Genomic DNA, 110,816 nt, shown 5'->3' with positions numbered 1-110,816 from the left:
GGCTTAGAAGCAGCCATCATTTAAAGAGTGCGTAATAGCTCACTGGTCGAGTGACACTGCGCCGAAAATGTATCGGGGCTAAACGATTCACCGAAGCTGTGGATTGACATCTACGATGTCAGTGGTAGGAGAGCGTTCTAAGTGCGTTGAAGTCAGACCGGAAGGACTGGTGGAGCGCTTAGAAGTGAGAATGCCGGTATGAGTAGCGAAAGACAGGTGAGAATCCTGTCCACCGTATGACTAAGGTTTCCTGAGGAAGGCTCGTCCGCTCAGGGTTAGTCGGGACCTAAGCCGAGGCCGATAGGCGTAGGCGATGGATAACAGGTTGATATTCCTGTACTACCTCCCCACCGTTTGAGCAATGGGGGGACGCAGGAGGGTAGGGTAAGCAGAGCGTTGGTTGTCTCTGTTCAAGCAGTAAGGCGTGTGTGTAGGCAAATCCGCACACTCTAACGCCAAGCTGTGATGACGAGTCCGTATGGACGAAGTTCCTGATCTCACACTGCCAAGAAAAGCCTCTAGCGAGGTGGGAGGTACCCGTACCGCAAACCGACACAGGTAGTCGAGGAGAGAATCCTAAGGTGTGCGAGAGAACTCTCGTTAAGGAACTCGGCAAAATGACCCCGTAACTTCGGGAGAAGGGGTGCTCTTGAGCGTGCAAGCGCATGAGAGCCGCAGTGAATAGGCCCAGGCGACTGTTTAGCAAAAACACAGGTCTCTGCAAAACCGTAAGGTGACGTATAGGGGCTGACGCCTGCCCGGTGCTGGAAGGTTAAGAGGAGTGGTTAGCGCAAGCGAAGCTATGAATTGAAGCCCCAGTAAACGGCGGCCGTAACTATAACGGTCCTAAGGTAGCGAAATTCCTTGTCGGGTAAGTTCCGACCCGCACGAAAGGCGTAACGATCTGGGCACTGTCTCAACGAGAGACTCGGTGAAATTATAGTACCTGTGAAGATGCAGGTTACCCGCGACAGGACGGAAAGACCCCGTGGAGCTTTACTGTAGCTTGATATTGAATTTTGGTACAACTTGTACAGGATAGGTAGGAGCCAGAGATCTCGGAGCGCCAGCTTCGAAGGAGGCGTCGGTGGGATACTACCCTGGTTGTATTGAAATTCTAACCCGTGCCCCTTAGCGGGGTAGGAGACAGTGTCAGGCGGACAGTTTGACTGGGGCGGTCGCCTCCTAAAAGGTAACGGAGGCGCCCAAAGGTTCCCTCAGAATGGTTGGAAATCATTCGTAGAGTGTAAAGGCACAAGGGAGCTTGACTGCGAGACCTACAAGTCGAGCAGGGTCGAAAGACGGGCTTAGTGATCCGGTGGTTCCGCATGGAAGGGCCATCGCTCAACGGATAAAAGCTACCCCGGGGATAACAGGCTTATCTCCCCCAAGAGTCCACATCGACGGGGAGGTTTGGCACCTCGATGTCGGCTCATCGCATCCTGGGGCTGTAGTCGGTCCCAAGGGTTGGGCTGTTCGCCCATTAAAGCGGTACGCGAGCTGGGTTCAGAACGTCGTGAGACAGTTCGGTCCCTATCCGTCGTGGGCGTAGGAAATTTGAGAGGAGCTGTCCTTAGTACGAGAGGACCGGGATGGACATACCGCTGGTGTACCAGTTGTCGTGCCAACGGCATCGCTGGGTAGCTATGTATGGACGGGATAAGTGCTGAAAGCATCTAAGCATGAAGCCCCCCTCAAGATGAGATTTCCCATTACGCAAGTAAGTAAGATCCCTCAAAGACGATGAGGTAGATAGGTTCGAGGTGGAAGTGTGGCGACACATGGAGCTGACGAATACTAATCGATCGAGGACTTAACCACAATTAAAACTTGTTTCAATGTTCGTTTATCCAGTTTTGAAAGAACAAACTCTTTCTAAAAATAAGGATTTCAAGATACAAGCTAATCGAGGAAACAAAGGAGCGATTGAAGGAGTGTACTAAAGTACATGACTGAATGAGCGAGTGCAGTTGACGAAGAGTAGCGCAGTAAATTGGCAGCCGAGTAAGGAACGTCTACTAAAAGCACCACATCCTGTGGTAACGTAGACGCCAGCACACCCATGTGCAAGTGAAGTAATGATGGCAAAGAGGTCACACCCGTTCCCATACCGAACACGGAAGTTAAGCTCTTTAGCGCCGATGGTAGTTGGGGGCTTCCCCCTGTGAGAGTAGGACATTGCTTCGCAATCAAAACCACTGAGGAATCAGTGGTTTTTTTGTATGGAAAAAGAGGCCGCCAACTACCAAAGACCGAAGGTCGGCTCGGCGCGTAATCGCAAGCAAACAATTGCAAACACTTTTAATCGAATACAAGCTGAAGCAGTGCAGAAGAGCAAGGAGTCCGAGGCGCCAAGGAGCGCGGGGCGGAATGTGCATGGCACATGAGCACCGCAAGCGACGCGGACAACGAAGGAATCGGCTAGCTCAGCTGTGTTGCGTTGAAGCGTCGACGGTAGTTGGGGGCGCCCCTGTGAGAGTAGGACATTGCTTCGCAACCAAAAACCACTGAAGAATATCAGTAGTCAAGTGCAGAAGTTACCAAGAAGAAAAAGAGCGAACATGGAATAAATCTCAGAAAACATGGAATAAAAGTTGAAAAACGTGGAATAAACTCATAAAAACATGGAATAAACTTCGAAAAGCATGGAATAACTAACTATCGGGGTTTATAAATAATCTTAAAAAGTCAAGTACAGAATCTTGTGTAAAATTCCCTGGGTACCTTTTGTATTTGTACTGTTTTTATATGTGTGGTGTATGGGAAAGGGCATGCCCTTTCCCATACACCACACATTTCGCGCGGGACCGTCCTCCTGTTATTCTTCCAAGTAAACATTTCTTACATTAAAGCAGCTTTTTTTCCCTCGAAGTCCATCTTCTATATCCATTAAAGTAGCACCAATCAAACGGAAAGCCGAATCATGATTTGGAAAAATGCGTATCACTTTTTCACGTCGGCGAATTTGAAGGTTCGTATTTTCTACACGGTTTGTCGTTCGAATGTGCTGATGCAATACGACTTTAAATTGATAAAACTGTGTTACCTCTTGAAAGCCTTCTTCCAAAGTAAGCATGGCCTTTTCATATTTTTCTACATCTTCATACTCATCTTGAAGAGCTTCATATTTTGCCTTGGCATCTTTTAGCGTGAGCTCCTTAAAAATAGCTGATACTTTGCGGCGGAATGCTTCGGATCCCTTCTTTGGCACTTTGGAAAAAATATTTCGCATGAAATGGAATAAACAACGCTGCCATGCCGTTCCTAGAAAACATTCTGAAATTGCCTTTTTTAATCCTTCATGAGCATCTGATACGACCAATTCAGGCTTTGACAATCCTCGTGCCTTGAGCTCTTGAAAGAACGTTTTCCACGCAGTAGCAGATTCTGTTTCACTAATTTTAAATCCTAAAATTTCTGTTTTTCCATCATTCGTCAGCCCAATCGCAATATACACAGCTTTAGCTATCACTCTACGAGCTTCTCGTACCTTAATATACATCGCATCTACATATAAAATTGGATACGTCTGGTAGTGAATAGGACGGTTTGCCCAAGTCTTCACAATAGGGTCTAGCTTCTTTGTCAGGCTCGAAATGAAAGAGGGCGATACTGATTCCCCAATCAGCTCTTCTATCACCTTTGTCACCCTGCGTGTTGAAACACCCTGTACGACCATTTCAATCATTGATAAAATAAACGCTTTATCTGTTCGTTGGTAGCGTTCAAATAATGTCGTGGAAAACTTTCCGTCACGCGTACGAGGCACTTTCAACTGAATCTTGCCAATCGCCAATGTATAATCACGTTCGTAATAGCCATTGCGTTGCCCTGTTCGCGTTTCATTGCGCTCGTACGCATCAGCCTTTAGATACTCATCACGTTCTTTTTCCATATACTCATTCAACGTTAAAATCACAAGCGATTTAATCGTACTGCTCATATCTGAATCAAGTATCGCCGCTTCAATTTCCCCTAAGTCTAGTGTAAGATTAAGTTGAGTCATATTAATTCCTCCTAATGTTTTGGTTGCACAATACATTTACCCAGGAATTGATATGACTTTTCACTTTTACACAATTATATATACATATTCATCTTAAAATATCTGCCTTCATTTTCTATTAAAGAAATCACTTCTAAATTCGGTGTTTTTCTTATTTTGCGAGCAAACTCTATGAAAATGCGATACTGATTCCGTAGCTAATTATCAAACAATTGCTAAATAGTCGCCTGTTTTTTAATAATCTATTGATAGAACTGCCAAAGTAGCTGATAGAATTCAAAAACGTACTGATAGAATATAAAAGTACACCCATAGAAAAGCAAAATCTACTGATAGAACGTTAAAATATCAGTTGCGTTGATTATGTAAATATTGGATAATAATCGGCGTGTTTTATAGGAGTAAACATTTTTTAATAGATACACATTGGTTGGCTCTATTTTGCGGGGGTGAATGCTTCTCTTTTGGAAGCTTTTGGACAATGGTTGCAATTGAATAATTATTATGTTAAAATAATATGCGTTGTAAATTTAATAATGAACCTCAAAGTTGATTGAGGTAGAGGTCGCGATATTTAAGAGTACACTAATGGAAATGGCAAGCATTGATGAAGTTAGTGGAAAGGAAATATTGCCGAAGTTTGAAGGTACTTGTAACCTTCATGCTGGGGCTGCGTTCGAAAGGAGCAGAACTGTCACGTTTGTTTTAGATGACGTGTTGAGCTATCAAAGAAAAAACTAAGAACGAATATAGCCATCACAAAATCTTGTGATGGTATTTTTTTGTCTTAAAATTAGGAAGGAAGCTATAAAGTGAGTGATATTAAAATTAATCAGCTTGGTAATAAAGCGCCAAAGCTGCAAAAAGCACTAAAAAGTCGTCATATTACAATGATTTCTTTAGGAGGAACTATTGGCACAGGGCTGTTTTTAGCGAGTGGGGGTGCAATTGCGCAGGCGGGCCCTGGAGGTGCATTATTAGCCTATGCTTTGATTGGTGTGATGGTATTTTTTTTAATGACAAGTTTAGGAGAAATGGCTGCCTATATGCCGTCATCAGGGTCATTTAGTACATATGCTAGCAAATTTGTCGATCCAGCGTTGGGCTTTGCATTAGGGTGGAACTACTGGTATAACTGGGCGATTACGATTGCGGCAGAAATTGCAGCAGTATCTTTGATTATGAAGTATTGGTTTCCAAATAGTTCGTCAGGGCTTTGGACGGTGCTGTTTATTGTTATCGTACTAGCATTTAATCTTTTATCTGTGAAAAGCTATGGGGAAAGTGAATATTGGTTTGCGATGATTAAAGTAGCAACTGTAATTGTTTTTATTATTGTTAGCTTTTTAATGATTTTTGGTATTTTAGGTGGGGAGGCGCCAGTAGGCTTTACGAATTTCTTTATTAGTGATGGGCCATTCCATGGTGGGTTTTTAGCGATGTTTGGTATTTTCCTTGCGGCAGGATTCTCTTTTCAAGGAACAGAGCTATTAGGTGTTACAGCTGGTGAGACAGATAATCCTGGGAAAAATATTCCGAAGGCTGTAAAATCAGTGTTTTGGCGTATTTTATTGTTTTATATTTTAGCTATAGCAGCTATTGGGCTGCTCATCCCTTTTACAGATGAGCGCTTGTTATCTGAGGATATTGCGGTGTCGCCATTTACTTTAGTGTTTGACCGCTTAGGGATTGCTGTAGCAGCTTCTTTTATGAATGCCATCATCTTAACTGCGATGTTGTCAGCAGGAAATTCAGGGTTGTATGCAGCTTCTCGTATGCTTTGGCAGCTAGCGGTAGAAGGAAAGGCACCGAAATTTTTCACGAAATTAAGTCGTCGAGGTATTCCTGTGTATGCGTTAATGGCGACATTAGCAGTGGGAAGTTTAGCCTTTTTAGCATCTTTCTTTGGCGATGGGGTTGTATATATATGGTTACTGAATGCTTCAGGAATGTCGGGCTTTATCGCATGGCTTGGGATTGCTTATAGCCATTATCGATTCCGTCGTGCATTTGTTGTGCAGGGCAAGGATTTATCCTTATTGCCCTATAAAGCGAGATGGTATCCATTCGGTCCGCTATTTGCATTAACGATTTGTTTAATCGTTGTGCTTGGTCAAAATTATACAGCATTTACCGGTGGGGCAATTGATTGGTATGGGGTACTTGTTTCATATATAGGTATTCCGCTATTCTTACTGCTATGGATTGGTTATAAAATCAAATATAAAACGAGACTTCTTCCGTTAGAAGAATGTGATTTGAAAGTCGCGAAGTAAGTCAATATAATAAGGCTATCGGAAATTCTGTATTCCCGATAGCCTTATTGAAATAGTTATTGGATTGATTTTTTAAGCCAGTAGGTGGCTTCAGTATAATTCTGTGCGACGCCAAGTCCTTTTTTATAAAGCATGCCTAGTTGAAATTGTGCCTTTACATGCCCGTTAGTGGCAGCTCGTCTGTACCATTTCGCTGCCTCTGCATAATCATGTGATACTCCCTCGCCGTTTGCATACATTTGTGCAAGCTGAAATTGTGCTTTTGAATAACCTTTAGAAGCTGAAAGTAAAATCCATTTCGCAGCTTCAGTGTAATCGATGTCGACACCTAGCCCTTTATCGAAAATATTGCCAAGCTTATACTGTGCTAGCATATGCCCACGTTCAGCAGCGAGACGATAGCAGTGGCGGGCTTCATCATAATTTTTCTCGACACCAAGACCTTGCTCATACAGTAAGCCTAGCTCGTATTCAGCTTGTAGATGATGTTGTTCGGCAGCGGATTGAAGCCATTTAATAGCCTCCTGGTAATTTTGATTCTGCATATAGTAAATTGCTACTTCAAATTGGGCATCTGCATTGCCATGAACTGCTGCGCGCTTTAACCATTTCATAAAAAGCGGGTTGTCATTATCCATTTTTTTATAAAGCATTGCTAAATCATAGCAAGCGCTAATATGCTCATTCGCAGCAGCTTTCGAGAGCCAATCAATGGCTTTCTTTGTCGATGTCTTGGTGTTTTGGAGCTTATACATAAGACCGAGCGTGTATTGCGCATTTGTATGATTAGCGTTGGCAGCGAGTAAGAGCCATTTGAGAGCCTCATCAATATTTTTTTCGACTCCATCTCCTGCACGGTATAGCAATGCAAGTTGAAACTGTGCGTTCGTGTGGTTTTGCAGAGCAGCATTTAAAAACCATTTCGCAGCTTCTTTAAAGTTAGTAGCAATACCACGCCCTTTGCTGTACATATAGCCTAAATTGTATTGGGCACTAGCGTCACCTGCTTGAGCAGCTTTGGAAAAGAGCTTAATTGCTTGCTTAAAATTTTGCTCTACACCTGTTCCGTTGTGGTACAAGAAGCCCAAGTTATTGAGTGCACTCGTGTTGCCTTGATCTGCTGCAAGCTGATACCATTTGGCAGCCTCTGTGAAGTTTTGTGCCACGCCCTTTCCATGATTGTAAAGTGAGCCTAAATTGTATTGAGCGTCTGCATTGCCATCTTGAGCGGCAAGTTTGTAAAGCTCGGCAGCGCGTTGGTAGTTTTGTGGAGCACCAAGACCCAATTCATATAGTACGCCCAATGCGTATTGCGCATCCGTATTATTTTGCGTAGCAGCTAGGGAGTACCACTTTACAGCCTCCTCGTAATTTTGAGCTACGCCTTTTCCATGATTATAAAGAACGCCTAAATTATATTGAGCACTAGCATCTCCCGCAGTAGCCGCTACTAAAAACCATTGAGTCATTGCTTCAAAGCTTTCAGTATCTAGCTCATTAACTTGCTTAAGAATGAGAGCTGAAGAGGATAATTCCTCACCTTCCTGAAGTTCGCTTAAATACCATTCACATATATCCATTAGATAGTCGAGGACAATTTGTGCTGCTTTTGTATCGTTCTGCGAATTTATCTGTGTGGTCGTCATTTGCTGGACAAGATTCATTAATAAATAAATGCGACTTGGCTGAACTTTTGCTATGAATGTTTTATTTTTTAATAAAGTGCGTAGCGCAACATGTGCAACTGATTGCAGCATTTTTTTCTCATACATGTCTTTTATAATAATACCTAACGCTTCACGAGAATGCTGTAAAGAGCGTGCTGGATAATCATTAATGTGTGCGGCAGCTTGTTGCAATGCTAATATGAGAGGCTGATGAGTGCTTGGAATCGCACTAAAAATAGATGAAAGCTCTTCAAATTTGTACACGCTGATCACCCCTTCCTATATTTTTTATCGGGTGAAAAAGACAATAGTGTTGAAACTTTTTTTAAGAATATCCGTACATATAGGCAAGTACTACATTTGGGCTACAATCTTGCAGGGGCTTTGTAGTACTTTTCTTTATTATGTAAGGAGGAATGGATATGGAAAAAGTGGTTGCAAATAAGGACAAGCATTTCTCTAATGATAAGTTTTTAACGAAGGTAAAGGCATCAGGGTTAAAATTAGGAATGTCAACATTGCATGCAGCAAGTACATTGTTTTTTGCCGTTAAAAGCCCCGATATGTCAAAGGCTAATAAATTAATTATTTTAGGTGCATTGGGTTATTTTATTTTACCTTTTGATATCATTGCAGATATTTTGCCACTCGTAGGTTTAACGGATGATGTTTTAATAATTACGGCTGCGTTAGCGAAGGTTTATTCAGCAATTACAGTTGAGACGAAGTTGGAGGCACACCAGTTTTTGAAAAAGACATTTGGCGAACGCTATGATTATGAGTTACCAAGCGAAGAATAAAAAAAGCTGCTAGAAGGGTCAGTGTTTCATCCGACCCTCTCGGCAGCTTTTTTTTCATCTTTTTTCATCGATAAATATGAAGGTAAAATCATTCCGATTAACACGAGAGCGATGCCGACAAATTGGAGTATGGATAGTGCTTCTTTAAGCACAATCATAGATGCCAAAATGGCTACAGGTAGCTCCATCGCGCTTAAAATAGAGGCAAGGCTACCACCTACTTTTGGCACAGCAATGGAGAATAATAAAATTGGTAGGATGATGCCGAATAATCCAAGAGCCAAACCAAATTTCCAAAGACCTGCACCGAATAATTGACCATTCCATACAATTTCAGGTGTTAGTGCAACGCTAATAACAATTAGTGCTACGAGCGATACGAGGAAGGTACGAGAAATCATTGTAACACCTTCAACCTGTCTAGAGTTTACCTGAATAAATAAAGCGAAGCTTAATGCAGCTAATAAGCCTAGTGCCCATCCTTGCCAAGCGATAGCGGATAAGTCTACATCGACAATACCTGCCGCAAAAATGGTTCCACCGATTAGAAAAATAAGCGAAATTCCTTCTGCTCGGCTTGGGAAACGCTTATGCAAGGCGCAATCAATAAAGAGACCAATCCATGTAAATTGGAATAGCAGCACGACAGCTAGCGAAGCTGGTAAATAATTTAAGGAATGTCCATATACAATACCCGTAGTAGCTGTTAATGAGCCAGCAAGTAATAAAATCATTGCACCTGATTTATTAACTCTTGGCAAAGTGCGCTGGGTCACGACAAACAGTAGAAGGGCAAGGAAAAAACCAACGACATATTGGCTCGTGATAGCCTCCGCTGTTGTAAAGCCATACTGCATTGCAACCTTTACAATTGTCGATAAAATACCATAGCTACTTGATGCGATAACAACCAATAAAGGGAAAATGAGTTTTTTCATGATGAAAGTGATTTTACCATATGGTGAAATGGCTCATCGATAATTGTCCAGCGTTCTGTAATTACGAAGCCAAGTCGCTCATATAAAGCACGTGCTTGCTCTTTTTCTAGCTCTACATTTAAAGAAAGCTTTTTATAGCCTTTTTCGAGCGCCTGCTCTTCCGCGAAATGCAGGAGCTTTGTGCCAATTCCTAAGCCGCGTGAATTTGGTGTTACGCATACTGTATCAATATAGAACTCATCATCATGTGCTTCAGCATCAATGATTGCAGGGGCATTTTTCGTTTTCAGCCAGGCGGATAGGTTCGCATCAAGTGTTTGTGCAGTGAGACCATCATAGAGTACCGCAATGCCAAGAAGTGAGTCAGCTTGTTTGGCGATATATGTGTATAAATAGCTATGGCGATTGTCTGATCGTTTAATTAGTGCTGCTAATGCTGCTAATACAGCCTGCTCCTCTGCTTCTCCTGTTAAGCGATGTGCGATATCACCAATTGCATCGTAAATAAGTGGTGCGATTTGTTCCGCATCTGTAGGTTGCGCTTGTTGAATATAAATGTCCATTATCTATCGCTTCTTTCTTTGAAATGCGTCTGAAAATCGTAGGAGACACGATTTTTAGACGATTCAGTTGTGTTCTGTTAAAGTAATAACCTTTTATAAAAATTTCTTTGTTGTTAACGTACCCTAGCCTTTTGATAGCTCAAGTTGACAGGACGTCTTATAGTAGTATAGCAAAATTATTAAGGAAAGGCTGTAATTTCGATTGATTTCGTACTAACAGCCTGTCAAAGTCTCTGCGGAGATAAGTTTTACTTTATAAAAAAGATTTTCTCTGAACTCGAAAAAATCTGGATGCAATTACGCTGAGGTGTAATTGATTGAAGCCTTAATTTCGTGGTAATCTAAAGAAAGCATAATTTCGGAGGTTAGAAGGTCAAAATGAGCCAGTCAAATAAAGATGTTATTCTTATTTATGGAGATGCGTTTGTGGATTATATTGCAGACGATATAACAAATACAACATTTACAAAATATTTAGGTGGTGCAACGATTAATGTCGCAGCGGGTATAAGCCGTATTGGTGCACCATCAGCTTTAATTACGATTACAGGTGATGATGAAACATCTGTATTTGTTCGTAATGAAATTACCAATGAGGGGGTTAATCTTGATTACGCTGTTTATGCACCAGAGAAGCGTGTAAGTGGTGTCTATGTACATTTAACAGAGGGCGGCGAGCGAATTTTTAAAGAGTATATTGATGAGACGCCAGATTTACAGGTGATGGAGGAGCAGCTTCAGCTAGAGGCATTTAAGCGCGCATCGATTTTTAATGTATGCTCGGGTACGATGTTTCATCCAACAGCATTGGCAACGACGATAGCGGCGGTTGAGCTGGCGAAGGAGCACGGGGCAATTATTGCAATTGATGCTAATATTAGACCACTACGTTGGCAAAGCGAGGCGATTTGTCGCGAAACAGTTACCAATTTTTTTGAGGACGCAGATATTTTAAAGCTAACAGATGAGGAGCTATTTTTCTTAACGCAAACGGATACGATTGAGGAAGGAATTGCAGCACTTGATGCATTGCTTGTACCAATTATTTTGATTACCGTTGGAGCAGAAGGTTCTTATGCAATATTAAATGGCGAGACGATTCATGTGCCTGCTGAAAAAATTATAGCCGTTGACACAACAGGTGCTGGTGATGCGTTTATGGCAGGTGTATTGCGCTATGTGCATTATAATGGTTTACCTACAACAGTAGAGGAAATCACAGCATGTGTTGCTTTTGGCAATAAATTAGGTGCATTAGCGGCAACAAAGCCAGGTGCTTTAACAGCATTGCCACAATATGAGGAGATTAAAGATTTACTGTAACGTCTTTCAGTAATGTTTACTGCGACAAGTAACCGCAGAAGCAAATTATTTTGTACCGAAAGCAAGGCGACAGGCACACATAGCTTTTAGCGAATGTTTATACAGAAGCTAGAGCTGCTGAAAGAAATTAAAGCCTTCGGCGAATGTCACAGGTTTTGAAGAGATTCATTTGCTAGCTCGAAAAAATTTGGACTAGAGTTGGTGGGACGCAATTAATAGGAGGGGAAAAGATGGGCTACGATGAATTAGTAAAAGGAAGAATTTATTTAGGAGGCGCGGCGGATGCACAAGAGGTAGTTGACAATGAAAATATTGATATAGTCTATGATGTCCGTGTGAATTCGGTGCAAGATGCAGAAGTACCTGCATGCCCAATTGTCCATGCAGCAATAGTAGAGCGGCATTTAGCTGATAGTATTGAAGCTGGAGCAACAAGTATTAAGGAAGCGTATGAGTCAGGGAGAAACATTTTTATCCATTGTGGTAGCGGCAATGGCAGGGCGAGCGTGATGGCAACAGCAGTCCTGTTAGAGCTAGGACTAGCCAATGATTTGGAAAGTGCTGAGCAAATGGTAAAAGAAGTGCGGCAATCGGCGAATATTCGCCCAAATATGCATGAAGCATTGGAAAAACTGTATAAATGATAAAAAAGCTAGAGTGGGACTACCCAAAAAGCCTAATTCATCTTCGATAAAACAAAAATTTGGTTTTTACTTATTTTAGGGGGAATCGTTAGACTCACTGTTTACAACCGTTTAACTTTTTATACAAAACCGTAGTGACAGGTACAGAAGTTTCCCACTAGCGATAGTTGCACTGAAAGAAGTTAAATCTCCGGCGAATGTCACAGCTTTAGATAAACTTCCACCAAACAGCTTGAGAAATCTGAACGCAATTACGTCGAGGCGTAATTAATTAAAACTTCATTAAAACGTCCGAAAAGCAGTGCCCAAGCACACTTTTCGGACGTTTCTTTTCATCTTAGGCACAATATTTCAAAATCCGAAAATTAAGACTATAATATAACTTAATAGTGTCTAGGAAGGAGGGACTAAATGTCTACAAACTCTGATCGCTTTATAACAGCTTTTAATAGAATTGACCATACATTGCGTGAAATAGTGGATGTAAAAGAGTTTATGCCGTTTTATCGACTGCTTGACCGTGCGCGTAGGAAAAACCCGCTTGTGCAAAAATATGAGGATGATTTACGGGCCTATGCTGATTTACGTAATGCTATTGTGCATCATCGGACAGCGATTGAATTTATTATCGCAGAGCCGCACATCCAAATTGTTGAAGCTATTGAGGCAATTGATTCGGCACTAGCGAAGCCAAAGCTTGTTGGGCAGCTATTTCGAAAGCGCGTAACGGTATTTCAAACAACAGATTCACTTACATATATGTTAAAAATTATTCGCAAGCATAAATATACACAATTTCCCGTATATTCAGGGCAAAAGTTTCAAGGATTAATTACGACGGTCGGGATAACAAACTGGCTTGCCATTTCAATGGGGCAAAGAAATTGGTCGAATCGCGTTACATTACAAGATATTTTGTTACATGAAAAAAAACTTAAAAATTATAAATTTATTAGTAAAACGATGACAATTTACGAGGCAGAGGAAATTTTTAAGGAAGGAGTAGAGCGCGGGCAACGCTATGAGGCATTGTTAATTACAGAGCACGGTCGCCCGCAGCAAAAATTGATTGGGATGGTGACGCCAATTGATATTATGAAGGTTGATTAGCTCTTGTGCTGACAAAGAGCGAGTGGTCTTCTAACACTTGTGCAAAAAGAACATGCTCAACAGCTTCTACTTTTTTATTGCGCAATTTTTTCAATAGCCATTCTTCTGTCAAATTGAGCTGTTGCAAGTTTTCATAGATGATATGTCCATTGGAAATTACTTCTGTTGGCATGCACAGAGGTGGTGTTAAATTTGCCTGTGTATCCTTTTTTGTCGCCCCAGCAAAGGATGGCTTTTTCATAACGCTTAGCTCACCGTTTGTTTCAAAAACAGCGTAGGCAACCTCATTGACTGAAAAAATACTTTGCTCACGCAATAGCATTGTCAGCTCATCTAAATGGAGTCTTGCTTTCTTTAAGTTTTCCTCTAAAATAACGCCGTTGTGAATAACGATTGTTGGTTTATCATCAACGAGCACGCGTATCTTTGTCGATTTTAATGCGATGGCACTTAGTAAAATAGTTAAAATAGACCACCAAATTAAGGAGATCATACCATCCCAAAAAGGTGTCTCTTTTTGAGAGGATAATTCACCAGCAATTGAGCCAAAGGTGATGCCGGTTGTATAGTGGAAAAATGTTAATTGACTTAATTGTTTTTTACCAATAATTCTAGCTAAAATAAGCAGGGCAATAAAAGTAACCGTTGTACGAAATAGCATTTCCCAAAAATTAATCTCGCCGATGTCCATGTGTATCACTCCTTACTACATTAGCATGGGCGAAAAGTACATATGCTATACAGCATAGAAAGCGTGAATATGAATTATGAATACAACCACTAAATATAATCAGCCAATTTACGCGATGATGGTCGCTATTGGCATTTGTCATTTAATTAACGATACAATGCAGTCTGTTGTACCTGCGATGTTCCCACTTTTAGTGGATAATTTAGGATTAACCTTTACACAATTAGGATTAATATCCTTTGTGTTAAATATGTTTGCTTCTGTTTTGCAGCCTGTCGTTGGCTTTATTACAGATAAAAAACCGATGCCATTTGCCTTGCCAATAGGAATGGTTAGCTCGTTTATCGGTGTGGCTATGCTAATTGTCGCAAGTAGCTATTGGATGATTTTAATTGCCGTGTTGTTTTTAGGGCTTGGCTCAGCGGTCTTTCATCCTGAAGGTTCGCGTGTCTCTTATATGGCCGCTGGAACGAAGCGCGGCTTAGCACAGTCGATTTATCAAGTAGGAGGCAATTCGGGACAGGCATTAGCACCTCTTATTAGTGCCTTCATCCTTTTACCATTCGGTATGAAGGGAGCCTCTATTGTTTTAGCCTTATCGGCAATTGGTATTGTGATGTTAACAAAAATTGCTAAGTGGTATAAGGCACAGCTAGAGGCAGAAAAGTTGTCAAAGGTAAAACGCCAGCTTATTTCATCGTTGCCACCGTTGACGAAAAGGCAGGTGAGTATCGCTTTATTATTGTTATTTATTATTATTTTTGCTCGTTCTTTTTATACGACAAATATTACGAGCTTTTATGTATTTTACTTAGCGGAAACGTATGGATTGACGATTACAGTAGGGCAAATTTTTATTTTTATTTTCATGGCTTGCGGTGTCGTAGGTACATTTTTTGGAGGTCCTTTATCAGACCGTATTGGGCGTAAAAATGTCATTCTTTTATCGGTAGTAGCACCAATGCCTTTTTGCTTAATATTGCCGTATGTGCCTCTATGGCTTGTACCAGTACTACTCATCATTATCGGTACATTAATTATGATTAGTTTCTCAGTGACGGTTGTTTATGCGCAGGAGCTTGTGCCAAGTAAAATTGGTACGATGGCAGGTTTAACAGTAGGGCTTTCGTTTGGAATGGGAGCAATTGGCGCTATTGCTACAGGTAAGCTAATTGATTTATACGGAATTACACCGACAATTATAGGCGTCTCCTGCTTATCTGTATTACTATTAGTGGCGTTTCTGCTACCAAGGGATAAAGCAGCAAATGCTGAAGCATAAGAGAAAGTCTATTGGGCTGTCCGATTTTTATAACAGCGCTTTTTTACTAAGGAGAAATATCGCTGAAATCAGTGTTTCTCTCTTTTTCAAAGAAAGCTTTCTCTATTTTTTTGAGATGAAACATCAACAAAAGCGTTCAAAATGCCGACAATCAAACGGCTTTTTGGACGCTTTATTTTTGTTTAACGAGTTAGTGAAGGCTTGCATTGTGTTGGAATAATATGAGGGTCTGTTACTACTCCCTCTACGATATCCAATTCATGCATTTTACGCTCATACGTAAATTTAAAAATACCATTGTCGAAATCTGTGCCAATTTCCTTGAAAAAGATGCCTTCAAGATGAGCAAATTTTGGGCAGGTGAAGGCTACTTTATACTCTTCATTTTCATGAATTAAATAAGCGCGTATGCCTTTTTCATAAATATCTAATGATTCATCCTCTGTTGGGCGCTTTACCGCTACGATATGGAAATCAACAAAAGGAATTTCACGCAGTAAAACGTTTAAGAACGAGCCTTTCGTAATTTCTTCCCAACGGCTTTGAGCGCTTTGCCCTACAATAATTTGTGTAATATTATATTGCATTGCTACTTCTGTAATAACTTTATGAATTGGTAGCTTTTCGTTATCACGGATAATAAAATCTTCCACCTCTAACTCACTTGTCAGTTGCTGCCAATGCTCAATGTAACCTGACTTTTCAGCGTCGAATGCATCGAGTGGTTTGGCATCTACTGTTAAAACATATAGAGGACAGTCAAGTAATGTCGCGAGCTTATGTCCTCGACGGATTAGACGTTCGCCATTAAGTCCGTAATATACACAAACTAAAATACTTTCGTCCATTCTGCTTTTAACATGCTTCATGATGATTTTGCACCTCTTTATTATATTTGTAAACACGGCACCCACGTAATCAAACTTTGAAAAATCAAGTGTAAATGAGCTAAAATCGAAGCCCTTACAGTGCATTTCGCCATATTCTAGTGTATACTTTTCTTATATGATGTTTTTTTGATTTGCTCAGGGCACTGTATATAAAAAATTAATTTGACTAAAATAGATTGTGCTCTTTATGACACACTATTATGCTATGAGTTGTAGCGTTAGTCAAGTGAATTGGCAACAAATTGCTTTAAAATAATTACGTAAAGAATAATGAATAAAAAAACTTGTTTTTAGCAATGTTTTAGCTAAAGGTTTTAAAGCTATTATCAATTGCGTCTTGGCGTAGTTAATCCAGATTTTCATGAGCTGTTTGGTGGAAGTAAACCTAAAACGGTTACGTTCTACGACTGCGGTTAACCGACCCGCATCACACAGGCCTCTTTTCAAAATCTGTTATATCCGTCAGGGTTTGGGCCAACATGATGTTGGTCACTCAGTCGCTATCTTAGTATGCGATGTTCTTAGACTGAGTTCCTCTTTTTCAGCGAATGTATACACGCTGAATTAAAGTAAATAAAGCATTCATTTCATAGCCCATAGAAGCGGAAGTTTTTTGCTGAATCATTATAAAAAGTGCACGAGTCTGAATTTAGGAGGTTTTGGCGTATGATTGTTGAACTTGCAATACTTTTACCGTTTATAATGGCGGCTGCTATTCCGTTTATATATAGGCGCTTTAAGAAAGTACATATTGGTTGGCTTGTATTAGCTGTGCCAGTTGTTTTATTTAGTATATTAACTACATATATCCCTCGTATAGCAAATGGACAAACATTTACAAAAATTTATGAGTGGATCCCCTCTTTTAACATAAGCTTTACAACCTACTTGGACGGGCTAAGCATAATTTTTGGTTTGCTTATTACCGGAGTTGGTAGCTTAGTCATTTTGTACTCGATTTTTTATTTATCAACGAAGGAATCACTTCACCACTTTTATTGCTACTTATTACTTTTCATGGGTGCTATGCTAGGCGTTGTTTTTTCAGACCACTTAATGGTGCTTTATGCATTTTGGGAGCTAACAAGCGTATCCTCATTTTTACTTATCGCATTTTGGCATCATCGTAAGGCATCTCGTGCTGGCGCACGCAAAGCAATGACGATTACTGTCACAGGTGGCGTCGCAATGCTTGCAGGTTTTTTAACTTTATATACAATTACAGGGACATTTAGCATACGTGAGTTAATCGCAAATGTAGGGACGATTCAGGAGCATACACTCTTTATCCCGGCAATGATTTTAGTCCTTTTAGGTGCATTTACAAAATCCGCACAATTTCCATTCCATATTTGGTTACCAGATGCAATGGAAGCACCAACACCAGTTAGTGCCTACTTGCATTCAGCTACGATGGTTAAGGCTGGCATTTATTTAGTAGCTCGTATGTCCCCCGTATTTGGTGGGCATGAAGTATGGTTTTGGACGGTGGCTGGAGTCGGGATTGTTACATTGTTTTGGGGTTCGTTTAATGCGGTACGTCAATACGATTTAAAGGCACTTCTAGCCTATTCTACAGTTAGTCAGCTTGGTCTGATTATGTCATTGTTTGGCCTCGGCTCTGCTGGGCACGCGCTCGGTTACAGCCAAGAGTCACTACTTTATACGCAGGCAACATTTGCTGCGCTTTTCCATTTAATTAATCATTCAACCTTTAAAGGGGCGCTCTTTATGATGGTCGGAATTGTTGACCATGAAGTAGGGACGCGGGATATCCGTCGATTAGGCGGACTTATGGCATTAATGCCATTCACCTTTACAATTGCCATTATTGGAAGCATGTCGATGGCTGGCTTACCACCATTTAATGGATTTTTAAGTAAAGAGATGTTTTTTAAAGCGACTGTGGATATTTTAACATTAAATATCTTCTCTATTGAAAACTTCGGTTTCGTCTTTCCTGTTATCGCATGGCTAGCGAGCGTATTTACTTTCGTTTACTGTGTAATTATCGTCGGGCGAACGTTTTTTGGCAAACTTCAGCCGGAGCGTTTAGAAAAGCCACCTCATGAAGCACCAATTGGCATGTTAATATCGCCATTTATACTAATTGCTTTTGTTATCGGTATTTTCTTCTTCCCGAATATTTTAGGTCGCAATATTTTAGGTCCTGCGATGCAAAGTATTTATCCAACCTTCCCAGTGGAGGAATTGACAGTGCCAATTAAAGCATTGCATATAGGCACAGAGCTATTTATGACAATCGGTGTTATCATCGTTGGTATTTTACTATACCGTTCATTGCCAAAATGGCGTGCAGTGTATCAGCTATTCTCTCAAAAGTACACATTAAATGCTTATTATGAGCGCATTATTGGCTTTAGTGAGTCGAAATCAGGCTGGTTTACTCGTTTATATATGAATGGTAACTTAACGTATTATTTCATTTATATTTATGTAATATTTGTTGCGATTGTGGCAGGCTACTTTGTACTGAGCGATGCATTTGTTTGGAGTCCAGCAAATGATTCAGCAGTCGAGTACTATGAGTTTATTTTGCTATTCATTATGGTCTTTGCCGCTGTAGCATTATTGTTCACAAAAGGGCGAATTACATCAGTTTTATTAAACGGCGTGCTAGGCTATTCTGTTGCCTTTTTCTTCGTTGTGTTTCGAGCGCCAGATTTAGCGTTGACGCAGCTTGTCGTAGAGTCAGTAACGACGGCGCTATTCTTGTTATGTTTTAAATTCTTACCTGATTTAAAGAAGGAAAATGTGTCGCGTGCGGTGAAATTTTCAAAGGCGACCATTTCAATATTAGTTGGAGCGACAGTAACGCTTGTTGGATTAACGGTTTTACATTATGAGAAATTCGCTCCAATCTCTACTTACTTTGAGGATTCATATAATTTAGCGGGTGGGAAAAATATCGTCAATACGATTTTAGGCGATTTTCGTGCATTTGATACGATGCTAGAGGTCGTTGTATTATTTATTGCCGGTTTAGGTATATATTCGCTTATTAAGCTAAAAGCAAAGAAGGGAGAGACGGATATTGAAAATTAATGATGTCATTTTACGCACAGTCGTAAGGGCAGTCGTCTTTATTATTTTAACGCTCGGTATGTATCTCTTCTTTGCAGGGCATAACTCGCCCGGCGGTGGCTTTATTGGCGGTCTTGTACTTGGTTCTGCTATCGTTTTATTGTATTTAACATACGATATTGAAACGGTTCATAAAGGAATGCCATTTGACTTTAAAAAAGTAGCGGCATTTGGCGTGCTTTTAGCAACAGGCACTGCGATTACGTCTATTTTTTTCAATGTGCCGTTTTTAACGCAGGCTGATCGCTATTTTCAGCTTCCTCTGTTAGGAGAGACACATTTATCAACGGTAATGATTTTTGAAGCAGGTGTAGCTTTGACAGTTATCGGCACACTTGTGACAATTATTTTAAGTATAAGTGAGGATGAATAGTATGGAGTCTTTAATAATTATATTAGTAGGAATTCTAGTTGCAGTAGCAACCTATTTAATCCTCTCACGCACAGTAATTCGTGTTATTTTAGGTACTGCTGTGTTATCTCATGCAGCACATCTACTTATTTTAACAGTTGGTGGCTTGAAAAAGGGGGATGTCCCACTTTTAAGCCAGTCGGACGGACCGTATACAGATGCACTTCCCCAGGCACTTATTTTAACAGCAATTGTTATTAGCCTTGCAGTCACAGCGTTTGTCTTAGTACTCGCCTACCGTATGTATAGTACGAATGGAACAGATGATTTCAGCAAGCTAGGGGGATCATCGGATGAGTAATATTATTGTATTACCGCTTATTATTCCAATCATCACAGCGATTTTACTTGTTTTCCTACGTCATAATATTCGCCTACAGCGAATTGTTAGCTTGGTGACGGTTGTTGCGGTGAGCATCATTGCGTTTATTTTACTTCTTGAAGTACAGACAAATGGCATTATGAAGATTGACTTTAGTGGGTGGTTACCTCCGTTTGGCATTTTATTTGTGGCAGATTCATTTTCAATACTCCTCGTACTGACAGCGAATATTGTTACAGCAATTTGTTTAATTTATGCCTTTTCTACAATTGGGGAGCGTCATGAGCGAATGTTTTTCTACCCGTTTGTGTTGTTTTTAATTGCAGGAGTTAATGGTTCATTTTTAACAGGTGATATTTTCAATTTGTTCGTCTGCTTCGAAGTCATGCTATTGGCCTCGTATGTACTTGTTGCACTTGGTGGAGAAAAATTTCAGCTAAGAGAATCATTAAAATATGTCCTTATTAATGTTGTTGCCTCATGGCTATTTTTAGTGGCACTTGCGTTTTTATACGGTACATTAAAAACATTAAACATGGCACATATTGCAGTGCGTGTTGCTGAAGTAGGGCAAGACCCTGTATTAACGACGGTTGCTATTTTATTTTTAATCGTCTTTAGTCTGAAAGCAGGATTGCTACTATTTTTCTGGCTCCCGGGCTCTTACAGTGTGCCGCCAACTGCTGTACAAGCTTTATTTGCAGCTCTTTTAACAAAAGTTGGGATTTATGCCTTGTTCCGTACATTTACGTTAATGTTTGCATTGAATACGACTGTTACACATACGCTAATCGGCGTAATGGCAGGAATTACAATTGTGCTTGGCTGTTTAGGTGCATTATCTGGTCGCGATGTACGCACAATTGCCTCCTATAATGTAATTATCGGTGTGGGCTTTATTTTAATCGGCTTAGCAATTGGCACAGAACAAGCTTTTGCAGGAGCAATTTATTATTTGATTCACGATATGCTGGCAAAGGCTTTGCTGTTTTTAATTGTTGGAACGATGGTGTATTTAACGGGTGAGATTGTTGTGAAAAATATGAACGGTTTAATTCGTCATTATCCTTTATTTGGCTGGATTTATTTTGTTGTCATGTGTGCATTGGCTGGTATCCCCCCTTTAAGCGGTTTTATCGGCAAGGTGTTAATTGGTCAGCAGGCAATAGAAGGCGGTTTTTACGTTTTATTAGCAATCGGATTCGGCTCGAGCATTATCGTATTATACTCTTTACTTCGTATTTTCCTAGCGGCGTTTTTTGGAGAAACGTCTATCAGTGAAGAGGACAAAAAGCCTATTCCAAAAGGGGCGACAGCATCATTTGTGTTGCTTGCGTTTTGTATAGTCGCACTTGGCTTAGGTGCAGAGGGAATTGCGCTATATGTAGAGGATGCAGCGCGAACTTTAGCTAATCCAGCTATTTATATTGAAGCAATTCTTGGAGCTAAGTAGAAGGAGGGCGTACTATGTTCGGTCAATTTATTTTAAATTTATTTATCGCAGCACTATGGTTTTTATTGAAGGACGATCCTAATGCGGGCTTTCCAACATTTGTAGCTGGTTTCTTAGTCGGCATTTTTATCTTATATGCGATGCATCGCTTTTTTGGCACACAGTTTTATTTACGTCGTGTGTTTAAAGTTTTTAAACTTATTATGCTTTTTATCCGCGAGCTTACTTTGTCGAGCTTTGCCGTTATTCAGCAAGTTATGACGCCACAATTAAAAATTACACCTGGTATTATTACATATCGTACAGTGCTTCGAGGAGATTGGGAAATTACAGTATTAGCACTACTGTTAACATTGACACCAGGCTCTGTAGTGATGGAAGTGACGGAGGAAGGCGATATGTTTTACATTCATGCAATGGATATAGAAGAGTCAAAGGAAACGTTACTTCGCTCCATTGGGAAATTTGAGAAGGCAATTATGGAGGTGACACGTTAATGATTGAGAAAATCCTGTTGGTTTCGCTCGTTTTATTTATGATTGCGATAGCGCTTCTCCTCTATCGTGTTATTGTAGGACCTTCTATGCCAGACCGTGCGATTGGGCTTGATACAATAGGTGTTAACTTGATTTCTTCTATTGCCATTGTATCTATTTTATTGACAACAAAAGCCTTTTTAGAGGCAATTTTAATTTTAGGTATTTTAGCATTTATCGGAACGATAGCATTTTCTAAGTATATTGAAAGGGGTGTTATCGTTGAGCGTAAATCAAATCGTTGAGTGGCTAGGGGTGTTGATGATTCTTTTTGGCGCAATTATTAGCGTTGTCAGCGCATTTGGTATGATTCGACTTCCAGATGTATATACACGCTCACATGCGGCAACGAAAAGCGCCACTTTGTCAGTCTTAGCCTGTCTTTCCGGTGCATTTCTCTATTTTTGGAGCCATGATGGCTATGTAAGTATCCGTTTAATTTTAGGAATTATTTTCGTGTTTATTACCGCGCCTGTTGCAGGACATCTTGTTTGTCGTGCAGCATATCGTTCGCGTGTACCACTTGCTGAAGGCTCGGGCGAGGATTTATTAAAGCCTGTGTTATTCGGCGATGAGGCAAATGTACCTGAACATACTGAAGAAACGCCAATTGAACGTGAACCAAAAGAATAGTTATGAGCGGGGGCGTCCAAAATGCTGTGCAGTTGCAGGCATTTTGGACGCCCCCGTTTTTTGAAGAAGTAAAAATATACCTTTGTTTAATCATTGAAGTATGTAAAAGTGTTTTCGCCTTTTTGAAAAATCTTACTTTATAGAAATAACGAGGGGAAATGTCGAAATTTCTGAATTGTGGATAATTTTTTACTGATTCCCTATTCTTTGTGTGTATAACTAATGTAATTGAGGATAACTTTGTGGAAAAGATGAGAGATTTATATGTTAAGTCGTTTCATTGTGGATAATTCAGAGTTTTTGAAGATGAAATAGAAAGTTATCTACATTGACGAAGCGCGGTTGAGAATGTAGCAGAAATATGCTATTCGATGTTTCGTCAGCACTTGACAAAAATATGAAAATTATTTATAGTACATTACAACACTAATGTACTAATTAGGGGGTGTTTTAATTTGAAGTTGAATATGGATGGGATGACACCTATTTATGTACAGATTGCCGAATGGCTGCAAAATGAAATATTGGCAGAGCGCCTTGTTGCGGATGGTAAAGTGTATTCGCAATATCAGTTAGCGGAGCTGTTCAATATTAATCCAGCGACTGCTGGAAAGGGACTAACACTCTTATTAGAAGAAGAGATTATATATAAAAAGAGGGGATTAGGTATGTTTGTAACGGAGCAAGCGAAAGAAATGATTTTGCAGAAACGACGTAGTGAAACGTTGCAGCAACTTGCGAGAGAATTGGTGGATGAGGCGCGGCGTCTGGCTTTGACAGATATGGAGTTAATAGCGCTAGTCCAGAAAATGCAGAGGGGGGAGTAGCCTTGATTCGATGCGAAAATATCGTGAAAAAATACCGAGGTAAAGAGGTGCTCAAGGGTGTTTCATGTCATCTTGACGAGCATAAAATTATTGGACTTATTGGACGTAATGGTGCGGGTAAATCTACGTTACTCAATATTTTAGCGGGTCATATAAAGCCGACAGCAGGAAAAGTGAGAATTTACAATAGCAATCCATTTAACAGTATAACGGCAGCGACGAATACCATTTTTATTGAGGAGGGAATGACCTTTGCTCAAAACGACAATATTGCACAAATTTTAAAAACTGCTAGGCGCTTTTATCTAAATTGGCAGCAAGAGCTTGCAGAGAAGCTATTGCAATATGTAGGTATTCATCTGAATAGCTCACACCAAAATTTATCGAAGGGGCAGCGTTCTACATTTAATTTGATTTATGGGCTGGCGACACGCTGTGCCATCACATTGCTTGATGAGCCAATGAATGGCATGGATGAGGCGGTACGTGCAGATATGTATCGTGCAATTTTAAAAGAGTATATTGCATATCCACGGACGATTATTATCTCAAGTCATCATTTGAAGGAAATTGAGCACTTAATTGAAGAAATCTTGTTAATTCATAATGGGCAAGTGGTGTTCCATGAAGAGCTAGAGAAAATGCAGCAATACGCAGTGCGACTTGTAGGGCAGCCAGAACAGCTAGAACCTTATCGAAACCATGCCTTGTTTGTAAAGCAAGAGGGGTTATTAGCAGAGGTCGTTATAGAGCGAAAGTATTTCGATGGTCAATCGACTATTCAAGTGCAGCCTGTTTCAGTAAGCGATGCGTGTAGGTATATGACAGCTAGCACAACAGGAGGTATTGATGATGTATTTCAGTAATGTGTCACTTATAAGAAATATCGGAGCGCAGGTGAAATGGAGGCTAGAAACATATAGTAATGTTGTCATGATATTTGTGCTAATTCAGCTGTTTATTTCGGTAGTAGCAGGTAATAGCGGTATGAGTGGCAGCGGTATGAATAATTTGATGATTAAGGAATACTTTTATAGTTTAGATGGGTTATTAGGTATTTCGATGATGACTGCTTTTACAATTTGCGCTATATTTGCGTCAGAAAGAATACAGAAGGATAATTTGGCGGTTCCGACGACGAGATTAGCAACGAATATTTCAATGATTTTATTTATTTGTATTGTGCTATTTATTGCAACTGTCACTGCAATAATGACGAATAATATTGTGCAGTTTGTGAAAGTGCTTTTCCTAAATACAAATATTGCGGGTGTGACACTTGTTCCGAATATATCCACATTTTTTGTATTCTATTTTGCATTGCTTTGTGCATCAGCAGTCGGGTATTTTATAAGCACATTATTCAATCTATCGAAAGTGTTGACGGTTATTAGCGGATTATTGTTTATTTATTATTCACCCTACTTTTTAGAAGATGTGTTTGGTTGGCTCGTGGGGGATAACTATAGAGTACTTATATTGAATACTTTTGTAATAGCAAGTGTACTTTATGCATTAGCGATGTTAATTAATAGTCGACAGGAGGTGCGCCGAGGATGATGGCAATTTTTGTATTAGTCCCTGTTGTATGTCTTGTAATATTTGGTACTATCTACGTTGTAGGGCGACTCCTTTCACGTTTTCAAGCGACATTTAACGAGAGATTTTATAAGCTACTTGTTATATATGTAGTTATCGGGTTAATTGCGACAGTTAGCTTTCCCTATTTACCAAATGCACAAAAAGCGATATTGTCCGATAAGGAAATAAAGGAAAAGCTTGATGAAATCGAATATCTTAATCAGCTTGTACAAGAAAAGCGCTTTGATGAAATAAATTCCGATTATTTGAAGGAACAATTGACTTTTACAGTGACAAATGAAGAGCTGACATTAAAGTCAAATATGGAGTTTTTAGGAACACATGTAATCGTCACATGGAGGGATGATAAGACATCAAATGATGTTTACGCAAGCTATTATGAATTTCCATTTATTTTTTCAGGTATTGATGTAACGAATAATATATCAGCACCACAAATACATTTTGAGAAGGATACATTATTGATTTCCGAGATAAATAGGGAAATAATCTATCATCGTGTCATCCCGAAAATATGGACAATTGAACATTATTATGAGCGTTTTGACAATGAAGGATACTCTAATTATGGAATGGGACAACAAATAATTCATCTGAATGTGCCAAAACATATAAATATTATTGATAATAGTGGTATGATTCAATATATATATTATTAATAATGAATTGAGCGGTGCAGTTTGAAAAAGTTAGTAAAATTAATTATCTTCATTGTTGCGATGTATGTTTTTTTACAAGTAAATAATAAATGGCTTATGGTAACAGAGCATGTGTATGAATCCGAGCGTGTACCAGCAAGCTTTGATGGCTATCGTATTACACAGGTGACAGATTTGCATGATGCAATATTTGGCAAGGGACAGAGGCGACTGATTGAAAAAGTGCGGGCTACCAATCCAGATGTCATTTTCATTACAGGCGATTTAATAGACAGCAATCGTTATCATTTAGAAAATAGTTTAGATGCTGTAAGAGGCTTTGTGGATATTGCAGATGTCTATTATGTGCTTGGTAATCATGAGGTAGCCACGAGAAAGATGCAGGAAATTTATGAAGTATTAATAGAACTAGGAGTGCATGTGTTACCGAATAGGGCGTTGACGATAAAGAATGGTGATGAACAAATTGTGATTGCCGGGATTGAGGACCCATTAATGGGTTATACGACACAGGAAATGCTTGATATGGCATACAAGTATGTACCGAGCGATGCATTTACACTGCTATTATCACATCGACCAGAGCGTTTTGAAACATATGTGAATAATGCGATTGATGTTGTTTTCACAGGGCATGCACATGGTGGGCAAATTCGTCTGCCATTTATCGGCGGGTTAGTAGCGCCAGGGCAGGGCTATTTACCAAAATATACAGCAGGTACGTATGAGGACGGGGAGACGACAATGGTTGTCAGCAGAGGATTAGGCAATAGCGTTGTTCCATATCGTATTTTTAATTTACCAGAGATTGTGACGGTAGAGCTACGAGCTACTAAATAGTACATTGGGGCTGATTGGAAGAGTATTACTTTCCCAATCAGCCCCAGTTTTTTGGAGAATAAATTTTGGGACCTCGTGTCAATGTGGTGAAGCGTTTATTTTTGCACCTGTACTCGCCGATTTCTGTATGGGCGTTTTGATGCTTCATGTTCTTTCCTTTTCTTCCATCTATTTTAATATTCTGAAACTTTTGTTCTTTAGGGACGTATATAGATTATATAACAAAAAGGGGTGGGATTTTCATATGATGGACCGAGAGAGAAGGACTCTTTATATTATATTTGCAATTGTAGTTGCTTTAATTGCACCAATCATTGTTCTTTTTACGCCGTTTACAATTGGGATGATTTTTTATGACCATGCAGATAAAATTGTTTTTCTTCCACTACCATCAAGTCTAGCAGTCTATAGTTCAGCGTTTATAGCTGTTGCAGCCAGCTTAGTTGCCATGTATTTTATAAAAAAGAAAGGCTTTAAAATTGCTTTAAGTATTTTTACTATCATTGCGTTTCTTTTCTTATTTGTTAGTGGGACGAAGAATTATATTTATATAGATAATGAATTTATTGAAAGCTCGCATTGGCTAAAGGGAAAAAAGCAGTATGCGTGGGATGAAATTGTGCAGCTTGATTTAACGAAAAAAACGAATGGTCGAGAGCGGGAAGACCATATTATATTCACTTTCAATGACCAATATACATTGCCTATTTTAGTAGATGGATTGGTAGATTATAAGATTGAGCGTCAAATTGTTAATCGCGTGCAGCAGCTTAATGTTTCTGTGAATCATATCGTTGTAGAAGAATAGAGGGGCGTGCCTAAAGCCGTGCAGTTGTTGGCTTTGGACTAAAGGGTATGCTTGGAGAAAATAGTGAGAAGATGGTTTGAAAATTGAAGAACACAGGTTTTATCTGATTTTTCCGAATGAAATTTGGTTTTTTATTTTATTATGTAAGATGAGGCTGCTTTTTAGGGGCAAGTCTTGCTGAACCTTGTGTTTCACTCATTTTCAAAGTAAACTTATGGGGTAAACTTTTAAAAAGCCTCGCTCGACAGCGTCTGATATGCCGGTAACTGCACGGCATGTCAGACGCCTTTTTTTCTACTTGACAAAATACCTATGGGGGTATAAATTCTTTTTAAGAACATTTTAAAGGAGATAGATGATATGACAAAAAAGATATTAATTGTTGGAGGCGTTGCTGGAGGGGCTTCAGCAGCTGCACGTATCCGTCGATTGGATGAGCAGGCACAAATTATTATGTTTGAAAAAGGACCGCATGTATCATTTTCTAATTGCGCATTGCCGTTTCATTTGAGTGGCATTGTAGAAAATAGTGAAAAGCTGATACTAATGAATCCGCATAGCTTTCAAACGAAATATAATATTGAAGCACGCACAAATCAAGAGGTAGTGGCGATTCATCGGGAGCGTAAAATGATTGCAGTAAAAAACTTGAAGACGGGTGAGGAATACGAAGAGAGCTATGATTATTTAATATTGTCACCGGGAGCAAGGCCGATTATTCCACAAATTGATGGTATTGAGCTACCGCATGTCTTTACTGTGCGCAACGTGGTCGATATCCAAAACCTACAGGGGTATATAGCAAGTAATACTGTACAAAATATTGCGGTAATTGGTGGCGGCTTTATTGGAGTAGAGGTGGCTGAAAATCTTCGTTTGGCAGGGCATCATGTAGCGCTTGTTGAATTTGCTCCTCAAATTATGACACCATTTGACGAAGATATGGCACAAATTATGCATAAGGAAATGACTGATAAAGGTGTTGAACTTATTGTTGGAGATGGCTTAGCTACTATTGCGGAGCAGCATATTACATTGAATTCAGGGAAGCGCCTAGCAGTGGATGTTGTCGTGCTAGCGATTGGTGTTCGACCGGAAACAGCTTTAGCTACGGAGGCAGGCTTAGCACTTGGAGAGTTAGGAGGAATTAAAGTAAATGCGCATTATGCAACGAATGACCCTGCCATTTATGCAGTGGGAGATGCCATTGAAGTGTATCATCAGCTCTTGCACAAGCCGACAAGATTAGCATTAGCAGGACCTGCACAGCGTCAGGCACGTGCTGTAGCCAACCATATATATGGTATGACGCAGTTAAATAAAGGAGTTATTGGCTCAGCTAGTATCCAAATTTTCGATTTGGCATGTGCAGCTACAGGTTTGAATAAGCGTACAGCACAGCAGGCAGGGCTACAGGTGGATAGTGTTTATGTCATTGCACCAGATAAAGTTGGCTTAATGCCAGGTAGCAACCCACTGCATTTAAAGTTGGTATTTGAAGTACCAACAGGAAAAATTGTTGGTGCACAGGCAATTGGTAAAGGGAATGCTGATAAGCGCATTGATGTTATTGCAACACTTATTACAATGGGGGGTACATTAGAGGACTTAAAGGAGCTAGAATTAAGCTACTCACCAATGTTTAGTACAGCTAAAGATGTTGTTAATATAGGAGCACTTGTTGGACTGAATATACTTTATGGCAAGTATGAGCAAATACAAGTTTCAGATGTGCGTCCATTAGTCGAACAAGGGGCTTACTTCCTAGATGTGCGTGAGATAAATGAGTTTGCGCAAGGGCATATAAAGGGCGCTAAAAATATTCCTTTAAGTGAGCTACGTGACCGTTTAGATGAAATCCCACGAGATGTTCCTGTTTACGTCCATTGTCGCTCAGGTCAGCGTAGCTATAATGCGGTAATGGCATTACAAGGTAATGGTTTTACGAATATTAAAAATGTGGCAGGCTCCTTTCTAGGTATTTGTCTGCATGAATATTTTAATGATTACACAAAGCAACGTGAACCGATAGTAACACAGTATAATTTTAAATAAAAGGGCAGCCAAAAAATATTTGTTGAATTTTTCAGGTTGACAATATACCCAATGGGGTATAATATAAGGGACATGGACGACAAGTTAATGTTAGGAGGTGCTGTAATATGATATACGATCAAAAAGTAATGAATCGCGTCAAGCGAATGGAGGGACAGTTACGCGGTATTTTACGCATGATGGAAGAAGGGCAAGATTGTCGCGATGTAATTACACAATTATCGGCGGTACGCTCTGGTGTAGATAGAGCAATTGGTGTAATTGTTAGTGAAAACCTTGTTGAATGTGTGCAAAAAGCTGGTGATAATACAGAAGAAGTCAATGCTTCAATACAGGAGGCAGTTAGTTTATTAGTGAAAAGCCGTTAATGGCTAGGGCTGTCCAAAAAGCCGAGCATACCGGGCTTTTGGACAGTATCGATGATGTTACACAAAATGTTGACTTATATAAAAGGGACGTCTAATTTAAAAATGTGATGAACATTGACTTTAGTAGCGTTATCCTTCAGTAAAAGTGGCACGATAACCGACATCATGCTGGCAACGGATGGAAAATAAACTGAACTTTTTTTTACTCAAAATAATACCTATATGGGTATATGGAGGCGTACAATGGAAAGAAAAAGAACAACGATTGTATTGTTTAGTGGAGATTATGATAAGGCGATGGCAGCGTATATTATTGCAAATGGTGCCGCTGCTTATGACCATGACGTAACGATTTTTCATACGTTCTGGGGTATTAATGCGTTGCGCAAGCAACAGCCTATCGAGGTGCAAAAAGGCTTTTTAGAAAAAATGTTTGGGCGAATGATGCCACGCGGTGCAGAAAAGCTTGGTTTATCGAAAATGCAAATGCTTGGTATGGGACCGAAAATGATTAAGCATGTAATGAAAAAACATAATGCACTAACATTAACACAGCTAATTGAAATGGCGCAGGAGCAGGATATTAAGCTTGTCTCTTGTACAATGACAATGGATTTATTAGGGCTTCAAAAAGAGGAGCTTTTAGATGGTGTGCACTATGCAGGAGTAGCTGCTTACTTAGCTGATGCAGAGCAAGGGCATGTCAATTTATTTATCTAGGAGGAGTTCATATGACAGCCTTTATCATTTTTTTAGTTATTGTTGCATTTTTAGCATGGCGCATGTTGCCAGCCAAAGGGATAAAAGCGATTTCAACTGAGGAGCTTGCGACAATTATTAATGACCGTGGCAAAATATTTATCGATGTGCGAACACCTTCAGAATATAAGGGGCGACATATTCAGCAATTTAAAAATATGCCACTTGGTACGGATTTTTCAAAGCTACCGAGGGATGGAGATATTTTCGTCATTTGTCAAAGTGGTATGCGGAGTGCACAGGCATGTAAACAAATGAAAAAGCTAGGCTACGATAATATTACAAATATTCGGGGTGGCATGAATGCATGGAAAGGATGAAAAAAATGAAGCAGATTTCGACAGAGGAAGTAGAGAAACAATTAGCGGCAGGTGAAAACTTGCAATTAATAGATGTGCGAGAGGTTGATGAAGTTCAAGAGGGACATATTCCGGGTATAAAGCATATTCCGTTAGGGTTGCTTGAATTTCGTTTGCAAGAGCTCGATAAAAATACACCATATATTATCGTATGTCGCTCTGGCGGACGTAGCGGGCTTGCTACAGCATTTTTACAGGAGCGAGGCTATGATGCAACGAATATGACTGGTGGAATGCAGGCTTGGCAAGGCATATTAAATAGGAGGTAAAAAATATGACGATTAAGGCAGATGTCCAATTAGATGCAAAAGGTTTGGCATGTCCAATGCCAATTGTACGTACAAAAAAAGCGATGGCAGATTTAATAGATGGGCAAATATTAGAGGTACAGGCGACAGATCGTGGCTCTACAGCGGATTTAGCAGCATGGGCGCAGTCTGCTCAGCATCAATATATCGGAACGACAGAGCAGGGGGATGTACTCTATCACTATATTCGAAAATGCTCTAATGAGGATGTGATAGAAAAGCCATTTGAGCAAACAGTTACAAATGAGCAATTGCAGCAATCAACAGATGGAATCATTTTAGATGTACGTGAGGAAGTAGAGTATATATTTGGTCATATAGCTGGGGCAAAATCGATTCCTCTAGGGGAGCTAGATGCGCGTTTACATGAACTAGCAAAGGAACAGACGATTTATGTCATTTGTCGAACAGGAAAGCGCAGTGATTTTGCAGCGCAAAAGTTAGCAAATGCGGGGTTCAAAAATGTCTATAATGTGTTGCCGGGGATGACGGAATGGCAGGGCGAGCTAGAAAAATCGATATAAATTTAAGTGGTGGGGGATGCCCTGCCAAAAAAATCGAAAAAATAATACCTCAGGGGGTAATCGTATGGTAGTGATTAAGTGGACAGCAGCAGATGTTGCACGAAGAGTAATTAATGATGATAAGCTTTTTATTTTAGATGTACGCAATAAAGAGGCTTTCGAGGATTGGAAAATTGAAGGTAGGCAATTTAATTATTTAAACATACCTTACTTTGAATTGCTAGACGGCATAGAGGAAGTATTGCCACAAATCCCTTCAGATAGAGAGTTGTTAGTTGTTTGTGCCAAGGAAGGCTCTTCTATTATGATTGCCAAAATGTTAGATGAGGCAGGACGTGAAGCAGCTTATTTAGAGGGCGGTATGAAATCTTGGAGCATTTATCTTGAACCAATTAAAATAGGGGATTTAACAGGTGGCGGCGAGCTGTACCAATTCGTGCGTTTAGGCAAAGGCTGTTTATCGTATATGGTTGTCGCTGATGGCGAGGCAGCAGTAATTGATGCGGTGCGTTTTACAGATGTGTTTCTTGATTTTGCTAAAGAAAAGAATGTGAAAATTACCCATGTATTTGACACACATTTGCATGCCGACCATATTTCTGGTGGACGACAAATCGCGGCGGCAACAGGTGCTGCGTATTATTTGCCACCGAAGGATGCAGAGGAGATTGTGTTTGATTGTGAGGACCTTACAGATGGGCTAAAGGTGCAAATTGGCTCAGCGAATGTGACGATAGAGGCTCTGTATTCACCGGGGCATACGATTGGTTCCACATCATTTATTATTGATGATCGCTATTTGTTAACAGGTGATATTTTATTTATTGATTCAATTGGTCGTCCAGATTTAGCAGGACTTGCGGAGGATTGGGTAGGTGATTTACGTCAGACGCTTTATGAGCGTTACCGTGAGTTAATTGATGATTTAATTGTACTACCTGCACATTTCATGATAGTAGAGGAGTTAAATGCAGATGGGCAGGTAGCGAAACGTTTAGGTGATTTATTTGCAGAAAATCACGGTTTAAATATCGAAAATGAAGAAGAATTCCGCAGGACGGTAACGGATAATTTGCCACCACAGCCGAATGCTTATCAGCAAATACGACAAGTGAATATGGGTAAACTAAAGCCTAGCTATGATGAGCAAACGGAAATGGAAATCGGACCGAACCGTTGCGCGGTTAGATAATAAAAGGAAGATAGAGGTGTCCAAAAGCATTGTTTTATCTGCTTTGTAGACGTTTCAATAATGTTTCAACAAGGGTATAGCTATTCATATTTAGTTTAGCTGCATTTCTCTAAGTTATTGTGAAGAAGTAAAAATTAAATGAGTATTGTAAAAAGAAGAGAGGTTTTTTTGATGAAAAATACAACAATTTTAGATGCAAAGGGCCTAGCATGTCCAATGCCGATTGTACGTACAAAAAAAGCGATTGATTCACTTGAGTCAGGCGAAATTTTGGAGGTGCATGTAACGGATAAAGGTTCGTTGGCTGATATTCCTGCATGGGCAAGCGCAGGAGGTCACGAAATTACCGAGCAAACAGAAGAGGCTGGCGTGTTTGTTTTTCGTATTAAAAAAGCATAGCTAGCATAGAAAGAAGGATGTGGGATGGGTGTAACATTTATTATTGTGCTGTTTGCAATTGGCTTTGTAGGTTCATTTATTTCGGGTATGCTCGGTGTTGGAGGCTCTATTATTAAATATCCGATGCTGTTGTATATCCCGCCGTTATTTGGCTTGGCAGCATTTACAGCGCATGAAGTATCAGGCATTAGCGCTGTGCAAGTGTTTTTCGCCTCCATTGCAGGGGTCTGGGCTTATCGCAAAGGAGGATACTTAAATAAAGCGCTTATTTTAACAATGGGAAGTGCTATTTTAGTAGGTAGCTTTGTAGGTAGCTTTGGTTCCTCTAATTTATCTGAGACGAGTGTCAATATTGTTTATGGCATATTAGCTACAATTGCTGCAGCTATGATGTTTGTTCCCAAAAAACAGCTCGATGATAAGCCGTTAGAGCAGGTAGTATTTAATAAGCCGCTCGCAGCAATTTTGGCATTCATCGTTGGTATAGGGTCTGGGATTGTCGGGGCGGCAGGGGGTTTTTTACTAGTACCAATTTTATTGGTCGTATTAAAAATTCCAACACGTATGACGATTGCCACAAGTCTAGCCATTACATTTATTTCATCCATTGGAGGCAGTATCGGCAAGCTAATGACGGGGCAAGTTGACTATGCCGCAGCAGTCATTATGATTATCGCAAGCATCATTGCTGCTCCTCTTGGTGCAAAGGTGGGCAAGGCGCTCAATACAAAAGTATTACAAATGATTTTGGCTTTTCTTATATTGGCTACAGCAGTTAAGATTTGGGTAGATATGTAAAGACGATGAAATGGCAATCCTCTTTCATGTACGTCATAATATGTATATGGAAGGGGGCCATTTAATGAAAGTGCCAATTATTGATTTACATTGTGATGTACTGTATAAATACGAGAAGCAGGAAGTCGATTTTGTAAATGCCACACAACTAGACGTGAACTTGCAAAACTTGCGTCAAGGAAATGTCAAAGTACAGGCATTCGCCATCTTTATCCAACCAACTATACCAAAAGCAGAAAAAATAAAATCTGCGCTACGTCAGTTGTATTATTTTAAAACGCATGTAGTGCGACCAGAAAATAAAGTCGTACATATTAAAAATTGGTCTGATATTGAGCGTTTACAGGATGATGAAATAGGGGCAGTGCTGACAATTGAAGGTGTCGATTTTTTAGAGGGCGACATAAAAATGTGGCATTTATTTAGGGAGTTTGGTGTATTAAGTATCGGTCTAACGTGGAATAACGCGAATGAGGCTGCGGACGGTGTTGAGGAGGATTTAGGGCGAGGCGTAACAGCATTTGGCCAAGAAATTATTCAGTTAAATAATGCACATAAGGTGTTTACAGATGTCTCCCATTTAAGTGAGCAAAGCTTTTGGGATGTTTTAGAGCTGGCGGACTATGTTATTGCCTCGCATTCAAATGCGAAGGCGTTATGTTCGCATCGCAGAAACTTAAACGATGAGCAAATTAAAGCGATGGTAGCGAAAAAAGCACCAATCCATATCGTTTATTGCCCGATGTTTATTGTAGAAAAAAGGGAGGCGACGATAGCGGATTTAATCAAGCATATCGACCATATTTGTGCGCTTGGTGGCAAAAATCTGATTGGCTTTGGCTCAGATTTTGATGGCATTAATGAAAAGGTAAAGCATTTAGCTAATGCTAGCCAGCATTTCAATTTAGTAAATGAGCTGATGAAATATTACTCAGAGGATGAAGTGCGCGGCTTTACCTATCAAAACTTTTTAAATCATTTACCAAAATAGTAGAGTGACAGTAGCGATGATGTTTCGCAAAATGTTGATTCCTATAAACAGAGAACGCCTCTTTTGAAAATGGGATGAACACAGGGTTTATTAGCCTTCTTTTGCATTTAAAATAGGTGTAAAGTTAATTTTCCTTGCCATGAAGAGTGATTCGACTTTTAAGCCAGCATCGTTTCAGGCTATTTTAGCGCTCATTTCCAATAGATTTTTGTAAAGTATTGTGCATTTCCAGTAAATTATCGTACTTCTCCTTCCCCATCCAATTTTCAATTTTCTCTTGCATTTGTGACCAAATAGGCGATGCCTCCTCTAATCTGGCAAGACCTTTATCTGTTATGGAGACAGATAAAGGTCTTGAATCGTTTTTATCCTTTGTTACATTCACAAAGCCGCTAGTCTTTAGAATATGAACATTGCGAGTGACAGTCGTTTGATGAATTAGAACATTATGCAGGAAATGGTGTATTTGTTGGCTTTTCGTAGCCTTCCTTATACATTTCATCAATTGTTTGGCGGATTTCTTGTAAATTCATACCTTCCTTATACATCTTCGCAGATTGTAAAGCAATTTCTAAACATACGAGGCAACGAGTTCCATGGTCATCCCAAACGATAGCCCCACCGTCCTTCACCTCTTGAATAAAGCAATTTAAGTTGTTACGATGCCCTACCGATGCCCCACATCCACAATAACAAGGCATCCACTCTAAAATGTCTGTAGCCTGTCCCGCAATTTGATAAGTAAGGCGAACATTTTCTGGTTGCGCATCTAGGAAAGAGGGAAGTATATCAGCGCTTGCTGTTTCCTCTTGAATATCTCCATTAATGTGCAGATGACCATCATTTTCATCATGTACCTCTTCCTTTGCCCCACATGCAGCTAACAAAAAAACAATCGTTAATAAGCTAAATAGTATTTTTTTCATTTGCTTTAACTCTCCTTTAAAATGGGTAGCTTTAATTAAATTATAGCATAGGGGGGTATGGTACAAGATTGAACAATTCATGACAATAAGTAAATTTTCATTAATAAACTATTATTTACAATCATGCATTATAATAATTTTCCTTCGATTTATCGCGCATTAACGGGCAGTAAGACACCGAATTCAAGATTTGAGTGAAATTGGCTTAAGGATAATTGGGAGATGGGGAAAACCTTCACTGATTGAAGCTTCACTTTATGAATTTCGCTAAAAACTGCTTGAAAGCGCTTTTTTTCTGCTCGAATAAGATGAATTTCTTAGAGTGGTAAGAAAATTTTGCGTTGATTTTTGTTTTTTAAAACATTAAGCTGAGAAAATGTGAGAACAAACTTCTTTTTATCTCTTATTTAACTTCTTTCAGTAGAAGTTTCCCACCGCGGTGAGATGAATATAAGTATTAGTCAGAGTGACTAATACTGTGTTGGTCTCGGTTCCAGCGGATGTCACAGATTTTGAAGGGACACCTGCGCGATGCAGGTCAGTTAACCGTTGTCACAGGATGTGACGGTTTGAGGTTAACTTCCACCAAACAGTTTGAAGAATCTGAACGCAGTTACGCCGAGGCGTAATTGATAAGCTTATAAACTTCAAGTAGGGGATGAAAAGAAGTTTGAAGGTAAGTACATCAGACAACTGAGAAATAGCATAAATGTAAAGGGGTTAGTTTAATGAAGAAGGAAATAAGTGCAAAATGGGCATTGCTTACTTTTGCGATTATGATTACAGCAATGATTATTACCGTAGTAAAGCTTGAGCAAAGTCCTCATGTGCCATTAATTATTGGGACAGCAGTAGCAGCAATTGTTGCTAAATTGCATGGTTTCAAATGGGGCGAGATTGAGGAAATGATGTATAAGGGGATACGACTAGCTTTACCAGCTATCGTTATTATTATATTAGTAGGATTAGTTATTGGCGCATGGATTGGTAGCGGTGTAGTTGCAACAATGATTTATTATGGTTTAAAGCTTATTTCTCCAGCATGGTTTTTAGTAACAATTTTGCTATTATGCGCAATTGTTTCATTAGCGATTGGGAGCTCTTGGTCAACGATGGCGACAATTGGAGTTGCTGGCATGGGAATTGGCCTAAGTATGGGCATTCCAGCAGCAATGATTGCGGGAGCTGTTATTTCTGGGGCTTATTTTGGTGACAAAATGTCGCCATTGTCAGATACAACAAATTTAGCAGCAGGTTTAACTGGTACAGATTTATTTGATCATATTAAACATATGCTTTATACAACGATACCAGCGCTAGTTATTGCATTTGCCGTATTTGGTATTATGGGACGTCGCTTTGCAGATATTTCAATGAAGTCAGACGAAATTTTGACAACGCTTAAAGTAATGGAGCAGAGTTTTGTGATTTCTCCATGGTTACTTCTTGTCCCAGTGGGTGTTATCGTACTTGTTGGTCTAAAAGTTCCAGCAATACCAGCATTGGTAGCGGGTATTGTATCAGGGTTCCTATTGCAAATCTTTGTGCAAGGTGGAACAGCAACTGAGGCAGTTACGGCATTGCAGGAAGGTTTTGCTATTGCGACTGGCAATGAAATGGTGGATGAGCTTTTTAATCGTGGTGGCTTAGATTCAATGATGGGAACGGTTTCAATGACAATTGTGGCGATGACATTCGGAGGTATTTTAGAGTACTCTGGCATGTTACGAGCTTTAATGAATGTGATTGTTAAGTTTGCAAAGTCAACTGGAAGTCTTGTTGCTTCAACGATTGCTGCTTGTTTTACGACAAACGCAACATGCTCGGAGCAATATATTTCAATTGTCGTACCTTCCCGTATGTTTGCAGAAGTTTACGAGAAGCGCGGCTTGCATTCTAAAAACTTGTCACGAGCTTTAGAGGATGGTGGAACATTAACATCTGTTTTTGTCCCTTGGAATACTTGCGGTGTATTTATTTTAGCCACTTTAGGTGTAGGGGCGATGGAATATGCACCGTATGCGATTTTAAACTTTGTAGTACCAATTATTTCTATTATTTATGCATATGTAGGCTTTGCTATTGTGAAGTTAACACCGGAAGAAATGGCTGCTGCTGAGCAACGTAGAAAGCAGCAAGAGCAGGAAGCGGCAGTATAATATTAAAAAATATGGGGAATCTCTTAAAAATTAAGCCGATGTGCTGTTTCACTCACCTCAGTGCAGTGAAAAATTAGCTTTACGCTTATTTTAAATGCAAAAGTAAGCGGATAAACCTAATGTTTATTATATTTTTAAAGGAAGTTCTCTCTATTTATTTAGTGATATCTTTGAAGGAATATCACTAAAAGCGTCCCTAAAGCAGGCAATGCACTGCTTTAGGGACGCACTATTGGTTTTTATTTTTACGAAATCATTTAGGGAGGTCGCAAATAAAGCAAAACTCACTCAAATAATTGAGGGATTTTAATGAAGTTTTACACGTTGTAATCGTAGGGCGTTAAGAACAACTGACACAGAGCTAAACGCCATCGCAGCGCCTGCAACCCAAGGAGCCAGTAAGCCAATTGCTGCGATTGGAATGCCTAATGTGTTGTAGGCAAAAGCCCAAAATAGGTTTTGTTTAATATTGCGCATCGTTTTGCGGCTCATTAAAATAGCGTCAGCAATGCCGTTTAAATCTCCGCGAATTAATGTAATATCTGCCGCCTCCATTGCAATGTCGGTTCCTGTACCTATCGCCATCCCGATATCCGCAGTAACGAGAGCAGGTGCATCATTAATTCCGTCACCGACCATAGCCACCTTTTTGCCGGTTGCCTGAAGCTTCTTCACTTCTTCAGCTTTGCCTTCAGGAAGTACCTCCGCAATAATTTGGTCGACACCTACTTCAGCACCAATTGCATGTGCTGTGCGTTCATTGTCGCCTGTCATCATAATTACTTTAATCCCCATTGCATGGAGACGCTCTACGGCAGCCTTTGAAGTTTCCTTCACCGTATCCGCAACTGCTACCATCCCAGCATATTGCCCATTAATAGCAACAAGCATAGCTGTTTTGCCGTTTTCCTCTAAAGCTTCCATTGATGGTAAAACATCCTCGATATGAATATCGTATTGTGCCATTAATTTACGTGTACCAACAATCACCGCTTGCCCTGAAACAGTCGCCTGCACACCGTAGCCTGGAATTGCCTCAAAATATTGCACATCGCCTAATGTGATATTGCGCTCCTCGATACCTTGAACAATCGCTTGTGCTAATGGATGCTCCGACTGCTTTTCGGCTGCACCGACTAGGGATAATACAGCTGTTTCTTCTGCATCATCAGTTAGTAAGATGTCTGTCAATACCGGTTTACCATATGTCACAGTTCTTGTTTTATCGACGACGACTGTGTCGATATGTCCCGTTTGTTCTAAATGCTCGCCACCTTTAAATAAAATGCCGAATTCAGCAGCGCGTCCAGAGCCTGCCATAATGGACGTAGGTGTTGCCAGGCCAAGTGCACAAGGGCATGCGATAACAAGAATAGTAATGAAAACTTCAAGTGCAGGTGTGAATTCACCAGGCTTCACCCAAACAATCCAAGCGATAAATGCTAGCGCAGCAATTGCGACAACAATCGGTACAAAAATACCTGAAATTTTATCAGCAAGTCGCTGAATGGGCGCTTTAGAGCCTTGTGCATCCTCGACAACTTTAATAATTTGAGCGAGTGCTGTGTCACGTCCAACTTTTGTTGCCTTCATGCGAATAAAGCCATTGTTATTCACTGTCGCACCGAATAATAAATCGCCAACTTTTTTATCAACAGGCAAGCTTTCACCTGTCAGCATCGATTCGTCTACCGCTGTGCTACCCTCAATAACCTCGCCATCGACAGGAATTTTTTCACCGGGTTTTACTAAAATAATATCACCGAATAATACTTCTTCTAATGGAATTTCCATTTCAACACCATCGCGTACGACAAGTGCTGTTTTTGCCTGAAGTCCCATTAACTTTTTAATCGCCTCAGATGAACGACCCTTTGCTTTAGCCTCAAATAATTTGCCAAGCAAAATTAAGGTAATGAGGACGGCACTTGTCTCAAAGTAAAGATGTGCATGGTGAGAATTGCCGTATAAAATCGCTTGATAAACACTGTAAAAATAAGCAGCAGATGTCCCCATCGCTACAAGCACATCCATATTGGCACTGCCATTGCGTAGCGCTTTATAAGCACTCACATAAAATTGTCCGCCAATAATAAATTGCACAGGTGTAGCTAGCGCCATCTGTACCCATGGATTCATTAAAAGGTCAGGTACATATAAGAAAGAGGTAAATGAGAAGTGCCCAACCATCGTCCAAAGTAATGGTAGTGCAAAAATCGCTGCTGCAATAAATTTACGTGTTTGTTTTTTTATCGCTTGCTGTCGATGGTCTATTCCTGCTTTCGCAACAGGCTGTACTGCACCGTATCCGAGCTTTTCGACACGTTCGATTATGTCAGCTACCGCAATTTCAGACGGATTAAACTCAATTGTTGCCTTTTCCAACGCTAAATTGACGTTGGCAACTGAGACACCTGATAATTTATTCAAGCCCTTTTCGATACGTGTTGCACAGGCTGCACAAGTCATACCCGTAATGTCTAATTCAGCCTTCTCTTTCACTGTACCATAGCCAAGTGATTCAATTTTCTTCTCTAAATCGGTTGTGTTAATTTTATCCGCATCATATTTGATTGCCGATTTTTCAAGTGCTAGATTGACAGTTGCTTGTTCTACACCGTCCATCTTGTTTAAGCCTTTTTCGATGCGTGTCGCACAGGCTGCACAGGTCATCCCTGTAATTTGTAATGTTGTTTCTTTTGTAGTTGCCATTCTGCTCACCTCACATACTGTATAGGGGTATATATTTCTGTAAAGAAGAGAGTGCTTTTATAAGCACTCTGCATAATGTTATTCGACGTCGTAGCCTTGATCGTCAATTGTTTCCTTGATTTTTTCAACTGAAACCTGCGATTCATTAAAAGATACAGCAACTGTTGCTGCCTCTAAATTCACAGTTACTTGCTCAACACCTGCAAGTTCTCCAACGCTTCCTTCAACCGCTTTAACGCAATGACCACATGACATTCCTTTAACATTTAACGTTACATTTTGCATAATAAATTCACTCCTTATTTTTTCATTAATTTATGGATTGTTACAACTAATTCATCAATGATTGCATCATCACCTTGTGATAGGCGATCAACAACACAGCCTTTTAAATGACCTTCAAGTAAAATTTTTGCGACGCTGTTGAGTGCAGATTGTGTTGCTGATAGCTGTGTAATGACATCATCACAATATACATCCTTTTCAATCATCCCTTTGATGCCGCGAATTTGACCTTCAATACGATTTAAACGTGTCGTCAAGTCCTTTTTCACAGACTCAGGATGGTGACTTTGTCGACAAGCAGTATTTTCATTCATATTATGAGTAGTCTGCTCCATTACGCTCGCCTCCAATCTTTAAATTCAATTTACCATACCTGTGTAGGGTATGTCAATGGGGGAAGTGAATACCTCAAAATTTAATTTTGAAATAGTGGGTAAATATAACAGGTGTGTTGATTAGCCTTTATTTTACAAAGAAAACCTAGAAATTTGTTGATTTCCGTTGCGGGGGACGCTTTCCTCGGGGTGCGGCTTCAACTAATTTATTTCGGCATTCGCCGAAATAAATGGATTTTCAGCTCGCACTGATCCCGATGGAGTCGCCCCCTCCACTCCAATCAACGAGTGTATGCCTATTAAAAAAGCATTTCCCCTATAAAATACGTTAATTAATATACATTATTTACATAATCAACACGCCTGTAAATATAATTTAGTTTGTTCATTTAAAAAATATATAACAGCACTTTAAATAAAAAGGTTGTCTGAAAAGTTGCGTATATTGCTACCTTCCAGACACTTCCTTGTATTATTCTAATAAGAATCAATAATATTTTCCATTGATTCCTCGTCTAAAGCGCCAATAAACTTTTCAATAATATTGCCATCTTCATCAATGAAAAAGGTTGTCGGGATTGTGATTACTTCATAAAGCTGACCTACCTCACCATCAATATCAAGTAAAACAGGGAATGTCAACCCGTAGCCATCTACAAAGCTTTCGGCGTTACTGACGGAATCAGATGCTGTTAAATTGACAGCCAGTACCGTAACATCGCCATCCTCATTATTTTCATGGAAATTTTGCAAATGTGGCATCTCTGCTTTACATGGAGGACACCATGTCGCCCAGAAATTTAAAATAACCTTTTGTCCTTTATAATCCGATAATGAAATAGTTGAGCCATCGATTGTTTCTAACGAGAAATCAGCAGCTTGCTCAGCGTTTTCACGTTTGTCCTTTTTGCCCATGGTGTTCGCCACATTGAACACGACAATGATAATAGCGATGGCAATAATGGCGATTGATATAATTTTTTTAACCATTTGTTCTCTCCTTTATTGTAAAAAGAATTGAGATAAAAATGAACACGCTAAATGTTAAAAGTTTCGTTAATGTTAGCGTATGCTGTAGCGATAAAGTTAGTAGTTCAATCATGAAAAATAGTAAAATCCATTGCTTATTCAGCTTGTTGCTTAATGATAAAATTAAAGCACCGATTCCAGCTTGGATTAGCGCGAATAAAAAGTTGCTCTGTAATAAATTAAAAATTGCTTCGAAAGCGTAAATATAGAGCAGTGCAGCACTGAAGGCTTGTCTTTTGATGGAAGGGTATTTTTTAGGTGCTAATAAAATAATGTAGATTGTTGCAACAAATAGCCCGAGCCAGTGCCCTTTAATTCCACCGTTAAAATAAAGCAATCCGAGTATGCTTTCCCAGTAGAATAGAATATAGCTTAATTTCCAAATAATCACGTAAATAACAATCGCATTGCTGAACCAACCATCTAGCTTTAGGGAAAGTAAAAAAGCTGCTGCTAAAAAGGCTATCCATAGCGCTGGAATAGAAATACCGAATAGTTGGAAATAGGTCATTATTTTAATGCATTTTCCATATGTTTTAATAGCTCAGAGGCAGAAATTGTTTGTTCTCCTCCGCCTTGTACCAGCGCATCGCTACCGCCGCCTTTGCCATTAATAATGGCTAAAGCAGTTGCCGCCACATTTTTCATGCTGAGCGTGACATTTTGCCCGCGTGCCGCTACGAATTGTAGCTTGTCTTCATTGTTTGCGGCGAGTAGAGCAATGGCTTCCACATCAAGTTGTGTAATAAAGCGTGCTAGCTTTTGCAATGCTTGGATAGAGCGATTTTCAAAATGCATTGCTACGATATGCTGCTGTGCTCCCGCTAATAACTCCTTAGCTTCATATTGTAATAAGGCTTCTTGTGCCTCAGCTAAGCTTTTATCCGTAGCTTTCGCGCTATCCATTACTTTTTTCAATGCTGTTGCTGCTTGCTCCTCGGGTACACTTAGCTGTCTAGCTACATCTGTCAGAACAATCTTCCGCATTGCTAGCTCTTGTAACACACGTTCTCCACAAACAAAATGAACGCGAATTTGCTTTTTCATTTTTTCTGTCGCCATAATCTTTAATTGGCTAACTTGCCCAGTAGATGTAGGATGTGTACCACCACAGCCGTTATAATCGTAGTTTGGGATAATAACGAGGCGAATGTCCTCATCAACTGCTACATCTTTTCGTAAGTTATACTCAGTTAGCTCATCCTTCGTTACCCATTTTGTTTCAATTGAACGATTTTCTAAAATAATTTTATTCGCACGTGCCTCAGCTTGTTGGAGCTGTTCCTCAGATATTTCTTCCGTATCAATATCTATGGAAACGAAGCCTGTTCCTAAATGGAAACTTGTTGTCGCATAGTTGAATAATTCGACAAAGGCGGCTGTTAAAATATGCTGGCCTGTATGCTGTTGCATATGGTCAAAGCGGCGCTGCCAATTAAGCTGGCCTGTTATCTCACCTAAAGCTAGCTGTCCATTCACATAGTGACGAATTTCTCCCTCTATTTTTTCGACATCTATCACCTCTACATCATTCAGCCAACCTGTATCGTGTGGCTGCCCACCACCTGTTGGGTAAAAGGCTGTATTTGAAAGTACGACATAGTCTCGTCCATCATTGCCAATATGTAAAATTTTTGCTGAAAATTGCTGTATTGTCGAATCGACATAGTATAGTAAATCCTTCATTTTTTCATCTCCTTTGCCTTCTATTTTGTCATATGACTTACGCGCTGTCATCTAGTTGACGCATAGTAAATTTACGCTATCATTAATAAGACGACATATATTTCGCAAAGGGAGCGAGCAAATTGAATATTACACAATTTTCGGTTGAAGAAATTAAAGACCCAACAAATATTATTGAAGGCAAGCGCTATGAATTTTTATTAGATGTAGAAATCGATGAAGAAGACGAGCTCTATTCTGAAGCAGGCATTGAAGTGCGTGTATTAATTGGCCATCATGAAGAGGAAGTGCGTATTTTAAATTACTTCATTATCGACAAGGCGGAAAACGAATATTTAGATTTCGCGTTAGAGGATGATGAGGAAGCGATGATTTTAGCGTTTTGCAAGGAGCAGCTTGTGACAGAGTGAGGGGAAGAAAAGCGCATTTACAAGCTACGACAAGCGCTGTAGAAATGCTTGCCAGACTGCGACCAACTGGGGGGGCGAATGCCTAGACACTAATGCAAAAACCTTATATTTTAAAATAAAAGAGGACGCCCAAAGAGCCGCGTAATTGCTGGCTTTTTGGCGCTTTTTGTTTTCTAATTAGATAATATTTCCAAAAATTAAATTTAATAAAGCATGTTAGATTATTTTAATGCGACACCAGTGTACAGCTTTTTATAAAAATTGGTCAAATTCTACTGTTAATCTAAAAAACGATACCTTTTAATGAAGAACTGTCTAAAGAAAAATACCCTTTTTAGGATATATAACTTAGTGGTGGGATGATTTCACAAATCTCACTCTCTTCAAGAAATTTGGTAACTATACTTGCATGTGAACTACCTACTATAAATAAAATACGTTCCTCTTCTGTATCAATTAGATGGACTAAATTGGAAAACATAATTAAATTTCTTTTATACCACCAACTTAGCCATTCTATACCGATATAATTATTAATACCACCAATACGTGCTATATTTACATACATTTTATGCATTTTTTTGAGGGAAGTAGGAGTATTTAATTCCTTATAATAATCTATTACACTTTTATTTTCGGATAATTCAGAAAATGGTAGTTCCTCATATATTTTATTTAAAAGTCTTGATTGATTTTCTTTTGCCCAACTTTCAACTTCTCTATACTCCATATCTGCTTCACCCATCCAATCAGTTGGAAAAATTCTTTCATGCCCCAACTTTAATCCTAAGCGAAATCCTACTTGATATATTTCATTCATCTCTAGTTTATATGCACCTAATTTATATTGTTTATATTTCTCATTACAATAATCACTCTCCTCTGGTACCATTTCAACTGCAATCTTTGTTGGGTTAAAACTTGCTAGTTGAGATACTAATTTTTCTATTTCAGTTTGCCTTCTTTCAGAATGTAAACCTTTATGTTCAGACATATGAAAAGATCCTAGAACAAGAATTTTTGCTTTTTTTAAATTCATTGTATATTCTCCCTTTACCTGTTTTTTGATATTGTTCCAGTATATATAATTTCCACCCCAAATTAGCTCTTACGTATTTCTGAAGATAAAATCTATCAGCATATATGGATAATATATAAATATCCATTCTAGAGAAAAGTGATTTTTTGTAAATTCTGTATCGTGCATAATATCCATTTTAATCAATTTAATTGTCCTTTTAGTAAATCCTTTGAATAAGTTGAAGTTGAAACATGTTTGAAGGCGCTAAAACCTTTACAGATACCAACGCAATGACTATATAGAGTTGAAATTTTATTACTTAATTATTTATTCATCCAGCTAGAAAATTCCGATAATATATGACTTGTGAAAATATTATATATTTACACAATATCCACTGTTCCCGGTAACGCAGGATAATATCTGTTTTCTTGATACCGAATACTTCAACAATTGTGTCATTTTTCCCTGTTACATTCGGTGGGGCTCTAAAAATTTTTGAACAGCTGAAAAGCTACTATGATAACCTTCTTGAACAATCACTTCAAATATTTGCTGAATTGTATAATGCTGCTCATTATATAACAGAATAGTCTCGTAAAACGGTTTTAGTTTTCAGTGATTAGGCTTTAACTTTTATATTTTACTAGCTGGTGTTTTTCGTTCTAAATACTTATAGATTGTACCTCGATTGAGTAGATATTTTCTTGCTAATGCAGTAACTCGTAAACTTATTTTACATTTTTCGGATTAAGAGAATAACATGACATTCGCATTCGTCAATTGGGAGTACAATAGATTGTTTTCTTTGCAATTATAACTATTCTTCTCCAACTTCATTTGTTCAATCTAGAAGTATTGAAATTGGCTGAAGGATAGTTAAATCGCAAATTAATGTGCCCCAGAGATGACCTTTTCTAAAGGCAGAATCATCGATACCAATTGCAGTAAGTACTAGTATTGAAACGATTGTATTGCTTATTAAACGTAAAAATGTAACATGACTAAGAAAGGGTAAAAATGATTTTGTTACACGCTCAGCTTATTTACAACTCATAGAAAAGGCCATTTCACGAAGTACTCGTTATAAACGTTCTGTTTGTCTTGCAAATGGTTTCGTCCAAGGAAAATGCTCTGTAAATATCCGTTGCGGATAGAACTTTTCTTTACAAAACAAATTTCGAAAATATAAGTGAATCAATATATGAAAAGTTTCAACACTTAAATCATTTAAATATCGTTTATAATGATTATAAAACTTTTTAATTTGTTTACCACGAGACGGACAAAACAAGTAAGATTTCTTGCTTCACAATTGTAATATAATAGTCTTTTCTTTTTCCTCATTTGATTGGATGACTAACTAACTTTCCGGTATTTTTCATGGAATGAACATAGTTGTCAATCCTTTTTAATTATTATACCAAAAAATGATAAATAGATAGTATCGCCAAAAATGTGTAAGAACCATTATGTTTTAGTATTTACATAATATAAAAAGTTAATACTCTGGTATGTGACTATATATTTCAATCTACTTGTTTTATTTGTTATTATCTGGGGATTATACCGTTATATCTAAAGTTTTGCGGTATGAATCTTTTGTAACCTTTGAGGTTGCTATTGATTCAAATAAGTCATGTCGGAATAAGAATTCGGGTTATTCACCAGAATAATACACCTTCTGATGCATTTAGTTCAGGTTGATAAATTATCAATTGGAAAAATGCTGTGTTATAGAATCAAAAGCTATTTTATAGAGCATATTTCGTAAAAGGCATTGTCATGTCAAATCTGTTATAGAAAATTACTTTAGCATTATGAAATTTTAATTCCTTTATTTAAAAGAATTAAAGAGAGCGAGCATTTTAAATTATCATTGGTAATATGTACCAATTACTCCAATGCATCATAAATTATGAGGAAATTAAAAGAGGCTGGGACAAAAAGAAAAAATGTTAGACCAAGTAGGTTGCGGTCTAACATTTTTTTGATTTAAAAAGGACTATTTAACTCTTTGAAGCGAAAAAGTTGTTATCTATTTTCGGCATTTTTCGAAATAATAGAGTTATGTCCCAGCCTCTTTATTCAAGCTGTCTATAAAAATAACTGTGTCTAACTTTAGCTGTCGTTTCAATTTGATTGATTTTATTAAGCAAATTTCGTTTTATAAACTAATTATAAGTTATGAATTTTACTTTTCTATTTTCGATTTGGTATACACAGTCATAATTAGAAAAATCCTCTTCACTAATATGATGACTAACTTCAATAATTGCTTGAGGTAAACTAAATAAGGTATTGTGAATACCTTTAGCAGTTTCGTTATCGAGTGCGGCCGTTACTTCATCCGCGATTAACAACTCGCGTTTTCTCATGATGGCTCTTGCAATTTCAACTCGTTGATTCTGTCCACCGGATAGATTTTGACCATTTTCACCGAGTATAAAATCAAGTCCTCTTTCTTGGACGACAGTCGACAAACCAGATAATTTAATTGCTAGATACAAGTCTTCCGTTTCAAAGTCTTCGCCTAATTTGAGGTTGAATTCTAGAGTATCATTAAATATCATGGGCGTTTGACGAATATAACTAATATTTTGCTTAATATCACGTATATCGCGCTCGCTTTTACCACCATACTTTACCATTCCATCTGTTAGGAGGGTATGTTTTTGAATTAAATTCAGAATGCTTGTTTTACCAGATCCTGACTCACCAAGTAGTAGTACCTTCTCTCCAGTTTGGATTTCTAAATTTATACCATCTAATACTAATTTACTTTCGAATTCTAGGGTACCTTCTTGAATTTCAATTGGAAGAATACTCTCCTTAGAAAAATTCTCTGTTTGTTTATATGCTTTATTTTCCTCTTCAATTTTCATGAGTTTTTTACGTATATCAATTGTCGTTGACAGTTTGTTAATACTTTGTGCAGCCACAGAGAGTGGGTTAGCAATGCGATCGCTTGCTATGAACACAGCTACTAATGCAGCAACTTCTAGCGAGCCATTAAACACAAAGAGCCCGCCTATAAAGAATGGAATTAAGCTTAATATATGGGATGAAACATATGCAGTTAAACTTGCTACTGCTTGTGCCATAGTCATCTTAATATTTTTATCTTGTGCATTAGCAATACTATCTTTTAATCTATTAAAGAATGTTTGCTCACGCTGATAACCAATAATGGTTTCAATACCTTTAATATCTTCAGTTAATTCCTTTGTGAACTCTTCGTTAGCCTTGCTCCAATTTTTAGCGCTGTTTTCAATTTTCTTTTGATATAGCTTTGGAGAAATCATCGTAAGCAAAGCGAATACGATAAAAACTAGACCTAGCATAGGATTAATAGACAAAATATATCCACTCGCTACAACAGCTAAAAAAATAGTTTGAACTGCTGTAATCCAGGCCATTATATAATTACTTTCTAATAACTTAATATCATTTTGAATAAAAGAAAGTACATCTGATGAGCTAGTCAGGGAACCTTTTTGATATGTTTGGACATGGTGTTCATAAACTGAAGATGTTACACTCATATTAAAGTTTTTCAGTAATTTCGCTATACTATATTGGTAAAAATATGCACCTATACCAAGAAAGAGGAATCCGACGATCCCAAATCCTATCCCGAAAACGAATTCATGCATTACTCCGTTTTCCAACCCGCCAATAACTAGTCGTATGGTCTGAGGTAATAGAAAACCTTCTATGGACGAAACAATCAAACCAATGAAAACAAAAACTACATACTTAATACTCCCGTATTTTATAATGAATTTCATTGTACTATCTCTACCTTTTGTTTTTGGTGATTTAGTAATTCTTCTGCTATAGTCAGAACTATATCAGTACTAGTAGTATTCTTTTCGCTGTTAATGTACGATACCCATCTACTAATAACAGAAATAATTCCTATTGATCCTGTATAAAAATCATGAGAAACCTTAAGTAATTGCTCACCAGGAAAACCTATCAATTTATCTTCGGAATCACTGAATACTTCGAAGAGTCTAAATGATGAAATCTGATTTTCTATACTGCCAAACATCTGAGAATTCTTTTCATCTAATTGATGATATGAGATTAAAAAGTCCGTTAATCCTGCGAGTCCTCTCATTAAACCAGGGAAATATTGAACCTTATGCTCTAAACCTAATACAATCTCATCAAGGAGAACTTTATACTCCGGATTACTTGTTGTACGATAAAATAGAATTAATAACATTCCAACCCCAGAAAGTCCATTATATAAAAAAGCGGACTCTACGGTTGTACCACTACTTATTTTCTTTCTGTTAATTGTTATATTTCCAATGTTATTAGTATAGAGCATATGTAAAACTTCTTTTAATATTGTTTCCGACGCTTCTAAATATCTTTTTTCTTCTGTTACGATGTAAGTTAATAATAAAGAAAGAGATACTCCAGCTTTTCCTTCATAAAGTCCTAAATAATCTAATTCCTCTGCAACTATCAACTGGTCTGCTAACTCCATCGCTTTTTCTTTTGCTTCCATGTGATTTGTTTTTATCCAGTAATACAGATGCATAATAACTAATCCAGCTTTACCGTAAAACAAATCATTTAATATTGGTACGGGTTGTGCAGATACTTCCTTGTATAAGCTTTGAGCTTCTTTTATAAAACCTAAATTTAATAAATAGACTACTATCCCGGAGCTTCCCATTAGCAAGCTTGTTGGCAGATTTTTAATACTAGCAAATTCTTTTTCAAAAATTTCTAAGCTTATTTCTTCTAATAGAATCGAAGTTGGCTCATCTAAATTTTCACATGTTTGATAAATCCCAAATAATACCCCATATATTCCATGACTAATGCTGAAAGGATTCGTATTAAAAATATGTGGATCTGCTGGGATATAATAGCCTTTATCTTTTGTGGAAAAATCAAATAAATCATATATTGAATTTGTAAGTTCTAATAAATCGGATTTTTTATATTTCGTAGACAATTTACTTCTATGACTAATTAAGCCCTGGTTTTTGAAATGATTTAATAGGATTTCTAGATATTCATCAAGTAAATAAGGTACTTTTTCTTGAGCCCATTCCAACAATGCAATTTTTTTAGTTTCATCTAATTCATACAGGTTATTTATGGGATATATCATAACCATACCTAATAGCATTATTTTATCTAAATCTCTTTTCACTATATCTTTCTCTTTAGAACGATATCCCAATGTATATACTTCTGATTCTTTTGTTTCATCAATATACATAGAATGTTCTAAATCAATTATTCTAACATTAAATGAACCATCTTCCTTTTCCTCTAACATAACATTTGCGTCTGAAATATCATAAATGACTATACCGTGTTCATGAATAATACTTATTTTTTTAACCAATTGATTGAGTATGTCAAGTATATTCTCGTAATATTTTTTTATTTTAGATACATCTTTCTCTAGACTGATAAGAGGATTATTTAAGTATGTGTATTCCCTTAAAGATATACCTTCGATTCTTTCTTCTATTAAATAACCATTTCCATGTTCTAAAATAAAATCATCAAATTTCGGAGTTATTTTAGTTTTTTCTAATTTAATCAAAAAATTTTTTTGTCTCTCTAGTCTTTCGAGAGCATACATATCTGTTTGATCTAAAGCTGAATATTGTCTAGCTTCTATTGCAATCCATTGCTTTTCATCCTGATCCTTTACAATATATATCCCTCCGCTAGAGGAAAATTGCAAAGCTTCTTGAGGGGTGTATTTTGATAAAAACACAGAATCTTTTTGTTTTTCAGTATTTACTTGAGGGACAACTAGGTCTTCAACCCATTCTGGAATTCGATAATAGGGTACTCGCATATCTTGGACTAATTTGTTTTCATTGTTTGTGATAAATGTTTCTATTGTCCCCCTTTCAGAAATACTTCTGATTGGATTAATTTCACCATATCGATAGAACAAGATTTTTGAATCCTTATAAGGTTTGTCAGTAAGTATATATGGCCCTTCAAAATTCTTTGTTTTTTGGTACAAATCTTCTAATACTGTTAACAGAGTATCTTCAGTAGGGTATAAAACAATGAATTTTCCGTGACTGACTCGTGGAGTGGCCTTATCATTGATTTCTCTAAATTTCTCTATATCTGCTGTGAATTTGAAATTTATTTCATTTTCGACACAATAATTAGCTACAACCTTAAACACTTCTTCATGATTACCAATCGTTGAAGAAATGTGTATTTTCCACCCAGCTGATTTTTGATTAGAGCCATTTCTATTAAAGAAAATTAAAGTCCATGGTTTTTTAGTATAAATAGTTACATTGTCTTCATCGAGATTAATTAAATTTATAAAACTATCTTTTCGATGTTCAAAATGGTTATCTATTAGATAAAATAATGTGTTATTCTTAAAAGCTCCAAAATGATTAGAGTATTTCACTGGTAACATTTCATAGCACCCCTTTGATCTTTAATGATGACTTTTACAGAGCAATCGCCAAACTTGAGCAAAAATGAAGAAATCTTTGCTTTTATAAATTTAATTTACTCACAATCCCTCAGATATAATATGAGTTTTGTCATATTTGGAGAACCCTCCACCTTCCCTCTATATTACTTATGTTTATTTGCTACCTGGTATCAATTCTTTACTTGCTTTAATACGTAAAAAATTAATCTGCTAATTTTTGTATATAAGTAATGAAATAAAGAGGCTGGAACAGAACTCAATTATTTTGAAAAGAGAGAAAATAGATAATAATTTTCACTTCGGCGAGTTAAATGAGACCATCTAAACTAAAAAATGTTAGATCACTTATATGTGAATCTAACATTTTTTCTTTTTGTCCCAGACTTTTTTTAAACACGTGTTGGAGTTGGACCGTTACAGCTATTAAATACACATGAGCCAAATGGTGACACCTCATTATTAAAAGCTGTAGAAACCTCCATTTTTTGTAGGTCTAATAAATTCATATTTTGCACCTCCTCTATTGTATAAATTTAGTTTAATCGGTAATATCGAAATAGTGTAAATTATGTCATATTTGAAAATTCCTCAATTTTCCTTTTAAATATTCTTCATGATTATTTGCTGTATTAATATCATTTAAATCATACATAATTTGTATTGCTTTCTTGCACATTGAAACCCCAAGTGGACTATTTCCTATAATAATTTTATATATTCCAGTTAAATATAGTAATTTTATTTTTTCAAAGTAGAGATCGCTTCGCTCAATTATTTTTTCAGCAGAAGTGATAAAATATGATATACTTGTTGTTCTATTTAACTCTATACAAGAAACAATAATGTTTAACAGAACTCTTACTAAGTGTTCTTTGTTTTTCTTAATACTTCTATACATTTGAGTTTTATTTAGAATTTCTTTAGAGAAAGTAATAATAGAATCAATTGACAGAATGCTCATTGAATTACCAAATAGCATTAACTCGTATAAACCCCAATTTTCAATACTAAATAGATAATTGTTTAGTGACTCAATATCTGTATTTTTCATTTCAACTTTCTTATCTAGATTATGAGCTAGAGCCCTAATCATAATAGCATTATATTCATAGCTTTTGAAATTGTACTTCTTCAATTTTTCTATTTCAACCTGTTCTAATTTGAGTAATAGTGTAAGATTATTATTCTCATATGCCACCCGAACATTTCGCATTAATACCTCCATTTGTGTTGGGCGATAATCATTCGAGATAAATAAAAATTCATCCATTGTTATGTTTAATCTCTCTAATAGTAAGTAGAATTTAGAAAGTGAGATATCTGAATCACCTCTTTCAAATTTTGAAAGAAAAGATGGGCTTAAAATACCTTCGGATACTTCTGATAAAGAGTAATTTCTATCTAATCTTAAATTTCTAAAAATGAATCCTAAGTTTTCCATATTTCCTCCTGAATATTTTAATATATGACATTTTTCTTAGGTTTATATATTTCTATTTTACAATTAAATTGAGCTTTTGTATTTATTATGGAGGTGTTTATATGAAAAAGATAATTATTTTACCAATTTTAATTTTAAGTTTAGGTATATTAATAGTCATAGGTGGAGAGCCGGATACTATGATAGATAGACTTTTTATTTAAAATAATACACATGTGTTGGAGATAATAGAGAGTCATGGACATACTCAGGCTAGGTTAGTAAAATAACTTATATGAGAGGACGTGTCCGAAATGAGTTAAAAAAAGTATAATCAAGAGTTCAAACAAACAGTGGTGGAGCTTTATCGGAAGGCACTGAAAAACTATCACTTTTCAATTTAAGAAGCATGTGTAAAACAAGGTCTATTCTGTTCGATTTTGAATAGAATGGACCTTGTTTCTTTGTCTATTTCTTACTGTTTTTTGTTTAGGAGCTTTGGTATTCGTTTTAAATTGACGGCGAAGATGGTTGTGGCTCCTTGAATTTCCATACTAAATAAACCCGCCGATCTTGCTGTTTTAAAACCATAGGGGGTTCTTCAATTCACTATTTTTGCTTCAATTTTATAGCGATTTTTCGCAAGTGCCTTAAATTCCTCCATTTCCTGAAACACGGCTTGATCCTGATGAAGTTTGGAGTGAATCGTGACACTATAGGTTTTACTTTTCGCGCCTGCTCTTTTTTATCAGTGCGTGCTTTTCGAGTAGCTAGATGTCCTGCTGGACAAACAAACATTCCTACATCTTTATTGTAATCAAACTCGATCTCTGGTTGCCCATTGCCGTTTGTAATGATGAGATTTAATTTTGAAACTAATTTTAGATTTTGTGGTTTTGTATAATCTAAATTATCTTATCCTGAATAAGCTGTATCCCCAATCACTGTTTCAATTTCCATGCCTGTTTCTTTACTCTTCTCAATTAATTCTTGTAGGTAGTGCCCATTGCTTTTTTCACCTGTTGTTACAATCGCCGCTGTAATAATCCGTTCATCACTCATCACAATATGCGTTTTATAGCCAAAGAAAGAAGAGTCCGCTGATTTGTGTCCTACACGCGCATCTGCATCATTCGAATCGCTTAATTGGTCTTCGAAATCTTCAATGACTTCTTTTAATACATTCACCTTTTCTTTTACAGCTGGAATTTGTGCAACCTTCGATTGTGTTTCTGCGACTTTAATGATTTCGCGACAGTATTCTAATTCTTCTTCAATTTCATTAGATGTTGGTTTCGCAGGGAATTTCCCAGTCATTTCAACTTCTAACTGATAGACCGCTTTACGTACGTTTTTCGATTTTTCTTGTAAAAACTCTTTCGGTGATTTTTGATGATAACGAGCTTTCGTGTACGTTGCATCGACAATAATCATTTTACTTAGAAGTAGTCCTTTTTCTAAGGTGATTTCCACCGTTTTTTGAATGGGTAAATCAAGTAAATTCATATCCTGTAAACGTAGGTGACGGAATTTTGTCAGTGAACTTGAATCGATGACATCTTCCTCAGGCGCCATTTCTAAAAAATATTTAAACGACAGATCATATTTTGAGCGTTCAACCAAATCTGCATCAGATAAATCATAAACTGCTTTTAAGTAGTAAATATTTGAATATACGGATGGGTGGGACTGCATTACGACCGTTATCTAAACAATACTTTAATTTGAGTTCGTCCAGGATAAAAGAAAAATCCACTAATTCATTCATCTGACGGAGCAGATTATCTTTTGGAATAATTAAATCGTACAGTGCCATATAAGGACTTAAATTCAATGTTTCTTGTTTAGAAATCATCCTCGCATCACTTCTAACTTTACTTTATTATATGACGAATTAAAAACTCATTCACTCGAATGGAGTTCTATTGGAGTGAATGCGTTAAATATTTGGATTTTTTCAGTGCCCTCCTTTATCGCTCTGGCACTTCGGTCAATCAACTATCAAGCGAATATGGTGTATCAGAGGTAACAATTTATAAATGGATTAAACTTCATTCTCCGATTGAAGGGACAAATGAGTTAACGGCAGCTGAAGTTACTGCGATTCAAAAGGAAAATCTACGCTTGAAGCAAGAGGTAGAAATCCTAAAAAAGGCTATGACCATATTCGCGCAAAAATAGACGACCAAGAACTCATCGATCACATTGAAAAAGAAAGCGAGCATCAGCCTGTTCAACTGATGTGTCGCGTATTAAAGCTGCCTAAAAGTACGTATTATCAATCATTTCATAAGAAGCCTAACAGCTATCATGTCGCCAACGAGAAGCATTTAGTGCGCATTCGTGCCATCCACGCAGATAGTGGTGGACGGTACGGGGCACCGAAAATCTTCGCTCTCTTAACACAAGAAGGTTATACAGGTAGCATTGATCGCGTTCAGCGCATTATGAAACACGCAGGCATCCGTTCGAACATTGTAAAAAAGTACAAACCGACCTCATCTAGTGGTCACGTGGAAGAACGTGAAAACGTGCTCGAACAGGACTTTACAACCGAAACCATCAATGAAAAGTGGGTGGCGGATATTACATATATCCACACAGTTCAAGATGGCTGGTGCTATTTGGCGTCGGTACAAGATTTACACACGAAAAAGATTGTGGGTTATAAATTGGGTCGTTGGATGACGGTGGACCCTGTTTTAGACGCGCTTGAAAACGTAGCAGCCCGCACCAGGCTTAATTTTGCATTCCGATTTAGGGACGCAATTTACAAGTGAAGATTTTTGTAAGAAGTTAGAGCGACATGGCATCACACCTTCCTATAGTCGGAATGTTGTCCGTATGATAATGCGTGTATTGAATCATTTCACGCAACCTTGAAAAAAGAAGAAATTTATCGCACACGCTCCGCCAATTTTGAGATCGCTCGTATCGCTCTGTTCTGCTACATTGAAGGCTAGTACAATCGCACGCGAATTCATGGGAGCATCGGCTATTTATCATCTGATGCCTTTGAAAAAATCTGTCGTGCCACGGCGAAAACGTGGGTGTTGGAAATACCCATCCCAACATTTTTGTTTGGCGACATCCATATCTTTTTCGCTATACATTCCAAGTAGCTCGTCTAAGTGAAAAGAGCATTTGACGGGTTACTTGGGATGTGGAACAATCCATTCAGGATGATGCCCAAGAAAAGACTTAGGCAGAATGTGTTCGGAAACTTGACGTAGATCCAAAAGCCATCACCGTCGAAATATAGACACTTAAAGCGACACTTATTTGTACTTGAAAATAAAAATATTGAGTCACTAAAAGAATCCATTTCAAAAAAGTTCTAAATAAGATTGCTAGACCGTCTATCCCTTTACGCATATCCATTTTCCCACAAACAATATAAATATTTTGCATATGTGTAAGGTCGTGTTTCATTTTAACTTAACTCTTTCATAACAGCTTGGATGATATGCTTATCTACGCCATTGAAGAAAAAGATTTCAACCACAGCATTTTTGATTACACAGTTTGGTCCAGCGGTCTGCTAGAAAGAATCAATTGAAGAATTTGCGCTTGGGAGGGTCTAGTTGAACTGGCATGATGGCTTATTCGTTACTTAAGGTTTTTGTAAGCTTGCCATTAAATAGACGTAAGGTACACACGTTACATTTAGGACGGATATTTCAAAAGAAGGAGCTGTTCATAAATGCAATCGTCTGTGACACCGAAAGAAAGAATTCAAGCCCTCGATATTATTCGAGGCTTTGCATTGTTTGGCATTTTATTTATTAATATCGCAGGCTACCAAGTATTAGTTGAGGGTGGTCCAATGCCTGATTTTACAGGCATTAATCAAACGATTGATTCATTAATCAATGTTTTTGTAGAAAAGAAATTTTACTCGATATTCTCGTTTTTATTTGGGGTAGGGTTTTATATTTTTGCATCGCGTGCCGAGGCACGCGGGGATAAACCGAGATGGCGCTTTGTAAGACGTTTACTTGCATTGTTATTAATCGGAATCGTGCATATATTTATTTTCTGGGGCTCAATTTTAGTTTTTTATGCGGTGATAGGCCTTTTATTACTGCCATTTTATAAAGCGGGTTTAAACACGATTCGCAGTTGGTTAATAGGTTTAATCACACTTCAAATTGTTGCAACAGCACTACCGCTTTTTGTACCTACTACAGATTCAGCCGTGCCAAGCATTTTCAGTAATGATTCAATGATTGTATTCATAATGTTTTTATCTGGTTTCTACGTATCAAAGGCAGGCTGGATTCAAAACGTAAAAGAAGTGAAGCAGTTAAAGCTTTTATTTATTGGGCTGTTGCCGTTTGCGGTGGGTAGCATGCTATGGATTTGGTTTGCATCTGAAGGGAATAACGGAAATCTAATGCAAATTATGGCACTAGGAACAGTGCCGATTACGTATTGCTATTTAATTTTATTATTTTGGATTTTCTCGAATCCAACTGCTGTAAGGCTATGTCAGCCTATCGCGAAAGTTGGGCGAATGGCTTTAACGAATTATATCGCACAAAGCTTTATTGCTTTAGCCATTATCTCGGTTATGGGTCTGGAAGTTGTAAATTCGAAGGATATTATGATCATTGCACCAATGGTCTTTGCTATCCAAATTGGATTTAGCGTAGTTTATTTCAAGTTTTTCAAGATGGGACCAATGGAGAAATTATGGCGCTGGATGACCGGAAAAAGTACGGGTGCCAGGCACTCAAACAATTTAGACACAATTTAGTTGCAATTCATGTATGATGGGGTAAAGGGAGTGATTGCGATGAAGTATGTTATTGTTGGTGGGGATGCTGCGGGAATGAGTGCGGCGATGGAAATTTTGCGCAATGTCGATGATGCAGAAATTACAACACTTGAGCGTGGAGAAATTTATTCATACGGACAATGTGGGCTACCGTATGTAATTGACGGGCGCATTTCTTCACCAAATAATTTAATTGCACGCTCGGCATTGGAGTTCCGAAAGCGGGGTATTGATGCGCGTATTCAGCATGAGGTGCAGGAAATTGATTTTGAGGCTCAGATTGTGAAGGGGCTGTACCGGGATGAAGCTTTTGCTATACCGTATGATAAATTGTTAATTGCTACGGGTGCTAGCCCAACGATGCCTAATTGGGAAGGGACACATTTAGCCAATATTCATACAGTGAAAACAATTCCCCAAATGAATGAATTATTGGAAAGCTTACAGCATACCCGTCATGTTACTGTGCTAGGGGCGGGCTACATTGCGCTTGAAGTAGTAGAAGCATTGAGGTCGCGCGATTTACAAGTGCGCTTAATTCATCGAGGGAAGCAGCTTATGTCATTGATTGATGAGCAGTTGGCTGAGCATGTGCTTGCTGAGGCACAAAAGTATAATGTAGAAGTACTATTGAATGAGCAAGTAACTGGCTTTATAGGGACTGAGACAGTTGAAGCTGTCGTGACAGAGCAGGGAAGTTATCCGACAGACCTTGTCATTGTCGCAACAGGTGTCAAGCCAAATACAGAATTTGCTGCTAAGCTGGAGCGTTGGGATAACGGGGCCATTATCGTAAATGAACATATGCAAACATCATTACCAAATGTTTATGCCGCGGGCGATTGTGTGGCACATTTCAATTATATCAAAGGTGATTATGATTATGTGGCGCTAGGCACAACAGCAAATAAGCAAGGGCGCATTGCGGGGCTTAATATGGCTGATAAGGTAAGCCGCTTCAGGGGTGTGGCAGGTACGGCTATTTTAAAGTTCTTTGATTTAGCAATCGGCATGACTGGCATCACATCAAACGATGCAGACAAGCTTGATATAGCATATGATGTGTATACCCATACAGCAAACCATATCGCTGGTTATTACCCTAATGTGCGGCCTATTCATTTACGCATGGTTGTGCAAAAAAATACGCAAAAGTTATTAGGCTTGCAGGCAGTCGGTGCAGGCGTAGATAAGCGCATCGATGTTTTTGCAACAGCATTAGCGGCAGGTATGACTTTGCCCGATTTATTGGATATAGATTTTTCCTACTCCCCACCATTTAATGGTGTATGGGACCCGTTGCTTCAAATTGCAAAGAGGGTGCCAGGCACACAAACAATTCTCACACAATTTAATGGAGGGGCGTCTGAAAAGTGACTTTGGGTCACGTCCTTCTCTTGCGATGGGGGATTGCAGGAGCATGTATAGATATTATTATAAGTAAAGCTGTTCAGAAAATATTGTATTTTCTGGATGGCTTTTTTGTTTTGCTAATATATTGTCTAAAATTAAAATTGTTAATTAGTAAACAAAAATAGGTGTAATATTGTGTAAATTAACATGAAAAATAATTTATATGAAAAAAATTAACGTTATTAAGAAAAAAAATAACATTTTATGATTGACTTTTGAATATTCAGATAATATTATTGCTATAAGCTTTAAAGCTTACAAAAGGGATTTTATAAGACTAAGGGGGATTTTAATGAAAAGGTTTACATTTTTTATGATGATGTTATTAACGGGAATATTGTTAGTTGCATGTGGTAGCGATGATGGTAAATCATCCAAAGGAGATGCAGTGATTGAGGGTGTGCCTGAAGGGGTGCAGGGTGTGAAAATTGCGGTATTAAGAAACTTAGCGTCTGATGATCATACGAAGCAGTTTTTAGATGGGGCTCGTAAAGAGGGCGAAGCTTTAGGTTTTAAAGTAGATACGCATATTGTTGAAAATAATGATGCGAAATTCCAAGAGTTAGTGTCGCAAATTACAATGCAAGACTATGACGGAATTATTATTTCGCATGGTAAAGAGGACTATTCTTACGACATGATAAAACCAGCCGTGGAGAAAGGGATAAAAGTAACACTATTTGATACGGTTGCGTTAAAAGATGGCAAAGGTCATGAAGGAGTAACAGCAACTTTTCAAGATGATTATGAATTAGCTCGATTGTCATTACAAGAAATTGCTGAATTAAAAGAAGAGCCTGTAAAAGTAATTAAACTATGGTTTGGCGGTCTATCACCTTTAGATCGTCGTCAAGAAGTTTATAAAGAATTTGAAGATAAAAATGAAATTGTAACGCTCGAAACAATTGGACCAACAAATTTCCAAGATGTACAAGGAGATATTGCCGCTAAAGTGAATGCCATTTTAGCAAAATATCCACCGGGAACAGTGGATGCCGTCTGGGGGTCATGGGACGAATTAGCAAAAGGAGCATACAAATCATTAGTTGATAATAAACGTAGCGACATCAAATTAATTTCCATTGATGTATCGAACCAGGATATTAATTTGATGAAGGAAGATGGTAGTCAATGGATTTCTACAGCAGCAGTAGACCCTGCACTAATCGGTAAAATGAATATGAGAATTATGGCGAAAAAGCTAGCTGGCGAAGATACACCGGAGGAATATAATTTATCCGCAAATTTAATTAAACAAAGTGAGTTAAAGGATGACACTACGATGTTCAATTTAGCGGACATTATTAATGGTTGGGGCGAATCGTCTGATTTTGAGGAAGATTGGATGGAGAAATTGCGTGAACACTACTCTAAATAGCTTAATTAATAGCTAATTAGTAGCTCGCGGCACATTTTTTAGCGTGAAAATTATAAATTAAAACGCCTTTACACTAATAAGGCGTTCTTTCTTTAAATGAGAAAGGAGGGTACAAATGGAAAGTACGACTATTGTAGAAATGAAAGGAATTTCAATCGAATTTCCTGGAGTTAAGGCGCTAAACAACGTTAATTTCAAGCTAGAGTCGGGTACAATCCATGCAGTCATAGGAGCTAATGGTGCAGGCAAATCAACGCTAATGAAAATATTATCTGGTGCATACCCACATTATACAGGCGAAATTTTTATTAATAATCACAATGTGTCAATTGAAGATACAAAAAAATCAAAGGAGCTAGGCATAGATATTGTTTATCAAGAAGTAGACACGGCGTTAATCCCGTATTTAACAGTGGCAGAAAATATTATGCTCGATAATCTCGTCTTTAGTAAAAAATCGCTAATAAAATGGCAAGCAATCAAATCGCAAGCGAAAGACGTATTAAAGCGTATGGGCATCAGCATGGATATTGATAAAAAGGTACAGGATATTTCATTAGCTGAGAAGCAAATGATACTTATTGCAAGAGCGCTTATCCATGAAAGAAAGTTTTTAATATTAGATGAGCCAACTGCCCCATTAAGTCAGGCAGAGACAGATAAATTATTTTCCATTGTACGTGATTTAGTGAAAAATCATCATTTAGGCATTGTGTTTATTTCACATCGAATTCCTGAGCTTTTCAGTATTTGTGAAAAAATCACAATTATGAAGGATGGAGAAATTGTTAACGAAAGCCAAATTGCTGAAATCAGTCCTGCGAAGGTTATTGAATATATGCTAGGTAAGTCCTTCGATTTAGTACATCATAAGCAATTGAAAAATAAAGGGGATGCAATTTTAAAGATAACGAACTTAGTAGACGATTCAGGTCTAGTTAATGATGTCACATTTACTGTTGATAAACATGAAATAGTTGGGATAGCAGGGCTTGTTGGTGCAGGGAAAACGGAGCTTTGTAAGGCAATATTTGGTATGTCACATTTAAAGTATGGAACGATTGAGTTGGCTGGGAAACTGGTCAAGAATATATCACCTTATCATGCCGTAAAAAATAAATTTGGTCTAATTCCTGAAGAAAGAAGAAAAGAAGGGATTTTTGTAGAAGAGCCAATTTATAAAAATTTATCAATGGCGAACTTAGAATTTTTCGCAGGCTTTGCCAAATTTATAAACCGCCAAAAAGAACTAAGTGCCGCTAGAGAAATGATTAAAAAAATTGGTGCTAAAACACCGAATGAATATCAAAAAGTAGCTAATTTATCTGGGGGAAATCAGCAGAAAATTGCGATTGGCAAATGGCTTATGACAGATGCAGAGGTATTAATGTTTGATGAGCCTACGAAAGGTGTAGATGTCGGTGCAAAAGGCGACATTTTTAATCTAATTGATGAGCTAGCGATTGCAGGGAAAGGGATAATTTACGCCACAAGTGAACTAAATGAGGCGTTATTAATCACAGACCGTATTTACGTTATGTATGATGGCAAGATAGTTAAGGAGCTTATTACGAGTGAAACATCCGAGGATGAAATAATGTACTATGCAACCGGGGGTGATAGTTATGCAGGGGCTTAAAAATCTCCAATCTATAAAATTTATGAAAGATTGGGCAATTGTAATTGCGGTTATATTATTAATCATCATTTTTACTATATCGATTCCAACGTTTATGCAGACGGCTAATATCCTGAACATATTAAGAAGTATTTCAATCGTTACGATTATCGCAATCGGATTAACGATATCGCTTTCTGTTAATGGTTTCGACTTATCTATCGGCTCTACTGCGACATTAGCAAGCTCAGTAGTCGTTTCGATGTTTGTATGGTTTAGTATGCCAACAGGCGTTTCTATTTTAGTGGCATTGTTAGCTGTTTTATGTGTTGCATTATTCAATGCTTTTTTAATTGTGAAAATAAAGATTCCTGATTTATTCGCGACGTTAGCAACGATGTTTATTGTTGAAGGGGTTGCAATGACTTATACTGGCGGCGGTTCAATTTCTGTAGGGATGCCTCGATTAGACGGTACACCAACAGAGGGGAGTATTTCTTCCTTTTTCCTAACATTGAGTAAAACGCCATGGATTATCCTCATTATGCTATGTGTTGTGATTGTTGTGCATTTGTTTTTAACATATACGAAGCATGGACGCTTTTTATATGCTGTCGGTGGGAATGAAGAGGCAGCAAAATTGTCGGGCATTCCTGTCAATCGTTATAAGATGATGGCTTATATTTTTTCAGCACTATTAGCGGGTATAGGTGGTCTATTATTAGCATCACAAATAGGCTCCTCTCAAATTAACGCGGGAGCAGGTTATTTAATGCCAGCAGTTGCAGCCGCTTTTATTGGTCAATCCTTTGCAGGACATGGCAAGCCGAATGCTATCGGTACCTTATTTGGCGCTGCGCTTGTTGGTATTTTGGAAAATGGGTTAGTGATGTTGTCGGTGCCATATTATTCATTAAATATTATAAAAGGGCTTGTATTAGCTTTGGCTTTAGCATCCACATATTACAGTAGAAAAAAATAAGGGGTGGCTGTGATGTATTCAGCGTATTTTTTAATGAGCGATGAAGATGTAAAAAAATATGTTCAAGCAAAGATTAAAGACTTTTCAGGGGAACTACAATGCAGGGAAATTGGAGACGGTAATTTAAATTATGTATTTAGAGTAACGAATGAAGCGGGGGCCTCAGTTATTGTCAAACAGGCAGGACCTCAAGCGAGGATATCTGAAAGCTTTGTACTTTCGACAGACCGAAATCGTATTGAAACAGAGGCATTAATGCTAGAAGCTGAATACACACCAGATTTAGTGCCTAAAGTTTTGTTGTTTGACCAAACGATGAGCTGCTGTGTAATGGAAGATTTAAAGGATTTTGAAATTATGAGAAAGGATTTGATGGCATTTCATACATTCAATCATTTCTCGGAAAATATTTCGACGTTTATGGCTGAAAACTTAATTCGTACAACGGATTTTTTAATGAATCCTGTAAAGAAAAAGCAGCTACAAAAGCAATTTATTAATCCTGAGCTTTGTGAGATTACGGAGCATCTCGTTTATACAGAGCCATATATTGATTTTAAAAAGCAAAATATGCTAACAGAGGGTAATGAGGAATTCATTCAAGACTTTGTATATAACGATAAAGAAATGCATCTGAAAGTTGCGAAGCTAAAGCAACAATTTTTAACACAGGGTCAGGCTTTACTTCATGGTGATTTACATACGGGCTCTATATTTATTAATCAAAAGACTTTAAAAGTTATTGACCCGGAGTTTGCCTTCTATGGTCCTATTGGCTACGATGTTGGGAACTTAGTAGCAAATTTAACATTTTCTTGGCTGAGAGCACTTGCCTTTAACGAAGTAGATTACGGAAATTGGGTAGAGAATGTATTAGTAGAGACAATGGAAAAATTCGAGTTAAAAGCAAGGGCGATATTACAAGAGTCGATAGAACAGTTCGCCATTTATGAGGAAGTTGTAGAGGGGTTTTTATCCTCTATTTTACGGGATACATTTGCCATTGCAGGACTAGAAATAAATCGTCGAATCATTGGCTTAGCAAAAGTAGCAGATATTACAACAATTGAAGATAAAGAAGCACGTATTTTAGCTGAACGAAGAGGTTTATCCATTGCGAAGGAATGTATAAAAAATGATGCTATTTCTAGCATTTCTAAATATCTTCAGTTGCTACTTAAATATAAAGGTGAGGTGTTGATATAATGGAACTTAAGACAATAGAATGGAAAGATGATAAATTAATACTTCTAGACCAAACAGCATTGCCTAACGATGTCAGCTATGTAGAGATTACTACTGCTGAAGATGTTTGGAACGCTATCCATTCCATGATTGTACGCGGTGCACCAGCCATCGGTGTAACGGCTGCTTATGGGGCTTATATTGCTATTCAGCATTTAAAAGGCTCAGTGGAGGAAGCAAAGATAGTGTTAAAGGAACAGCTTGATTACTTAGCAACATCTAGACCGACTGCTGTTAATTTGTTTTGGGCGCTTGAGCGTATGGGGAAGGTAGCAGAGCTGTTTTTAGGAAGTGATTTGGACGAGTTTAAAGAGTGTATGCTTGAGGAAGCGATAGCTGTTCATATGGAGGATGTTAATATTAACCGAAATATTGGAGAGCATTTATTAACTTTATTAAACGATGGTCAAGGTGTTTTAACACATTGTAACGCTGGTGCATTAGCAACAACAAAATATGGCACTGCAACATCACCGTTTTATTTAGCAAAAGAAAAAGGAATGAGCTTAAAAGTTTTTGCAGATGAAACACGGCCTCGATTTCAAGGAGCTATGCTCACTTCTTTTGAGCTTTACCACGCTGGAGTTGATGTAACATTAATTACGGATAATATGGCTGCAACAGTAATGGCGCAAAATAAAGTGCAGGCTGTTATTGTTGGCTGCGATCGTGTTGCGGCAAACGGCGATGTAGCTAATAAAATAGGTACACTGGGGGTAGCAATTTTGGCAAAGCATTATGGTATACCATTTTATGTCGCTACACCTACACCTACGATTGACTTAAATTGTGCAACTGGTGCAGAGATTCCAATCGAAGAGCGAAATAAGGATGAGGTGCTAAAGCCGACAGGGCAATATATTGCACCACCAGAAGTAAAAGTTTATAACCCTGCTTTTGATGTGACGCCTGCTCATTTAATTACAGCAATTGTTACAGAGAAAGGAATTATTCATAGCCCAAATGAGGAGAAATTAAGGGCGGTTTTTAACTAATATTAGTAAAGAATAGGATGACACGCATGGTAAATTCATTACAACATCGACGAAATGAGATTAGTAAATTAGTGAATCAAAAAAACTACGTTGAAATATCAGATTTGAGCAACCGCTTTAATGTTTCTGAGATGACAATAAGAAGAGATCTAGAAAAGATGGAGAATGAAGGGTTATTGATTCGCGTTTTAGGGGGAGCAAAGCCCATTCAAAAATCATTTGTAGAGGATAACTTAAATTTGCGTGCATCTGAAAACCTTTTATCTAAGCAAGTTATAGCACGAGAAGCAGTTAAACTAATTGAAGACGGCGATGTAATTGGCTTTGATGCGAGTACATCTGCTGCTGAGGTAGCAAAATTAGTTAAGGATTTTAAGAATATCACAGTTGTTACAAATAATATTACAATAACATTAGATTTGATTAGTAGTGAAATAACAACGATTTTACTGGGGGGATATGTGCGCCCAAATTCCATCTCGACGATGGGGACATCTTTAAAGAAGTATATGGAATCTATTAATATAGATAAAATGTTTGTATCAGCTCGCGGATTAACATTGCAGGAGGGTTTGACAGATTCTACGATTGATGAGGGCGAAGCGAAGCAGGCGATGATTCATAAATCAAATCAAATTATTGCCCTCGTTGACCATAGCAAGATTGGTGTCAAAAAACTGTTTCAAGTTATACCTTCAGATGAAATTAATACGATTATCGCTAGTGATTGTGATTGTTTTACAGCAGAGCAAAAAGAAGTAATTGATGAATTTAAAAAGAATCATACCGATTTTCGACTTGTAAAAAATGATGAATAAGGGGTTGTTCATTTGAGACTACTTGATGAACGAAGAAAAATTGTCCAATACTGTCAATTACTTTTGAAAAGTGGACTGACAAAAGGCACTGGTGGCAATATAAGTATTTATGTTCCTTCTGAAAACTGTGTAGTGATTAGCCCAAGTGGCGTACCATATGATTCTATGGAGCCAGAGGACGTTGTGCTGATTGATTTAGATGGGAATAAAATAGAAGGTAATTATAAACCTTCGAGCGAGTGGGCTATGCACACAGCTGTGTACAAACAAAAGCCAGAAATGCAGGCAGTCGTTCATACGCATTCTGTATTCGCCAAAACACTCTCTTGTTTACGTGAAGATTTACCAGCCGTATCTTATTTAGTTGCTGTTGCGGGAAAAAAGGTGTCATGTGCCCAATATGCAAGCTTTGGTACACAGGAGCTTGCTGACAATGCATTAACTGCGATGGGAGATTCTAAAGCCGTTTTATTAGCAAATCATGGACTACTCGCAGCGGGAGAAACGATTGAAGAAGCATTTAATATTGCCGAGGAGATTGAGCTTTGTGCTGAAGTATATATTCGTGCTAGAGGAATAGGAAAGCCGGTTGTTTTAGATGATGATGAGATGGAGTATATGCTGGAACGCTTCAAAACATACGGTGCCAGGCACACAAACAATTCTCACACAATTTAATGAAAAAAGGATTGCCCTCGCGCAGGAGGCAATCCTTTTTTGATTTTTCAATTTTGCCTTAGCGTAATAAACTTTGGATTTTTTCGGATTTACTCGAAAAAACCTTTGAAATTCGCGGGAGGCTGGTCTTTTTAATTAGCAGGATTCCTACTAAATTAAGAGAATTGAGGGTGTTTTCTCATGTCCAAATGGTTGACTGCAATTGTATTTAAAATAGCGAGGCGATGCTATTTTGCGGAATATAAATACAAATGCAGGTGATTGGAACAGTTATAGCATAGCGCATTTTTATGCAGAATGGTGGTTTTTCATCAAACCTTAAATGAAATGTAATGTTATTGTAGCATTATTACAAAATTAAGGTTGCTGTAAGCTTCGCACAATTTTACCGTAAGGAGCGCCTGCTAAAGTAGAAGTATCAAGATGGAGGTGCGAAGGATGAAACCTGTTTTACAAGTTGAAAATATAACAAAGGCATATGGCAAGGGTGCTAATCTATATAAAGCATTAAATGGTGTAAGCTTCAAAGTGCATAAAGGAGAGTTTGTTGGTGTGATGGGACCGTCTGGTGCAGGGAAATCGACTTTACTAAATGTTATTGCAACAATTGATAGCGCGACGACGGGTAAAATTGTCATTGATGAGACGAATATTGCCGATATGAAGGATGAGCAGCTTGCAGACTTTAGACGAGACCATTTAGGCTTTATTTTTCAGGATTACAACTTACTTGATTCGTTAACAGTGCGTGAAAATATTGTATTACCTTTAGCAATCGCAAAAAGACCTGCGTCAGAAATAAATGAACGCGTAGAAAAAATTGCGAAATTGTTCGGCATCGAGGGACTGCTTACTAAGTATCCGTATCAAATTTCAGGTGGACAAAAGCAGCGTACAGCCTCAGCACGTGCACTCGTAACAGAGCCAAAGCTATTGTTTGCGGATGAGCCAACAGGGGCCTTAGATTCCAAATCAGCAACGGATTTACTGGAAAGTCTTAGTGATTTGAATGCGAAGCAGCAGTCAACAATTTTAATGGTGACGCATGATGCTTATGCAGCTAGCTTCTGTCAGCGCATTCTTTTTATACAGGACGGTCAGCTATCGAAGGAAATTTTTCGTGGTCAAGCAACGCGTAAGCAATTTTTCCAAACAATTTTACAGGAGCTTACAGTGATTGGCGGTGACGTAAATGACGTTATTTGATTTAGCATTGAAAAATATGCGCCGCAATATGAGAAGTTATGCATTGTATTTTGGCTCTGTATTGTTCAGTATTGTCATTTATTTTACATTTGTTACATTGAAATATAGCGATGATATTAGTGCTTTAGCAGATTCGTCTTTGAAGGTGCAAGGTATTATGAGTGCGTCCTCTGTCGTTTTATTAATTTTTGTGGCGATGTTCATTATTTATGCCAATTCCTTTTTTATAAAAAAGCGCAAAAAAGAAGTAGGGCTGTATTCGCTGCTAGGTGTGCGCAAAAAGCAAATCGGTTTCCTATTATTTTTTGAAAATATCGTGCTTGGCATATTATCACTAGCGATTGGAATTATGCTTGGCTTTCTATTATCCAAAGGTTTATTAACGATATTAGTTCGTTTGATGGGGCTGGATGCAGTAGCGAGCTTCACACTATCAAGTGAAGCGGTGCTTAATACGACAGTTGTTTTTATGATTGTTTTCTTATTTACATCATTACAAGGCTATCGCGTAATTTATCAGTTTAAATTAATTGAATTATTTTATGCTGATAAAAAAGGTGAAAGCTTACCGCGGGCAAAATGGTTGGCAACGATTGCGGGAATTACCTTGCTAATATTCGGTTACTGGTTAGCATTGCAGGATTTAATGACATCGAAAATGTGGGCAATGCTCGGTATAGCAACACCGATTGTTATTATTATAGCAACGGTTGCAGGAACGTATTTATTATTTCATAGCGTCCTCGTCTTCGTCCTCACAAAGTTAAAAAATAATGAGCGCTGGGCATGGCGCGGGCTAAATTTATTAAGTGTTTCGCAGCTTTTGTATCGTATTCGAGGTAACGCGAAAACCTTGACAACAATCGCTGTATTAAGTGCTACGACGATTACGGCTGGCGGTGCAGTATATGGACTGTATTACAATACGGGCGAGCAGACGCAGCATTATTTACCGAACACGTTTATGTGGGAGGGGGAGGCGGCTCGTATTTCTTCACAGGATGTTGTTTACGATGAAACGATTAATGCCAAGCAGTCAGAGCTAGACGTTGCAGGAGTTACCTATCGCTATACATTTATCGATAATGATACGTACAACAAGCTAGCGAAGCTGCAAAAGCGCGAACAATTAACTGTTCACAACGGGGAAGCCATTATGCTAGACCCATATTATGATGAACGCTTTTCAACAAATTTTACTGGACAACAATTAACTATCGGGAAAGTAGCGGTAAAGGTCAAGAGCTTCCGAACAGAAAGTATTTTGAATGCCGACATAGTTGCACAGGTAATTGTGGTATCTGCAAGGGATTATCAAGCATTAGAAGTTAATGACAGCGCCTACCAATTAATCGGTATGAGCGACGAAAAAAAACAAGTAGTAACTTCTAATGACCTACAGCAACAATTAGGCGATAGCTATTTATCAAGCTTCCCAGCTAGCTATAAAGCGTCAATGGAAAGTTTAGGCTCATTATTATTTGTTGGTAGTTTTTTAGGTCTTGTATTTTTAGTTGCAACAGGCAGTATTATTTACTTTAAAATAATGACGGAAGCAGAGGAAGACCGCGGTAAATATGAAATCTTGCATAAAATTGGTGTCGGTCATAAAGAGATGAGCAAAACCATCCGCATGCAAATCGGCTTTATCTTTGCAGCACCATTAGTAATGGGGATTTTGCATAGCGCTTTCGCTTTGAGTGCATTTTCAGGATTAATGGGCGCAAATATCATTGTGCCAGTCATTATATGGATGGGTGTTTATGTGGGGATTTACGCAGTGATTGGGTGCCAGGCACACAAACAATTTTCACACAATTTACAGTGGAGGCAAATAAAATGAAAAAAGTATTTATTGCATTAGCATCGTTGATTATCGTTGTGATTGCAGGTCTTGTTGTAATTGCGACGGTTGATTTTAATCGTTTAGGGAAAGAGGCTGTATATGTGCAAATTACTGGAGATGGAGAGGTTGAGAAGTTTACAACAGCAAGTGGCGAAGTGATGGCGACATATTGGTATAAGCAGGCTGCCTATAAGGAAAATGGCGGGGTTGTTGAGGTGGAGTTTTCAGCAAACAAAAATTTACGGCATGATGCTTATTTAAAGCTTTATGTGAAGAGCGGTAAAGAGGTGACATCTTATGATGAAATATCGTATGATGAGCTACCTGAGAAAGTGAAGGAGAAATTTTGACATTTTTCAGTAGAAGTCTTCAACCTCTACAGATGGTGAGATGAATGTCTTGATTAGGTAGGCTCATTTCAGTGAGTGTCCAAACACTCGCCGATAATGAGGAATTCAGTCTAGGGTCATTGTATCTGGTGGTAACGACTGAGTAATCAACATCGTGTTGGCACAAGTCACCTGCGGATGTCACATATTTTGAAGAGGAGTTTTCGAGCAAGCTCGAAAAAATTTGGATGCAATTATGCGGAGGTGTGATTTATTTAGGTAATTGTTTTGGGGATGAAAAATAGCAGACGGGGAATGGGGCAGAAAATTGCTTTTCGCCCCATTCACTACAGCCTCACAACCACAGTTGTGCCAACATCAATCTTACTTGTTACAATGACCTCTCCACCATGAACTTGGATAATGTCGCGGGCAATTGCCATACCTAGCCCAGTGCCTTTAATATTTTCCGTATTTGTACCACGATAATAGCGCTCGAATATTTGTGGTAAATCCGCCTCTGCAATTCCTTTGCCTTGGTCGCGAATAATGATGGTAGCTGGTTCCTCGACAGAAATTTCTAACGCTACTTGTGCATCATTATGCACGAGGGCATTATAAATAAAGTTTAACAATGCACGTTTCATCAAATGGCTATCGATGCTTTTCATAAGTCGCTCGGTTTGTGCTTCAAATGAAATATTATGCTCGCTAAACGATGGATCATTCAAGACATCGATAACAAGCTCGCGTACAAAGGAAACGATATTTGTTTCCACAAGCTGCAATGGCATTTGCTGCTGGCGAAGCCGCATTGTTAATGTGAAGTCATCTAGTAGTTCACGCATATAAACTGATTTTTTTTCAATAATTTCTGCGTAATCTGCTTTTTCCTTTGGTGAAATATCGTCTTGCAGTAGTTCGGCGTAGCCTTGGATTGAGGCAAGCGGTGTTTTCATATCATGCGAAACATTGCTAATCCATTCATTGCGCATCAGCTCCAGTTTATGGCGCTCCTCCTCTTGTAGCTTCAGACTCTCGGCGACATCATCTAAATTTTGAAAAACCGAATGATAAATGCCTTGGTTTTGCATATTGGCAACAGAAAAATTGCGGCTTTTCAACTTTCGAATGCGCTCAATCATGCCATAAATCGGCTTTGTCAGAAATGAACTGAAGATAAAGCCAATAATTGCAGCAATAACAAGGTCGATGATAATAATAATAAGAGCAACCTGTGCTACAAATTGGGAGATGGAGCTTGTATTTGAGGTGAAAACAATTTTCGTCAAACTGCTATCTTCAATACCAACTAAATACATAATGCCATCATGCTCTGTGACAAATATAGACGTATTATTTTCGTCGCGATATTTATAAGCATGTATTAACTCAACAGGTGTGTAATGCTGAGGCGCTGTAGGCGGTGCTAATACTTCAGCAATCACATGACCATTATCATCTAAAAATTGCAGCCACGCATTGCGCTGTTGTAGTGCAGCAACCCCTTCGTCTGAAATTTGAGGTGTGCCATCGACTTCCGAAATGTAACGTGCGAGTGTACGTGTAAAATCTGTTGGTGAAGGATGGATTTCCTCGCTTGCATTATTGTAAATAAAAAATGCCACAATTGAAATCATACCGTTTATTAAAATAACGCAAAATACTGTACATATGATGGCAGTTAAAAAGCGACCTGTTATTTTCCATCTCATAAACGCTTCTCCTTATTTCGCCTTAAAGCGATAGCCTAAACCTTTAACAGTCGTAATATAGATTGGGCTAGATGGGTTGTCCTCAATTTTTTCTCGCAGGCGACGAATATGCACCATTAATGTATTGTCTGCTCCAAAAAATTCTTCCCCCCATACTTGCTCAAATAATGTTTCCTTACTCAAAATACGATTTGGATTGCGTAAAAAGCAAGCCATTAAGCCAACTTCCTTAGCCGTTAAATCAAGTACAGTTCCAGCCTTGTATACTTCAGTTTCATCCGTATTAATGGTGAAAGGACCGACACTAGTTGTTGGTGCTTCAGCTTGTGTCTGGTAGCCTGCGCGACGCAACTGTGCCTTGACGCGATATGCAACTTCCTTTGGGCTAAATGGCTTTGTAATATAATCATCTCCGCCAATTGCAAGTCCGAGAAGTTTATCAATTTCATCTGATTTCGCAGATAAAAATAAAATAGGTATATGCGATACCTCACGCATTTTTTTACATAAATCATAGCCTTCTCCATCAGGGAGCATAATATCGACTAATGCAATACTCGGTGAATGCTGCTCAAACATATTCCAGCCTTCTGTGACAGAGCTTGCAGTAATAATATTTGAAAAGCCTTCCTTTTGTAAGGTAGTTGTTAGTAAACTTCGTAAATCAGCCTCATCATCTATAATTAAAATGCATGGTTGTTCCATACAAACACCTCTTTCAGCAATCCATTTCTTCTTTTAGTATAGGTGATAATGATAGGGAAGTGAATTTTTAGTATTACTATATTATTGGAAGAGTTAAATGAGGGATGCCAAAAAAGCCGTGCATAGACGGCTTTTTGGACGCTGTTGGGTGTGCTTTTTCAAAGAATTCGCCAGAGGGTTATTTGAAAACAAGAGAAACACCGAGCTTTACAGCTTACTTTTTGAAAATTGAACTCACAGTGTTTGTACACCCACTGAATAAATCGAAAAAGAAGCATTCAATTTGTCAATTATAGAGATGGAAGTATTCTATGCCTGTCACGTTGCTTTCGGTACAAAAAAGGAATTTGCCCAATCAAAATAAATAATTGGCTGTCACATCCTCAAAGAAAACTGCAGATTGCCAATTGGTGAATTAAGGTAAAATATTAACAATTAACTCATCCATATTTGGCACTTCTTCAATTAATCCATAGTCTTTTAACCATTTGGCTGTTTCTTCCCAAGACGATTTTTCTTGAGTTGCGAACCCAGATTCACTCTTCATTTTAGGTAATAAAATATTAATGCTTTCCGTTTCAACTTCTTTATTTAAAGGGAAATTCGCTTCATCCTGTTGGTCGAGGAGAATTTGTAATGCTTCTTCACTGTTCTTTTCCATAAAATCGAAGCCTTTTCTAGCTGCACGCCAAAACGCTTCAATTTCTTTTTGTTCTTTTTCCCATGTTTTTTCACTCGTAACGGCGACTAATTCATAATAGCTTGGCACTCCATAATCTACTGGATTCATGTATCCAACATCATGACCTTCGCTTTTCAATTGCGGTACTTCATGGTTTACGTATGCCCCAACAACGGCATCAACCTTTTTGGATATTAATGATGAACCTAGTTCGAATTCAACGTTAACCATGTCTACGTTTTCATAGCTTCCTCCACTGTTTTCTACAATGGTTTTGATAATTGTTTCATTCAATGGAATTCCTGGATAACCAACTTTTTTTCCTTCTAATTCTAGTGGATTTTCAATCGGTTGATTTGCACGAAATACAACATGATTTAATGGTGAACGAACGACTGCTGCTACTGCTTTTACAGGTATCCCTTCATTTGCTACTGCTTGAATGACATCCGGTTGATAATACATTCCCATCGTTACTTTACCAGCTGCTGCAAGAGATAGTGGGTCTGTTGGGTTTGCCGGAAATTGAAATTCGACATCTAACCCTTCTTCTTCAAAATATCCTTTTTCTTTTGCAACGTATAAATAACTATGTACCGCATTTGGATACCAGTCTAACATCATTGTAATTTTATGATTTTTATTTTGTTCTTTCTCATTGCTGGCTTCACTCTGACAAGCTGCGAGGATAAATACAAGCATCATACTTATAACGATACTTAACCGTTTTTTCATCATTAATTTTTTCTCCATTTCAAAAAAGATTTTTCTATAATTAAAACAACAATAAATAATGCAATACCGATGAACGATAAAATAACAATTGGTGCAAAAACACCTGCTCCATCAAATTGAGTCATCATTCTTCTACTAAAATACCCTAATCCTGATTGTGCTCCTAACCACTCCCCAATTGCTGCTCCAATAACACTCATCGGTACCGCAACTTTTAATCCTGAAAAAAACGATGGTAAGGCAGAGGGGACTTCTAACTTAAAAAAAATTTGACTTTTTGTTAACCCAAATGTTTGAAGCAATTCTTTTAAGTCCTTCTCTGTAGAACGTAAACCATCAAACATGCCTATCGTAATCGGAAAGAAGGTTATCAAAATCGTCACAACAACCTTGCTCCAAATTGTATAACCAAACCATAGAACAAAAATAGGTGCTAACGCGATAATTGGAATCGTTTGAGAAGTAATCAGTAAAGGATAGAGAGATTGCTCTAAAACCTTTGAATAATGCATGGCTATAGCTATTGCAACCCCCAACACAAGAGAGATAGACAAGCCTATGCTAATAACTGCAAATGTAGCTGGAAGATGGGATTGCAATAATACGTCTTTCAACTCCCACAATTTGATAATAACCTGGGAGGGTGATGGGAGAATAAATGAAACATGAACAAGTCTTGCAACAATCTCCCAAATCACAAGTGTTGTGGAAAGTAATATGGCAGAATACATATATCTTTTCATTATGTCACCTTCATTTTAAAATAATCGATTAGTTCATTTTTCAAATTAATCAATGAAGGCGCATCTAATTGTTGTCTGCTTCTCGGCCTCTTTAATGGAACATTGATTTCTTCAATCGTATGAATCGGTGTTTCACTAATGACAAAAACCTTGTCCGATAAAAATAATGCCTCTGAAATATCATGCGTAATAAAAACAATCGATGATTTAGTTTGATTCCATTGTTCTAACAGCCACTCCTGCATATACAGCTTTGTCATCGCATCAAGGGCTGAGAAGGGTTCATCCAATAGAAGTAAATCTGAACCAGTTAATATAGCACGTAAAAATGACGCACGCTGTCTCATCCCTCCTGATAGTTCATGGGGATATTTATTGTAAACATGCTCTAATCCGAAATCTTTTAATCTATTTAAAACTAATTGTTTATCGTATTTCTTATTTTTTCCTTCGAGTGGTAAAGCAACATTTTCCGCTATCTTTCGCCAAGGAATAAGTAAATCTTTTTGTGGCATATAGCCTACTTTACCTAGACGATTCGTTTCTTCATAACCATTTAGAAAAATAGAGCCTTCTGTTGGTTGTTCCAGTCCCACAAGTAGTCTAAATATTGTTGATTTGCCTGTTCCACTTGCCCCAACAATACTGACAAACTCACCTTTATTTACTTGAAAATTTAACTTATTTAAAATATAGTGTGGGTGATCATAATAAAATGATACATCTTTAAACTGCAGTACATAATCATGCTTTTTATCCATACTCATAAAGTCTTTCATCCTTCTTGTTCAATTGATTTCCGCGTTCCCCTTTAACTTATGTTGATACCAAGATAAACCTCCATTTCTGTCACTTTTTCTTGGTGTTTGTCCATTCGTAAACAAAATGAATCATCGTTTTCGTAAAAGCAATAAGTTGATCGATGGAGCAAGATTCATTTACTGCATGAGCATTTTGAAAATCGCCTGGTCCATAAATGGCAGCTGGGATACCTGCGTCGCCAAACCATCCACCATCAGTAACGGAAGGAGATACATCAATCGTAGCTTCTTTTCCATGGTTCATTTGGTGAGAGGAGGACAATAATTGAACAGCTGGATGATTCGGATCAACTTCTAGTGAAGGGAAAATTTCGCCTTTGTCTTCAATCATCGAACTTCCTCCCCACACGAATGTCGGCGGATAGTGCCTTAGCCATGGATCCGACTTTGCAACAGAAAGTATATGTTCCTCAATCTCTCTAGATACCTCTTCATAAGTTTCATTAGGGTAGTAGTGAACAGTAATCCATAGTTTACATTCGTCAGCTATAAAAGCGGGCTGTCTTCCACCTTCAATAACAGCAGGGTTGATTGTATTTGTACCAGGTGGAAATCCTTCATATTGCTTAGTAACCGCCCAATGGCGCTCTAAATCTTGCAATCCTTCTATTATTTTCATCATTTTTTCAATGGCACTTGCTTGCAATAGTCCGCCACCTGCGTGAATCATATTTCGTCTCATAGCATCATGAAATGTTTTAGCACTTTTTATCGTAATCCAACCCGTGATTACCCCGCCTTGACCTTGTATATGTAAATCACTCGTATCAACAACAAGCGCAAAGTCGGCTTTATATCCTCGCTCACAACATTGAAGTGTACCAGCCTCTCCGACTTCTTCTCCGATGACAGATTGGAAAATGAGATCGCCCTTCACCTCAAATTTTGCCTCATGTAAAAGTTTTAATGCAAATAGGGCCCCTGCAATTCCTCCTTTCATATCAGCTACGCCCCTACCTATAATAGCCTCTTCAGTTACTATTGGATCAAAAGGATTCGTTAACCATTGTTCGTCATCTCGTATTTCAGCTACATCAACATGCCCATTAATAATTAAACTGCTATATAATTCAGGTTCCGTTCCTTTTTTCACCCCAACGACATTGGGGTCATCTGGATACACATCCCATATATCAATTTCAAAATTAAGATTTTTTAAATAATTTGCGATAAATTGTTGAATATTTTTTGTATTTCTTGCAGGTGGTGCGGGTGTTTCAAACTTTATAAGTGTAGTAACCAAATCAATCAATTCTTGTTTGCGATTTTCTACTTGAAGCATCAATCTCTCGATATTATTTGTCACAACATTCCCGCCTTTTTTGTAATAGAGAAACCACTTGCGAAAAGAAGTGGTCTGAAATCTATCAATTTATTTTCATGAACCGCTTCTTTCTACTAGGATGTACTAGTTTGTAAGTAGTAATACACCCTCTCTAGTGGTCAGATTCTATTTAATTATTCTTTTCCTGTCCATTCGATTATTATTTACACCAAATCAATATTAAATTTTTGCTAATTCTTTTACTGGCCACATTGAAATGTTTTCAGCCATATCCCAGAACATATATTCAAAGTAACTTGTTTTCACAAATATTTCTTCTAGTTTATTCAGTTCATCTTCTGGCTTTCCTTGTGCAATCTCATTGATTAAATCGATGCAATCTTCAGCAATTTTAGTAAACCCGTCAGAAGAATACATTTTAACCCAGTTTCCATAGAGTTCATGCTCTAAAGAATTTGGCCATTCAGCTAATTTTTTACCAATCCAATTGTAACTCCATGCACATGCTAATACTGCTGCAATCGTATTCTCTACTCCGCCTAACTGTGCTTGGCTAAGCATATAGCTTGTATACGCTGTCATTGTAGCAGATGGCTCTGTATTTTCTAATTCTTCGTTGGAAATCCCAAATTTCGCTGCATACTCACGGTGTAAATCCATTTCAAAATTCATTGTTCCATGCAATAAATTTGCAAAAATAGTCATTGTTTTTAAATCATTGGCTTTGGTACTCCCTATTGCGAAAACTCTAGAGTACTCTATTAAATACACATAGTCCTGCTTCATATAATGTATGAATTTTTCCTTCTCAAGAGTCCCTTCCCCAATCCCCTTTACAAAAGGATGTTCTAAATAACTATTCCATACAGGCTGCACTTTTTTAAATAAACGATCAGAAAATGTCATTGAATTTACTCTCCTTTGTCATTACTAAAATATAATTGAGTAGGGGGAGCGATGAACTCCTTACCTCTCAAACCTACGTATGAATTTGTATACGGTGGTTCAATTAAACAGAAAGAGCTTTGTTTTGTTTGGCAAGCTCACCTAATCATACCTAGCCTTCTGTGAGATTTGCCTTACTCAAATCTGTGTCTTGTCTTCAGAACTCTCTAGATTCAGCCCCTTTCTTTTTAGATAACCCTTATTTTTGTCATGGAAACTCGGAATTTGCACCTGAGAGTATATGCGTATACTAGGCACAAAAAACCCATTCCTGTAGTATAAGGAATGGGTTAATGTATATAACAAAATATATGCACATATTTCACCATTACTTCCCTACGCTAGTACGACCTAGATCAGGTTCAAAGGGTCAAGACTTGTCTCTCTCAGCAAAATTATGCTCCCCTAGTAATTTGAATATTTGATTGTATCTAGCTAATCATAGACATAATTGTTTGTCAAGTGGCCGCTTACAGTTACTTTCCTTTAAAACAAAATAAACAGCTCATTGTGATAAGGATTATTAATATAAAATAATCTCTAGATTAGTATTGAGAATATAATATTAATGCACCGTTCAACTAGCTTGTTATCTTTTGCTGCAACTTGTCAATATAGACATATAAAAAGTCGCTTAACACACAAAAGTTTCTAAATTCACGTAAATGCTTGTACTCCAATATATCACTAGTTAAACTAGTAATATAAAGTATAAAAGGATGGTGGCTTTAATGACGAATGAACAACCAATCGAACATGAGAATAACGAAACGATTAAAGCAGTAGAAACGCTTTTTGTCAATGAGTTTACGAATGGTGTATTAGATCCAAATAAGCCGATGCTTGGTCCGCTCCGAAATGGCGGGACAATTATTGCCAACACAGCACCTGGCTGCTGGGGACCAATGCTAACACCTGAAATACGAGGCGGGCATGAAGTAACAAAACCGGTATACATAGAGGGTGCTGAAGTTGGAGATGCACTTGTTATTAAAATTAAATCAATTCAAGTAACGTCCATTGCGACTGCATCTGGTACGGATGAAGCACTGCCAGACCGTTTCATAGGTGACCCATTTGTGAAAGTAAAATGCCCTGGCTGCGGCAAGCTACATCCACAAACGAAGGTTCAAGGAATCGGACCACAGGCAATTCGCTGTGCAATTTGTGATACAGCAACTGCGCCATTTGCTATTACAAATGGTTATACGATGGCTTTTCACCATAATGAACAATTAGGTGTGACAGTGGGCAAGGACGGTGCGCGAAAAATTGCGTTAGATGCTAATCATTATATGCGAATACCTGAAAACTCGAAGCAAAATCCTGTCGTAAGTTTAGCGCCTTCTGATTTAGTTGGCGTGTTAGCAAGAATGCGCCCATTTTTAGGGCAGTTAGGCACAGTGCCTTCAAAAGCGCTACCTGATTCACATAATGCGGGTGATTTTGGTGCGGCATTAATCGGTGCACCACATGAGTTTATTTTAACTGAGGAGGAATTAGTCTCACATAAAACCGATGGCCATATGGACATTAGCCGCGTACGTCAAGGAGCTACTATTATTTGCCCTGTAAAAGTGGATGGTGGCGGTGTTTATATCGGTGATATGCATGCAATGCAGGGCGATGGTGAAATGGCGGGACATACGACAGATGTTGCCGGCATTGTACAATTACAAGTAAGCGTGCTAAAAAAAGTAGCTATCGACGGACCAATTATTTTAGCGAATGAAGAAGATTTACCATATACTGCAAAGCCATTCACGAAAGAGGAAAAGCGCTTAGCACGAGAGCTAGCAGAGGAATATGGATTAAAGCAGCTAGAGGAGGCATTGCCTATTTCGGTTGTTGGAACGGGCGTCAATCTAAATATTGCAACGGATAATGCGGTGGAACGGGCAGCAGCCTTACTAGATTTATCTAGCGATGAGGTGAAAAATCGTATTACCTTAACAGGTGGCGTCGAAATTGGTCGACTACCGGGTGTGGTCACAGCAACATTCCAAGTACCGAAAACATTGCTAAAACAAGCAAAAATATATAAGCCAGTAAAACAGCAGTATGATTAAGGATAGGGGGCTGTCCGAAAAGTGAATATCTTTTCGGACAGCCCCTGCTTCTACATTAACTATTTGCTAAAAATGCTTGTACCTGTCGCTTCGTTTTCAGCACAAAAAACTGCTTCTGCAATGACCTGTCACAAAAGGGTCGTCTCAAAAATGACTTTCTAGATGACCTCTTTCCTTTTGCAGAGATGCCGACAAAAAACTACAGCAACCTGTCATCACGTTTGATATAGTAGAAATAGAATGTTATTAAAAGGGGGGAGACGTATGCTGCAAATAGACGAGCAGCTGTATAGCATGACAGGGGGAAAAATAGGGGAGCCATTCATGCGTGCAATTGCAGGAATTTCGAATGAAACGTCTATTATTTGGGGCGAGCTCCTTCCACTAGAACAAATTTTAATCAGTGATGAGCAAGCACTCACTTTAGTAAAAGGCTACTGTATTGAGGATGTAGCCGCCTTTTCAGGAGTAGAGCAAGGTGTGACGAAGGTGCTGCAAGATTTAATGCTTGATAATCATGACGCACATATATTGCAGTATATGGCGCTTCATCAAACAGTTGAGGCGCAAGGTCTACTGCGATTTTTAACAGGGATTGATATGGTGCTTCCTATGCAGGAGATGAAGGTTTTAGCAGTTCATAAAGTTGAGAATAAATGGATGATTCATCCAATTTGGCGAGATAATCAATCTTTTTGGAGCACACTATATGCTAAAAAATTATATAGCATATTTATGCAAGTTGGCATTGAGAATATACAAAATCCAGCCTTGCTCATTTTGGAGTTGCAAAAAGCACTCAACCAAGCAATGTCTAAAAATCGCGTGGCGACAATTGTCCATCAATTAATCAACCACATCACACAGCGCAGTGGGGCATCCTATGAATTAAAAACTCTACATTTAAGTGATGTCATTATTCATTTTACAAGTGGCTCAAGACATTTTCGTAAGCTAAGGAAACGTATAGCCCAACTTGAAGCGGTATGGAAAGAGGGGGAGTGGGCTTTAACAGAAAAGGAAAGAACACTGCTTGCTTATATACTGCTTGAGGAGGCAGTATCACGCAAGGATACAGAGCAAATTTTGGTACAGGGGCTTTTTTTAATCGAGGAGGAACGTTTAAACAATCATATTGTTGAATTGATGGTTGAATATAATGAGGTACTTAAAATTATTCCGCCACAGCCAGAAACAATTGTGAAGGCTTATAATAAAAATTGTGGGGAGTTTATTCTATATTATGTTATAGAGGCACTTGCGAAAACGAATCAGTTTAAACGAATAATTGCATTATTAAAAGATTATGAAATTGCATCATGTATAGAAATTTATCAATATATAAATGGAGTGCAGGATGCGGATTTATTACATAAATTAGAGGCTGGTGTGCAAAGAGGCATCGCTCATATTGTCGATGGCTCTACGCAGCATATTCGCCAGTCTTTAACAAAGTGGCAGGAGGGCTATCAAATAAGAAGAGGACCATATGCTGAGATTGCTCTGATGACCTCAAAGCATGTATGCAATATTTTAAAGTCATTATGGGCAACAGAACAATTCGAGTTATTTGAGCGGTTAATAGAAATTTATCGAAAATATTTGTTTATACCGACTCATTTTGAACAACTTCGAGCATTTGTTGCCGCAACAGTTCATTCAAATGACTTTTGATATGGCCCCAATTGGTACATTGCTCATTGGCTTGGAGCGAGGAATGAAGACATAGCGGCTTAGCTCCCCTTTATAACGAAGTTGCATATAAGGCAGCTTGCCCAAATCAGTCGGTTTCATAAAATATGGGCACAGCCCATCCAAAGGGAAACCAGCCTCTTTTAATAAAGTCGCTATAAATTGCGAGCAAAAGAAGGCCCATTCACGTTCTAGCTTAATGCGACAAGCTACACCGATTAAGCCAATGAAATTATAGCGGTACTTGTCCATATGCTGTTTAAAGTATTGAATTTTTTGCTGCAATATTCCGTATTGCTCGTCCGTTACATAGCATTCATAAATGGCACAATTGGCAGAGCGTAATAATTTAGAGTGAATATTTTCTTGAACAAAGCCACCGATAAAAGGATTGTTTTCAAACTTTCTACCAAAGCTATACATCTCAGTTAAATTGCGGTCAAATGCAATAGAGACATGATTGAAATTTTCTTGTGTATATAGTTGTATGGCGCGAGAAAGAATTGACCCAGTTTCTGTTAACACAATATAAATTACTTTACCCATGAAAATCACCTCAATATTACAATAACAGATAAAAATGAAGAAATAGTATAATTATTTATGAAAGAAGTCTTAATATTTAGTACGTTTAAAACGCAGAAAAGATTCATCATATGAAAGATTATTTTTTTGATGTCGAGAAGCTCTTCTAGTATTAGAAATTAACTAGGCCTTTTGTTTGTCCTTCATCGCCTTTTACGCTAACAAGTGAGAATGAAGTACTTCAAATTTTTAGGGTGACATTGAAACATCATACTGAAATAATTCTTTTATTTCAAGTTTTTCGTTGATAACTTTATATTAAAGAAAATTTGAGTTTGGGATAACGACCTGTAAATGTATCTTTTACTAGGTCTTGAGGCTGAGAGGACTTAACGTGCCCTTTCAGCCTGATGCTTTTCTCGCGCAAAAACCTACACTTCTGCGGTTACTCGTTGCAGAAAACATTACTGAATCAAGATAGATTCTATGATACAATTTACTGATAAATACATAATAATTTGGGGTGAGCAATATGGATTTTTTAAAACAGCCGTTTCATTCGCAGCGCTATACACATTTTGCGCGTAAGGGAATGGTGGCAACGTCACAGCCACTTGCAGCACAAGCGGGTTTAGAAATTTTGAAAAAAGGCGGCAATGCTGTAGATGCGGCGATTGCAACAGCGGCAGTGTTAACGGTTGTTGAGCCTACTTCCAATGGCATTGGAGGCGATGCCTTTGCAATTGTTTGGATGAATGGGGAAATACATGGCTTAAATGGTTCAGGACCAGCACCAAAATCCATTTCTATAGAGGCAGTTCGTGAGCGCGGCTTTGAAAAAATGCCTGTGTATGGCTTACTACCTATTACGGTTCCGGGTGTGCCGGCATCTTGGGCAGCATTATCAAAAAGATTCGGTAAGCTATCACTACTTGAAGCATTAACACCAGCAATCGAATATGCTGAAAAGGGCTTTCCTCTATCGCCAATTTTAGGAAGCTACTGGGAAAGAGCTTATACAAAATTTAAAGAATCTTGCACAGCAGCAGAATTTGAAGCATGGTTTACAACATTTGCACCAAAAGGACGTGCGCCGAAAATCGGTGAAATTTGGTCATCAGAGGGGCACGCAAATACTTTACGTTCTATTGGCGAAACGGATGCACGTAGCTTTTACGAGGGCGATTTGGCGCAGAAAATAGATAATTTCATGCAGGAGCATAACGGCTTCTTAACAAAGGAAGATTTAGCGAGCTATGAGCCAGAGTGGGTAAAGCCTGTTTCTGTAAACTATAGAGGCTATGATGTATGGGAAATTCCACCGAATGGTCATGGGATTGTTGCAACGATGGCACTCAATATTTATCAACAGCTTGAACAGCCTAAATGGAAAGATGCAGATACACTTCATGCACAAATTGAGGCGATGAAGGCTGCATTTACTGACGGCAAGGCATATATTACGGAGCAGGCAGATATGCCAGTAGCTGTAGATTATTTATTATCTGAAGAATATGCAAAATTAAAGGCAGCAGAAATTACAGAAAGCGCTGCTAGCCCTGAACCAACAAAAATACCATCTGGTGGCACAATTTATTTAGCGACAGCTGATGAGGATGGCAATATGGTATCCTATATCCAAAGTAACTATATGGGCTTTGGCTCTGGTGTAGTTGTACCAGGTACAGGCATAGCGCTGCAAAATCGTGGACATGATTTTTCATTAGACCCACAGGCACCAAATGCACTGCGCGGTGGTAAACGCTCATATCATACAATTATTCCAGGCTTTTTAACAAAGGATGGTAAGGCGGTTGGTCCGTTTGGCGTAATGGGCGGCTATATGCAGCCACAGGGGCATATGCAGGTCGTATCACATACTGTAGATTTCAACTTAAATCCACAGGCAGCACTCGATATGCCGAGATGGCAATGGACAGGGGATAAAACGATATTAGTGGAGCCCCACTTCCCACAATATTTAATTGAAGAATTGAGACGAAAAGGGCATAATATTTCAATTAGCGAGTCTGGTAGTTTTGGTCGTGGACAAATTATATGGCGCGATGATGAAGGTGTACTAATGGGTGGCACAGAGTCGCGTACAGACGGGCATATTGCAGGCTATTAAAAAGGCTTTTTTAGGAGGGACTGTCCGAAAAAGTATACACTTTTCGGATAGCCCTCTACTTCTACATTAAATATTTGCTAAAAATACTTGAACCTGCGATTACTCGTCTTAAAATGACTTTTCAGACATCCCCTTTACTGGGATAATGACCAATGAGAAAAATGTGCGCCATTTTTAAACACTAGCTTTCTAAAAAAGCTAAAAGCGCCTGCAACTTTCTATTTTGTTTAGCTAATTGTTGTAGAGCTTCTTCATCCCACGTATAAAAACCTTTGCCGCTCTTTACACCGAGCAAGCCTTGCTCAACCTTTTCTTTTAGTAGAGGTGAGGGAGTATCACCATTTTCTAAATCCTTATATAAATAGGTAGCAATATTTAAGTGGGTATCTAAACCATTCAAATCACGTTGTTTTAATGGGCCAGCAAGCACTAATCGAATGCCAAGAGCATATTGTACAACTTTATCAATATCCTCTGCTGAAGCAATATTGTGCTCTAATAATGATATTGCCTCACGTGCCATAGCATGTTGAATGCGATTGCCAATAAACCCTGGAACATCTTTCTCCACCATCACAGGCATTTTTTGCACGCTTGCTAAGAGCTCGTAGACATATTCGCTTGCTTCATTAGATGTATAGGAACTTTTAATTACTTCTACAATAGGAATCACATTTGCAGGCATAAAGAAGTGCATTCCTAAAAATCTTTCTTTATGCTGCAAAGCTTCAGCCAATTTTGTTATAGGGATACCCGATGTATTTGAAACTAAAATGGTGTTAGCTGTCACATGCTGTTCAAGTAATTCAAAAATGCTGCTTTTTAACTCAGCTATTTCAGGAACGGCTTCAATAACAATGTTTGGCATACGATTGAAAAAAATACTATCTTGCAATGTTAATAATCCGCTTTGTTCGTATGCATCGAGCGCTTTCTTTGCGCGATTTAAGCTTTCTTGAAAATTATCGATTAAAGTGACGCTATGCTCTTGCTCAAGAAAAAGCTTGGCAATGTCTAGCCCCATCGTGCCTGCCCCAATAATAGCTATATGGTCTTTAGCATTCAAAAAATCCCCTCCATTCTTGCTACTGATTAAAGCAACACCTTTTTATAAATTTCTATAATATCCTCTTTACTAGCTTTGCGAGGGTTAAAGGGGAATGTTCCTCGGTCATCGAGAGCGTCTAGTGCTAGCTGCTCAATCATTTCATTAGTAAAAGCAATATTCAAATAGCGGAAGTTGGCTGGAATATTGAGTTCATTATTGAATTTATGAACTAAATGTTGCAATTGCTCGGCTGCGAAGTTATCACTTTTTACAATTAACGATGAATCAAACATTCTCGCAATATGCGCGAATTTTTTTATGTTCGCAATTTTATTGAAGCCTAAGACGTAAGGTAATATAATTGCGTTTGCTAAACCATGCGGAACATTATAATGCGCAGACATTGGATGCGAACAGGAGTGCACAATGCCGAGCTTCCCATAATTGAAGGCAAAGCCAGCTAACGTACTTGCTAGATGTATTTGAGCACGAGCCTCGACATTTGCGACGTTTGCATAGCTTGCAGGTAAATGCTCGATTAACATGCGAATTGCCTGTAAAGAGAAGGCCTCGGAAAGAGGGTTTGCCTCTAAAGAAACATAAGATTCAATAGCATGGACAAGCGCATCCATCCCAGTCGCAGCAACAATATGCTGTGGCAGGGAGTAAGTCAAGGCTGGGTCAATCATTGCATACTGTGGTTGAATGAATGGTGAAGCAACGACATATTTGCGTTTAGCAGCAGGATCAGTAATTACGGCACTCGATGTTACTTCTGCCCCTGTACCTACCGTTGTAGGTAAAACGATAATTTTAGGACCTTGTTCTGTTAATATTTTTTGTCCCCGGCGATAGTCTAAAATATGACCAGGATTGGCAATTACTGCACTCACACATTTGGCAAAGTCAATTGCGCTACCCCCGCCTACAGCAATAATTGCTTGGCAATTTTCGCGTTCATAAAGTGCCTTACCTTTCATAACAGTTTCGGCATGCGGATTTGGTTCTACCTCTGCAAAGCATGTATAGTCAATCGAAGCGTCCTTTAAATGACGTTGTATATTATCGATAATACCTGCTTTTAAAATACCTGCATCTGTCGCAATAAATACTTTTGAAAAACTTTCCTGCGTTAATAAAGAGCCAAGTTTTTGTTGAACACAATCAACACCAAAAATTAGCTTTGTTGCGAGCAAGCTTTCGAATTGTAATTGTTGGATATTCATATAGCGACCTCCCTACAGCTAAATAGTTGTTGTAATTAATTTTTTATTTAAAAAGTCATGCAAGCTTCCGGGGCCACCTTCGCGTCCCATACCACTTTCCTTAATACCACCAAATGGTCCTTCTACAACTGTAACAGCAGTATCATTAATGCCGACCATCCCATACTCTAATTCCTCTGACACGCGAATGGAGCGAGCTAAATCCTTTGTAAACACATAAGCAGCTAAGCCGTAGTCAGTATTATTTGCGTGTGCAAGCACCTCTTCCTCTGATTCAAATGTGGCGATTGCAGCTACGGGACCAAATGTTTCCTCATGGGCAATGGTCATATGATGATTAATATTAGCTAAAATTGTCGGTGCATAAAATGAGCCGTTTTCACAACCTTCAATAGTAGGAATAGTTCCACCTGTAATAAGTGTAGCCCCTTTATGAATAGCATCATTTACTTGAGCATGTACTTTTTCTACAGCTTGATGGTTAACGAGCGGCCCCATCTCCACTTCTGGTTGTAAACCATTTCCTATCTTTAATGCCTCAACTTTTTTCTTTAATAATTGGATAAATGGCTCGACAATCGTTTGCTGGACATAGATTCGGTTAGGGCAAATGCAAGTTTGTCCAGAATTATAAAATTTGATTTGAGCCACGTTTGTAGCCGCTTGCTCTAAATCGGCATCCTCAAAAATAATAAGTGGTGCATGCCCACCTAATTCCATAGACACTCGTTTTACTTGGTCTGCGGCTTGCTTTAATAGTAGCTTTCCTACTTTAGTTGAGCCTGTAAATGTAATTTTACGAATGCGTTTATCTGTTAGTAATGCTTTCCCAATTTTCTCCGCGTCTCCAAGTACTAAATTGACTACGCCCGCTGGAATTCCAGCTTGTTCTGCTAGCTGACATACTAGTACAGCACTTCCAGGAGTAGTTGGAGCAGGCTTTAATACAACTGTGCAACCAGCCGCGAGGGCAGGTGTAATTTTTCGAACTATCATAGATAATGGGAAGTTCCAAGGTGTAATGGCTGCAATAGGCCCAACAGGCTGATGAATGACCTCAATACGCTTATTTCTTGAAGGAGCCGGAATTGTTTCACCGTAAATTCTTCGTCCTTCTTCTGCATTCCAAAGGGCATAATCAATGGAGCGCGTTACTTCAATATCAGCCTCTTTTAATGGTTTACCAGATTCAGCACTGACCGCTTGGCTTAATTGTTGGCGATTTTGTTCTAATAATTGAGCAAATTTGCGTAAAATATTTGCCCGTTCTCCAGCAGTTCTCGCTGACCAATCTTTAAAGGCATGCACACTAGCATCTATCGCCTTTTGTGCATCTCGCTCATCGCCCACCGCCACTTGACTAATAATTTTACCCGTTGCGGGGCTTATAATATTCTCGTAATTCCCAGAAACAGGCTCCATCCATTGACCATCAATATAAAGCATATACTTCTCCATTTTTTGCATACATCTGACCCCTTTATGTTATATTTTGTACTAATATCGTACAACATGTAATTATTTCGTACAATATTATTATTGAATTGTAATAGTAATTTGTCAATCGAAATTTCAGAAAACCCAAGATTGGATTTTAGTGAATAATCAATATAGAAGTAGGGGCTGTCCGAAAAAGTATAGCTTTTCGGACAGCCCCTTCGTGCTTTCTATTAATTCAAAGTATCGCAATGCACTAAGTGCTGCCAATTTTGCCTAGTAGGTTAAAAATTGAATGAAGTTATAATTAATTAGCGTTTCCTTGCTAATACACGTTTTGCTGCTTCGGCAACATGCGTAGGCAATAATTCGTATTTATTTAGTAAATCATCATTATCTGCCGACTCAGAGTTGCGGTCTTTCACACCTACAAATTCAATAGGAGTTGGCTCACTAGCTGCTAAAATTTCTGCTACAGCACTGCCTAAACCACCGTAGACGCTATGTTCCTCCGCTGTTACTATAGCTCCAGTGTTTACTGCCGCTTGAATAATAGCCTCTTTATCAATTGGCTTGATTGAAGGTAGATGTAAAACTGCTGCTGAAATATTTTGCTCAGCTAAAATTTCTGCTGCTTCGACTGCGCGGCTCGTTTGTGTTCCTGTTGAAATAATCGTAAGGTCTGTGCCTTCGCGTAGTAGAACGCCTTTTCCTAGTTCAAACTTGTATTGATTATCAAAAATAATAGGGTAGTTGTCACGTGCTAAACGAATATATACAGGTCCATTATATTGATTTGCCCATTTAATCATTGCGGCTGTTTCCACTGCATCAGCAGGTGCTAAAACGGTCATATGAGCCAATGTTCTGAAAATCGCTATATCCTCTAATGCTTGGTGCGATTTTCCTGTTAAACCTGTCAATAAACCGCTATATGCACCAATCATTTTTACATCTAGATTTGGTTGAGCAATTTGGACTTGGATTTGGTCAATCGCACGTTTGGACATAAAGGCCGCAAATGTAGCAACCCATGGCTGTAAGCCTGTTGTCGCTAAACCAGCAGCGACGCTTAACATATTTTGCTCTGCGATACCCATCTGTAAAAATTTCTCTGGTAATTGTGTTGCGACAACATCTATTTTTGTAGATGTTGCTAAATCGCCATCTAATACATATACTCTTGAGTCAGTTTGTGATATTTCTAAAAGAGCCGTACTGAATGTATCTCGCATTGACATTTTTTTAAGTTCAGAAATTTTCATTTATAATCCTCCTACAGCGTTTAATTCATTTAATGCATTTGCTAATTCTTCATCTGATGGAACTTTTGAGTGCCATAAATAATTGCCTTCCATAAAGCTAATACCTTTTCCTTTTACCGTATCAGCAATAATTACTGTAGGCTTTTGCTTCGTCGCCTTTGCTTCTTCAAACGCTTGTAAAATATCAGTGTAAGAATGCCCGTCGATACGAATCACATGCCAACCAAAAGCAAGCCATTTTTCTTCTAAAAGCTCATTAGGTGCAGAGCGTTCTGTGTCTGTACCCGCCCAGCCGTATTGTTGTAATTTATTATAATCAAGTATGATAACGAGATTATCTAACTGATATTTTGGTGCGATAAACGCAGCCTCCCATACTTGTCCCTCTTGGGATTCACCATCGCCAATCATGCAATATGTGCGGAAATTTTTGTTTTGTAGCTTTGCCCCTAAAGCCATACCGACCGCGGCTGAGATACCTTGTCCTAACGAGCCTGTAGACATTTCAATTCCTGGTAAGGCTTTCATATCAGGGTGTCCTTGTAATCTAGAGTTTAAAGAGTCAAAAGTGAATAGCTCTTCGTTTGGAAAGTAGCCTCTTTCAGCAAGCACAGCATATAAACCAATGGCAGAATGCCCCTTTGATAATACAAAGCGATCGCGTTCAGGGTCCTTCGGTTTCGCTGGGTCAATATTCATTTCGTTAAAATAAAGTGTTGTTAATAAATCAATTGCAGATAACGGCCCCCCAATATGACCAGCTCCCGCATGGTGTACAACTTTTAATAAATCCTTTCGTGCATTTGTAGCTTTTTCTTGTAATAAATTGATGACTGACATAAAATTCCTCCTTAATATAAAAATGAGTAAGCGCTTAACCAATGTTGAAAATTATATATTCACCGTCGCATCAAGAAAGTAATCCTGAGCAGATGAAATATCTTCTCCTAAAAGTGGTAGTAAATAACTTGAAAATGGCTCCTTAATTGTATTTAGCGTTTGGTCATACCACTGAATGGGGAAATGCTTTTCAATATCTATTACTTTTTTCAAAGAAACTGTGCCGTACACAGGAATATACTTAGCACTTTCCTGTCTAACTAATGTAACCATAATATTGTTATTTCCTTTTTGTACAGCTTCCCATGCTTTCACACCTAAAGTGTATGCCTCCTCCACATCTACTATCGACAAGCAGCTAGTACAGCATCTTTGCCAAATGCTCGTATCTATATAGCGAGTTGAAACGCCGAGGCTTTGGTGAATTTGTTGCTTTAGCGTATAGGATACACCGCCTAATTTTGGTCTATTAAGTGCATCGAAAAGAACATTATCAGAAGCAATTAAGCTTTCGTTTTTATCGCGTATGCCTTCAGAAACAATAAGAAGTGTATGCTGATTATTGTTTCTATTTCTTTCGATGCTTTCTAAGCATTGCTCCATGTTAAATGGAACTTCAGGTATATAGATGAGCTGCTGACAATTTGATTGTTGGCTTGCTGCCAATGAGCAGGCGGCAGCCAACCAGCCTGTATTGCGTCCCATTGTTTCTAATATAGTCACTTTTTTAGGAAGCTCATAGCTATTAATATCAAATGTAATATCTCGTGTGCACGATATTAAAAACTTTGCTGCACTAGCATAGCCAGGTGAGTGGTCAATTGAATCTAAATCATTATCAATTGATTTAGGAATACCGATTGTATATAAATCATAATTGCTTTGACGAGCATATGTGCTAATCTGATGTGCTACATGCATTGAACCATTGCCACCAATATAAAAAAAGTAGCGAACATTTAAAGCTTTGAGTGTGTCGATAATTTGTTTTAAATGTTGTTCATTTACTTTTAAACGACATGTTCCAAGCAACGCACCCGGAGTGTATTTTATTTTATTGAGCTGTTGCTCCGAGAGCATGTCTAAGCGCACAAATGTATTGCTTAATAAGCCCTGCAATCCACCTTTAGCGCCGTAGACAGGCATGTCAGATTGCTTACATATAGTCTTTATGAGCCCTGCTAGTGAGCTGTTAATAACCGCTGTTGGACCACCTGATTGAACAATCATAGCAGTACCAGTAATCATAATTTTCGCCTCCTTGCATTTAAGTTAAGCGCTTAACCTAATTTTACGTAATTATAAAATGAATTTTTAGAATTTTCAACTACAAAATTATATTTTTTACAGTTTCTCTTTCAATAATTTCTGTTTTCAATGTAATTGTTTGATGGGACGCATCTCCATTTATTGCATTCATAAGAAGCTGAACTGCCTCGCTAGCAATTTCACGTTGCGGCTGTGCAACGGTCGTTAGGGCAGGTTCAACAATTTGTGCAAAGATGCTATTATCAAAGCCGATTATTGAAACATCCTCAGGCACGCTTAAATTAAACGTTTTGCAAGCTTTAATTGCTCCAGTCGCCATTAAATCATTACAGGCAAAGATGGCTGTTGGTTTTGTAGGAAAATCCTTCATAATTTGTTGTAAGCTATTGAAGCCGTCTTGGATTGACGATTCCTTTGCGTAATAGTGCTCATTCATAGGCGTTAATCCATTTGCACGCATCGCATCTGCATAGCCACGATAGCGTTCACGGTTACTCCAAATATCACGCGCAATAATAGCTATTTGCTGGTGTCCTCGTTCGATTAAATAAGAGGCAGCGCTAAAGCCAGCATCGTAGTCATTAATAGATACAAGGTTTAATGCTTTGCCAGGTGCATTTCGGGCAACAAGTACAATTGGAATATCCATTTCTTGTATTTTTTTAATTGATTCAAAATTTTCAAACCCCGATGCTAAAATAAATCCATCAACGTTTTTTTGTAATAGCAAGGATACGTACATTTCCTCTTTTTCTGTAATATAGTCAGTGCTGCAAATAACAACGTTATAATTATAGCTACTAGCCATATCCTCAATATATCTCGCTAATTCGGAGAAGAAGGGGTTTGCTAAATCAGGCAAAATAAAACCAATCGTGCACGTTTTTTTGCCCATAAGTGCAGAAGCAATTAAATTAGGCTTGTAATCTAATTCTTTAATAACGTCATTCACTTTTTTGCGTGTTTTATCCCCAATTCGCCCTGTGTTGTTAATCACTTTTGACACGGTAGCGATTGAAACATTGGCTGCTTTCGCGACATCATAAATATTTACCTTCATAACTGTAAACCTCATTTCGTTTAATATTGATTCAGTAGGTATCCAAACACAATTCAAAATCTTGATGCAATTACGTGCTTCGTTGTTACGTAATTAATTGTTTTATTGTGGAAAATAACCCTCGAGTAGGAATTCATTTACTAAATATAATATATAATATAAAAAAAATAAAAGTAGTATCTTTTGAGTTAGAATAACATGATTTTTTTCTTTAGCAATAGCTTTTATTCGCCCTACACGCTAAAGGATTTTAGTTCTGAATTTTTGGAAAACGAAAAAAATTGGATTATTTTTGATTAAATTTAATATTGACTTTTTTTATAAGCACTCCATATAATCGTATGTAAACCTTTACATCGAATATTAAAGGAGTGAAAATGATGAGTAAAAAAGAATTTTTAATTATTAACGGTGAGCAAATTGATACAAAAGAGCAAATTGAAGTAATAAACCCAGCGACGAATAAAGTGATTGGTACAGTACCAAAAGGCGGTGGCGAGGAAGCGAAGCTGGCAGCTAATGCGGCGCATGATGCGCTTGATTCTTGGTCGAAATTAACTGCTGAAGAGCGCTCGATTTTATTGCAAAAATGGTATCAGCTTATTGATGAAAATAAGGAACTGATTGGACAAATAATGACTGAAGAGCAAGGAAAACCATTAGCAGAGGCGATAGGTGAAGTGAACTATGCTAATAGTTTTATTTCTTGGTATGCGGAAGAGGGCAAGCGCATTTATGGACATACCGTTCCTTCGTCAAGTTTGGTTAAGCGCTTACTCGTTGTCAAACAGCCTGTAGGGGTTGTTGCTGCAATTACGCCGTGGAACTTTCCGGCAGCTATGATTACGCGCAAAGTAGGTCCAGCTTTAGCGGCTGGCTGTACGGCTGTTATCAAGCCAGCCTCACAAACACCATTCACTGCAATTAAGTTAATACAATTAGCGCATGAAGCCGGGATACCAAAAGGTGTGTTAAATATTGTGACGGGAAATGCAGGCGCAATTGTAAAGGAATGGATGGATGATAGCCGTATTCGCAAAATAACATTTACTGGCTCTACTGAAATCGGAAAAGAATTAATGGCACAGGCTGCTAAAACAGTGAAAAAGATTTCATTGGAGCTTGGTGGACACGCACCATTTATTATTACTAAAAATGCTAATTTAAAATTAGCGGCTGAGCATTTAATTAAATCTAAGTTCCGCAATGCTGGGCAAACATGTGTATGTGCAAATCGTATTTATGTACATAAAGATGTTGAGCAAGAATTTGCAAGCATCTTTGTAGAAGAAGTGAAGAAGTTAAAAATAGGAAATGGTCTTGAAGAAGGGGTAGTTATTGGCCCGTTAATTGACCAGCATGCTGTAAGTAAAGTAAAGGCACAACTAAAAGATGCTGTTGATAAAGGTGCAGTAATATTAACTGGTGGTGAAGAAGTAGCAGATAGCCCAGGGTATTTCCTAGAGCCAACTGTTATTTCCAATGTTTCAGATGAAATGGAATGTATGTATGAGGAAACATTTGGTCCATTAGCACCTATTACAACATTTGAAACAGTCGAAGAAGTGTTACAAAGAGCAAATAATACACCGTTTGGTCTTGCAGCATACGTATTTTCTGAAAAAATTTCAGAAGCAGTACGCATTTCAGAGGGTTTGGAATACGGTATCGTCGGCTTAAATGATGGGCTGCCATCTGTAGCGCAAGCACCGTTTGGTGGATTTAAAGAAAGTGGTTTAGGCAGAGAAGGCGGGCTATGGGGTATTGAGGAGTTTTTAGAAGTTAAATATATTTCTGTAGGCATTGAATAAGGGGGATTTGTGAATGCAGGCACTTTTAAAAATGAAAGGCGGCGTCGGCAATATCGAGGTCGGGACAGTAGAAGAACCTACTTGCAACGATAATGAAGTAAAAATTGAAATTGCTTATACAGGTATTTGCGGAACGGATTTGCATATTTACCATGATACATTTAAAAGCTACCCACCCGTTATACTTGGGCATGAATGTTCAGGGATAGTCGTTGAAGCAGGGAAGGATGTTCAAAACTTAAAGGCTGGCGACCGTGTAACAGTTCTTGGTTCAACAGAGCGTACTTGTGGCAAATGTATTCACTGTAAAACAGGTTTTTATATGTTTTGTGAAACGCGTCGAGGAATGGGGCATGGTGTAAATGGTAGCTTTACAAAATATCTTAGCATCAAGGAAGATGCAGTTTATAAATTGCCCCAGCATGTATCACTACAAGAAGGCGCTTTAGCAGAGCCATTAGCCTGTGCAGTGCAAGCTATAGAAGAATTAACTGATATTAAAAGTGGAGATGTTGTTCTTCTATCAGGACCAGGACCCATTGGATTAATTTGCCTATCGTTATTAGCCATCAAAGGATGTAAAGTGTTAGTAAGCGGTACAGATGTTGATGCGCAGCGTTTAGAAATTGCTAAAGAGCTTGGTGCTGCACGTGTCATTAATGTACAGCAAGAAAATTTAGCGAATATTGTGGCTGAGGAAACGAACAATCAAGGTGTCGATATTACGATTGATTGTACGGGAGCTCCAATGGCGATTAGTAGCTGTTTAGAGCAAGTGAAAAAGCGTGGACAGCATATTCAAGTAGGGATTGTTGGGAAAGCGTTTAACCTGGATTTTGATATTATTTTATACAAACAATTACAAGTATATGGGTCATTAGCACACTCAATAACAACTTGGGACAGAGTAATGAAAATTTATAATCAAAATCAAATTAACCTAAAGCCTATTATTACGCATGTGATGAACTTAAATGATTGGCAAAAAGCATTCCAATTATGTGAGGAAAAACAATGCGGCAAGGTACTTATTCAATATGATGAATCGACAAATTTGGAGTGATAAATTGTGAGCATAGTGGACCGAAGTCAAAAGATGCAGGTTGCAAGTTTAGTTGGACTTTCACAGGTAGTTGTAGATTATGACACAATACCGGATGTGCTACCAAATGAAGTGTTAGTTAAAGTAGAGGCTGTTGGAATTTGTGGTTCTGATATTCATTATTATCAGCACGGTCATATAGGGGCTAGAAAAGTGCAATACCCCCATATTCAAGGACATGAATTTGCTGGAACAGTCGTTGAGGTTGGTGAACAAGTGACAAATTTTGCAGTTGGTGATCGAGTAACAGTCGAGCCTGGCGTTCCGTGCCGCATGTGTGAAAAGTGTAGAAGCGGAAAATACAATCTATGTGACCAAGTGGTGTTTTTATCCACGCCGCCACATAAAGGGGCATTGCGTCAATACATTAGTCATCCCGAAGATTTTGTCTTCCCAATTCCTGATGAGCTAACATTTGAAGAGGCTACATTAGCTGAGCCTTTATCAGTGGCCATCCATGCTTTGAAAAGAGCCAATTTACGACCGGGAATGCGCATTTTAATTACTGGAATGGGACCAGTCGGCTTAATGTGTGTTTGTGCAGCAAGCTTTTATAATGCTAGTGAAATCGTTGTGACGGATATGGTTAAGCATAAGCTACAAGTTGCTACGGAACTAGGCGCAACAAGCACGATTGAAATTCCGTTGGAAACAATTCCGGAAGATTATTTTGATATTGTCATCGAAACATCCGGAGCAAGGCCTGCTCTTCAAAGTGGTATTCGTGCATTGGAAAAAGGCGGAAAATTGGTAAGCATAGGCTTTCCTAAAGATGCTGAAGTGCCAATTGATTTAACGATGATGCTACAGCGAGAGTTGGATTTAATTACAGTTTACCGATATGCAAATACGTTCCCATTAGCAATTAGCATATTGAAGGAATTAAAAGAGGTTGTCGGGACGGTCATTACATCTACTTTTGAATTGGAGCATATTGATGAAGCAATGAAGAAGGCAACGGAAACACACCTAGACTCTATAAAAGTCATTGTTTATCCGAATAAAAGTGGGAAGAAGCAAAATACTGAATAGGAGGTTATGAATTAATGAAGGTTTACCGAATTGCAACAATACCCGGTGATGGTATAGGAAAAGAGGTTGTACCAGAAGCGATGCGTGTATTAGATACATTAGCTGCGCAAGATGGTAGTTTCAAATTTGAATGGGATATTTTGCCTTGGGGATGTGATTATTACTTAAAGCACGGCGAGATGATGCCTGAAAATGGATTAGAAATATTAAAAAAATATGATCAAATTTTCTTAGGAGCTGTAGGCTTACCAGAATTAGTGCCAGACCATATTTCATTATGGGGCTTGTTAATTAAGATTCGAAGAGGCTTGAAGCAGCAAATTAATATTCGTCCAGCAAAATTATTAGAGGGCCTAGAATCGCCACTAAAAAACCCAGGAAATTTTGATATTGTAGTTGTTCGTGAAAATTCTGAGGGTGAATATTCAGATAGCGGTGGTCGCATGCATTCAGGAAGCGATGAAATTGCCATTCAAAATGCAGTATTTACACGTAAAGGCACAGAGCGAGCGATTACTTATGCTTGTGAATTAGCGGCAAAGCGCTCACAGAAAATAACGAGTGTTACAAAATCAAATGGTTTATCGCATAGCATGCCATTTTGGGATGATGTTTTTCATGATGTAGTAGCGAAGTATGATGATTTACAACATAGTAGCGCACATATCGATGCAATGGCTGCCTATATGATTATGAAGCCATCAGAGTATGACGTTGTTGTAGCTTCGAATTTATTTGGTGATATTTTAACTGATATTGGTGGAGCAATTATGGGGAGCATCGGTATTGCCCCTGCCGCAAACTTGAATGTTGAAAGGGAGTATCCATCCATGTTTGAGCCTGTGCATGGTTCTGCACCTGATATCGCTGGTTTAGGTGTAGCCAACCCATTAGGGCAAATTTGGACAGGTAAATTGATGTTAGATTTTCTTGGCTACGAGGAGCTAGGTGAAAAACTCCTATCAGCTATCGAATATACATTGAAGTCAAATATTAAAACGAAGGATTTAAAGGGCTCTGCCACAACAAAAGAGGTAACAGATGCTCTAATTGCTTACTTAGGGGAATCTTAATTTTTAGCTTCTTTCAATAGAAGTCTGCGGCATATGTCACAGGGCGTAGCGGTTTTAGGTTAACTTCCACCAAAAAGCTTGAAAAATCTGGACGAGAGTTGACCGAGGCGTAATTAATACAAGAAAAAATATTGACAAAAGAAAGAATATTAGAAATAATGATTGTACGATATAAAATAAGTTGTACGATATACGTACTAAAGTGTTTGGAGCAACTATATTTATATTGAAGCAAAAAGTTAGAAATGTATTCAATCGATGTAAAAAAACAGTAGATAAAGGGGTTATCGTATGAAGAAAATAGCAATGGTTATGATGTCGGCTCTATTAATGGTTATTCTAGCTGCCTGTGGCTCTGATAAAGGTGCCAACAGTACAGAAGATTCAGGAAAGCAGGTTGTACTTGATTTAAGTATTCCAGAACCAGAAGATGCGAAATTTGGTTTAACTGCACAAAAATTTAAAGAAGAAGTTGAGAAATTAACAGATAATCAAGTGACAGTAAAGATTCATGCAAATAATTCTTTAGGTGGAGAGCGTGAAGTATTTGAGTTAATGGGAATGGGTTCAGCTGATATGGCAATCCAATCAGTAGGTCCTGTAGGAAACTGGGTAAAAGAATTTAACGTACTAGATTTACCGTTTCTTTTTGACAACCGCGAGCATGTATATAGTGTACTAGATGGTGAAATTGGACAAGAGTTAAGTGAAAAGTTTGAGGCAGAGGCAAATGTTAAAACATTAGGCTGGTTGGAAAATGGCTTCGTTTCAACAACATCTAACAATGCGATTAATACTGTTGAAGATGTTAAGAAAATGAAAATTCGCGTTCAGGAAAATGAAATTCAAATTGATACTTGGAAGGCATTTGGCGCAGAGCCAACACCAATGGCTTGGACAGAAGTATTCACAGGCTTACAGCAAGGGGTTATTGATGGACATTCGAACTCCTTAGCAACAGTAAAATCTTCAAAGATTTTTGAGGTGCAAGATTATGTTGCTGAGCTAGGAGATCGCTTCAGTGCTGCAACGATTTCTATTAGTACAAAAACATTTAATGGCTTAACATCAGAACAGCAAGAAGCAGTAGTAGAGGCTGGTAAAATAGCCGCTGAATTCGGACGTCAAGCTAACCAAGATAAAATTGATGAGGCGCGAGCATTCCTATTAGAGCAAGGTAATCAAATTACAGAACCAGACAAGGAATCATTTAAAGCAACTGTGGGACCTGTCTATGAAAAATGGGCTCCTAAGCTAGGGGAAGCATTAATTGAAAAAATCCAAAATACAACTTATTAAGTATTGCTAGTTGCATTCTTATTGTGGATACAGCACTTTGTAACGAATGTGAGAGTACAAAGTGCTGTATTTTTCAAATAAAGAATTAAAGAGCAAGCTCTATTACGAGAGGTGAAACATATTGAAATCTATACTGCGAGGGTATATACGTATCGTAGATATCATTAATAAAGCAATGGGCTACGTATTAATGGTCATGTTAGCAGTAATGACTGCTATTATCTTTTGGCAAGTGTTTTCTCGATTTGTTGTGGGGTCATCTTTAGCTTGGTCGGAAGAATTATCGAGATTTTTAATGATATTTATGATTTTTATTGGTGCATCGATAGCGCTTAGAGGAAATGAGCTGATTTCTGTTGAGCTGCTCTTTGAAAGATTGACTGGAACAGCAAAGAAAATTTTAGTTGTCATTATTCAGCTTCTTTCAATTATTTTCTTTATTATTCTAATAAAATATGGCTATGCGATGGCAGAAAGTTTTAGTAATCAAAAAGCCCCTTCATTAGGAGTTTCTATGCAAGTAATCTATCTATCATTGCCTTTGGGCGGCGTACTAATGTTGATTAATTCTGTTGCATGCACAATTGAGCAGTTTATAGGGAAGGGAGAGAAGTAAATGTTAATAGCTTTTTTCGTATCACTCTTTGTTTTTATGTTTTTAAGTGTACCCATTGCATTCTCCCTCGGTCTATCAACAGTCATTGGAGTTTTAATGCATGACACCTTACCATTAGAAATAATACCACAAAGGATTTTTGTATCTTTAAATTCATTTCCTTTAATGGCGATTCCATTCTTTATTTTAGCGGGGAACATTATGGGGGCTGGAAGTATGTCTAAACGACTTGTGAATTTTGCTACATCCTTGGTGGGGCATTTCACAGGCGGACTGGCAATGGTAGCAATTGTAACATCGATGTTCTTTGCTGCAATTTCAGGGTCAGGTGCTGCTACTACTGCTGCTATTGGTTCTATTTTAATTCCCGCAATGATTGCCAAAGGTTATAAAATTGAATATGCTGCGGCAAACCAAGCTGTAGCAGGTGCTCTTGGTATCATCATACCTCCGAGTATTGCGATGATTTTATACGGTGTTGCTGCAGAAGTATCTATCGGTGACTTGTTCATTGCAGGTATTTTACCGGGTCTATTAATCACATTTTCTTTATTAGTAAGCGCTTTAATTATTGCTAAAAAGAATGGCTATGTTGGTGAGGAAAAGAAAGACTTCCCTCAAGTATTCAAAGCATTTAAAGAAGCTATATTGGCAATTTTAATGCCTTTGATTGTTTTAGGAGGTATTTATTCAGGTGTATTTACACCAACTGAAGCCTCGGTAGTAGCAGTTGTATACTCTATCTTCGTCGGTATGTTTATTTACCGTGATTTATCAATTGCTAAATTAGGTGAAGTGTTTAAAGAAAGTGCTGTGAATAGCTCAGTAATTATGTTAGTAATTGGGGTCGCGGGTGTATTTGGCTTCTTTATCGGCATTAATAGTGTGCCTGATATGATTTATGAGTCAATTTCAGCATTTGTAACGAACAAATATGTATTCCTTCTCATGGTAAACGTTATTTTATTTATTGCAGGTATGTTTTTAGAAGGTGGTGCAGCGATTCTAATTCTAGTACCGCTACTATTAGGGACAGCTTTAAATTTAGGAATTGATCCAGTTCACTTCGGTATGATTATGGTATGTAACTTAGCAATCGGATTAGTGACGCCACCAGTCGGCATAGATTTATTCGTTGTTGCAAAACTGACCAATGTCAGCATTATGAGAATTGCAAGATTTGCAATACCGTTAATACTTATTTTAATCGTTGACGTGTTAATAATTACGTTCGTGCCAGCTTTATCTACATGGCTACCATCTTTAATTAAATAGAAGCGTAGTTAATTATAGTAGCAAGAATCGGGGCGTCCAAAAAGTCGTGCAGTTAGCCAACATTTTGGACGCTTTCCCTATTTCAAAAAGCTGATTTTTTCCAAAGTAGCATCGTTAGTGTTCAAAAGCCCGCAGATGGAAGTACCTCTTTCTTTGCTTCTCACATTCTTTATTGTTGAGGCGTAAGTGATAAATTTATTGATGATGCTCTATCATTGTTGAGATTTCCGCTGCGATTTTCAAAAGTGGTTGAATATAATGTGCCTCAATTTTATTTATATCGAGGAACTTCGAGCTATGCATCGAAATATTGATGGCAGCTACAACTGTATTGTTTCTATTAAATAGAGGAGCTGCAATCGATGTTAAATCATTTTCTAGCTCCTGCTGTGCGATATTGTAGCCTCGTTCTCGAATAAGCTCACATTTTGCTGTTAGTTCGCTGAGAGAAGACGGCGTGTTAGCTGTAAATTTTTTAAACTCAATGTTTTCAGCATACTGAACAAATTTTTCTGGCTCCATATATGCAAGTAATGTTTGTCCCATAGACGTAGCATATGCTGGCAATCTAGAACCGACGTTTAATGTAATACTCATAATTCTTTGAGTAGCTACTCTGGCAACATAGACAATCTCTTGACCATCTAAAACTGAAATAGAGGTTGATTCCTGCACGATATTTGATAGCTCCTCTAAATGAGGTGTCACGCCCGACCAGATGGAATTAGATGCGAAATAAGCATGACCTAACGATAGGATTTTAGGTGTTAACGAGAAGACATTTTTATCACTTTGATATAAGTATCCGAGATGTGTCAATGTCAATAAAATTCTGCGAGTGGCGGGGCGGGATAACCCTGTTAATTTAGCTGCCTCACTCATTGTCAAAGCCGGACACTCTTTTGTAAATGCACTAATAACGAGTAAACCCTTTTCCAGTGATTTGACAAAGTCACTTTCTTTAATCGTATCTTTTTTGATTGACATAATATACCCCCTATGATTATATAGAGTTATTATATCATGTACGCAATGAGTAAATCTATACGATATTCGTACAAAAGGTGGTTTTGACAAATGAAAGAGGTAGAAATACTAAGTCCGCAAGAAGCGATGCAATATGTACAGACAGGGATGTCAGTAATGGTCGGTGGATTTGGATTAGTTGGGAGCCCCCTAACTTTAATACAAGCACTTATCGAAAGGGATGTAACAGAGCTGACGATTTTAAGTAACAATATTGGTGAAAGTGGAAAAGGCTTAGGGAAATTATTGCAGCAAGGCAAAATAAAAAAAGCGATAGGCTCCTATTTTACGAGCAATCGTGATGTTGTAAGGCTATATAATGAAAAAAAGCTAGAGGTCGAGCTTTTGCCACAAGGAACTTTTGTTGAAGCAATTCGAGCAGGTGGCGCAGGACTAGGCGGTTTTTATACTAAAACAGGTGTAGGGACAAAAATAGCAGAGAATAAAAAAATAGAAATAATAGATGGGAAAGAATATTTATTTCAAAAATCCTTACAAGCAGATATAGCAATAATACGAGCTTGGAAAGCAGACCGAGCTGGAAATTTACTTTACTACAAAACGGCTCGCAACTTTAATCCAAATATGGCTACAGCAGCAAAGTTTGTCATTGCTGAAGTAGATGAAATTGTTGAAATTGGAGACATCCAACCGGATGAGATTATTACACCGCACCTTTATATTGATGCTCTCGTAAAGAGTGAAATCACGATTTATGATCTGGAGGAGAAATAGTATGAAGGATGTTAAACAATTAATTGCACAAAGAGCAGCTCTTGAATTACCTAAACATTCAGTTATTAATTTAGGGATTGGGATACCTACACTTATCGCAGATATAATTGATGAAAGAGATTATGTATTACATACAGAAAATGGACTACTTGGTATAACGAAAGTGAACAATCAACAAATAGACCTTGAAATTGTCAATGCTGGAAAAATACCTGTTGGGGAAGCGGCTGGAGCAGCTTATTTTAGTAGCGCAGATTCCTTTGCTATGATACGCGGTGGTCATGTTGATATTGCTGTATTAGGTGCCTTGCAAATTGATGAGACGGGGGTAATGGCTAATTGGGCGATTCCCGGGAAGGATATTTTAGGTGTAGGGGGAGCAATGGATTTATTAGAAGGTGCAAAAACGATTATTGCAACGACTACACATACTTCTGCAAATGGTGATGCAAAATTTGTGAAAAAATGTACGTATCCAATAACATCTAAAAGAATCGTAGACACAATTGTAACAGATTTAGCAGTTTTCAAGTGGAGAGATACTATATATGAATTGGTAGATTTAGTCGGGACAGCGACATTAGAGGAAGTGCAGCAAAGAACAGAAGCAAATTACATTATTTCACCAAACTTATTGTAATTCAGTCAAACCTTTGACAGTGACGAGAAGAGAGGAGCATACCAATGGGAAAAGAAGTGTATATTATTGATGCTGTACGTACACCGATTGGAAAGTATAGAGGAGGATTAAAGGAAATTCGCCCTGATGACTTGGCGGCACGTGTTATTCGTGCATTAATTGATAGGAATCCTACAGTCCCTTTTGATGATATTGATGATATTATTTTTGGTAATGCAAATGGGGCTGGTGAGGATAATCGGAATGTTGCACGCATGGCTACTTTACTTGCTGGATTGCCAAAAGAAATTAGCGCAACGACCGTTAATCGCCTATGTGGCTCAGGCTTAGATGCCGTAGCTCATGGTGCTAGGTCAATACTTGCTGGTGAGGCGGATATTGTCATTACAGGTGGGGTTGAAAGCATGACAAGGGCCCCTTTTGTGATGGCGAAGCCGGAAAATGATTTCCCGAGAGGTGATATGACTGTCTACGATACAACGATTGGTTGGCGCTTTATTAACCCAGTACTCGATAAAATGTATGGTACAGAAGTAATGCCGAAGACAGCTGAAAATGTAGCGCAGCGATTTAATATTTCACGTGAGCGCCAAGATTTATTTTCCTATAATAGCCAGAAAAAAGCAGCTACTGCGATGGAACTCGATAAGTTTAAGGATGAGATTATAGCTGTAGAAGTGAAGGATAAAAAAGGGAATATTACGCAATTTGTTCGAGATGAGCATATCCGTCCGAATGTAACACTGGAAAAGCTAGCCGCATTGAAGCCGATATTTGACAATGGAACAGTAACTGCCGGCAATGCCTCGGGCGTAAACGACGGAGCGGCAGCATTAATATTAATGAGTAAAGAAAAGGCAGAAAGCTTGGGGCTAAAGCCGTTAGTAAAATATACTTTCACAGCAACAGCAGGCTTGGAGCCATCAATTATGGGACTCGGACCAATATATTCAACACGTAAATTGTTGGAAAAATGCAATTTAACAATTGCTGATTTTGATTTAATCGAGCTAAATGAGGCGTTTGCCTCCCAAGCAATTGCGTGCATTGATATGCTAAAAATTGATGAATCTAAGGTGAATGTCAATGGGGGAGCAATTGCACTTGGTCACCCATTGGGGGCAAGCGGAGCACGAATTTTAACAACACTTATTTACGAAATGAAGAGAAGAAATGTTAAGCGAGGCTTAGCTTCTATGTGTATAGGCGTGGGACAAGGAATATCATTAGCTGTTGAGAATTTGGAGTGAAAATAAACACTGTACCTATTGAATTTTACAATTGAAAACCTTTGATGAAACATCAATGAAGGCTTCCCAAAAGCAGGCAATGCACTGTTTTGGGAAGCCTTCTAAATTACTTGTAAAATCCGATTGTGAAGTACGGAATATTTTTGTTAGAGAATTGCACACCGACGAAGGAATGGGCAAATTTTGCTTGTAAAATATTTTCTCGGTGACCTAATGAATTCATTAATGCTTCATGTGCATGAATAGCACTGTATTGTCCGTAAGCCAAGTTTTCACCGCTCGCAGTAAATTTGATGCCCCCTGCTTGCATACGGTCCCAAGGCTGCTTACCATCCTTGCTTACATGGTCGAAGTAATTGTAGTAAATCATATCTCGGCTATGCTGACGACCGATAAAATTATATTGAGATTCATATGTTAAGGCTGGAACGCCATTTGCTACACGTGCTTGATTCATTAAATGAAACGATAATTCTTCGAAGCTATTGCGTAAATCATTTGACGATGGGCTAAAGAAACCTTGCTTTGACAGTTCCGCTTTCTCTGTTATCCATAAAACAGAGCGTATCGTATTTTTAGCATGAATATCATAGAAAAACGTCACATATTTGCCATCAATTAAATACGTGCCAGATGTTGTTTTACCATTGCCATCCACATAATTTTGCTTGTATGCTGTGTTACCTTTAACGATGCTATCCACTGGTTTACCATATTTTTTTGTAACAGTGCTGCTTGAATCCCCAATTTTGATACCGAATAAGGATTGTCCTTTACGTGTGTCATAGCCACCAATTACCTCATCGTTTTTACGACCCACTAAATAAAAGTTCTTATAATCCTTTTTCTCTAATTCCCACATCATATCATACTCTGAGAAAAACTTTTTATAAGGCTTTTGTTGAGTAGCTGTTGCCTTTGTTTTTGAAGTGGTAACCTGTGCAGAAGTTGTGTTTGCATCTACGTGAGTAAAGGTAGATGATATAGTAAAGATGGAGCAAGCAACGACAAATGCAGCTAACCATTTTTTAAACATAATTAGTAACCCCTTTCTTTAAATAACTTACAAATGAGAAAAACTTCATTAAATATGCTAATTTAAAATGAAAGTGTATTTTGTAATTCCTTGTTTAAAAAATTTTAGGGACAGGGGCAATCTTGATATAGAAAAGTAGGTTAGTAACAATCAAGATAACACAATTACATAATATAATAAGCACATTATTTAATAATAATACTACTATGAATTGTTTTTCGGGACTATAGTGGAAAAGGTGTGAAAATAGGCGTTAATAATACATGCAATGAATAAAAGGATTTATAATTGAAATATATGGATTATAAAGTAAAAAGAGTGATGGGTATTAAGTCCTTTAATATTGAGTTAATTTTACTATAAATAATCTGACAATTCGAATTGCTGGGCTGTACTTGGCAATACATAAATCATACTGCACTTTTTTATTTTCTTCTATGAATGTACTCCCTTTATAGCCGATAATAGTAATATATACTTCATTTTTATGGAGAGGGCTATTTGGTGGATGACATATCATTTTTTAGATAGCACCAGTCCCGCAGTTGAGAAATGAATTGAAGGAGGAGCTTATGAAAAATAATTATAAAAAATTAAGTAAGGCGGCTGTAGCGACAGTTTTAGCTTCAAGCGGTATTCTTGTTGCGCTGCCACCTGTAGCAAATGCATATGTATTTAAAGACTTAAATCCCAATGCGGATTATTATAAACCAGTACTAGATTTAGTGAATCGTGGCGTTGTAAGTGGTTATAGTGACGGCACATTTAGACCGAGTGAGGCGGTAACGCGTGGCGAAGCAGCAAAAATCCTCGCTTTAGCGATGGGCTTAAACGTGGCAAGGCAAAAAAATCCTGGCTTTACAGATGTATCACAATCACATCCGTATTATTCATATATTGCGGCAATCGCCAATGAGGGAATTATTGACGGCTTCAATGATAAAACATTTAAGCCAAATGAATTAATTACCCGCGGTCAAATTGCTAAAGCGTTAACGCTTGGCTTCCAGCTTGAAGTGGCAACGAAAATTAATCACAATTTTACCGATGTATCCAGCCAAAATGCCAATGCGGCGTTTATTCAAACATTATATAATTTAGACATTGCAAAGGGAACGACAGCAACTACCTTTGAGCCATTTGGCACAGTAACAAGAGCGCAGTTAGCGACATTTATTTGGCGTGCGGAGCAGGCGGATAAAGGGGACCCATCTTATAATGTTGGGGATATACGCGGTGATATTATTTATATTAACGGCGTGCAATATACAATTGGTTCTTCGCTGAAATCGTTTATTAATGAGGGCAATGCGGCTGCTTTAAAAGGTGCTGTTATTGAAGGGACATTTAGCGGCAAAACATTAACGGGCATTCGCCAGCTAACGCTAAATGCTTCTGGTACAGCAAACCGCCTAGTAGCATTAGATGGCGGTGGTGCTAACTTTAATGGAGAATTAATAATTAACGGCACGTATTTGCGTGTGAAAAATATGCAGCTATACGGTCGCACAACAGTTGCTGAAACACCACGCAAGTCTTTAGCTAACTATACAGAGCGCATTCAAGGCTTAAATATTGCAAGCATTTCAGGTGTTGGCTTTATTGATTGGTCACAGCCGAATGTGCCGGATGATAGCGAATATTTAAACCCGAAAGACAATGAAGTGTTAAAGCCTGTGCCAGATAAAAATGCTAAGCCAAATACGCGCTACTCAGCACGTATGGGTAAGGTAGAGGGCTATGTAGACTTCGAGGATACATATGTATCGAATTTATTTATCGAACGCAATTATACATTTGTATCAGCGGACGATACATTGAGCCGTGTCACGATTGCACGCGATGTTGAGCAGGCAGAAATTTATGCGGATATGACAACAATGTATATCGAAACAGAGCGCAATTTAGTACTTTATGGTGTGCACAATATTGAAACGGTTTATAAAAATAACTATAAGAGCGTCTATTTCAATACGGACAGCTTTATTGACTTCCTCTATGTCGATAATAGCTCTGGCTGGATTGATTTAGGTGAGCATGTTTATATTGACCGTGTTATTTTACCAAAGGACAAAAAGCCAAACCAAATTTTCGATGACTTCGAAAATGATAATGACAAAATTGGCAATATTACTGACCCAGACGGCAAGCCAGTTGACCGTGAGGATGAGGATAAGGATATCCCTGATGAAACACGTCCGATTGTGACAATCACATCAGTAGATACTGCGGGCGTAACAGCTACTGCAACATTTACATCGAATGAGGATGGAACCTATTACTGGGCAGTGCGTAAGGAGTCTGAGCGTCCACCAACAATTCGTGATATTTTACGTGAAAATGCCGAGCAACGAGGCACAGCAACTGCAGACCGTCCTGTTACATTCACAATCAATGATTTAGAGGAAGAAACAGATTATGTTTTATATTTAGTTGTTGTAGATAATTCTGAGAATGTGTCTGAAAAGGCGGAGAAAGCATTTTCAACTACAGATGGTACGCCGCCGCGCGTGAATGGTTTAGGGGCAGAGCCGATGCATGGAGGACAACGAGCGAAATTCTTCTTCACGCCATCTGAGCCAGGGGAGTACTACTACATTATTCGCCGTTCAACATCAGCAGAAGCGCCAACAGTGGAAGACATTTTAACAAGTCCTTCAGGTAGTGGTCAGGCGAATTCTAGAGATAGAGTCGAGCATATTATAAGCGGCTTAGAAGCTAACACAGACTATCAAATCTATGTAGTCATGAAGGATAGGTCGGGCAATGTTTCAGAGCGTGTTGAAAGCACAACTGTGACGACATCAGATATTGATAATGTGCATCCGTATGTGGCGAGTCCACCAGAATTAATACGCTATAATGATAATCAATTTTATTTATATTTTAGCGAACGATTAGACCCTGAAACGGCTAATAATATTGAAAACTATGATTTATCAGGCTCTGTCATCATCAATATTGATGGGCAGCAGACAATTAAGCCAGCTACTGTTGAATATCAAGAAAATGGGAATAGACCACGTGTACTATTAACAATCCCTTCGCAAACAGGTTTTGTTAATGGAGATACGTTAAAGGTGACAGTATTACCTGGAGTCAAAGATTTAGCAGGCTTAGAATTTGAAAATATAAGAACGTTACCAACTAACTCGGATGTGCCACCTCGAAACTATGCAACATATACGCATACAGATACGGTGCCACCAGAAATTACAAAAATTAATATTACAAAAAATGCTGGTAGTGAGTTAGCAGAAGTTGAATTCACTGCTAATAAAGCGGGATTAACATACTACTTAATTATGCCAAATACAACAGACTTAGATCAGCTAGATATCAATGAACAGGATTTCTACAATGAGTTTGGCGACAGACAATCAGGTAAGTTTGATACGACGACAACTGATAGCGGTAAAATTTATATCGGTAATTTAAAAGAACCCGTTACGACAGAGGTAGGGACGCAAAAGTTCTATTTAGACTTAACGACTTTAGAGCTTGACCCATTCACAACATACGATATATTCATGGTGCTGCGAGACCGCTCAGGAAAGCTATCAAAAATAGAGCGTAAAGAAATTATTGCTGATACGAAACCACCATTAGTAGACCCAAATAGTATTAAAGTAACACCTATAGGTGGAGACGAGGTAGCTGCTAGTCGCCGTGACCGAGAGGCAACTCTTACTTTCCACTCTTTAGAGGCAGGGACTGTTTATTACAAAGCAATTGAAAAATGGGTCGTAGACGACGAGCTAGCAGGTACGATGAAGCTAAATCCACTTATCTATGATACAAGTGGCAACTTAAAGCCAATTGATGGCACAACAAGCTCAAATCGCACAAGTGCTGAGCGTGAAGCAGCATTTAGAGCAATAGGCGGCGTAGGCAATGAGCAAATGGCAAATGGTGATAATAGTATCATAATCAAGAACTTGACGCCACATCAAGAATACGTTCTTTATATGGGAGTAAGAGATCGACATGGCAACTTCACTGTTTATAGTATGAATGATGCCAACCCAACATGGGACTTAAACCAACCAAATGGTTCAGTTATGTGGAAGGAATTTTATTCAGATGGAACAAAGCCGAAAATAAACCCTATAATACGCAAACTAACAAAAGCAGATTACGATAAAACGCCTTTAACAATAGTTGCTGGTACTCCAACTGTAGGCTTTGTAGAAAATCAGACATTTGAGATAACATTTTCTGAAGCAATAGGGTTATCAAGTGATGATAAAAAGCCTTTAAACCAAGCAGCTCAAGATGCGGCACTAGCACAGTTAAGAACTGAAATTCAAAGAATTACTGGTGCAACAGTTGCACAAATCGATTGGCAAGATTTAACGAATGTTAAGACAAACGAGAGTAGAAAATTATTATTTACTCTATCAGCACCAGTAACTGCAGATATTGTAATCGATATGAATGAAACAAATCTGAAGGAAATTACAGACCTAGGGAAATTATCATTTGTTACTGAGAAATCTAAAGCAGAATATAAATATGCGACAAATGTTAATAATACAATAGTAGAAGCGTATCTAGTACCGCCAAGTGGTGGTAATCTTGGTGGTGTAGATGTAAAAACTTCTCCTCATATGAAGATAAGTGCGGAAATTGGCACAGACATCAATTATGAACAATGGTTCTACTATGCTGTCGTTGCCGCAAATTCTCCAGTATCAATTACTGCAGAAGATATTATTAAATCTGCTGATACAGGTATTAGTGCAAAACAGGGGATTATCCAATATGGCAAAGGTTTAATTTCTCCAGATGATTTGTCAGGAATATCTTTTGAAAGAACGGTTACAGCAAAATCTAATAGTGCAACTGGAAATACCTCAG

At 38.2% G+C, this 110,816-nt stretch carries 93 protein-coding genes, 2 rRNA genes, 2 pseudogenes and 2 riboswitches (2 of these 99 only partly in view); of the genes and pseudogenes, 60 read left to right on the top strand and 37 right to left on the bottom strand.

Annotated features, from left to right (window positions below):
* Positions 1–1,821, top strand: a 23S ribosomal RNA gene (locus MHB51_RS10930) (it extends 1,107 nt beyond the left edge of the window).
* 250 nt (positions 1,822–2,071) lie between these two features.
* A 5S ribosomal RNA gene (rrf, locus tag MHB51_RS10925) occupies positions 2,072–2,187 on the top strand.
* 631 nt (positions 2,188–2,818) lie between these two features.
* On the opposite strand, the gene MHB51_RS10920 is transcribed toward rrf, so the two are convergent.
* Positions 2,819–4,006, bottom strand: a complete 1,188-nt coding sequence (locus tag MHB51_RS10920) for an IS256 family transposase (RefSeq protein WP_342472895.1) — start codon at positions 4,004–4,006, stop codon at positions 2,819–2,821.
* Between the two features lie 551 nt (positions 4,007–4,557).
* Positions 4,558–4,739, top strand: a riboswitch (Lysine riboswitch).
* 79 nt (positions 4,740–4,818) lie between these two features.
* On the opposite strand from MHB51_RS10920, the gene MHB51_RS10915 reads away from it, so the two are divergent.
* Positions 4,819–6,282 carry an amino acid permease gene (locus MHB51_RS10915; protein ID WP_342558149.1) on the top strand — a complete coding sequence of 488 codons (1,464 nt, stop codon included), beginning with the start codon at positions 4,819–4,821 and terminating at the stop codon, positions 6,280–6,282.
* Positions 6,283–6,338: 56 nt separating this feature from the next.
* Here the strand turns inward: MHB51_RS10915 and MHB51_RS10910 are convergent, their stop codons facing one another.
* Entirely contained in the window at positions 6,339–8,213 is a 1,875-nt protein-coding gene (locus tag MHB51_RS10910; RefSeq protein ID WP_342558148.1) for a tetratricopeptide repeat protein, read from the bottom strand.
* A gap of 158 nt (positions 8,214–8,371) precedes the next feature.
* Between MHB51_RS10910 and MHB51_RS10905 the strand changes: the two genes are divergently transcribed.
* Positions 8,372–8,749, top strand: a complete 378-nt coding sequence (locus MHB51_RS10905; RefSeq protein WP_342558147.1) for a DUF1232 domain-containing protein — start codon at positions 8,372–8,374, stop codon at positions 8,747–8,749.
* Positions 8,750–8,775: 26 nt separating this feature from the next.
* On the opposite strand, the gene MHB51_RS10900 is transcribed toward MHB51_RS10905, so the two are convergent.
* Positions 8,776–9,690, bottom strand: a complete 915-nt coding sequence (locus MHB51_RS10900) for a DMT family transporter (protein WP_342559483.1) — start codon at positions 9,688–9,690, stop codon at positions 8,776–8,778.
* Entirely contained in the window at positions 9,684–10,250 is a 567-nt protein-coding gene (locus MHB51_RS10895; RefSeq protein WP_342471465.1) for a GNAT family N-acetyltransferase, read from the bottom strand. The genes MHB51_RS10900 and MHB51_RS10895 overlap by 7 nt, the downstream gene beginning before the upstream one ends.
* A 378-nt stretch (positions 10,251–10,628) precedes the next feature.
* Between MHB51_RS10895 and MHB51_RS10890 the strand changes: the two genes are divergently transcribed.
* The 3 genes from MHB51_RS10890 (at position 10,629) to MHB51_RS10880 (ending at position 13,327) form a co-directional block, all read left to right on the top strand.
* Positions 10,629–11,573, top strand: coding sequence for a carbohydrate kinase (locus MHB51_RS10890; protein WP_066170730.1), 945 nt, complete (start codon positions 10,629–10,631; stop codon positions 11,571–11,573).
* A 230-nt stretch (positions 11,574–11,803) separates the two neighbouring features.
* The gene (locus tag MHB51_RS10885) at positions 11,804–12,217 is read left to right on the top strand and encodes a dual specificity protein phosphatase family protein (protein ID WP_342558146.1); all 414 of its coding nucleotides are present in this window, start codon (positions 11,804–11,806) and stop codon (positions 12,215–12,217) included.
* Between the two features lie 411 nt (positions 12,218–12,628).
* Complete coding sequence (locus MHB51_RS10880; protein ID WP_342558145.1) at positions 12,629–13,327, top strand: CBS domain-containing protein; 699 nt, start codon at positions 12,629–12,631, stop codon at positions 13,325–13,327.
* Here the strand turns inward: MHB51_RS10880 and MHB51_RS10875 are convergent.
* The gene (locus MHB51_RS10875; RefSeq protein WP_342471462.1) at positions 13,311–14,018 is read right to left on the bottom strand and encodes a DUF421 domain-containing protein; all 708 of its coding nucleotides are present in this window, start codon (positions 14,016–14,018) and stop codon (positions 13,311–13,313) included. The two genes, MHB51_RS10880 and MHB51_RS10875, sit on opposite strands and share 17 nt — an antisense overlap.
* Positions 14,019–14,094: 76 nt before the next feature.
* Between MHB51_RS10875 and MHB51_RS10870 the strand changes: the two genes are divergently transcribed.
* Positions 14,095–15,300: an MFS transporter gene (locus MHB51_RS10870; protein WP_342558144.1), complete on the top strand. Its 1,206-nt coding sequence runs from the start codon at positions 14,095–14,097 to the stop codon at positions 15,298–15,300.
* Between the two features lie 182 nt (positions 15,301–15,482).
* Here MHB51_RS10870 and MHB51_RS10865 read toward each other — a convergent pair whose 3' ends face one another.
* Positions 15,483–16,169 carry a histidine kinase gene (locus MHB51_RS10865; protein WP_066170718.1) on the bottom strand — a complete coding sequence of 229 codons (687 nt, stop codon included), beginning with the start codon at positions 16,167–16,169 and terminating at the stop codon, positions 15,483–15,485.
* Between the two features lie 687 nt (positions 16,170–16,856).
* Between MHB51_RS10865 and MHB51_RS10860 the strand changes: the two genes are divergently transcribed.
* From MHB51_RS10860 to MHB51_RS10750, 23 genes are all read left to right on the top strand, one after another.
* The gene (locus MHB51_RS10860) at positions 16,857–19,256 is read left to right on the top strand and encodes a Na+/H+ antiporter subunit A (protein ID WP_342558143.1); all 2,400 of its coding nucleotides are present in this window, start codon (positions 16,857–16,859) and stop codon (positions 19,254–19,256) included.
* Complete coding sequence (locus tag MHB51_RS10855; protein ID WP_066170712.1) at positions 19,246–19,668, top strand: Na(+)/H(+) antiporter subunit B; 423 nt, start codon at positions 19,246–19,248, stop codon at positions 19,666–19,668. The genes MHB51_RS10860 and MHB51_RS10855 overlap by 11 nt, the downstream gene beginning before the upstream one ends.
* A 1-nt stretch (position 19,669) precedes the next feature.
* Positions 19,670–20,008, top strand: a complete 339-nt coding sequence (locus MHB51_RS10850) for a Na(+)/H(+) antiporter subunit C (RefSeq protein WP_066170709.1) — start codon at positions 19,670–19,672, stop codon at positions 20,006–20,008.
* Entirely contained in the window at positions 20,001–21,482 is a 1,482-nt protein-coding gene (locus MHB51_RS10845; protein ID WP_342558142.1) for a Na+/H+ antiporter subunit D, read from the top strand. Before MHB51_RS10850 ends, MHB51_RS10845 begins: the two co-directional genes overlap by 8 nt.
* A 14-nt stretch (positions 21,483–21,496) precedes the next feature.
* Positions 21,497–21,979, top strand: coding sequence for a Na+/H+ antiporter subunit E (locus MHB51_RS10840; protein WP_066170702.1), 483 nt, complete (start codon positions 21,497–21,499; stop codon positions 21,977–21,979).
* Positions 21,979–22,263: a Na(+)/H(+) antiporter subunit F1 gene (locus tag MHB51_RS10835; protein ID WP_066170698.1), complete on the top strand. Its 285-nt coding sequence runs from the start codon at positions 21,979–21,981 to the stop codon at positions 22,261–22,263. Before MHB51_RS10840 ends, MHB51_RS10835 begins: the two co-directional genes overlap by 1 nt.
* Positions 22,241–22,651: a Na+/H+ antiporter subunit G gene (locus MHB51_RS10830; RefSeq protein ID WP_066170695.1), complete on the top strand. Its 411-nt coding sequence runs from the start codon at positions 22,241–22,243 to the stop codon at positions 22,649–22,651. Before MHB51_RS10835 ends, MHB51_RS10830 begins: the two co-directional genes overlap by 23 nt.
* A gap of 455 nt (positions 22,652–23,106) precedes the next feature.
* The gene (locus tag MHB51_RS10825) at positions 23,107–23,478 is read left to right on the top strand and encodes a GntR family transcriptional regulator (protein ID WP_201261875.1); all 372 of its coding nucleotides are present in this window, start codon (positions 23,107–23,109) and stop codon (positions 23,476–23,478) included.
* A 2-nt stretch (positions 23,479–23,480) separates the two neighbouring features.
* On the top strand, positions 23,481–24,344 hold the full coding sequence (locus tag MHB51_RS10820; protein ID WP_342558141.1) for an ABC transporter ATP-binding protein: 864 nt from the start codon (positions 23,481–23,483) through the stop codon (positions 24,342–24,344).
* Positions 24,328–25,038 (top strand): hypothetical protein, encoded by a 711-nt coding sequence (locus tag MHB51_RS10815; protein ID WP_342471457.1) that lies wholly within the window; start codon positions 24,328–24,330, stop codon positions 25,036–25,038. Before MHB51_RS10820 ends, MHB51_RS10815 begins: the two co-directional genes overlap by 17 nt.
* The gene (locus MHB51_RS10810) at positions 25,035–25,739 is read left to right on the top strand and encodes a hypothetical protein (RefSeq protein ID WP_342471456.1); all 705 of its coding nucleotides are present in this window, start codon (positions 25,035–25,037) and stop codon (positions 25,737–25,739) included. The genes MHB51_RS10815 and MHB51_RS10810 overlap by 4 nt, the downstream gene beginning before the upstream one ends.
* A gap of 21 nt (positions 25,740–25,760) precedes the next feature.
* Positions 25,761–26,579, top strand: a complete 819-nt coding sequence (locus MHB51_RS10805) for a metallophosphoesterase (protein ID WP_066170684.1) — start codon at positions 25,761–25,763, stop codon at positions 26,577–26,579.
* Positions 26,580–26,823: 244 nt separating this feature from the next.
* Complete coding sequence (locus MHB51_RS10800; protein ID WP_342471455.1) at positions 26,824–27,387, top strand: hypothetical protein; 564 nt, start codon at positions 26,824–26,826, stop codon at positions 27,385–27,387.
* 360 nt (positions 27,388–27,747) lie between these two features.
* Entirely contained in the window at positions 27,748–29,442 is a 1,695-nt protein-coding gene (locus MHB51_RS10795) for an FAD-dependent oxidoreductase (RefSeq protein WP_342558140.1), read from the top strand.
* Positions 29,443–29,549: 107 nt separating this feature from the next.
* Complete coding sequence (locus MHB51_RS10790; protein WP_066170676.1) at positions 29,550–29,810, top strand: metal-sensitive transcriptional regulator; 261 nt, start codon at positions 29,550–29,552, stop codon at positions 29,808–29,810.
* A gap of 243 nt (positions 29,811–30,053) precedes the next feature.
* A complete protein-coding gene (locus tag MHB51_RS10785) occupies positions 30,054–30,530 on the top strand; it encodes a DsrE/DsrF/DrsH-like family protein (RefSeq protein WP_066170673.1) in 477 nt (158 codons plus the stop codon).
* A gap of 11 nt (positions 30,531–30,541) precedes the next feature.
* On the top strand, positions 30,542–30,889 hold the full coding sequence (locus tag MHB51_RS10780; RefSeq protein ID WP_107941769.1) for a rhodanese-like domain-containing protein: 348 nt from the start codon (positions 30,542–30,544) through the stop codon (positions 30,887–30,889).
* A 5-nt stretch (positions 30,890–30,894) separates the two neighbouring features.
* Complete coding sequence (locus tag MHB51_RS10775; protein WP_066170780.1) at positions 30,895–31,197, top strand: rhodanese-like domain-containing protein; 303 nt, start codon at positions 30,895–30,897, stop codon at positions 31,195–31,197.
* Between the two features lie 5 nt (positions 31,198–31,202).
* The gene (locus MHB51_RS10770) at positions 31,203–31,760 is read left to right on the top strand and encodes a sulfurtransferase TusA family protein (RefSeq protein WP_342558139.1); all 558 of its coding nucleotides are present in this window, start codon (positions 31,203–31,205) and stop codon (positions 31,758–31,760) included.
* 64 nt (positions 31,761–31,824) lie between these two features.
* Positions 31,825–32,952 carry an MBL fold metallo-hydrolase gene (locus tag MHB51_RS10765; RefSeq protein WP_066170663.1) on the top strand — a complete coding sequence of 376 codons (1,128 nt, stop codon included), beginning with the start codon at positions 31,825–31,827 and terminating at the stop codon, positions 32,950–32,952.
* A gap of 171 nt (positions 32,953–33,123) precedes the next feature.
* Positions 33,124–33,351, top strand: coding sequence for a sulfurtransferase TusA family protein (locus MHB51_RS10760; RefSeq protein WP_066170660.1), 228 nt, complete (start codon positions 33,124–33,126; stop codon positions 33,349–33,351).
* 24 nt (positions 33,352–33,375) lie between these two features.
* Complete coding sequence (locus MHB51_RS10755) at positions 33,376–34,149, top strand: sulfite exporter TauE/SafE family protein (protein ID WP_342558138.1); 774 nt, start codon at positions 33,376–33,378, stop codon at positions 34,147–34,149.
* Between the two features lie 64 nt (positions 34,150–34,213).
* Complete coding sequence (locus MHB51_RS10750; protein ID WP_342558137.1) at positions 34,214–35,140, top strand: dipeptidase; 927 nt, start codon at positions 34,214–34,216, stop codon at positions 35,138–35,140.
* A 184-nt stretch (positions 35,141–35,324) separates the two neighbouring features.
* On the opposite strand, the gene MHB51_RS10745 is transcribed toward MHB51_RS10750, so the two are convergent.
* Positions 35,325–35,525 (bottom strand): hypothetical protein, encoded by a 201-nt coding sequence (locus MHB51_RS10745; protein ID WP_342558136.1) that lies wholly within the window; start codon positions 35,523–35,525, stop codon positions 35,325–35,327.
* A gap of 61 nt (positions 35,526–35,586) precedes the next feature.
* Positions 35,587–36,066: a PCYCGC motif-containing (lipo)protein gene (locus MHB51_RS10740; protein ID WP_107941778.1), complete on the bottom strand. Its 480-nt coding sequence runs from the start codon at positions 36,064–36,066 to the stop codon at positions 35,587–35,589.
* 728 nt (positions 36,067–36,794) lie between these two features.
* Between MHB51_RS10740 and nhaC the strand changes: the two genes are divergently transcribed.
* Positions 36,795–38,225 carry a Na+/H+ antiporter NhaC gene (gene nhaC, locus MHB51_RS10735; RefSeq protein ID WP_342558135.1) on the top strand — a complete coding sequence of 477 codons (1,431 nt, stop codon included), beginning with the start codon at positions 36,795–36,797 and terminating at the stop codon, positions 38,223–38,225.
* Positions 38,226–38,531: 306 nt separating this feature from the next.
* On the opposite strand, the gene MHB51_RS10730 is transcribed toward nhaC, so the two are convergent.
* The 6 genes from MHB51_RS10730 to MHB51_RS10705 form a co-directional block, all read right to left on the bottom strand.
* On the bottom strand, positions 38,532–40,937 hold the full coding sequence (locus tag MHB51_RS10730) for a heavy metal translocating P-type ATPase (protein ID WP_342558134.1): 2,406 nt from the start codon (positions 40,935–40,937) through the stop codon (positions 38,532–38,534).
* Between the two features lie 78 nt (positions 40,938–41,015).
* Positions 41,016–41,222: a copper chaperone CopZ gene (copZ, locus tag MHB51_RS10725; protein WP_066170643.1), complete on the bottom strand. Its 207-nt coding sequence runs from the start codon at positions 41,220–41,222 to the stop codon at positions 41,016–41,018.
* Between the two features lie 14 nt (positions 41,223–41,236).
* Positions 41,237–41,557 carry a metal-sensitive transcriptional regulator gene (locus MHB51_RS10720; protein ID WP_066170641.1) on the bottom strand — a complete coding sequence of 107 codons (321 nt, stop codon included), beginning with the start codon at positions 41,555–41,557 and terminating at the stop codon, positions 41,237–41,239.
* 477 nt (positions 41,558–42,034) lie between these two features.
* On the bottom strand, positions 42,035–42,547 hold the full coding sequence (locus tag MHB51_RS10715; RefSeq protein ID WP_066170639.1) for a TlpA disulfide reductase family protein: 513 nt from the start codon (positions 42,545–42,547) through the stop codon (positions 42,035–42,037).
* Positions 42,540–43,097: a hypothetical protein gene (locus tag MHB51_RS10710; protein WP_066170636.1), complete on the bottom strand. Its 558-nt coding sequence runs from the start codon at positions 43,095–43,097 to the stop codon at positions 42,540–42,542. Before MHB51_RS10710 ends, MHB51_RS10715 begins: the two co-directional genes overlap by 8 nt.
* Positions 43,097–44,272, bottom strand: coding sequence for a DHHA1 domain-containing protein (locus MHB51_RS10705; protein WP_342558133.1), 1,176 nt, complete (start codon positions 44,270–44,272; stop codon positions 43,097–43,099). Before MHB51_RS10705 ends, MHB51_RS10710 begins: the two co-directional genes overlap by 1 nt.
* A gap of 122 nt (positions 44,273–44,394) precedes the next feature.
* On the opposite strand from MHB51_RS10705, the gene MHB51_RS10700 reads away from it, so the two are divergent.
* Positions 44,395–44,682, top strand: coding sequence for a DUF6509 family protein (locus MHB51_RS10700; RefSeq protein WP_342558132.1), 288 nt, complete (start codon positions 44,395–44,397; stop codon positions 44,680–44,682).
* Positions 44,683–45,016: 334 nt separating this feature from the next.
* On the opposite strand, the gene MHB51_RS10695 is transcribed toward MHB51_RS10700, so the two are convergent.
* From MHB51_RS10695 to MHB51_RS10675, 5 genes and pseudogenes are all read right to left on the bottom strand, one after another.
* Positions 45,017–45,721, bottom strand: coding sequence for a DUF5694 domain-containing protein (locus MHB51_RS10695; protein WP_342558131.1), 705 nt, complete (start codon positions 45,719–45,721; stop codon positions 45,017–45,019).
* A gap of 2,156 nt (positions 45,722–47,877) precedes the next feature.
* Positions 47,878–49,494, bottom strand: coding sequence for an ABC transporter ATP-binding protein (locus tag MHB51_RS10690; RefSeq protein ID WP_342558130.1), 1,617 nt, complete (start codon positions 49,492–49,494; stop codon positions 47,878–47,880).
* Complete coding sequence (locus MHB51_RS10685; protein WP_342558129.1) at positions 49,491–52,139, bottom strand: lanthionine synthetase LanC family protein; 2,649 nt, start codon at positions 52,137–52,139, stop codon at positions 49,491–49,493. The genes MHB51_RS10690 and MHB51_RS10685 overlap by 4 nt, the downstream gene beginning before the upstream one ends.
* Positions 52,140–52,731: 592 nt before the next feature.
* Positions 52,732–53,601: a helix-turn-helix domain-containing protein gene (locus MHB51_RS10680; RefSeq protein WP_342558128.1), complete on the bottom strand. Its 870-nt coding sequence runs from the start codon at positions 53,599–53,601 to the stop codon at positions 52,732–52,734.
* Positions 53,602–54,055: 454 nt separating this feature from the next.
* Positions 54,056–55,435 (bottom strand): annotated as a pseudogene (locus MHB51_RS10675) (IS1182 family transposase).
* 59 nt (positions 55,436–55,494) lie between these two features.
* Here MHB51_RS10675 and MHB51_RS10670 point away from each other — a divergent pair.
* From MHB51_RS10670 to MHB51_RS10610, 13 genes and pseudogenes are all read left to right on the top strand, one after another.
* A pseudogene (locus MHB51_RS10670) lies at positions 55,495–56,540 on the top strand (IS3 family transposase); the annotation flags it as partial.
* A 743-nt stretch (positions 56,541–57,283) separates the two neighbouring features.
* The gene (locus tag MHB51_RS10665; RefSeq protein WP_342558127.1) at positions 57,284–58,339 is read left to right on the top strand and encodes a DUF418 domain-containing protein; all 1,056 of its coding nucleotides are present in this window, start codon (positions 57,284–57,286) and stop codon (positions 58,337–58,339) included.
* A gap of 39 nt (positions 58,340–58,378) precedes the next feature.
* Positions 58,379–59,737 carry an FAD-dependent oxidoreductase gene (locus MHB51_RS10660; RefSeq protein ID WP_342558126.1) on the top strand — a complete coding sequence of 453 codons (1,359 nt, stop codon included), beginning with the start codon at positions 58,379–58,381 and terminating at the stop codon, positions 59,735–59,737.
* Between the two features lie 328 nt (positions 59,738–60,065).
* Entirely contained in the window at positions 60,066–61,151 is a 1,086-nt protein-coding gene (locus tag MHB51_RS10655; protein ID WP_066170620.1) for a sugar ABC transporter substrate-binding protein, read from the top strand.
* Positions 61,152–61,266: 115 nt separating this feature from the next.
* On the top strand, positions 61,267–62,790 hold the full coding sequence (locus MHB51_RS10650) for a sugar ABC transporter ATP-binding protein (RefSeq protein ID WP_342558125.1): 1,524 nt from the start codon (positions 61,267–61,269) through the stop codon (positions 62,788–62,790).
* The gene (locus tag MHB51_RS10645; protein WP_342471442.1) at positions 62,777–63,751 is read left to right on the top strand and encodes an ABC transporter permease; all 975 of its coding nucleotides are present in this window, start codon (positions 62,777–62,779) and stop codon (positions 63,749–63,751) included. The genes MHB51_RS10650 and MHB51_RS10645 overlap by 14 nt, the downstream gene beginning before the upstream one ends.
* 12 nt (positions 63,752–63,763) lie before the next feature.
* Entirely contained in the window at positions 63,764–64,957 is a 1,194-nt protein-coding gene (gene mtnK / locus MHB51_RS10640; RefSeq protein WP_066170611.1) for an S-methyl-5-thioribose kinase, read from the top strand.
* Positions 64,957–65,991 (top strand): S-methyl-5-thioribose-1-phosphate isomerase, encoded by a 1,035-nt coding sequence (gene mtnA / locus MHB51_RS10635; protein WP_342558124.1) that lies wholly within the window; start codon positions 64,957–64,959, stop codon positions 65,989–65,991. Before mtnK ends, mtnA begins: the two co-directional genes overlap by 1 nt.
* Before the next feature lie 26 nt (positions 65,992–66,017).
* Entirely contained in the window at positions 66,018–66,809 is a 792-nt protein-coding gene (locus MHB51_RS10630; protein WP_342558123.1) for a DeoR/GlpR family DNA-binding transcription regulator, read from the top strand.
* A gap of 12 nt (positions 66,810–66,821) precedes the next feature.
* A complete protein-coding gene (locus tag MHB51_RS10625) occupies positions 66,822–67,487 on the top strand; it encodes an L-fuculose-phosphate aldolase (RefSeq protein WP_342558122.1) in 666 nt (221 codons plus the stop codon).
* A 438-nt stretch (positions 67,488–67,925) separates the two neighbouring features.
* On the top strand, positions 67,926–68,693 hold the full coding sequence (locus MHB51_RS10620; RefSeq protein ID WP_342558121.1) for an ABC transporter ATP-binding protein: 768 nt from the start codon (positions 67,926–67,928) through the stop codon (positions 68,691–68,693).
* Positions 68,680–70,536 carry an ABC transporter permease gene (locus tag MHB51_RS10615; RefSeq protein WP_342558120.1) on the top strand — a complete coding sequence of 619 codons (1,857 nt, stop codon included), beginning with the start codon at positions 68,680–68,682 and terminating at the stop codon, positions 70,534–70,536. The genes MHB51_RS10620 and MHB51_RS10615 overlap by 14 nt, the downstream gene beginning before the upstream one ends.
* Positions 70,533–70,889 (top strand): YxeA family protein, encoded by a 357-nt coding sequence (locus MHB51_RS10610; protein ID WP_066170591.1) that lies wholly within the window; start codon positions 70,533–70,535, stop codon positions 70,887–70,889. Before MHB51_RS10615 ends, MHB51_RS10610 begins: the two co-directional genes overlap by 4 nt.
* A 326-nt stretch (positions 70,890–71,215) precedes the next feature.
* On the opposite strand, the gene MHB51_RS10605 is transcribed toward MHB51_RS10610, so the two are convergent.
* From MHB51_RS10605 to tenA, 7 genes are all read right to left on the bottom strand, one after another.
* Positions 71,216–72,583: a HAMP domain-containing sensor histidine kinase gene (locus tag MHB51_RS10605; RefSeq protein WP_066170589.1), complete on the bottom strand. Its 1,368-nt coding sequence runs from the start codon at positions 72,581–72,583 to the stop codon at positions 71,216–71,218.
* A gap of 12 nt (positions 72,584–72,595) precedes the next feature.
* Positions 72,596–73,288, bottom strand: coding sequence for a response regulator transcription factor (locus MHB51_RS10600; protein ID WP_342471437.1), 693 nt, complete (start codon positions 73,286–73,288; stop codon positions 72,596–72,598).
* 415 nt (positions 73,289–73,703) lie between these two features.
* Positions 73,704–74,705, bottom strand: a complete 1,002-nt coding sequence (locus MHB51_RS10595; protein WP_066170772.1) for an ABC transporter substrate-binding protein — start codon at positions 74,703–74,705, stop codon at positions 73,704–73,706.
* A 2-nt stretch (positions 74,706–74,707) separates the two neighbouring features.
* A complete protein-coding gene (locus MHB51_RS10590; protein ID WP_066170582.1) occupies positions 74,708–75,448 on the bottom strand; it encodes an ABC transporter permease in 741 nt (246 codons plus the stop codon).
* The gene (locus MHB51_RS10585) at positions 75,448–76,209 is read right to left on the bottom strand and encodes an ABC transporter ATP-binding protein (RefSeq protein WP_342559482.1); all 762 of its coding nucleotides are present in this window, start codon (positions 76,207–76,209) and stop codon (positions 75,448–75,450) included. Before MHB51_RS10585 ends, MHB51_RS10590 begins: the two co-directional genes overlap by 1 nt.
* Positions 76,210–76,297: 88 nt before the next feature.
* Positions 76,298–77,575, bottom strand: coding sequence for an acetylornithine deacetylase (locus MHB51_RS10580; protein ID WP_342471435.1), 1,278 nt, complete (start codon positions 77,573–77,575; stop codon positions 76,298–76,300).
* 198 nt (positions 77,576–77,773) lie between these two features.
* A complete protein-coding gene (tenA, locus tag MHB51_RS10575) occupies positions 77,774–78,460 on the bottom strand; it encodes a thiaminase II (RefSeq protein WP_107941802.1) in 687 nt (228 codons plus the stop codon).
* 355 nt (positions 78,461–78,815) lie between these two features.
* Positions 78,816–78,916: riboswitch (TPP riboswitch) on the bottom strand.
* 314 nt (positions 78,917–79,230) lie between these two features.
* On the opposite strand from tenA, the gene MHB51_RS10570 reads away from it, so the two are divergent.
* The gene (locus MHB51_RS10570) at positions 79,231–80,568 is read left to right on the top strand and encodes an acetamidase/formamidase family protein (RefSeq protein ID WP_066170577.1); all 1,338 of its coding nucleotides are present in this window, start codon (positions 79,231–79,233) and stop codon (positions 80,566–80,568) included.
* A gap of 264 nt (positions 80,569–80,832) precedes the next feature.
* Positions 80,833–82,242, top strand: coding sequence for a hypothetical protein (locus tag MHB51_RS10565; RefSeq protein WP_342558119.1), 1,410 nt, complete (start codon positions 80,833–80,835; stop codon positions 82,240–82,242).
* On the opposite strand, the gene MHB51_RS10560 is transcribed toward MHB51_RS10565, so the two are convergent.
* Positions 82,228–82,806: a hypothetical protein gene (locus MHB51_RS10560; RefSeq protein ID WP_066170571.1), complete on the bottom strand. Its 579-nt coding sequence runs from the start codon at positions 82,804–82,806 to the stop codon at positions 82,228–82,230. The two genes, MHB51_RS10565 and MHB51_RS10560, sit on opposite strands and share 15 nt — an antisense overlap.
* A gap of 511 nt (positions 82,807–83,317) precedes the next feature.
* Between MHB51_RS10560 and MHB51_RS10555 the strand changes: the two genes are divergently transcribed.
* The gene (locus MHB51_RS10555; RefSeq protein ID WP_066170568.1) at positions 83,318–84,916 is read left to right on the top strand and encodes a gamma-glutamyltransferase family protein; all 1,599 of its coding nucleotides are present in this window, start codon (positions 83,318–83,320) and stop codon (positions 84,914–84,916) included.
* 181 nt (positions 84,917–85,097) lie between these two features.
* Here MHB51_RS10555 and MHB51_RS10550 read toward each other — a convergent pair whose 3' ends face one another.
* The 7 genes from MHB51_RS10550 to MHB51_RS10520 form a co-directional block, all read right to left on the bottom strand.
* A complete protein-coding gene (locus MHB51_RS10550) occupies positions 85,098–85,982 on the bottom strand; it encodes a 3-hydroxyacyl-CoA dehydrogenase NAD-binding domain-containing protein (protein ID WP_201261876.1) in 885 nt (294 codons plus the stop codon).
* Positions 85,983–86,008: 26 nt separating this feature from the next.
* On the bottom strand, positions 86,009–87,190 hold the full coding sequence (locus MHB51_RS10545; RefSeq protein ID WP_066170565.1) for an iron-containing alcohol dehydrogenase family protein: 1,182 nt from the start codon (positions 87,188–87,190) through the stop codon (positions 86,009–86,011).
* An 18-nt stretch (positions 87,191–87,208) separates the two neighbouring features.
* Entirely contained in the window at positions 87,209–88,657 is a 1,449-nt protein-coding gene (locus MHB51_RS10540; RefSeq protein ID WP_342558118.1) for an NAD-dependent succinate-semialdehyde dehydrogenase, read from the bottom strand.
* A gap of 281 nt (positions 88,658–88,938) precedes the next feature.
* The gene (locus tag MHB51_RS10535) at positions 88,939–89,892 is read right to left on the bottom strand and encodes a transketolase C-terminal domain-containing protein (protein ID WP_066170562.1); all 954 of its coding nucleotides are present in this window, start codon (positions 89,890–89,892) and stop codon (positions 88,939–88,941) included.
* Positions 89,893–90,732 carry a transketolase gene (locus tag MHB51_RS10530; RefSeq protein ID WP_107941814.1) on the bottom strand — a complete coding sequence of 280 codons (840 nt, stop codon included), beginning with the start codon at positions 90,730–90,732 and terminating at the stop codon, positions 89,893–89,895.
* A gap of 51 nt (positions 90,733–90,783) precedes the next feature.
* Complete coding sequence (locus MHB51_RS10525) at positions 90,784–91,980, bottom strand: diphosphate--fructose-6-phosphate 1-phosphotransferase (protein WP_082799109.1); 1,197 nt, start codon at positions 91,978–91,980, stop codon at positions 90,784–90,786.
* A 79-nt stretch (positions 91,981–92,059) separates the two neighbouring features.
* Entirely contained in the window at positions 92,060–93,061 is a 1,002-nt protein-coding gene (locus MHB51_RS10520) for a LacI family DNA-binding transcriptional regulator (protein WP_066170553.1), read from the bottom strand.
* A gap of 377 nt (positions 93,062–93,438) precedes the next feature.
* On the opposite strand from MHB51_RS10520, the gene MHB51_RS10515 reads away from it, so the two are divergent.
* The 7 genes from MHB51_RS10515 to MHB51_RS10485 all read left to right on the top strand — a co-directional run bounded on the left by MHB51_RS10515 (position 93,439) and on the right by MHB51_RS10485 (position 101,269).
* A complete protein-coding gene (locus MHB51_RS10515; protein ID WP_066170551.1) occupies positions 93,439–94,872 on the top strand; it encodes an NAD-dependent succinate-semialdehyde dehydrogenase in 1,434 nt (477 codons plus the stop codon).
* A gap of 13 nt (positions 94,873–94,885) precedes the next feature.
* Positions 94,886–95,935, top strand: a complete 1,050-nt coding sequence (locus tag MHB51_RS10510) for an alcohol dehydrogenase catalytic domain-containing protein (protein ID WP_066170548.1) — start codon at positions 94,886–94,888, stop codon at positions 95,933–95,935.
* Between the two features lie 6 nt (positions 95,936–95,941).
* Positions 95,942–97,006 carry an NAD(P)-dependent alcohol dehydrogenase gene (locus tag MHB51_RS10505; RefSeq protein ID WP_342558117.1) on the top strand — a complete coding sequence of 355 codons (1,065 nt, stop codon included), beginning with the start codon at positions 95,942–95,944 and terminating at the stop codon, positions 97,004–97,006.
* A 14-nt stretch (positions 97,007–97,020) separates the two neighbouring features.
* Positions 97,021–98,079 carry a tartrate dehydrogenase gene (locus MHB51_RS10500; RefSeq protein WP_342558116.1) on the top strand — a complete coding sequence of 353 codons (1,059 nt, stop codon included), beginning with the start codon at positions 97,021–97,023 and terminating at the stop codon, positions 98,077–98,079.
* A gap of 291 nt (positions 98,080–98,370) precedes the next feature.
* Complete coding sequence (gene dctP / locus MHB51_RS10495; protein WP_066170542.1) at positions 98,371–99,378, top strand: TRAP transporter substrate-binding protein DctP; 1,008 nt, start codon at positions 98,371–98,373, stop codon at positions 99,376–99,378.
* 121 nt (positions 99,379–99,499) lie between these two features.
* Positions 99,500–99,994, top strand: coding sequence for a TRAP transporter small permease (locus MHB51_RS10490; protein WP_066170538.1), 495 nt, complete (start codon positions 99,500–99,502; stop codon positions 99,992–99,994).
* Positions 99,995–101,269, top strand: a complete 1,275-nt coding sequence (locus tag MHB51_RS10485) for a TRAP transporter large permease (RefSeq protein WP_066170535.1) — start codon at positions 99,995–99,997, stop codon at positions 101,267–101,269.
* 195 nt (positions 101,270–101,464) lie between these two features.
* On the opposite strand, the gene MHB51_RS10480 is transcribed toward MHB51_RS10485, so the two are convergent.
* On the bottom strand, positions 101,465–102,256 hold the full coding sequence (locus MHB51_RS10480) for an IclR family transcriptional regulator C-terminal domain-containing protein (protein WP_066170532.1): 792 nt from the start codon (positions 102,254–102,256) through the stop codon (positions 101,465–101,467).
* A 90-nt stretch (positions 102,257–102,346) separates the two neighbouring features.
* On the opposite strand from MHB51_RS10480, the gene MHB51_RS10475 reads away from it, so the two are divergent.
* The 3 genes from MHB51_RS10475 to MHB51_RS10465 are packed head-to-tail and all read left to right on the top strand — an operon-like array spanning position 102,347 to position 104,920.
* Positions 102,347–103,030 carry a CoA transferase subunit A gene (locus MHB51_RS10475; RefSeq protein WP_107941829.1) on the top strand — a complete coding sequence of 228 codons (684 nt, stop codon included), beginning with the start codon at positions 102,347–102,349 and terminating at the stop codon, positions 103,028–103,030.
* Between the two features lies 1 nt (position 103,031).
* Positions 103,032–103,670, top strand: coding sequence for a 3-oxoacid CoA-transferase subunit B (locus MHB51_RS10470; protein WP_107941831.1), 639 nt, complete (start codon positions 103,032–103,034; stop codon positions 103,668–103,670).
* Between the two features lie 44 nt (positions 103,671–103,714).
* Complete coding sequence (locus tag MHB51_RS10465) at positions 103,715–104,920, top strand: acetyl-CoA C-acyltransferase (RefSeq protein ID WP_342558115.1); 1,206 nt, start codon at positions 103,715–103,717, stop codon at positions 104,918–104,920.
* 106 nt (positions 104,921–105,026) lie between these two features.
* Here the strand turns inward: MHB51_RS10465 and MHB51_RS10460 are convergent, their stop codons facing one another.
* Together MHB51_RS10460 and MHB51_RS10455 are read right to left on the bottom strand one after the other, a co-directional pair.
* Positions 105,027–105,956 (bottom strand): CAP-associated domain-containing protein, encoded by a 930-nt coding sequence (locus tag MHB51_RS10460; RefSeq protein ID WP_342558114.1) that lies wholly within the window; start codon positions 105,954–105,956, stop codon positions 105,027–105,029.
* 337 nt (positions 105,957–106,293) lie between these two features.
* On the bottom strand, positions 106,294–106,476 hold the full coding sequence (locus tag MHB51_RS10455; protein ID WP_342558113.1) for a hypothetical protein: 183 nt from the start codon (positions 106,474–106,476) through the stop codon (positions 106,294–106,296).
* A 52-nt stretch (positions 106,477–106,528) separates the two neighbouring features.
* Here MHB51_RS10455 and MHB51_RS10450 point away from each other — a divergent pair, with 52 nt between their 5' ends.
* Positions 106,529–110,816, top strand: partial view of an S-layer homology domain-containing protein gene (locus MHB51_RS10450; protein WP_342558112.1) — the 5' portion only. Its footprint extends 110 nt past the window's final position; the window shows 4,288 of its 4,398 coding nt (coding positions 1–4,288); its start codon is at positions 106,529–106,531; its stop codon lies off the right edge, out of view.

This window comes from Metasolibacillus sp. FSL K6-0083, from assembly GCF_038630865.1.
GTDB classification, from domain to species: domain Bacteria; phylum Bacillota; class Bacilli; order Bacillales_A; family Planococcaceae; genus Metasolibacillus; species Metasolibacillus fluoroglycofenilyticus.
The sequence above is the reverse complement of the archived record's forward strand: the minus strand, read 5'-3'. Positions and strand labels throughout refer to the sequence as shown.

Bases quoted from the DNA above. Each gene is read 5' to 3' on its own strand.
- MHB51_RS10920 (WP_342472895.1), bottom strand. From the start codon at position 4,006: ATGACTCAACTTAATCTTACACTAGACTTAGGGGAAATTGAAGCGGCG.
- MHB51_RS10905 (WP_342558147.1), top strand. From the start codon at position 8,372: ATGGAAAAAGTGGTTGCAAATAAGGACAAGCATTTCTCTAATGATAAG.
- MHB51_RS10895 (WP_342471465.1), bottom strand. From the start codon at position 10,250: ATGGACATTTATATTCAACAAGCGCAACCTACAGATGCGGAACAAATC.
- MHB51_RS10890 (WP_066170730.1), top strand. From the start codon at position 10,629: ATGAGCCAGTCAAATAAAGATGTTATTCTTATTTATGGAGATGCGTTT.
- MHB51_RS10885 (WP_342558146.1), top strand. From the start codon at position 11,804: ATGGGCTACGATGAATTAGTAAAAGGAAGAATTTATTTAGGAGGCGCG.
- MHB51_RS10880 (WP_342558145.1), top strand. From the start codon at position 12,629: ATGTCTACAAACTCTGATCGCTTTATAACAGCTTTTAATAGAATTGAC.
- MHB51_RS10875 (WP_342471462.1), bottom strand. From the start codon at position 14,018: ATGGACATCGGCGAGATTAATTTTTGGGAAATGCTATTTCGTACAACG.
- MHB51_RS10870 (WP_342558144.1), top strand. From the start codon at position 14,095: ATGAATACAACCACTAAATATAATCAGCCAATTTACGCGATGATGGTC.
- MHB51_RS10865 (WP_066170718.1), bottom strand. From the start codon at position 16,169: ATGAAGCATGTTAAAAGCAGAATGGACGAAAGTATTTTAGTTTGTGTA.
- MHB51_RS10860 (WP_342558143.1), top strand. From the start codon at position 16,857: ATGATTGTTGAACTTGCAATACTTTTACCGTTTATAATGGCGGCTGCT.
- MHB51_RS10850 (WP_066170709.1), top strand. From the start codon at position 19,670: ATGGAGTCTTTAATAATTATATTAGTAGGAATTCTAGTTGCAGTAGCA.
- MHB51_RS10845 (WP_342558142.1), top strand. From the start codon at position 20,001: ATGAGTAATATTATTGTATTACCGCTTATTATTCCAATCATCACAGCG.
- MHB51_RS10840 (WP_066170702.1), top strand. From the start codon at position 21,497: ATGTTCGGTCAATTTATTTTAAATTTATTTATCGCAGCACTATGGTTT.
- MHB51_RS10835 (WP_066170698.1), top strand. From the start codon at position 21,979: ATGATTGAGAAAATCCTGTTGGTTTCGCTCGTTTTATTTATGATTGCG.
- MHB51_RS10815 (WP_342471457.1), top strand. From the start codon at position 24,328: ATGATGTATTTCAGTAATGTGTCACTTATAAGAAATATCGGAGCGCAG.
- MHB51_RS10810 (WP_342471456.1), top strand. From the start codon at position 25,035: ATGATGGCAATTTTTGTATTAGTCCCTGTTGTATGTCTTGTAATATTT.
- MHB51_RS10800 (WP_342471455.1), top strand. From the start codon at position 26,824: ATGATGGACCGAGAGAGAAGGACTCTTTATATTATATTTGCAATTGTA.
- MHB51_RS10795 (WP_342558140.1), top strand. From the start codon at position 27,748: ATGACAAAAAAGATATTAATTGTTGGAGGCGTTGCTGGAGGGGCTTCA.
- MHB51_RS10790 (WP_066170676.1), top strand. From the start codon at position 29,550: ATGATATACGATCAAAAAGTAATGAATCGCGTCAAGCGAATGGAGGGA.
- MHB51_RS10785 (WP_066170673.1), top strand. From the start codon at position 30,054: ATGGAAAGAAAAAGAACAACGATTGTATTGTTTAGTGGAGATTATGAT.
- MHB51_RS10780 (WP_107941769.1), top strand. From the start codon at position 30,542: ATGACAGCCTTTATCATTTTTTTAGTTATTGTTGCATTTTTAGCATGG.
- MHB51_RS10775 (WP_066170780.1), top strand. From the start codon at position 30,895: ATGAAGCAGATTTCGACAGAGGAAGTAGAGAAACAATTAGCGGCAGGT.
- MHB51_RS10770 (WP_342558139.1), top strand. From the start codon at position 31,203: ATGACGATTAAGGCAGATGTCCAATTAGATGCAAAAGGTTTGGCATGT.
- MHB51_RS10765 (WP_066170663.1), top strand. From the start codon at position 31,825: ATGGTAGTGATTAAGTGGACAGCAGCAGATGTTGCACGAAGAGTAATT.
- MHB51_RS10760 (WP_066170660.1), top strand. From the start codon at position 33,124: ATGAAAAATACAACAATTTTAGATGCAAAGGGCCTAGCATGTCCAATG.
- MHB51_RS10755 (WP_342558138.1), top strand. From the start codon at position 33,376: ATGGGTGTAACATTTATTATTGTGCTGTTTGCAATTGGCTTTGTAGGT.
- MHB51_RS10750 (WP_342558137.1), top strand. From the start codon at position 34,214: ATGAAAGTGCCAATTATTGATTTACATTGTGATGTACTGTATAAATAC.
- MHB51_RS10740 (WP_107941778.1), bottom strand. From the start codon at position 36,066: ATGAAAAAAATACTATTTAGCTTATTAACGATTGTTTTTTTGTTAGCT.
- nhaC (WP_342558135.1), top strand. From the start codon at position 36,795: ATGAAGAAGGAAATAAGTGCAAAATGGGCATTGCTTACTTTTGCGATT.
- MHB51_RS10730 (WP_342558134.1), bottom strand. From the start codon at position 40,937: ATGGCAACTACAAAAGAAACAACATTACAAATTACAGGGATGACCTGT.
- copZ (WP_066170643.1), bottom strand. From the start codon at position 41,222: ATGCAAAATGTAACGTTAAATGTTAAAGGAATGTCATGTGGTCATTGC.
- MHB51_RS10720 (WP_066170641.1), bottom strand. From the start codon at position 41,557: ATGGAGCAGACTACTCATAATATGAATGAAAATACTGCTTGTCGACAA.
- MHB51_RS10715 (WP_066170639.1), bottom strand. From the start codon at position 42,547: ATGGTTAAAAAAATTATATCAATCGCCATTATTGCCATCGCTATTATC.
- MHB51_RS10710 (WP_066170636.1), bottom strand. From the start codon at position 43,097: ATGACCTATTTCCAACTATTCGGTATTTCTATTCCAGCGCTATGGATA.
- MHB51_RS10705 (WP_342558133.1), bottom strand. From the start codon at position 44,272: ATGAAGGATTTACTATACTATGTCGATTCGACAATACAGCAATTTTCA.
- MHB51_RS10695 (WP_342558131.1), bottom strand. From the start codon at position 45,721: ATGAATTTAAAAAAAGCAAAAATTCTTGTTCTAGGATCTTTTCATATG.
- MHB51_RS10690 (WP_342558130.1), bottom strand. From the start codon at position 49,494: ATGAAATTCATTATAAAATACGGGAGTATTAAGTATGTAGTTTTTGTT.
- MHB51_RS10685 (WP_342558129.1), bottom strand. From the start codon at position 52,139: ATGTTACCAGTGAAATACTCTAATCATTTTGGAGCTTTTAAGAATAAC.
- MHB51_RS10680 (WP_342558128.1), bottom strand. From the start codon at position 53,601: ATGGAAAACTTAGGATTCATTTTTAGAAATTTAAGATTAGATAGAAAT.
- MHB51_RS10665 (WP_342558127.1), top strand. From the start codon at position 57,284: ATGCAATCGTCTGTGACACCGAAAGAAAGAATTCAAGCCCTCGATATT.
- MHB51_RS10660 (WP_342558126.1), top strand. From the start codon at position 58,379: ATGAAGTATGTTATTGTTGGTGGGGATGCTGCGGGAATGAGTGCGGCG.
- MHB51_RS10655 (WP_066170620.1), top strand. From the start codon at position 60,066: ATGAAAAGGTTTACATTTTTTATGATGATGTTATTAACGGGAATATTG.
- MHB51_RS10650 (WP_342558125.1), top strand. From the start codon at position 61,267: ATGGAAAGTACGACTATTGTAGAAATGAAAGGAATTTCAATCGAATTT.
- MHB51_RS10645 (WP_342471442.1), top strand. From the start codon at position 62,777: ATGCAGGGGCTTAAAAATCTCCAATCTATAAAATTTATGAAAGATTGG.
- mtnK (WP_066170611.1), top strand. From the start codon at position 63,764: ATGTATTCAGCGTATTTTTTAATGAGCGATGAAGATGTAAAAAAATAT.
- mtnA (WP_342558124.1), top strand. From the start codon at position 64,957: ATGGAACTTAAGACAATAGAATGGAAAGATGATAAATTAATACTTCTA.
- MHB51_RS10630 (WP_342558123.1), top strand. From the start codon at position 66,018: ATGGTAAATTCATTACAACATCGACGAAATGAGATTAGTAAATTAGTG.
- MHB51_RS10620 (WP_342558121.1), top strand. From the start codon at position 67,926: ATGAAACCTGTTTTACAAGTTGAAAATATAACAAAGGCATATGGCAAG.
- MHB51_RS10615 (WP_342558120.1), top strand. From the start codon at position 68,680: ATGACGTTATTTGATTTAGCATTGAAAAATATGCGCCGCAATATGAGA.
- MHB51_RS10610 (WP_066170591.1), top strand. From the start codon at position 70,533: ATGAAAAAAGTATTTATTGCATTAGCATCGTTGATTATCGTTGTGATT.
- MHB51_RS10605 (WP_066170589.1), bottom strand. From the start codon at position 72,583: ATGAGATGGAAAATAACAGGTCGCTTTTTAACTGCCATCATATGTACA.
- MHB51_RS10600 (WP_342471437.1), bottom strand. From the start codon at position 73,288: ATGGAACAACCATGCATTTTAATTATAGATGATGAGGCTGATTTACGA.
- MHB51_RS10595 (WP_066170772.1), bottom strand. From the start codon at position 74,705: ATGAAAAAACGGTTAAGTATCGTTATAAGTATGATGCTTGTATTTATC.
- MHB51_RS10590 (WP_066170582.1), bottom strand. From the start codon at position 75,448: ATGAAAAGATATATGTATTCTGCCATATTACTTTCCACAACACTTGTG.
- MHB51_RS10585 (WP_342559482.1), bottom strand. From the start codon at position 76,209: ATGGATAAAAAGCATGATTATGTACTGCAGTTTAAAGATGTATCATTT.
- tenA (WP_107941802.1), bottom strand. From the start codon at position 78,460: ATGACATTTTCTGATCGTTTATTTAAAAAAGTGCAGCCTGTATGGAAT.
- MHB51_RS10570 (WP_066170577.1), top strand. From the start codon at position 79,231: ATGACGAATGAACAACCAATCGAACATGAGAATAACGAAACGATTAAA.
- MHB51_RS10565 (WP_342558119.1), top strand. From the start codon at position 80,833: ATGCTGCAAATAGACGAGCAGCTGTATAGCATGACAGGGGGAAAAATA.
- MHB51_RS10560 (WP_066170571.1), bottom strand. From the start codon at position 82,806: ATGGGTAAAGTAATTTATATTGTGTTAACAGAAACTGGGTCAATTCTT.
- MHB51_RS10555 (WP_066170568.1), top strand. From the start codon at position 83,318: ATGGATTTTTTAAAACAGCCGTTTCATTCGCAGCGCTATACACATTTT.
- MHB51_RS10545 (WP_066170565.1), bottom strand. From the start codon at position 87,190: ATGAATATCCAACAATTACAATTCGAAAGCTTGCTCGCAACAAAGCTA.
- MHB51_RS10540 (WP_342558118.1), bottom strand. From the start codon at position 88,657: ATGCAAAAAATGGAGAAGTATATGCTTTATATTGATGGTCAATGGATG.
- MHB51_RS10535 (WP_066170562.1), bottom strand. From the start codon at position 89,892: ATGAAAATTTCTGAACTTAAAAAAATGTCAATGCGAGATACATTCAGT.
- MHB51_RS10530 (WP_107941814.1), bottom strand. From the start codon at position 90,732: ATGTCAGTCATCAATTTATTACAAGAAAAAGCTACAAATGCACGAAAG.
- MHB51_RS10525 (WP_082799109.1), bottom strand. From the start codon at position 91,980: ATGATTACTGGTACTGCTATGATTGTTCAATCAGGTGGTCCAACAGCG.
- MHB51_RS10520 (WP_066170553.1), bottom strand. From the start codon at position 93,061: ATGAAGGTAAATATTTATGATGTCGCGAAAGCAGCCAATGTTTCAATC.
- MHB51_RS10515 (WP_066170551.1), top strand. From the start codon at position 93,439: ATGATGAGTAAAAAAGAATTTTTAATTATTAACGGTGAGCAAATTGAT.
- MHB51_RS10510 (WP_066170548.1), top strand. From the start codon at position 94,886: ATGCAGGCACTTTTAAAAATGAAAGGCGGCGTCGGCAATATCGAGGTC.
- MHB51_RS10500 (WP_342558116.1), top strand. From the start codon at position 97,021: ATGAAGGTTTACCGAATTGCAACAATACCCGGTGATGGTATAGGAAAA.
- dctP (WP_066170542.1), top strand. From the start codon at position 98,371: ATGAAGAAAATAGCAATGGTTATGATGTCGGCTCTATTAATGGTTATT.
- MHB51_RS10485 (WP_066170535.1), top strand. From the start codon at position 99,995: ATGTTAATAGCTTTTTTCGTATCACTCTTTGTTTTTATGTTTTTAAGT.
- MHB51_RS10480 (WP_066170532.1), bottom strand. From the start codon at position 102,256: ATGTCAATCAAAAAAGATACGATTAAAGAAAGTGACTTTGTCAAATCA.
- MHB51_RS10475 (WP_107941829.1), top strand. From the start codon at position 102,347: ATGAAAGAGGTAGAAATACTAAGTCCGCAAGAAGCGATGCAATATGTA.
- MHB51_RS10470 (WP_107941831.1), top strand. From the start codon at position 103,032: ATGAAGGATGTTAAACAATTAATTGCACAAAGAGCAGCTCTTGAATTA.
- MHB51_RS10465 (WP_342558115.1), top strand. From the start codon at position 103,715: ATGGGAAAAGAAGTGTATATTATTGATGCTGTACGTACACCGATTGGA.
- MHB51_RS10460 (WP_342558114.1), bottom strand. From the start codon at position 105,956: ATGTTTAAAAAATGGTTAGCTGCATTTGTCGTTGCTTGCTCCATCTTT.
- MHB51_RS10455 (WP_342558113.1), bottom strand. From the start codon at position 106,476: ATGATATGTCATCCACCAAATAGCCCTCTCCATAAAAATGAAGTATAT.